General features: G+C 63.7%; 113 protein-coding genes, 1 tRNA gene, 1 other RNA gene, 1 pseudogene and 1 riboswitch (1 of these 117 cut by a window edge). Of the genes and pseudogenes, 64 read left to right on the top strand and 52 right to left on the bottom strand.

The window, feature by feature from the left end; translation table 11 throughout:
* The 4 genes from GSQ90_RS06440 to GSQ90_RS06425 all read left to right on the top strand — a co-directional run.
* A protein-coding gene (locus GSQ90_RS06440) for a B12-binding domain-containing protein (RefSeq protein WP_158813937.1) crosses the window boundary here: on the top strand, positions 1-483 show its 3' portion. It extends 225 nt beyond the left edge of the window; 483 of the gene's 708 nt are visible here — the last part of the coding sequence; its start codon lies beyond the left edge, outside the window; its stop codon occupies positions 481-483.
* Positions 484-616: 133 nt separating this feature from the next.
* Positions 617-1,225 (top strand): DUF1638 domain-containing protein, encoded by a 609-nt coding sequence (locus tag GSQ90_RS06435; RefSeq protein WP_246731466.1) that lies wholly within the window; start codon positions 617-619, stop codon positions 1,223-1,225.
* Positions 1,213-1,542: a virulence factor gene (locus GSQ90_RS06430; protein WP_158813935.1), complete on the top strand. Its 330-nt coding sequence runs from the start codon at positions 1,213-1,215 to the stop codon at positions 1,540-1,542. The genes GSQ90_RS06435 and GSQ90_RS06430 overlap by 13 nt, the downstream gene beginning before the upstream one ends.
* Entirely contained in the window at positions 1,539-3,536 is a 1,998-nt protein-coding gene (locus GSQ90_RS06425) for an ASKHA domain-containing protein (RefSeq protein WP_246731432.1), read from the top strand. Before GSQ90_RS06430 ends, GSQ90_RS06425 begins: the two co-directional genes overlap by 4 nt.
* Positions 3,537-3,607: 71 nt before the next feature.
* Here the strand turns inward: GSQ90_RS06425 and GSQ90_RS06420 are convergent, their stop codons facing one another.
* From GSQ90_RS06420 to scpA, 4 genes are all read right to left on the bottom strand, one after another.
* On the bottom strand, positions 3,608-3,994 hold the full coding sequence (locus tag GSQ90_RS06420) for a hypothetical protein (RefSeq protein WP_158813934.1): 387 nt from the start codon (positions 3,992-3,994) through the stop codon (positions 3,608-3,610).
* A gap of 290 nt (positions 3,995-4,284) precedes the next feature.
* On the bottom strand, positions 4,285-5,202 hold the full coding sequence (gene ubiA / locus GSQ90_RS06415; RefSeq protein ID WP_246731431.1) for a 4-hydroxybenzoate octaprenyltransferase: 918 nt from the start codon (positions 5,200-5,202) through the stop codon (positions 4,285-4,287).
* A gap of 53 nt (positions 5,203-5,255) precedes the next feature.
* A complete protein-coding gene (locus tag GSQ90_RS06410; RefSeq protein WP_158813933.1) occupies positions 5,256-5,711 on the bottom strand; it encodes a hypothetical protein in 456 nt (151 codons plus the stop codon).
* A gap of 177 nt (positions 5,712-5,888) precedes the next feature.
* The gene (gene scpA / locus GSQ90_RS06405; protein ID WP_158813932.1) at positions 5,889-8,045 is read right to left on the bottom strand and encodes a methylmalonyl-CoA mutase; all 2,157 of its coding nucleotides are present in this window, start codon (positions 8,043-8,045) and stop codon (positions 5,889-5,891) included.
* Positions 8,046-8,179: 134 nt separating this feature from the next.
* On the opposite strand from scpA, the gene GSQ90_RS06400 reads away from it, so the two are divergent.
* Positions 8,180-9,133, top strand: coding sequence for a DUF817 domain-containing protein (locus tag GSQ90_RS06400; protein WP_158813931.1), 954 nt, complete (start codon positions 8,180-8,182; stop codon positions 9,131-9,133).
* Here the strand turns inward: GSQ90_RS06400 and GSQ90_RS06395 are convergent.
* From GSQ90_RS06395 to GSQ90_RS06385, 3 genes are all read right to left on the bottom strand, one after another.
* Positions 9,123-10,760, bottom strand: a complete 1,638-nt coding sequence (locus tag GSQ90_RS06395) for a tannase/feruloyl esterase family alpha/beta hydrolase (protein ID WP_158813930.1) — start codon at positions 10,758-10,760, stop codon at positions 9,123-9,125. The two genes, GSQ90_RS06400 and GSQ90_RS06395, sit on opposite strands and share 11 nt — an antisense overlap.
* An 85-nt stretch (positions 10,761-10,845) precedes the next feature.
* Positions 10,846-12,690: a methylmalonyl-CoA mutase subunit beta gene (locus tag GSQ90_RS06390; RefSeq protein WP_158813929.1), complete on the bottom strand. Its 1,845-nt coding sequence runs from the start codon at positions 12,688-12,690 to the stop codon at positions 10,846-10,848.
* 17 nt (positions 12,691-12,707) lie between these two features.
* Positions 12,708-13,115: a DUF2267 domain-containing protein gene (locus tag GSQ90_RS06385; RefSeq protein ID WP_158813928.1), complete on the bottom strand. Its 408-nt coding sequence runs from the start codon at positions 13,113-13,115 to the stop codon at positions 12,708-12,710.
* 287 nt (positions 13,116-13,402) lie between these two features.
* On the opposite strand from GSQ90_RS06385, the gene GSQ90_RS06380 reads away from it, so the two are divergent.
* The 5 genes from GSQ90_RS06380 (at position 13,403) to GSQ90_RS06360 (ending at position 19,458) form a co-directional block, all read left to right on the top strand.
* Positions 13,403-14,059 carry a peroxiredoxin gene (locus GSQ90_RS06380; RefSeq protein ID WP_158813927.1) on the top strand — a complete coding sequence of 219 codons (657 nt, stop codon included), beginning with the start codon at positions 13,403-13,405 and terminating at the stop codon, positions 14,057-14,059.
* A 174-nt stretch (positions 14,060-14,233) separates the two neighbouring features.
* A complete protein-coding gene (locus GSQ90_RS06375; protein ID WP_158813926.1) occupies positions 14,234-15,850 on the top strand; it encodes an inorganic phosphate transporter in 1,617 nt (538 codons plus the stop codon).
* Between the two features lie 154 nt (positions 15,851-16,004).
* Positions 16,005-17,387, top strand: a complete 1,383-nt coding sequence (locus tag GSQ90_RS06370) for a M20/M25/M40 family metallo-hydrolase (RefSeq protein WP_158813925.1) — start codon at positions 16,005-16,007, stop codon at positions 17,385-17,387.
* Positions 17,384-17,812, top strand: a complete 429-nt coding sequence (locus GSQ90_RS06365) for an NUDIX domain-containing protein (protein ID WP_158813924.1) — start codon at positions 17,384-17,386, stop codon at positions 17,810-17,812. The genes GSQ90_RS06370 and GSQ90_RS06365 overlap by 4 nt, the downstream gene beginning before the upstream one ends.
* A 434-nt stretch (positions 17,813-18,246) precedes the next feature.
* A complete protein-coding gene (locus tag GSQ90_RS06360; protein ID WP_158813923.1) occupies positions 18,247-19,458 on the top strand; it encodes a winged helix-turn-helix domain-containing protein in 1,212 nt (403 codons plus the stop codon).
* A gap of 131 nt (positions 19,459-19,589) precedes the next feature.
* Here the strand turns inward: GSQ90_RS06360 and GSQ90_RS06355 are convergent, their stop codons facing one another.
* Positions 19,590-20,621: an L-idonate 5-dehydrogenase gene (locus tag GSQ90_RS06355; protein ID WP_158813922.1), complete on the bottom strand. Its 1,032-nt coding sequence runs from the start codon at positions 20,619-20,621 to the stop codon at positions 19,590-19,592.
* Positions 20,622-20,909: 288 nt separating this feature from the next.
* Between GSQ90_RS06355 and GSQ90_RS06350 the strand changes: the two genes are divergently transcribed.
* From GSQ90_RS06350 to GSQ90_RS06340, 3 genes are all read left to right on the top strand, one after another.
* Complete coding sequence (locus tag GSQ90_RS06350) at positions 20,910-21,686, top strand: glucose 1-dehydrogenase (protein WP_158813921.1); 777 nt, start codon at positions 20,910-20,912, stop codon at positions 21,684-21,686.
* A 125-nt stretch (positions 21,687-21,811) separates the two neighbouring features.
* Entirely contained in the window at positions 21,812-23,242 is a 1,431-nt protein-coding gene (gene gndA / locus GSQ90_RS06345) for an NADP-dependent phosphogluconate dehydrogenase (protein WP_158813920.1), read from the top strand.
* 247 nt (positions 23,243-23,489) lie between these two features.
* Positions 23,490-23,855, top strand: coding sequence for a hypothetical protein (locus GSQ90_RS06340; RefSeq protein WP_158813919.1), 366 nt, complete (start codon positions 23,490-23,492; stop codon positions 23,853-23,855).
* Positions 23,856-24,005: 150 nt separating this feature from the next.
* Here GSQ90_RS06340 and GSQ90_RS06335 read toward each other — a convergent pair whose 3' ends face one another.
* Both GSQ90_RS06335 and GSQ90_RS06330 read right to left on the bottom strand, forming a co-directional pair.
* Positions 24,006-24,179, bottom strand: coding sequence for a hypothetical protein (locus GSQ90_RS06335; protein WP_158813918.1), 174 nt, complete (start codon positions 24,177-24,179; stop codon positions 24,006-24,008).
* Positions 24,179-24,481 (bottom strand): hypothetical protein, encoded by a 303-nt coding sequence (locus GSQ90_RS06330; RefSeq protein WP_158813917.1) that lies wholly within the window; start codon positions 24,479-24,481, stop codon positions 24,179-24,181. The genes GSQ90_RS06335 and GSQ90_RS06330 overlap by 1 nt, the downstream gene beginning before the upstream one ends.
* 427 nt (positions 24,482-24,908) lie before the next feature.
* On the opposite strand from GSQ90_RS06330, the gene GSQ90_RS06325 reads away from it, so the two are divergent.
* The 6 genes from GSQ90_RS06325 to GSQ90_RS06300 all read left to right on the top strand — a co-directional run bounded on the left by GSQ90_RS06325 (position 24,909) and on the right by GSQ90_RS06300 (position 30,883).
* The gene (locus GSQ90_RS06325; protein WP_158813916.1) at positions 24,909-25,268 is read left to right on the top strand and encodes a hypothetical protein; all 360 of its coding nucleotides are present in this window, start codon (positions 24,909-24,911) and stop codon (positions 25,266-25,268) included.
* Between the two features lie 169 nt (positions 25,269-25,437).
* Positions 25,438-26,499: an ABC transporter ATP-binding protein gene (locus GSQ90_RS06320; protein ID WP_158813915.1), complete on the top strand. Its 1,062-nt coding sequence runs from the start codon at positions 25,438-25,440 to the stop codon at positions 26,497-26,499.
* 44 nt (positions 26,500-26,543) lie between these two features.
* A complete protein-coding gene (locus tag GSQ90_RS06315) occupies positions 26,544-26,759 on the top strand; it encodes a hypothetical protein (RefSeq protein WP_158813914.1) in 216 nt (71 codons plus the stop codon).
* Positions 26,760-27,014: 255 nt separating this feature from the next.
* Complete coding sequence (locus tag GSQ90_RS06310; protein WP_158813913.1) at positions 27,015-28,673, top strand: extracellular solute-binding protein; 1,659 nt, start codon at positions 27,015-27,017, stop codon at positions 28,671-28,673.
* 125 nt (positions 28,674-28,798) lie between these two features.
* Entirely contained in the window at positions 28,799-29,896 is a 1,098-nt protein-coding gene (locus GSQ90_RS06305) for a carbohydrate ABC transporter permease (RefSeq protein ID WP_158813912.1), read from the top strand.
* A 126-nt stretch (positions 29,897-30,022) separates the two neighbouring features.
* The gene (locus tag GSQ90_RS06300) at positions 30,023-30,883 is read left to right on the top strand and encodes a carbohydrate ABC transporter permease (RefSeq protein ID WP_246731463.1); all 861 of its coding nucleotides are present in this window, start codon (positions 30,023-30,025) and stop codon (positions 30,881-30,883) included.
* 56 nt (positions 30,884-30,939) lie between these two features.
* Here GSQ90_RS06300 and GSQ90_RS06295 read toward each other — a convergent pair whose 3' ends face one another.
* A complete protein-coding gene (locus GSQ90_RS06295) occupies positions 30,940-31,323 on the bottom strand; it encodes a DUF427 domain-containing protein (protein ID WP_158813911.1) in 384 nt (127 codons plus the stop codon).
* A gap of 38 nt (positions 31,324-31,361) precedes the next feature.
* Positions 31,362-33,893: a patatin-like phospholipase family protein gene (locus GSQ90_RS06290; RefSeq protein WP_158813910.1), complete on the bottom strand. Its 2,532-nt coding sequence runs from the start codon at positions 33,891-33,893 to the stop codon at positions 31,362-31,364.
* Between the two features lie 198 nt (positions 33,894-34,091).
* Here GSQ90_RS06290 and GSQ90_RS06285 point away from each other — a divergent pair, with 198 nt between their 5' ends.
* Positions 34,092-35,204, top strand: a complete 1,113-nt coding sequence (locus tag GSQ90_RS06285) for an NADH:flavin oxidoreductase/NADH oxidase (protein ID WP_158814258.1) — start codon at positions 34,092-34,094, stop codon at positions 35,202-35,204.
* A gap of 22 nt (positions 35,205-35,226) precedes the next feature.
* On the opposite strand, the gene clpS is transcribed toward GSQ90_RS06285, so the two are convergent.
* The 6 genes from clpS to GSQ90_RS31980 form a co-directional block, all read right to left on the bottom strand.
* A complete protein-coding gene (clpS, locus tag GSQ90_RS06280) occupies positions 35,227-35,583 on the bottom strand; it encodes an ATP-dependent Clp protease adapter ClpS (RefSeq protein WP_158813909.1) in 357 nt (118 codons plus the stop codon).
* A 53-nt stretch (positions 35,584-35,636) separates the two neighbouring features.
* Entirely contained in the window at positions 35,637-36,047 is a 411-nt protein-coding gene (locus GSQ90_RS06275) for a VOC family protein (protein ID WP_158813908.1), read from the bottom strand.
* Positions 36,038-36,664, bottom strand: coding sequence for a histidine phosphatase family protein (locus tag GSQ90_RS06270; RefSeq protein WP_246731430.1), 627 nt, complete (start codon positions 36,662-36,664; stop codon positions 36,038-36,040). The genes GSQ90_RS06275 and GSQ90_RS06270 overlap by 10 nt, the downstream gene beginning before the upstream one ends.
* A gap of 101 nt (positions 36,665-36,765) precedes the next feature.
* The gene (locus tag GSQ90_RS06265; RefSeq protein WP_210254826.1) at positions 36,766-37,353 is read right to left on the bottom strand and encodes a hypothetical protein; all 588 of its coding nucleotides are present in this window, start codon (positions 37,351-37,353) and stop codon (positions 36,766-36,768) included.
* Positions 37,344-38,183: a DUF692 domain-containing protein gene (locus GSQ90_RS06260; RefSeq protein ID WP_158813905.1), complete on the bottom strand. Its 840-nt coding sequence runs from the start codon at positions 38,181-38,183 to the stop codon at positions 37,344-37,346. The genes GSQ90_RS06265 and GSQ90_RS06260 overlap by 10 nt, the downstream gene beginning before the upstream one ends.
* Before the next feature lie 2 nt (positions 38,184-38,185).
* Positions 38,186-39,109: a TIGR04222 domain-containing membrane protein gene (locus GSQ90_RS31980; RefSeq protein ID WP_174247448.1), complete on the bottom strand. Its 924-nt coding sequence runs from the start codon at positions 39,107-39,109 to the stop codon at positions 38,186-38,188.
* A 159-nt stretch (positions 39,110-39,268) separates the two neighbouring features.
* On the opposite strand from GSQ90_RS31980, the gene GSQ90_RS06250 reads away from it, so the two are divergent.
* The 7 genes from GSQ90_RS06250 to GSQ90_RS06220 all read left to right on the top strand — a co-directional run bounded on the left by GSQ90_RS06250 (position 39,269) and on the right by GSQ90_RS06220 (position 44,714).
* The gene (locus GSQ90_RS06250; RefSeq protein ID WP_158813904.1) at positions 39,269-40,126 is read left to right on the top strand and encodes a branched-chain amino acid aminotransferase; all 858 of its coding nucleotides are present in this window, start codon (positions 39,269-39,271) and stop codon (positions 40,124-40,126) included.
* Between the two features lie 129 nt (positions 40,127-40,255).
* Positions 40,256-41,029: a molybdate ABC transporter substrate-binding protein gene (modA, locus tag GSQ90_RS06245; protein ID WP_158813903.1), complete on the top strand. Its 774-nt coding sequence runs from the start codon at positions 40,256-40,258 to the stop codon at positions 41,027-41,029.
* A 20-nt stretch (positions 41,030-41,049) separates the two neighbouring features.
* Positions 41,050-41,256: a molybdopterin-binding protein gene (locus GSQ90_RS06240; RefSeq protein WP_158813902.1), complete on the top strand. Its 207-nt coding sequence runs from the start codon at positions 41,050-41,052 to the stop codon at positions 41,254-41,256.
* Positions 41,257-41,268: 12 nt separating this feature from the next.
* On the top strand, positions 41,269-41,778 hold the full coding sequence (locus tag GSQ90_RS06235; protein WP_158813901.1) for a hypothetical protein: 510 nt from the start codon (positions 41,269-41,271) through the stop codon (positions 41,776-41,778).
* 57 nt (positions 41,779-41,835) lie between these two features.
* Positions 41,836-42,183: a winged helix-turn-helix domain-containing protein gene (locus tag GSQ90_RS06230; protein WP_158813900.1), complete on the top strand. Its 348-nt coding sequence runs from the start codon at positions 41,836-41,838 to the stop codon at positions 42,181-42,183.
* Between the two features lie 213 nt (positions 42,184-42,396).
* Positions 42,397-43,158, top strand: coding sequence for an SDR family NAD(P)-dependent oxidoreductase (locus tag GSQ90_RS06225; protein WP_210254825.1), 762 nt, complete (start codon positions 42,397-42,399; stop codon positions 43,156-43,158).
* A gap of 362 nt (positions 43,159-43,520) precedes the next feature.
* On the top strand, positions 43,521-44,714 hold the full coding sequence (locus GSQ90_RS06220) for a tetratricopeptide repeat protein (protein WP_158813899.1): 1,194 nt from the start codon (positions 43,521-43,523) through the stop codon (positions 44,712-44,714).
* Here GSQ90_RS06220 and GSQ90_RS06215 read toward each other — a convergent pair.
* Together GSQ90_RS06215 and GSQ90_RS06210 are read right to left on the bottom strand one after the other, a co-directional pair.
* Entirely contained in the window at positions 44,711-45,265 is a 555-nt protein-coding gene (locus GSQ90_RS06215; RefSeq protein ID WP_158813898.1) for a hypothetical protein, read from the bottom strand. The genes GSQ90_RS06220 and GSQ90_RS06215 overlap by 4 nt on opposite strands.
* A 219-nt stretch (positions 45,266-45,484) precedes the next feature.
* A complete protein-coding gene (locus GSQ90_RS06210; protein WP_158813897.1) occupies positions 45,485-46,012 on the bottom strand; it encodes a TetR/AcrR family transcriptional regulator in 528 nt (175 codons plus the stop codon).
* A gap of 255 nt (positions 46,013-46,267) precedes the next feature.
* Here GSQ90_RS06210 and GSQ90_RS06205 point away from each other — a divergent pair, with 255 nt between their 5' ends.
* Positions 46,268-47,239 (top strand): SDR family NAD(P)-dependent oxidoreductase, encoded by a 972-nt coding sequence (locus GSQ90_RS06205; protein ID WP_158813896.1) that lies wholly within the window; start codon positions 46,268-46,270, stop codon positions 47,237-47,239.
* 8 nt (positions 47,240-47,247) lie between these two features.
* Here the strand turns inward: GSQ90_RS06205 and GSQ90_RS06200 are convergent, their stop codons facing one another.
* The 5 genes from GSQ90_RS06200 to GSQ90_RS06180 form a co-directional block, all read right to left on the bottom strand.
* Positions 47,248-48,078: an FkbM family methyltransferase gene (locus GSQ90_RS06200; protein WP_158813895.1), complete on the bottom strand. Its 831-nt coding sequence runs from the start codon at positions 48,076-48,078 to the stop codon at positions 47,248-47,250.
* Between the two features lie 145 nt (positions 48,079-48,223).
* Complete coding sequence (locus GSQ90_RS06195) at positions 48,224-49,216, bottom strand: hypothetical protein (RefSeq protein WP_158813894.1); 993 nt, start codon at positions 49,214-49,216, stop codon at positions 48,224-48,226.
* A 176-nt stretch (positions 49,217-49,392) separates the two neighbouring features.
* Positions 49,393-52,851, bottom strand: coding sequence for a chromosome segregation protein SMC (gene smc / locus GSQ90_RS06190; protein ID WP_158813893.1), 3,459 nt, complete (start codon positions 52,849-52,851; stop codon positions 49,393-49,395).
* Positions 52,852-53,054: 203 nt separating this feature from the next.
* Positions 53,055-53,651 carry a DsbA family protein gene (locus GSQ90_RS06185; protein ID WP_158814256.1) on the bottom strand — a complete coding sequence of 199 codons (597 nt, stop codon included), beginning with the start codon at positions 53,649-53,651 and terminating at the stop codon, positions 53,055-53,057.
* Positions 53,652-53,936: 285 nt separating this feature from the next.
* On the bottom strand, positions 53,937-54,212 hold the full coding sequence (locus GSQ90_RS06180) for a DUF1153 domain-containing protein (protein WP_158813892.1): 276 nt from the start codon (positions 54,210-54,212) through the stop codon (positions 53,937-53,939).
* Between the two features lie 308 nt (positions 54,213-54,520).
* On the opposite strand from GSQ90_RS06180, the gene mnmA reads away from it, so the two are divergent.
* Positions 54,521-55,744 carry a tRNA 2-thiouridine(34) synthase MnmA gene (mnmA, locus tag GSQ90_RS06175; RefSeq protein WP_158813891.1) on the top strand — a complete coding sequence of 408 codons (1,224 nt, stop codon included), beginning with the start codon at positions 54,521-54,523 and terminating at the stop codon, positions 55,742-55,744.
* A gap of 44 nt (positions 55,745-55,788) precedes the next feature.
* On the opposite strand, the gene GSQ90_RS06170 is transcribed toward mnmA, so the two are convergent.
* Complete coding sequence (locus GSQ90_RS06170; protein WP_158813890.1) at positions 55,789-56,634, bottom strand: SDR family NAD(P)-dependent oxidoreductase; 846 nt, start codon at positions 56,632-56,634, stop codon at positions 55,789-55,791.
* 190 nt (positions 56,635-56,824) lie between these two features.
* Between GSQ90_RS06170 and GSQ90_RS06165 the strand changes: the two genes are divergently transcribed.
* Entirely contained in the window at positions 56,825-57,748 is a 924-nt protein-coding gene (locus GSQ90_RS06165) for a DMT family transporter (RefSeq protein WP_158813889.1), read from the top strand.
* A gap of 8 nt (positions 57,749-57,756) precedes the next feature.
* Here GSQ90_RS06165 and GSQ90_RS06160 read toward each other — a convergent pair whose 3' ends face one another.
* Complete coding sequence (locus GSQ90_RS06160) at positions 57,757-59,079, bottom strand: cytochrome P450 (protein ID WP_246731429.1); 1,323 nt, start codon at positions 59,077-59,079, stop codon at positions 57,757-57,759.
* Between the two features lie 37 nt (positions 59,080-59,116).
* Here GSQ90_RS06160 and GSQ90_RS32090 point away from each other — a divergent pair, with 37 nt between their 5' ends.
* A complete protein-coding gene (locus GSQ90_RS32090) occupies positions 59,117-59,437 on the top strand; it encodes a hypothetical protein (protein WP_210254851.1) in 321 nt (106 codons plus the stop codon).
* A 769-nt stretch (positions 59,438-60,206) separates the two neighbouring features.
* Here the strand turns inward: GSQ90_RS32090 and GSQ90_RS06155 are convergent.
* Complete coding sequence (locus GSQ90_RS06155; protein WP_158813887.1) at positions 60,207-61,199, bottom strand: zinc-binding dehydrogenase; 993 nt, start codon at positions 61,197-61,199, stop codon at positions 60,207-60,209.
* A gap of 88 nt (positions 61,200-61,287) precedes the next feature.
* Here GSQ90_RS06155 and GSQ90_RS06150 point away from each other — a divergent pair, with 88 nt between their 5' ends.
* The 4 genes from GSQ90_RS06150 to GSQ90_RS06135 all read left to right on the top strand — a co-directional run bounded on the left by GSQ90_RS06150 (position 61,288) and on the right by GSQ90_RS06135 (position 62,580).
* Complete coding sequence (locus GSQ90_RS06150) at positions 61,288-61,656, top strand: helix-turn-helix domain-containing protein (RefSeq protein WP_158813886.1); 369 nt, start codon at positions 61,288-61,290, stop codon at positions 61,654-61,656.
* Between the two features lie 97 nt (positions 61,657-61,753).
* On the top strand, positions 61,754-61,990 hold the full coding sequence (locus GSQ90_RS06145) for a hypothetical protein (RefSeq protein ID WP_158813885.1): 237 nt from the start codon (positions 61,754-61,756) through the stop codon (positions 61,988-61,990).
* 118 nt (positions 61,991-62,108) lie between these two features.
* Positions 62,109-62,291 carry a hypothetical protein gene (locus tag GSQ90_RS06140; protein ID WP_158813884.1) on the top strand — a complete coding sequence of 61 codons (183 nt, stop codon included), beginning with the start codon at positions 62,109-62,111 and terminating at the stop codon, positions 62,289-62,291.
* Positions 62,281-62,580, top strand: a complete 300-nt coding sequence (locus GSQ90_RS06135) for a type II toxin-antitoxin system RelE/ParE family toxin (RefSeq protein WP_246731428.1) — start codon at positions 62,281-62,283, stop codon at positions 62,578-62,580. The genes GSQ90_RS06140 and GSQ90_RS06135 overlap by 11 nt, the downstream gene beginning before the upstream one ends.
* Before the next feature lie 89 nt (positions 62,581-62,669).
* Here GSQ90_RS06135 and GSQ90_RS06130 read toward each other — a convergent pair whose 3' ends face one another.
* From GSQ90_RS06130 to GSQ90_RS06110, 5 genes are all read right to left on the bottom strand, one after another.
* Positions 62,670-63,131 carry an SRPBCC domain-containing protein gene (locus GSQ90_RS06130; protein WP_158813883.1) on the bottom strand — a complete coding sequence of 154 codons (462 nt, stop codon included), beginning with the start codon at positions 63,129-63,131 and terminating at the stop codon, positions 62,670-62,672.
* 77 nt (positions 63,132-63,208) lie between these two features.
* Entirely contained in the window at positions 63,209-63,784 is a 576-nt protein-coding gene (locus GSQ90_RS06125; RefSeq protein WP_158813882.1) for a dihydrofolate reductase family protein, read from the bottom strand.
* A gap of 134 nt (positions 63,785-63,918) precedes the next feature.
* Entirely contained in the window at positions 63,919-65,178 is a 1,260-nt protein-coding gene (locus tag GSQ90_RS06120; RefSeq protein WP_158813881.1) for an MFS transporter, read from the bottom strand.
* A 90-nt stretch (positions 65,179-65,268) separates the two neighbouring features.
* On the bottom strand, positions 65,269-65,802 hold the full coding sequence (locus GSQ90_RS06115) for an SRPBCC family protein (protein ID WP_158813880.1): 534 nt from the start codon (positions 65,800-65,802) through the stop codon (positions 65,269-65,271).
* Positions 65,799-66,164 (bottom strand): helix-turn-helix transcriptional regulator, encoded by a 366-nt coding sequence (locus GSQ90_RS06110; protein WP_158814254.1) that lies wholly within the window; start codon positions 66,162-66,164, stop codon positions 65,799-65,801. Before GSQ90_RS06110 ends, GSQ90_RS06115 begins: the two co-directional genes overlap by 4 nt.
* A 119-nt stretch (positions 66,165-66,283) precedes the next feature.
* Here GSQ90_RS06110 and GSQ90_RS06105 point away from each other — a divergent pair, with 119 nt between their 5' ends.
* Positions 66,284-67,375 carry an adenylate/guanylate cyclase domain-containing protein gene (locus GSQ90_RS06105; RefSeq protein ID WP_174247447.1) on the top strand — a complete coding sequence of 364 codons (1,092 nt, stop codon included), beginning with the start codon at positions 66,284-66,286 and terminating at the stop codon, positions 67,373-67,375.
* 28 nt (positions 67,376-67,403) lie between these two features.
* On the opposite strand, the gene GSQ90_RS06100 is transcribed toward GSQ90_RS06105, so the two are convergent.
* From GSQ90_RS06100 to GSQ90_RS06075, 6 genes are all read right to left on the bottom strand, one after another.
* Complete coding sequence (locus GSQ90_RS06100) at positions 67,404-68,120, bottom strand: pentapeptide repeat-containing protein (RefSeq protein WP_158813878.1); 717 nt, start codon at positions 68,118-68,120, stop codon at positions 67,404-67,406.
* A 101-nt stretch (positions 68,121-68,221) separates the two neighbouring features.
* Positions 68,222-68,827 carry a recombination mediator RecR gene (gene recR / locus GSQ90_RS06095; RefSeq protein ID WP_158813877.1) on the bottom strand — a complete coding sequence of 202 codons (606 nt, stop codon included), beginning with the start codon at positions 68,825-68,827 and terminating at the stop codon, positions 68,222-68,224.
* A 9-nt stretch (positions 68,828-68,836) separates the two neighbouring features.
* Positions 68,837-69,157 carry a YbaB/EbfC family nucleoid-associated protein gene (locus GSQ90_RS06090; RefSeq protein ID WP_158813876.1) on the bottom strand — a complete coding sequence of 107 codons (321 nt, stop codon included), beginning with the start codon at positions 69,155-69,157 and terminating at the stop codon, positions 68,837-68,839.
* Positions 69,158-69,174: 17 nt separating this feature from the next.
* Positions 69,175-70,998 carry a DNA polymerase III subunit gamma/tau gene (locus GSQ90_RS06085; RefSeq protein WP_158813875.1) on the bottom strand — a complete coding sequence of 608 codons (1,824 nt, stop codon included), beginning with the start codon at positions 70,996-70,998 and terminating at the stop codon, positions 69,175-69,177.
* A 59-nt stretch (positions 70,999-71,057) separates the two neighbouring features.
* Positions 71,058-71,156, bottom strand: an RNA gene (gene ffs, locus GSQ90_RS06080) — signal recognition particle sRNA small type.
* 441 nt (positions 71,157-71,597) lie between these two features.
* The gene (locus GSQ90_RS06075; RefSeq protein ID WP_158813874.1) at positions 71,598-75,692 is read right to left on the bottom strand and encodes a GAF domain-containing protein; all 4,095 of its coding nucleotides are present in this window, start codon (positions 75,690-75,692) and stop codon (positions 71,598-71,600) included.
* A gap of 382 nt (positions 75,693-76,074) precedes the next feature.
* On the opposite strand from GSQ90_RS06075, the gene GSQ90_RS06070 reads away from it, so the two are divergent.
* The 7 genes from GSQ90_RS06070 (at position 76,075) to GSQ90_RS06040 (ending at position 82,982) form a co-directional block, all read left to right on the top strand.
* Positions 76,075-76,272, top strand: coding sequence for a lipoprotein (locus GSQ90_RS06070; protein WP_158813873.1), 198 nt, complete (start codon positions 76,075-76,077; stop codon positions 76,270-76,272).
* A gap of 60 nt (positions 76,273-76,332) precedes the next feature.
* On the top strand, positions 76,333-77,601 hold the full coding sequence (lysA, locus tag GSQ90_RS06065) for a diaminopimelate decarboxylase (protein ID WP_158813872.1): 1,269 nt from the start codon (positions 76,333-76,335) through the stop codon (positions 77,599-77,601).
* 45 nt (positions 77,602-77,646) lie between these two features.
* Entirely contained in the window at positions 77,647-80,202 is a 2,556-nt protein-coding gene (locus GSQ90_RS06060) for a TIGR02302 family protein (protein ID WP_246731427.1), read from the top strand.
* 81 nt (positions 80,203-80,283) lie between these two features.
* Entirely contained in the window at positions 80,284-80,475 is a 192-nt protein-coding gene (locus GSQ90_RS06055) for a twin transmembrane helix small protein (protein WP_158813871.1), read from the top strand.
* 71 nt (positions 80,476-80,546) lie between these two features.
* Complete coding sequence (locus GSQ90_RS06050; protein ID WP_158813870.1) at positions 80,547-81,167, top strand: cob(I)yrinic acid a,c-diamide adenosyltransferase; 621 nt, start codon at positions 80,547-80,549, stop codon at positions 81,165-81,167.
* A gap of 7 nt (positions 81,168-81,174) precedes the next feature.
* Positions 81,175-81,873, top strand: a complete 699-nt coding sequence (locus GSQ90_RS06045; protein ID WP_158813869.1) for a fumarylacetoacetate hydrolase family protein — start codon at positions 81,175-81,177, stop codon at positions 81,871-81,873.
* The gene (locus GSQ90_RS06040; protein WP_158813868.1) at positions 81,870-82,982 is read left to right on the top strand and encodes an anhydro-N-acetylmuramic acid kinase; all 1,113 of its coding nucleotides are present in this window, start codon (positions 81,870-81,872) and stop codon (positions 82,980-82,982) included. The genes GSQ90_RS06045 and GSQ90_RS06040 overlap by 4 nt, the downstream gene beginning before the upstream one ends.
* 71 nt (positions 82,983-83,053) lie before the next feature.
* On the opposite strand, the gene GSQ90_RS06035 is transcribed toward GSQ90_RS06040, so the two are convergent.
* Entirely contained in the window at positions 83,054-83,395 is a 342-nt protein-coding gene (locus GSQ90_RS06035; protein WP_158813867.1) for a hypothetical protein, read from the bottom strand.
* Between the two features lie 425 nt (positions 83,396-83,820).
* On the opposite strand from GSQ90_RS06035, the gene GSQ90_RS06030 reads away from it, so the two are divergent.
* A complete protein-coding gene (locus GSQ90_RS06030; RefSeq protein ID WP_158813866.1) occupies positions 83,821-84,282 on the top strand; it encodes a YaiI/YqxD family protein in 462 nt (153 codons plus the stop codon).
* Between the two features lie 36 nt (positions 84,283-84,318).
* On the opposite strand, the gene GSQ90_RS06025 is transcribed toward GSQ90_RS06030, so the two are convergent.
* The 3 genes from GSQ90_RS06025 to upp all read right to left on the bottom strand — a co-directional run bounded on the left by GSQ90_RS06025 (position 84,319) and on the right by upp (position 86,225).
* Positions 84,319-84,567, bottom strand: coding sequence for a hypothetical protein (locus GSQ90_RS06025; RefSeq protein ID WP_158813865.1), 249 nt, complete (start codon positions 84,565-84,567; stop codon positions 84,319-84,321).
* Between the two features lie 183 nt (positions 84,568-84,750).
* Entirely contained in the window at positions 84,751-85,437 is a 687-nt protein-coding gene (locus GSQ90_RS06020; RefSeq protein WP_158813864.1) for a glutathione S-transferase family protein, read from the bottom strand.
* Positions 85,438-85,595: 158 nt separating this feature from the next.
* Positions 85,596-86,225: a uracil phosphoribosyltransferase gene (gene upp / locus GSQ90_RS06015; protein ID WP_158813863.1), complete on the bottom strand. Its 630-nt coding sequence runs from the start codon at positions 86,223-86,225 to the stop codon at positions 85,596-85,598.
* 154 nt (positions 86,226-86,379) lie between these two features.
* Here upp and pgsA point away from each other — a divergent pair, with 154 nt between their 5' ends.
* The 5 genes from pgsA to GSQ90_RS05990 all read left to right on the top strand — a co-directional run bounded on the left by pgsA (position 86,380) and on the right by GSQ90_RS05990 (position 89,012).
* Positions 86,380-86,973, top strand: a complete 594-nt coding sequence (gene pgsA, locus GSQ90_RS06010; protein WP_158813862.1) for a CDP-diacylglycerol--glycerol-3-phosphate 3-phosphatidyltransferase — start codon at positions 86,380-86,382, stop codon at positions 86,971-86,973.
* A 6-nt stretch (positions 86,974-86,979) separates the two neighbouring features.
* Positions 86,980-87,231 (top strand): molybdopterin converting factor subunit 1, encoded by a 252-nt coding sequence (gene moaD, locus GSQ90_RS06005; RefSeq protein ID WP_158813861.1) that lies wholly within the window; start codon positions 86,980-86,982, stop codon positions 87,229-87,231.
* Positions 87,232-87,360: 129 nt separating this feature from the next.
* Positions 87,361-87,771: a RusA family crossover junction endodeoxyribonuclease gene (locus tag GSQ90_RS06000; protein WP_158813860.1), complete on the top strand. Its 411-nt coding sequence runs from the start codon at positions 87,361-87,363 to the stop codon at positions 87,769-87,771.
* A 2-nt stretch (positions 87,772-87,773) separates the two neighbouring features.
* Positions 87,774-88,418: a hypothetical protein gene (locus GSQ90_RS05995; RefSeq protein ID WP_158813859.1), complete on the top strand. Its 645-nt coding sequence runs from the start codon at positions 87,774-87,776 to the stop codon at positions 88,416-88,418.
* Between the two features lie 132 nt (positions 88,419-88,550).
* Positions 88,551-89,012, top strand: coding sequence for a molybdenum cofactor biosynthesis protein MoaE (locus GSQ90_RS05990; protein WP_158813858.1), 462 nt, complete (start codon positions 88,551-88,553; stop codon positions 89,010-89,012).
* Between the two features lie 19 nt (positions 89,013-89,031).
* Here GSQ90_RS05990 and GSQ90_RS05985 read toward each other — a convergent pair whose 3' ends face one another.
* Positions 89,032-89,283, bottom strand: coding sequence for a GlsB/YeaQ/YmgE family stress response membrane protein (locus GSQ90_RS05985; RefSeq protein WP_158813857.1), 252 nt, complete (start codon positions 89,281-89,283; stop codon positions 89,032-89,034).
* Positions 89,284-89,484: 201 nt separating this feature from the next.
* Here GSQ90_RS05985 and GSQ90_RS05980 point away from each other — a divergent pair, with 201 nt between their 5' ends.
* Positions 89,485-89,934, top strand: coding sequence for a YidB family protein (locus tag GSQ90_RS05980; protein WP_158813856.1), 450 nt, complete (start codon positions 89,485-89,487; stop codon positions 89,932-89,934).
* A gap of 33 nt (positions 89,935-89,967) precedes the next feature.
* Here the strand turns inward: GSQ90_RS05980 and GSQ90_RS05975 are convergent, their stop codons facing one another.
* Positions 89,968-91,200, bottom strand: a complete 1,233-nt coding sequence (locus tag GSQ90_RS05975) for an O-succinylhomoserine sulfhydrylase (RefSeq protein ID WP_158813855.1) — start codon at positions 91,198-91,200, stop codon at positions 89,968-89,970.
* Positions 91,201-91,250: 50 nt separating this feature from the next.
* A riboswitch (SAM riboswitch) is annotated at positions 91,251-91,329 on the bottom strand.
* Positions 91,330-91,416: 87 nt separating this feature from the next.
* Here GSQ90_RS05975 and GSQ90_RS05970 point away from each other — a divergent pair.
* The 8 genes from GSQ90_RS05970 (at position 91,417) to GSQ90_RS05935 (ending at position 97,715) form a co-directional block, all read left to right on the top strand.
* Positions 91,417-92,610: a 2'-deoxycytidine 5'-triphosphate deaminase gene (locus GSQ90_RS05970; RefSeq protein ID WP_256366585.1), complete on the top strand. Its 1,194-nt coding sequence runs from the start codon at positions 91,417-91,419 to the stop codon at positions 92,608-92,610.
* 416 nt (positions 92,611-93,026) lie between these two features.
* Positions 93,027-93,275, top strand: coding sequence for a hypothetical protein (locus GSQ90_RS05965; protein ID WP_158813854.1), 249 nt, complete (start codon positions 93,027-93,029; stop codon positions 93,273-93,275).
* A gap of 198 nt (positions 93,276-93,473) precedes the next feature.
* On the top strand, positions 93,474-93,698 hold the full coding sequence (locus GSQ90_RS05960; protein ID WP_158813853.1) for a hypothetical protein: 225 nt from the start codon (positions 93,474-93,476) through the stop codon (positions 93,696-93,698).
* 336 nt (positions 93,699-94,034) lie between these two features.
* Positions 94,035-94,108 (top strand) — tRNA-Gly (locus tag GSQ90_RS05955).
* 40 nt (positions 94,109-94,148) lie between these two features.
* Positions 94,149-94,703, top strand: a complete 555-nt coding sequence (locus GSQ90_RS05950) for a hypothetical protein (protein WP_158813852.1) — start codon at positions 94,149-94,151, stop codon at positions 94,701-94,703.
* A gap of 358 nt (positions 94,704-95,061) precedes the next feature.
* On the top strand, positions 95,062-97,284 hold the full coding sequence (purL, locus tag GSQ90_RS05945) for a phosphoribosylformylglycinamidine synthase subunit PurL (protein WP_158813851.1): 2,223 nt from the start codon (positions 95,062-95,064) through the stop codon (positions 97,282-97,284).
* Entirely contained in the window at positions 97,281-97,475 is a 195-nt protein-coding gene (locus tag GSQ90_RS05940) for a hypothetical protein (RefSeq protein WP_158813850.1), read from the top strand. Before purL ends, GSQ90_RS05940 begins: the two co-directional genes overlap by 4 nt.
* Before the next feature lie 3 nt (positions 97,476-97,478).
* Entirely contained in the window at positions 97,479-97,715 is a 237-nt protein-coding gene (locus GSQ90_RS05935) for a BolA family protein (protein WP_158813849.1), read from the top strand.
* A gap of 9 nt (positions 97,716-97,724) precedes the next feature.
* Here GSQ90_RS05935 and GSQ90_RS05930 read toward each other — a convergent pair whose 3' ends face one another.
* On the bottom strand, positions 97,725-98,219 hold the full coding sequence (locus GSQ90_RS05930; RefSeq protein ID WP_158813848.1) for a DUF3828 domain-containing protein: 495 nt from the start codon (positions 98,217-98,219) through the stop codon (positions 97,725-97,727).
* 175 nt (positions 98,220-98,394) lie between these two features.
* On the opposite strand from GSQ90_RS05930, the gene grxD reads away from it, so the two are divergent.
* Entirely contained in the window at positions 98,395-98,736 is a 342-nt protein-coding gene (gene grxD / locus GSQ90_RS05925; protein ID WP_158813847.1) for a Grx4 family monothiol glutaredoxin, read from the top strand.
* Positions 98,737-98,927: 191 nt separating this feature from the next.
* Here grxD and GSQ90_RS05920 read toward each other — a convergent pair whose 3' ends face one another.
* Positions 98,928-99,578, bottom strand: a complete 651-nt coding sequence (locus GSQ90_RS05920) for a TlpA disulfide reductase family protein (protein ID WP_158813846.1) — start codon at positions 99,576-99,578, stop codon at positions 98,928-98,930.
* Positions 99,579-99,600: 22 nt separating this feature from the next.
* On the opposite strand from GSQ90_RS05920, the gene argH reads away from it, so the two are divergent.
* The 3 genes and pseudogenes from argH to GSQ90_RS05910 all read left to right on the top strand — a co-directional run bounded on the left by argH (position 99,601) and on the right by GSQ90_RS05910 (position 102,063).
* The gene (gene argH / locus GSQ90_RS05915; protein ID WP_158813845.1) at positions 99,601-100,992 is read left to right on the top strand and encodes an argininosuccinate lyase; all 1,392 of its coding nucleotides are present in this window, start codon (positions 99,601-99,603) and stop codon (positions 100,990-100,992) included.
* A 204-nt stretch (positions 100,993-101,196) separates the two neighbouring features.
* A pseudogene (locus GSQ90_RS32305) lies at positions 101,197-101,622 on the top strand (hypothetical protein); the annotation flags it as partial.
* A 57-nt stretch (positions 101,623-101,679) separates the two neighbouring features.
* Positions 101,680-102,063 (top strand): cupin domain-containing protein, encoded by a 384-nt coding sequence (locus tag GSQ90_RS05910; RefSeq protein ID WP_246731461.1) that lies wholly within the window; start codon positions 101,680-101,682, stop codon positions 102,061-102,063.
* 34 nt (positions 102,064-102,097) lie between these two features.
* Here GSQ90_RS05910 and GSQ90_RS05905 read toward each other — a convergent pair whose 3' ends face one another.
* Both GSQ90_RS05905 and GSQ90_RS05900 read right to left on the bottom strand, forming a co-directional pair.
* Positions 102,098-105,445 (bottom strand): autotransporter domain-containing protein, encoded by a 3,348-nt coding sequence (locus tag GSQ90_RS05905; protein WP_158813844.1) that lies wholly within the window; start codon positions 105,443-105,445, stop codon positions 102,098-102,100.
* A gap of 166 nt (positions 105,446-105,611) precedes the next feature.
* Positions 105,612-105,944, bottom strand: a complete 333-nt coding sequence (locus GSQ90_RS05900) for a hypothetical protein (RefSeq protein WP_158813843.1) — start codon at positions 105,942-105,944, stop codon at positions 105,612-105,614.
* On the opposite strand from GSQ90_RS05900, the gene GSQ90_RS05895 reads away from it, so the two are divergent.
* Positions 105,944-106,849, top strand: coding sequence for an alpha/beta fold hydrolase (locus tag GSQ90_RS05895; RefSeq protein WP_158813842.1), 906 nt, complete (start codon positions 105,944-105,946; stop codon positions 106,847-106,849). The two genes, GSQ90_RS05900 and GSQ90_RS05895, sit on opposite strands and share 1 nt — an antisense overlap.
* A 24-nt stretch (positions 106,850-106,873) precedes the next feature.
* Here the strand turns inward: GSQ90_RS05895 and GSQ90_RS05890 are convergent, their stop codons facing one another.
* Positions 106,874-107,176 (bottom strand): hypothetical protein, encoded by a 303-nt coding sequence (locus GSQ90_RS05890; protein WP_158813841.1) that lies wholly within the window; start codon positions 107,174-107,176, stop codon positions 106,874-106,876.
* A 64-nt stretch (positions 107,177-107,240) separates the two neighbouring features.
* Positions 107,241-107,507 carry a hypothetical protein gene (locus GSQ90_RS05885; protein WP_158813840.1) on the bottom strand — a complete coding sequence of 89 codons (267 nt, stop codon included), beginning with the start codon at positions 107,505-107,507 and terminating at the stop codon, positions 107,241-107,243.
* Positions 107,508-107,747: 240 nt separating this feature from the next.
* Between GSQ90_RS05885 and GSQ90_RS05880 the strand changes: the two genes are divergently transcribed.
* The gene (locus GSQ90_RS05880) at positions 107,748-108,464 is read left to right on the top strand and encodes a DUF1013 domain-containing protein (RefSeq protein ID WP_158813839.1); all 717 of its coding nucleotides are present in this window, start codon (positions 107,748-107,750) and stop codon (positions 108,462-108,464) included.
* A gap of 12 nt (positions 108,465-108,476) precedes the next feature.
* On the opposite strand, the gene GSQ90_RS05875 is transcribed toward GSQ90_RS05880, so the two are convergent.
* A partial coding sequence (locus GSQ90_RS05875; protein ID WP_158813838.1) for an AMP-binding protein occupies positions 108,477-110,193 on the bottom strand: 1,717 nt, incomplete at its 5' end.

Raw genomic sequence — 110,193 nt, 5'->3', positions numbered from 1 at the left:
CTGATGTCGGCCAATGCGATGAAAGCGGGCATGGCGATCCTGCGCCCGCTGCTGATCGCCACCGGCGCGCCCAAAATGGGCAAGATGGTAATCGGCACCGTCAAGGGCGACATCCATGACATCGGCAAGAACCTCGTCTGCATGATGATGGAGGGCGCCGGATTCGAAGTGTTCGATATCGGCATCAACAATGGCGTCGAGAAATATCTCGAAGCGATAGAGAAGCACCAACCCGAAATTCTCGGCATGTCAGCGCTGCTGACAACCACCATGCCCTATATGAAAGTGGTGATCGACGCGCTCAAGGAAAAAGGCATGCGCAACGATTATATCGTGCTGGTCGGCGGCGCGCCTTTGAATGAATCTTTTGCCCAGGCGGTCGGCGCCGACGCCTATTGCCGCGACGCCGCGGTTGCGGTGGAAACGGCCAAAGCCTTCATGGCGCGCCGGCAGGGGTCCGCGCCGGCGCATGCGTCGGCGTAGATCGTCATCGCGGGCGGAGCGAAGCCATGACGGCTTTGGAGAGACGTGATTTTTGAGTGAGGACGCAGCCAGCTTCGGAGAAGTCGATCGCGAGGCTCAGCTTCCTGGCCGCGGCGCCGGCGCGCGCCGGACTCTGGTCATTGCTTGCGGCGCGCTGGCGCGCGAAATCGTCGCGCTGCAACGCGGGCCGCTCGCCCATGTCGACGTGACCTGTCTGCCCGCCAAGTTGCATAACAGGCCCGAACGAATTCCCGGCGAGATGCGCCGCAAGATTGTAGAAAATCGCGCCCATTATGACGAAATTCTCTGCCTCTACGCCGATTGCGGCACGGGCGGCGAGCTCGATCGCGTGCTGCGCGAGGAAGGCGTGACGCGGATCGAGGGCGCGCATTGCTACGAATTTTTCGCCGGCGCGACCGATTTTGCCACCATGATGGAGGATGAGCCGGGCACGTTCTTCCTGACCGATTTCCTCACCCGTCATTTCGATCGCCTCGTCATCGAGGGGCTCGGGCTCGATCGCTTCCCGCAATTGCGCGACGACTATTTCAAGAACTACCGCCGCCTCGTCTATCTCGCCCAGTTCGAGGATCCCGAACTGACTCTCAAGGCGGAGGCGGCGGCCAGGCGGCTCGGCCTCGCCTTTGAGCGCCGCGTCACCGGAGTTGGCGGCGTTGAGAGATTCCTGACGCGCTTGGAGCGAGCCACGCCATTGCAGCCGAGTGAGCGATGGCCAATCTGACTATTCTCTATTGGCGCGATATTCCCAGCCAGATCATCGTCAAGGCGGGCCGCACCGCGGCCAAACGCGAATTGCCGGAGCGTTTCATCCGTGCGATCGACGCCGCGGCGATGCGCTCGGGCGCCAGCGGAACGGACGCCTATCTCGCCGACTGGCGGCGTGGCGATCCCAGCCCCTGCGGCGACGATCTGGAGGCGGAGGCGAGCGGGGCCGCCGCGCGCATCGAGGCTGAATATGATAACGAACGGCTTGCCCAACTGATCAGGCAAGACGGCCGCGAGGTCTGGCCCTTGCGCCAGGCGGAACGGAACCCTTGAACACGCATCTCGTCGTCTTCACGCCTTCCGGCAAAAGGGAGCGCCTGTCCGAGGGCTTGAGCGTCCTGGAGGCCGCGCGCAAGCTCGGCGTCGACCTTGACTCGGTATGCGGCGGCCGCGGCATATGCGGGCGCTGCCAGATCGACGTGGCGGAAGGTCAATTCGCCAAGCATGGCGTGGTTTCGGCGCACGATCATGTCACGCCATGGAATAGCGTCGAGCAGCGTTACGCCGACAAGCGCGGGGCTCTCGCAGCGGGCCGCCGCCTGGGCTGCCAGGCGCGCATCTGCGGCGATCTCGCCATCGACGTCCCCTCCGAGTCGCAAGTTCATCGTCAGGTCGTGCGCAAGCGCGCCGAAACCCATCCTATCGTTATCGATCCGGTCGTGCGCCTCTATTACGTTGAGGTTCGCGCACCCGACATCCACGATCCCTCCAGCGATCTGCGCCGTCTTCAGGCGGCCCTCGCCGAGCAATGGGGCGTCGGAGAGACGGCGGCCGATCTGGGCGTCCTGCGCGATCTGCAAAAGACTCTGCGCGTGGGTCAGTGGAAGGCGACCGTCGCGCTACGCAAGGATCGCGACATTGTCGCTGTCCTGCCCGGCTTTCGCGAGCAGGCGCTGGGCGTCGCCTTCGACATCGGCTCGACGACGATCGCGGCGCATCTCTGCGATCTGGCGAGCGGCGAAGTCCTCGCATCGGCGGGCGTAATGAACCCGCAGATCCGCTTTGGCGAAGATCTGATGAGCCGCGTTTCCTATGTGATGATGAACCCGGGCGGCGATGCGGAATTGACGCTGAGCGTGCGCGCCGCCGTCGATTCGCTGATCGGCGAGGTCGTCAGCCAAGCAAAGGTCGCCCGCGCGGATATTTTCGAGATCACAATGGTCGGCAATCCGATCATGCATCATCTATTCCTCGGCCTCGATCCGACCGAACTTGGCGGCGCGCCCTTTGCATTGACCCTGGACGGCGCCTTCGAGGCGCGCGCACGTGAATTCGGTCTCGACGTCGCGCCTGGCGCGTTTGTCTATTGCCTGCCGTGCATCGCCGGCCATGTCGGCGCCGACACCGCCGGCGCCGTGCTCGCCGAAGGGCCCTATTTGCGCGATGAACTCACCCTGCTCGTCGATGTCGGCACCAATGCGGAATTGGTTTTCGGCAATAAGGATCGGCTGCTCGCCTGCTCCTCGCCGACCGGCCCCGCCTTTGAAGGCGCGCAAATCTCGTGCGGCCAGCGCGCCGCGCCCGGCGCCATCGAGCGCGTGCGCATCGATCGCGTGACGCTGGAGCCGCGCTTCAAGGTGATCGGCAGCGATCTCTGGTCGAACGAGGCTGGCTTCGCCCAATCGATCGAGCAGATCGGCGTCACCGGCATATGCGGGTCCGGGATCATTGAGATCATTGCCGAAATGTTCCTGTGCGGGATATTGACGAGCGATGGCGTCATCGACGGCGCGCTTGCGGAAAAGACGCCGCGCATCGAGGCGGTCGGCCGCACCTTCGCCTATGTGCTGCATGAGGGCGAGCCGCGCCTGCAAATCTATCAGACCGACGTGCGCGCCATTCAGCTCGCCAAAGCCGCCCTCTACGCCGGCGCCAAATTGCTGCTGGAGCGTTACGGCGCGACTTTGCCAGAGCGGGTGACGCTGGCTGGCGCCTTTGGCAGCCATATCGACGTGACTTATGCAATGGCGCTCGGCCTCATCCCCGATTGCGACCTCGCCAAGGTCGCCGCGGCGGGCAATGCGGCGGGCACGGGCGCGCGCATTGCGTTGCTCAACCTCGCCGCGCGAAGCGAGATCGAGGACGTCGTGCGACGGGTCGAAAAAATCGAAACCGCGATCGAGCCGCGTTTTCAGGAATATTTTGTCGCGGCGATGGCGTTGCCCAATAAGGTCGACGCCTTCCCCAATCTGGCCAGGGCGATCACGCTGCCGCCGGCGCGCGAGAACGCAGCAGGCGAGCGTGGGCAGCGACGACGGCGGCGATAGCGACGACCAGCGTCGCACATGCGCTGTGTCTTGCTTACGCCAAGACTATCAAACGAACCGGCGCGGTCTGGCTAGAGGCCGCCTGATTCATGATTGATCGTGTCTGTCGCGACGTCCTGCATCATGGCGATCAACTCAACGGGGATCGGCATGGGGGTGCAGGCTTTGTTGCCGTCGATAAAGAAAACCATCCCGCCTTTGTTGCCGTCGACCTGGGCGAGCACGGCTTTATCCCCGTAAGGCAGACCCGCGGGCGTCTCGGGATTCATCGCGTAAATGCCGCGCATGAATTCCCATTGCTGCTGCGTCAGCTCGATCCACTTGCCGTTGCGCGCGGTAATCGCGTCCTTCGGCACGGAGACGTCGACGCATCGGCTGGAAGAATTATTGGCGGCGATCGCCACTTGCGGCAGGACCGTCAGAGCGCCGACAAATGCGAGACAGGCTTTGTTCAACATGAGGAACTCCTATGGTTAGGCGCCCTCCACCGTTGGCAATGTCCGCTTCCTCGCCGTTCACCTGATCCGATCATCCGTTCGTCGACCGGAACGCCTGACGCTGCGAGCGTGACGCAATGCGCTCATTGTGGCTAAGCAAAACCCGTGCCACGCTTCCGGTCTGGTATCGAAATCACGCGCCCGAAGGTCGCGAATTGCGACGCCACGACCAACAATTGCTCATGATCGCGCCGACGCGTTACTATTTTCTTAACCTATTTTCAGGGAATTTGGCGCGCCCGGCCCCCTCTTCAGAACAGGAACCGCGTCGTCCACCCATCGAGCGCAAAGCCCACGAACAGGATGAGGCCGGCGTTCCAGTTGGAGCGGAACAGATCGCCCGCCCCCTGAGGGGTCGCCCCCTCGACCCGGCGCAATTGCCACACCAGATGCAGGCAATAGCAGCACAGTCCGATCTGCGCGATGAAGCGCCCTCCCCCCGCCAACAGAGCCGCTTCAGCGAACAGCGCCGCGCCGAAATAGAACAGGCCGACGCCGAAGCGAACCTTTGCGCCAAACAGCCGCGCTGTCGATTTGATCCCAACGACCGCGTCGTCGCGCGCGTCCTGCAGCGCGTAAATCGTGTCATAGCCGATCGTCCAGCAGAACGCCGAGGCATAGAGAAGATAGGCCGGCGCCGAGAGATCGCCATAGAGCGCCGCCCAACCCACCAGCGCCCCCCATGAAAAAGCGAGGCCCAGAACCGCCTGTGGCCACGCGGTGACGCGCTTCATCAGGGGATAGACCGCGACAATGGCCAGCGAGCCGAGGCTGAGGACGATCGCGAAGCGATTGAAGCAAAGCAGGACGGCGAGACCGACCAGCGCCTGAAAAACGAGAAAGATCGCGGCGGCGCGGACGCTGACGCGCCCGGAAGGCAAGGGGCGTCCCCGGGTGCGTTCGACGCCGGCGTCAAGCTTGCGATCGAGAATATCATTATAAGTGGAGCCGGCGCCGCGCATCGCGATCGCGCCGATCAGAAAGAGCGCGAGATGGGCGACGTTAGGACCGCTCCGACTGGCGACACCCGCAAGCGCCACAGACTGCCAGCACGGCGCCAGCAGCAATTGCCAGCCGATCGGGCGATCGAGCCGAGCGAGTTGCACGAAAGGAAGCGCAGCGGGCGGCGTCAGCCGAAGAACAAGGCTCGTCGGCCGGGCATCCGGCAAGACAGTCGAATCAGGCGCGCCGGACAGGATATTCGCCCCCTGCCCCTTGGCGCTCAAAGCGGTCCGGCTGGAAGAGGCTGCGCTTGCGGGGCGCCATTGGAGCCGGCGGCGGCGCGAGCCGCTTCCTGCTTCTTCATCTGCGCCGCTACGCTGCAGGCCTTGTTCGAAAACGCCAGGCTCTTGAGGTGATTTTCCTTGAGACTCGTCACAACCTCATCAGGAATGCCGCACCAATCCTTGTTCTTTTCCATATAGGCGATCAGGGCGTTTTCCGCTGCATTGAGCCCCCCCGATTGGGCGCAGAATAGAGCGGGATTCATAGGTTTGCCCTTTGCGGCCTGAACCATTTGATTGATCTTATTCAGTTCGACTTCCCGCTTTTCGGACATGCGTTTGAGATCGTCGCCGCAGCTCTGCTGGGCGAAAGACGGTGTGCTGATGGTCAAAACGCCCGCGGTCAGTCCGAAAACGAACAGGGCGAGCCGGATAAGTGGCGTAAGACGCGCCATGTCAGTGAACTCCATAGCCAAATAGCCAATTGTTCCGGACAAATAGAGCATTTTGAAGGAGGAGGAAACCGCTCTGAAAATAGAGGAGAATTGCTGGCGGCGCGTAGGCGGAGGGCAGTAGCCAGTGGGCAGTGGCATGGAAACAACGCTACTGCCTACTGGCTATTGCCCTCCGCCTCAAGCCGCGCCCTTTTGCGCATAACCCAATCGCTGGTTCAACTGTTCGAGCAGGCGCGCGGCGGCTTCGGCGATCATTGTTCCCGGCGGGAAAATCGCGTCAGCGCCCTCCCGGCGCAGAACATCGAAATCCTGAGCCGGAATGACGCCCCCCACGACGATCATCACATCGGGCCGGCCCGCCTGCCGCAACGCGCTTTTCAGCGCCGGCACCAGGGTGAGATGACCGGCGGCGAGCGACGAAACGCCAACGATATGAACGTCATTTTCGACAGCCTGGCGCGCGACTTCCTCGGGAGTGGCGAACAGCGGCCCGATATCGACATCGAACCCCAGATCGGCAAAGGCCGAGGCGATGATCTTCTGGCCGCGATCATGCCCGTCCTGGCCAATCTTGGCCACCAGGATGCGGGGGCGGCGGCCTTCGTTTTCCGCAAAAGCCTCGGTCATCGCCAGCACTTGCTCGATCGCCTCGACGCCCAATCCAGCCTCCCGCCTGTAGACGCCGGCCATCGACCTGATTTCGGCGACATGGCGCCCGAACGCCTTTTCCATCGCCAATGACATTTCGCCGACGCTCGCTTTGGCGCGCGCCGCTTCGATCGACAGCGCGAGCAGATTGGCGCCGCCGCGCGCGCCCTGGGTCAAAGCCGCCAACGCCGCCTGCGTCTCGGCTTCATTGCGCTCGGCGCGCAGGCGCCGCAGCTTTTCGATCTGCTGCGCGCGCACGCTGGCGTTGTCGACCTTCAGCACATCGATGGGCCGTTCGGATTCCGGCCTGAACTTATTGACGCCGATCACCGATTGCTGGCCGGAATCGATGCGCGCTTGCGTGCGCGCCGCCGCCTCTTCGATGCGCAGCTTGGGTATGCCCGCTTCGATCGCCTTGGCCATGCCGCCCAACGCCTCGATCTCGTCGATATGCGCCTTGGCCTTCTCGGCCAATTCAGCGGTCAACCGCTCGACATAATAAGAGCCGCCCCAGGGATCGATGATGCGCGTCGTGCCGCTTTCCTGCTGCAGAAAAAGCTGGGTGTTGCGCGCAATGCGGGCGGAGAAAGCGGTCGGCAACGCGAGCGCTTCGTCCAGCGCATTGGTGTGCAGCGATTGCGTATGGCCCTGCGTCGCCGCCATCGCCTCAATCTGCGTGCGCACGATATTGTTGAACGGATCCTGCGCCGTCAGCGACCAGCCCGAAGTCTGGCTGTGCGTGCGCAACGGCAGCGACTTCTCCAATTGCGGATTGAAGCCTTTGACGAGGCTCGCCCAGAGCAGACGCGCCGCGCGGAGCTTGGCGATCTCCATGAAGAAATTCATGCCGATCGCCCAGAAGAACGAAAGGCGCGGCGCGAATTGATCAACGGTCAAGCCCGCCGCGATGCCGGCGCGCAAATATTCGACGCCATCGGCCAGGGTATAGGCGAGTTCGAGGTCCTGCGTCGCGCCCGCCTCCTGCATGTGATAGCCGGAAATCGAAATCGAATTGAACTTCGGCATATGAGCGGAGGTGAAGGCGAAGATATCGGAGATGATCCGCATCGAGGCGGCAGGCGGATAAATATAGGTGTTGCGCACCATGAATTCTTTGAGAATGTCGTTCTGGATCGTGCCCGACAACGATTCCATCGGCGCGCCCTGTTCCTGCGCGGCGACGATGAACAAAGCGAGCACGGGCAGCACCGCGCCGTTCATGGTCATCGATACGCTCATCTGACTGAGCGGAATGCCCGAAAACAAGGTGCGCATGTCATAAATGGAATCGATCGCGACGCCCGCCATGCCGACATCGCCGGCGACGCGCGGATGATCGGAATCATAACCGCGATGCGTCGCCAGATCGAAGGCGACCGACAGGCCCTTCTGCCCCGCCGCGAGATTGGCGCGATAAAAGGCGTTGGAATCCTCGGCCGTTGAAAATCCGGCGTATTGGCGCACCGTCCAAGGCTGGTTGACGTACATGGTCGGATAGGGTCCGCGCAGATAAGGCGCCGCGCCGGGCCAGCTATCGAGAAAATCGAGGCCGGCAAGGTCGCCCGGACCGTAAATCGACTTGACGGCAATGCCCTCGGGAGTGCGCCAGACGCTGGCGCCGACGTTCAAAGGCGACGCGTCAGGAGCCGCGAAAGGGATGGCGGAGAAGTTCGGAATCGGATTCATTGCGCCTTCGCGAACCGGGTATGGCGGGGACCATCGGTCATGAGTTTACGACGCGGCCCGATTTCGCGCCACAAAAGCTTGAGGTTTGTTCTCAAGCGGGCTGAGCCGGGGCGGCTCTGGCCAAAAGCGGCGTCATGAGCGACAGAGATTCCGCGCGGCCCACGACGAGCGCCGCCGCCCTATGGCGCCCGCTCGACCGTTTCATCGCCAGCGAAGCGAGGCTTGGCGCCTGGGCCACGAAGCGGCCGGCGACCGCCTTTTTCTACGAATTCCTGCGTTTCGGCGTCAAAGAGGCCTGGGCTTGCCTGTTTGGCGCGCTGATGCTCGCGCTGCTCGCGGGCACGTTCCTTTGGTATCCGCGCGACGCAATGCTGGCGCGTTATGATTTTCTTGTCCTGGCGTCGATCGCCTTGCAAATCTTGCTGATTTGCCTGCGCTTTGAGACGCTGGAGGAGGCGAAGGTCATTCTGATCTTCCATATCGTCGGCACAGCGATGGAAGTCTACAAGACCGCGACGGGCTCCTGGATCTATCCGGAGGCGAGCCTGCTGCGGATCGCCGGCGTGCCGCTGTTCACCGGCTTCATGTATGCGGCGATCGGCAGCTATATGACCCGCGCGTGGCGGCTCTTCGATTTCCGTTTCTCTCACCATCCGCCCATGTGGGCGGTAATGGCGCTGGCGGCGGCGATCTACGCGAATTTCTTCCTCGATCATTTCGGCGTCGATGGCCGGCTCGTCCTGTTCGCCGCTGCCGTCGTGATTTTTGGCCGCGGCTGGATCTATTTCAAGCCCTGGCGCATCCATCGTCGGATGCCGATCCTCGTCGCCGATGGTCTATGCGCCCTGTTCATCTGGTTCGCCGAAAATATTGGCACCTTCGTCAAGGCCTGGTCCTATCCCGCCCAGATGCATGGCTGGTCGATGGTCAGCGTCAGCAAGTTTGGCTCCTGGTTTCTCTTGCTGATCATCAGCTACGCGATCGTCGCCGCGACGCTGCGGCCGCGGCCCTACGAAAGCCGCGCTGAGGCTAAGGCGCAGTCCGACGCGCCGTCCGCACCAATCGGCGAAGAGACGATTATGGGCTGACGCAAGTGAAGCTTGCAGCGACGTCGATATCGCCGCCGACGTAGCGCGGCCAGCCTGGATAGACGCAGAGCGGACGCGTGCGCTGGCGATGACCTTCCCGGGTGTCGACGACAATCTGCGGCCCAGGCGCTTCGCCTTTCTCGACCCATTGCTCCAGGGCGCCGAACGCATCCCAGCCAACGACGAACTGGCCGGTTCCATGCCCGAATCCGGGCGCAATGTAGAAGCGCACGAAGTCGTCAAGCGGTCCTTGGCCAAACCGCGCCACGAGCCGCTGATAGTAATCTATCGTGTTCTGCGGCGGGACTGCCGAATCCACCGTGCCATGCATCAGCAGCAGTTTGCCGCCACGCGCTTTGAAAGCCGAAATATCGTCGTCGCTGGCGTCGATCAGCCGCGACGCCTCCTGCAATCGGTCTTTATATTTCATCGGATCAAATTGAAGCGGATCGACGTTCACGTTGCGGGTCGCCATGAAGCGAACCGCCGGATCCGACAAGACCGCCAGTCCGAAGTCCTTCATCGGCGTCGGCGGATTGCTGGGTTTGGGGCGTGAGCCGAACGCGAACAACCCCGTCCAATCGGCGCCCTCCAGAATGGGCCATGGCGCGAAAGACGAAACGCCCGACTGCAAAGCGAAACCGAAGGATACGCGCGAATGGATCGCCTCCACAGCGTTGATCTGAGGATCGGAGAGGCAGTTGTCGCCCGCATCCTTTCCGTCCGCGCAGCGCAGCGACGACAGTTGGAATGTCGATTGGCAAGCCGCGACATTGCTGATCACGCCGTCTTCGGCGCCATCGAGCCCGTCGCAGGTTTTCATCACCGCATCCTGCAGCATTTTCAGCTTGGCGGGATTGAGCCAGCCGCCTTCGGGATTGTATAGTTCTCGGGAGAGCGCGTTGCCGTCTATTTGGAGCGGCGTGAAATCATAGACCGGATGGATCGCCACGACCCCGTCGTAATCCTGCGGCCATCGCTGGACGACCAGGAACCCTTCGTGTCCGCCCTGTGAATTGCCGAAGAAATAAGTGCGCTGAGGCTTCGCGCCGTAGCGCTTGGCGATCAGCGCCAGCGCAACGTCATGCGTCTTCTTCAATTGCGCGCCGCCGAAATTGACGAGCGCCTCCGCGTTCATCGCAAAGGAGCCGTCGGCGACCGAAGGACTCTGATGCCCGGAATCGCTGCCAAACGTCACATAGCCGCGCTTGAGCGGCGTCGGCGCGCCGGGCTTGAAGAAACGAACATTATCGAGACCGGTGATGAGATTGCCGTTGTAGCCGCCGCCGCCAAACTGCAGCGCCTTGCCGTTCCAGTCGCTCGGCAGATTGACCTCGAAATGAATGTCCGGGGCCGTGGCGTCGACGGGATGAATCGCCCCCAACGCCTTGCAGAATTCCCCATCGGCGTTGCCCGCGGCGTCAGAGGCGACGAGCGTCGCGGAGGCTATCGTCGCGCCGCGGGTAGGCAGGCCGATCGCATCGCTCGCGATCTCAAAGGGAGCGAGAGCGCTGCAGGCCTCTGACGGCGTTGTCGCGAAAGACGCGCCCGGGGTCAGACCGCAGCCAAACGCTGCGCCAGCCAAAACTGCGAGACCAAAAACGGGCCGACGTCGAACGAGCGTCAATGGCTCCTCCCTTTTTCCTGTTTATCGCCTGCGACATTCCCGACGACGAACTTGGACGCAAACGTGCTTCCGCCCTACGCCTGGGTCAAGCCGTCGAGGCGATCGCCTGATAGGCGGCGCGCAGCGCGGCCAACGCATCGCAACCGGCGAAGACAAACCCATCGACGCCCGCCGCCCTCAGCGCGGCCTCGCGTTCGCCTGGCTTGCCAGCAAGAAAGATGTCCTGCGCACCGGCGCTTTTAAGCGCCCGGGCGGCGTCCTCCGCCATTGCGGCGTAAGCCTCATCGGACGAGCAAAGGCAGGCAAGCCTCGCGCCGCTCGCCCTGAATGCCGCGGCGGCTTCCGAGGCGCTGGCAAAGCCGTCATTGCCGAGCGCCTCGACGCCGCCGGCTTCGAACAGGCTTTTGGCGAAAGCCGCGCGCGCGCCGAAGGCCGCGGTCGAGCCAAGATTGGCGAGGAAAATCGCAGGGCGGCGACCATCGCGCGCCAAAGCCGCGTCGGACGCGTCGCGCAGGGCTTCGAACGGTTCGGCCAGCCGGTGAGGCTCCAGCGGCGCCGCGCGCTTTTCGCCTTCATAGGCAAAGCGCGGCCGCGCTGCGGCGAGCGTCTCGACCTTGACCTCTGCGAGATCGGGAAAATCGCTCACGCCCGTTAGGGGCGTCTTTCGGCGCGCGACATCGCGCGCGCGCGCCTCAGCGACTTTGGCGACCTCGTCCTGAAAGTCACCGCGCTGAAGCGCCGCGTAAACGCCGCCCTGAGCTTCGAAGGTTTGAAACAGACTCCAGGCCTTTTCGCTCAAAGCCTGCGTCAGCGCCTCGAACGCGCCGGCGCCGGCGGCGGGATCGGCGACAAAACCAAGATGCGACTCTTCCAGCAGAACCAGTTGAGAGTTGCGCGCCAGCCGCCGCGCGAAGGAATCGGGCAGGCCGATCGCTTGCGTGAATGGCGCAACGCTGACGCTATCGGCGCCGCCCAATCCGGCGCAAAAGACCGCCATGGCGCCGCGCAGCACATTCACCCAAGGATCGCGCGCGCTCATCATCCGCCAGGCGGTCTCGCCATGGATGCGGGTCGGGCGCGGCGGCAAGTCACAGGCTTCCTCGACACGCGCCCAAAGCCATCGCAAGGCGCGGAATTTGGCCAGGCTCATGAATTCATCGGCATCCGCGGCGAGGCGAAACGCAATGCCCGCTCGCGCGGCCTCCGGCTCGAAGCCATTGTCGCTGAGCGCGCGCAGATAATCGACTCCGGCGGATAGAGCGAAGGCAAGCTCCTGCGCCTGCGACCCGCCCGCGGCATGCACGCAGCGCGCATCGGCGACGACAAAAGGGCCGGCGAACCCGCGCCCCTTGAGCGCCGTCGCGAATTGACTGAGACGACGCGCCATTTCCCGCCATTCTTCCCGCGCGCGGCCGCAGCGCGCCAAAGCGCCGAGCGGATCAAGACCGAAGGAGAGATCGAGGGCCGTCCGATCGGCTCCGCTTGCCTCGACAAGGGCGGCGACGGCGAGCGCCTGATCTTCGGCGGCCGGGCCGAGATCGAGTTCGAGGGTCAGGCCGGCATCAAACCGGACGCCCTCGAACAAGGCTTCGAGCCCGGCGGCGTCGATGCGGGCCACGCCGTAACCATAGGCGCCGCCAGCGCCGGCGAAAATGATTTCGAGCCCGTCGGCGCCGTTGGTCAAATCGTCGAGCGCCTGGACATTGGCGACAGCGGCGTCGGGATGATCGACGCGCGCCAGCACGCGCCAGGAACCGCCTGTGCGAGGAACCCTCGGACCGTCGCGGCGGCTATAGATAGGCTGGATGTCAAACCCGTCGTCGCTGTGCGAGACGAGCTTTTCGAACGCGCCGCCTTTGAGGGCGCCAGCGACCAGCTTGCGCCACTGTTGTTCGTCCGTCGGCGCGAAAGTCCCCGCCAGACCTGTCATATCGGTCCCGCCGATGGCTAGATGAACTGCGACAGACCCGGAATGGCGCCCGCGATTTCACCCACGACGTCGTCGCCGGCGACTTCGCGCGCATAGGCGAATACTTCCTTGCCGATCGTCTGAATCTGATCCATGCCAAGGCCGAGCCCCATGAGCTGGCTGCCGAGCGCCATAATGCCGCCGCCGCCCATGGCGCCGGCGGCGACGCCCATCAGCCCTTTCACGAAGCCGCCCATACCTTCGCCGCTGGTCCCTTGTCCGGAGGCGACAATGGCGTTCAGGGCCGGCGCCTTGGCCAGGAGCTTATCAACGGCGTCTTGCGGCGCTTCCCGCTTGACGAAATCGACAACCAGACTGACCGCCTGGCGCGCGATGTCAGGCGTGACATCGGCGGCGGTGGCGACGCGCGCGATCAGATTGTCCATAGTCTCTCCTTAAGGGATAGGGACGGTTGGGAAATTGTCAGGTCTTCATGTCGCCGCTTCCCGCGGCAAAATCAAGCGCGCGAATGACGGCATGGCGGAACGGAGCGGCGCCATGACTCCAGGTCAATTGCCGAACAAGGAGACGCGAGCCTCTCAGCGCTCTCAGTCTATATGATTCGTCGATTGATCCTCTCGACCGGATCGAATAAGGTAATTCCAGGCAATTCTCGATGAACGTCGCATCATACGCGACGCGGACGGGCAATGAGCCCGGGAAAGAGCCCGCTATGTTGCAGCTTGGACAAACCGCCCCCGATTTCACGGCCCAGACGACTCAAGGGACTATTCGCTTCCATGAATGGCTCGGCGATTCCTGGGGCGTGCTGTTTTCCCATCCCAAGGATTTCACGCCCGTCTGCACGACGGAGCTTGGCGCCATGGCCAATCTGAAGGCGGAGTTCGACAAGCGCGGAACCAAGATCATCGGCCTTTCCGTCGACCCCATCGATTCCCACGCCAAATGGGCCAAGGATATCGAAGAAACGCAGGGGACGGCGCCGAACTATCCGATGATCGGCGACACCGACCTGTCCATCGCCAAGGCTTATGGCATGTTGCCGGCCGCAACCCCCGGCGGATCGGAAGGGCGCACCGCCGCTGACAACCAGACGGTGCGCACCGTCTTCGTCATCGCCCCCGACAAGAGCGTGAAGCTGCAGCTCGTCTATCCCATGACGACGGGGCGCAATTTCGACGAGGTGCTGCGCGTCATCGACAGCCTGCAGCTCACGGCCAAGCATAAGGTCGCGACGCCGGCCAATTGGAGGAATGGCGACGACGTGATCATCGCCGGTTCGGTTTCCAACGAAGAGGCCGAAAAGCGCTTTCCCCAGGGCTGGAAGACGCCCAAGCCCTATCTGCGCGTCGTCGCGCAGCCAAAGTAAGCCAGGGCGCGACGTCCGATGTGCGTTTGCGCCCGCGGCGCGGTCATTTATGCTGCGCGCCGCCCAAATAACTCCGGCCCCGCACATTATGACAGACTGGGCGCGCAACTGTCACACACTCGTCATACGCCACCGCTTTAGATGCGCCGCGTTTCGACGACAGGAGCCGTCCCAATGACAGCCATCACCGATGCCCAAGTGCCAGCGGGCGCCCCCGCGACCGTAAAATTCGACAAGCCGATGGACGTGCGAGGGGTGATCGCTTTTCTCGCCGTTCTGGCGGGCGGCCTGTTCTTCATGGCCTATAGCATCTATCATGACATCGCCGCTTCCGGCGCGCCCGCGCCGACGACCGTGCTGCCGTTCATTCTGCTCGGCGTGGCGATGCTGATCGCGCTCGGGTTTGAATTCGTGAATGGCTTTCACGACACCGCCAACGCGGTGGCGACAGTGATCTACACGCATTCGCTGCAACCGCAGATCGCCGTTATCTGGTCGGGCACCTGGAATTTCCTTGGCGTGCTGACCTCTTCGGGCGCCGTCGCGTTCGGCATTCTGTCGCTGCTTCCGGTCGAACTGATCCTCGGGGTCGGATCGAGCGCCGGCTTTGCGATGGTGTTCGCCCTGCTCATCGCCGCGATTATCTGGAACCTCGGAACCTGGTGGCTGGGCCTGCCAGCCTCCAGTTCGCATACGATGGTCGGATCGATCATTGGCGTGGGCATCACCAACGCCTTGCTGCGCGGCCAGGACGGCACGGCGGGCGTCCAATGGAGTCAAGTGCAGAATGTCGGCCTGGCGTTGTTGGTTTCGCCGGTCTTCGGCTTCGTCCTTTCGGCGCTGCTGCTGCTGATCATGAAATCCCTGATCCGCACGCCGACCCTTTACACCGCCCCCGCCTCCGACGCGCCGCCGCCGTGGTGGATTCGCGGGCTGCTGATCTTCACCTGCACGGGCGTTTCGTTCTTCCATGGCTCCAACGACGGACAGAAGGGCATGGGCCTCATCATGCTTATCCTCGTCGGCGTCGCGCCGACCGCCTATGCGCTCAACCGCGCCTTGCCGGAAAGCCACGTCGCCGATTTTGCGAAAGCCTCCGACGCCGCCGCGAAGATCATCGAGGCTCAGGGCGCCGGCTTCCAGGTCCTGGGCGATCCGCGCCCCGTGGTCACCGCCTATGTTCATGACCATAAGATCGCAGAAGGCACCTACCCTGCCCTGGCGGTGTTCGTGAAGGACATCGCCAACCAGGTCGATCAATATAGTTCGCTCGCCAAAGTGCCCTTCGGCCAGGTCAGCAACACGCGCAACGACATGTATCTGGCCTCCGAGGCTGTTCGCAACCTCGCCAAAGACAAAGAGAACGGCCTGAAGCCAGAGGAAGACGACGCGCTCAAAGCCTATGGCAAGCAGCTCGACATCTCGACGAAGTTCATCCCGATCTGGGTGAAGGTCGTCGTCGCTCTGGCGCTGGGCCTGGGCACGATGATCGGCTGGAAGCGCATCGTCGTCACCGTCGGCGAGAAGATCGGCAAGGAGCATCTGACCTACGGTCAGGGCGCCGCGGCCGAAATCATCGCGATGGCGACGATCGGCGCCGCCGACGGTTTGGGCCTGCCGGTGTCGACGACCCACGTTCTGTCTTCGGGCGTGGCGGGCACGATGCTGGCCAATGGGTCGGGAATCCAGCTCTCCACGATGCGCAATATCGCGCTCGCCTGGGTTCTCACGCTGCCGGCGGCGATGCTGCTTTCGGGCACGCTGTATTTCATCTTCCGTCAGATATTCTGATCCGCGACTCCTAGACCCCCACTGAAGCGGCGTCGCGCCTCCGGCCGACGCCGCCTTTTTATTAAAGCGCCGCTTGGCAGTTGGAGACGCCGCGCGCGGCTGATAGGTTCTCAATCACACGAGTCATCGCCATCGATACTCGCCGGAGCCTTTCATGCCTACGATCGACGACGTCCTCGCGAAAATCGACGCCAATCAGACAGACGCTTTGGCGCGCCTGTTCGCGCTTCTCGCCATTCCCTCGATATCAGCCGATCCCGCTCACTTCCCCGATTGCGACAGCGCCGCCGACTGGCTAGTGCGCGAATTGGGCGGCCTCGGTTTCGATGTGGCCAAGCGCCAGACCAAGGGGCGGCCGATGGTCGTCGGGCACGCCAAGGCGAAGCGGCGCGACGCGCCCCATGTTCTGTTCTACGGCCATTACGACGTGCAGCCGCCCGATCCCCTGAACCTCTGGAAGACGCCGCCATTCGAGCCGCAATTGGTCGAGGCCGATTCCGGCCAGCGCATCGTCGCGCGCGGCGCCGCCGACGACAAGGGGCAGTTGATGACCTTTGTGGAGGCCTGCCGCGCCTTTGGCGAGACCGGCGGCCTGCCCTGCAATGTCAGCGTTCTCTTCGAGGGCGAGGAGGAAACCGGCTCGCCCTCGCTTCCCGCCTTCATGGCGGAGAACGCCAGCGAGCTCAAAGCCGACATCATGCTCGTTTGCGACACCTCCATGTGGGACAAGCAAACGCCGGCGATCACCACCATGCTGCGCGGCATGGTGTTCGAAGAGGTGATCTTGCGCGCCGCCAATCGCGATCTGCATTCGGGCCTTTATGGCGGCGCGGCGATCAATCCGATCCACGTTCTCTCGGGCATCCTTGCTGAACTTCATGACGACAACGGCGCGGTTGCGCTGCCCGGATTTTACGACGGCGTCGAGGAATTGCCGGAGGAAATCGCCGCGCAATGGCGCGACCTCGATTTTGACGGAGGCGAATTCCTCGGCAAGGTCGGCCTCGCAGTTCCGGCCGGCGAGAAAGGGCGCAGCACGCTCGAAATGATCTGGTCGCGCCCGACCTGCGACGTCAACGGAATCGTCGGCGGCTATACCGGCGTCGGCGCAAAAACGGTGCTGCCGGCGATCGCCAGCGCCAAAGTCTCCTTCCGGCTGGTGGGCAAGCAAAACCCGGAGAAGATCGCGCAAAGCTTTCGCGCTTTCGTCAAGGCGCGCCTGCCCGCCGACGTGCGCGCCGAATTCATCGCCCATGGCGGGAGCCCGGCCATCGTTTTGCCGACCAAGTCGGAAGCCTTGCGCCGCGCCCGCCGCGCGCTGGAGGCCGAATGGGGCAAGCCGCCCCTCTTGATCGGCTCGGGCGGTTCGATCCCGATCGTCGGCGTGTTCAAGCGCGAATTGAACATGGATGCGCTGATGGTCGGCTTCGGCCTCGACGACGATTCCATCCATTCGCCCAACGAGAAATACGAGCGCTCCTCCTTCCACAAGGGCGCGCGCTCCTGGGCCCGCCTGCTGGCCGCGCTCGCGGCGTGAGCGCCGGAGCGATCGGCGTCGGCTGCGGCGCCGCGATTGTGCGCGAGGGCCGCCTTCTGCTCGTCAAGCGCCGCAAGGCGCCGGAAGCGGGTTGTTGGAGTCTGGTCGGCGGCAAGGTCGATTTTCTGGAGCGCGCGGAAGAGGCGGCGCGGCGCGAGACGCTCGAGGAAGTCGGCGTCGCCGTCGAACTCGGTCCCCTGCTCTGCCTCGTCCAGATGGTCGGCATCGACGACCAGCATTGGGTCTCGCCGGTCTACCGCGCTTCGATCAAGGCGGGCGACCCGGTCAATCGCGAGCCGAGCAAGATCGCGGCGCTCGGCTGGTTCGCGCTGAGCGATCCGCCCGAGCCGCTGGCTCTGGCCGCGCGCGAGGCGATCGCGGCTTTGCGGGTCGCGGAAGGGCTAGGGAATAGCCGCGGCGCGTAAAGGGAAGCAAACCGTGCGTCAAAACATCCGCTAAGTCATTGATATTCGCGTCCACGGAAACAGCCGCGCTTCCGCGAAATGAGCGATATCAATGGGTTAAACGCCACTTTCCTTCCGCGCGCTTTTTTTCGCGAACATGGCGTCGATAGAGGCGCATGCCGGAAAGCGCTGAACTCCGCATCGCTGAGAATCTCATGCCGCGCCATGCCGGTCAACAATTTGTCGGCGCGCCGACGGCTCGTCAGCCCGGGCGAGAATCCGTCCGCTCACCGCCGCGCGCGCTCGCAGCTCAAGGGATGGACGGCGAAATTGCCCAATGTTTGAACTCCGGTCGTAGCAACGGCCGATCGTTGCGAGTGCGCAAGAAAAGGGCTTGTGTAAACGACAAGAGTGGCTAACTGCCAAGCGCCATCGGTTCCGCTACACTTCCGCCCATGCTCGATTCTCCCGCCAAGCCCTTTGCACTCGCCAAAACCGACGCCAGACGCATCTGGCTCCGCGCCCAGCGCCTCGATGAGCGCGCGCCGTTCGGAGACGGACCCGAGGCGACGCGCGCCGCGGTGGAGCATTTGGGCTACCTTCAGATCGACACCATCAACGTGATCGAGCGTTGCCACCACCACATCCTCTGGACGCGCATCCCGGACTATCGGCGCGAGCATCTTCGCCAGGCCCAGACCATCGATAAAAGCGTCTTCGAATATTGGACCCACGCCCTCTCCTATGTGCCGACCAGGGACATGCCTTTCTTCCTGCCGGAGATGAAGCGTCATCGGCAGTCGCCAAAGAGCTGGTTCGCCTCGGTCAAGGCGGAGCATTTGCGAAAGGTCCTGACCCTCATCCGAAAGGATGGCCCCCTCTCGATCCGCGACATCGAAGATGACGTCTTGGTGGAAAAGGATCACGCCTGGGCCAGCAGAAAGCCGTCGAAGCGGGCGTTGCAGCTTGCGTTCTTCACCGGCGCGCTGACGATCAGCGAGCGCTCCGGCATGCTCAAGACCTACGAGCTGCCGGAGCGCCATTTTGGCTGGGACCAGCGGCCGAAGCCGGCGTCGGAAAGACAGATTCTCGACTATCTGCTCGATCGGGCGCTCCGATCGCAGGGACTGGTGAGCCTCGATTCGATCTGCCACCTCGACGCCGGGCGCAAGGGCGCCATCCGCCAATTGATCGAAGCAAGGATGCGCCGCGGACGCCTGGCCGCCGTCGCGATCGAAGGGAGCGGGAAGGTGGAGCACTGGGCGGAGCCTCAGACGCTCGACGCCCTTCCCGCCGCCGCCGACGAAACGACCCACATCCTCTCGCCGTTCGATCCCCTGATCATCCAGCGCAAGAGGCTGCACCTCTTCTTCGACTATATGCACCGCTTTGAAGCCTATGTGCCGAAGGAGAAGCGCGTGCTCGGATATTTCGCCCTGCCCGTGCTCGTCGACGGTGAAATCGTCGCCGCCATCGACCTCAAGGCGGATCGCGAGAAGCAGGCCCTACTTGTGCAACAATGGACCTGGGTCGGCGCGGGCAAGGCCACTTCCCACAAGAGGCGAATCGAAGAGGAATTGCACCGCTTCGAGCGTTTCCAGATCGTGCGGGGCGATTTTAAGCCCGATGAGAGTCGGATGGCTTTTGATCGAAACGTTCAAGGGTGAAAAAAATGCCTCCATGCGAACAATGGCTCCATAACGAAGCTGTCGCCGATAGCCGTTCGATTCAATGAATTCTCATCAGGCTCTGAGCGATCGCACGCGCGACGATTTGAAACCAGATTGCAGCGTGGCTTTCAGAAGGACAGTTGCACCTTCATCGATCGGCTCCGATCCATCGCGAGTTCGAACGCCTCGGTCGCCGCGGTGAAAGGCAATGTCGCCGAGATCAGCGGCTTCACATCGACCAGACCCTTGCCGATGAGCGCGACGGCGAGCGCAAATTCCTCGTGAAAACGGAACGTGCCGCGCAGTTCAATCTCCTTGGCGACGATTGTGTTCACCGGCAGCTTCATCTCGCCGCCCAGGCCAAGCTGAACGATGACGCCGCCAGGCCTGACGACATCGAGACCGCCGCGCAGCGCGGCCTCATTGCCGGAGGCTTCGAACATCACGTCGAATGCGCCCTTGTCGGCGGCGTAGGGCGCGAGCGCCTGAGGTTCGGCTGCGATATTGATGGTCTTGTCGGCGCCGACCTTGCGCGCAAAGCCGAGAGCCCCGTCGGCGACGTCGGTGACGATGATTTCCGCCGCGCCGGCGCGCCGGGCGGCGATCACGGCCAGCGCGCCGATCGGGCCGGAGCCGGTGATGAGAACGTTTTTACCCAGCAACGGCCCGGCGCGCCTTGCGCCATGCAGACAGACCGCCAGCGGCTCGGCCATCGCCGCCTCGCCGAGCGACACGCCGTCGGCGACGACATGCGCCTGCGCCTCGTCGCAAACGAGGACTTCGCGAAAGGCGCCCTGAACATGAGGAAAGCGCATCGCGCTGCCGTAAAAGCGCATATCGAGACATTGGTTCTGCCGCCCCTCAAGGCAGAATTTGCACTTGTTGCACGGGCGGCTGGGGCTGACGGCGACGCGGTCGCCGGCTTTGACCCGCCGCGCGCTGGCGCCCACAGACTCAACGACGCCGGCGATTTCGTGGCCGAGCACCATCGGTTCGCGCAAACGCACGACGCCAAATCCGCCGTGGTTGTAATAGTGCAGATCCGAACCGCATATGCCGCCGGCGGCGATGCGCACGCGAATGTCGTTGGCGCCGAGTTCGGGGATATCCAGATTTTCAACGCGCAGGTCTTTGGCGGCGTGAGCGACGATGGCGCGCATAAACTGGCTCTCCTGAATTCTGGCCTCGCGCCGCGGACGTGAGCGAGGGTTGGCTTTAAGAATTGCGCGATCGGATTGAGGAAATCGAGAGAGCGCCTGCCGATGTTGGGCTTGTTCCAGAATACGTCAAGCCCGGCCCCGCCGATCGCTCCCCTGGACAATGCGTCGATCGGCGAGCGTCGCAAAATAAAAAGTTTGACTGGCGCAGGATGTTATCCATGACATGCTGCGATATTTCTGTTCCTTCACGACATTGCGCCGGAACAAGATTATCGGGAGTGGCAGCTCATGGCCTCGAAAATCGAGCGTCTATTTGGTTTGAACGGGCGCATCGCGCTGGTGACGGGATCGTCGGGCGGCATCGGCCGCGCATTGGCCGAGGGCATGGCTGAGGCGGGCGCGTTCGTCGTCGTCAATGGGCGCTCGGCGGACAAAGTCGGCGCCGTCGTCGCGCAAATCGAGGCTTTGGGCGGCAAGGCGTTCGCCGCCGTCTTTGACGTAACCGATAGCGCCCAGGTTCGCGCCGGCGTCGCCCGCATCGAAGCGGAAGCCGGCCCGATCGACATTCTGGTCAATAACGCGGGCATCCAGCGGCGCACACCGCTCGAGGATTTCCCGGAGGAAACCTGGCGCGAATTGATGAAGACCAATCTCGACAGCGTTTTCTTTGTCGGACAGGCGGTGGCGCGCGCGATGATCCCGCGCAAGCGCGGCCGCATCATCAACATCTGCTCCGTGCAGAGCGAATTGGGCCGCCCCGGCATCGCGCCCTACACCGCCTCAAAAGGCGCGGTGAAAATGCTGACCAAGGGCATGGCGATCGATTGGGGCAAGCACGGCATCCGCGTCAACGGCCTCGGTCCCGGCTATTTTCGCACCGAGTTGAACAAGGCGTTGGTTGAAGACGAAAAGTTCTCCGCATGGCTCGCCGCCCGCACGCCGCTAGGACGCTGGGGCGATGTCGAGGAACTCGTCGGCGCCGCCATCTTCCTCGCCTCCGACGCCTCCAGCTTTGTCAACGGCCACATTCTCTATGTCGATGGCGGCATTACCGCATCCATCTGAACCGCGCACCGCGCTCGCCGTCATGGGCGAGATGAAATTGCGCGACGGAGCGACCATATGTATCGATAATGCCACGGGCATGCGCCATGCGCCCGGCCTATCGACAGAGGAAAAGGGAAGAAACGATGACAAACCTTGCCGACCTTGGCGTTCTCGGCCTCGCCACAATGGGCGCGAACCTCGCGCGCAACGCCGCCCGAAAAGGCTTTGGCGTGGCGGTCTACAATCGCCACGGCGGGCGGACGGACGAACTGATCGCAGATCATGGATCGGAAGGCCGCTTCACCCCCGCCAAGACCATTCCCGATTTTGTCGCGGCGCTCGCCCGCCCGCGCGCCATCATCATTCTAGTTAAGGCGGGTAAGCCCGTCGACGACGTCATCGCCGAGCTCGTCCCCCATCTCGAAGAAGGCGACATCATCATCGATGGCGGCAATTCTCTCTTCACCGATACGAGCAGGCGTTTCCACGCCCTTAAAGAAAAGCGCCTGCGTTTCCTCGGCATGGGCGTCTCGGGCGGCGAGGAAGGCGCGCTCGAAGGCCCCAGCATGATGCCGGGGGGCGACGCCGAAGCCTATGCCCGCATCGCGCCGATGGTCACCAAAATGGCGGCGCAAGTCGACGGTACGCCATGCTGCGCCTTCATCGGCCCCGAGGGCTCCGGCCACTACGTCAAGATGGTTCATAACGGCATCGAATATGCCGACATGCAGCTCATCACCGAAGCCTATGATCTCTTCAAATCCGTCTACGGCCTCGAGGCCTCGGCGATCGCCGGCATCTTCGAGGAATGGAAAACGGGCGAACTCGATTCCTATCTCATTGAGATCACCGCCGCCGTCCTGCGCAAGCGCGACGCCGCCGGCGGCGCGCTTGTCGATGCGATCGTCGACGAGGCCGAGCAGAAAGGAACGGGCCGCTGGACGGCGCAGTCCGCCCTCGATCTGGGCGTGCCGCTGACCTCGATTACCGAGGCGGTCTACGCCCGCGCGCTCTCCGGGCGGCGGACCCAGCGCATCGCGGCCGAAAAGCTCTTTCCTCACCCGACCAATGTCGCACGCAAGCCGGAGAAGGCCGACATCGATGCGATCCGCGACGCCCTCTACGCCTCGAAAATCGTCGCTTACGCCCAGGGTTTCGAGCAGATGACGGCGGCTTCCGATCAGTTCGGCTGGAATCTCAGGCTTGGCGAGGTCGCGACGCTCTGGCGCGGCGGCTGCATCATCCGCGCCCGCTTCCTCGATCGTATTCGCGAGGCCTATGACAGCGGCGAGATCGCGCCCAATCTTCTGCTGCAGAGCTATTTCCGCGACGCCGTCGTGAAGGCGGAACCCGCCTGGCGGCGCGTCGTGTCGCTCGCCGTCGAGCAAGGCGTGCCTGTGCCGGCCTTCGCCTCGTCGCTCGCCTATTATGACGGCCTGCGGCGCGCCCGCGGGCCGGCCAACCTCCTGCAAGGGCTGCGCGACTACTTCGGCGCTCACACCTACCGCCGGCTCGACAAGGAAGGCAGCTTCCACACGCGCTGGGGTCAGGACGGCGACGAGATCAGCGTCTGACAAAGAGCGCGTCGTTTTGCGCTGCGCACGTCGATGGCGCGAATTTGCGAAGGCGAGGCGCCGCCGATTCCCGGACTTGAACGGCGAAGCCGGCGCAATATGTGACAGGCGCCACATCATGAGCGGTGAGGCAGGTCTATGGTTCTGGCGGAAGACGAATCGCCGTGATCGGCAGCGTGCCCCGCAAGTGCAATTTTCGCGCGGGGGCAACGGCGTTGGGATCGGCGGCCGTTTGGAGGATTGGGACATGTCGGACGAACTGCTGGAGGCCATTCCGCTGCTCGCGGTTCTCATCGAGGCCGCGGCGCTCGTTTGGGCGTTCGCACGCAGGAACGTGAACGGCATCGTGCTGGTCAATGCGCTCGTCGCCGCCGGCGTCATTCTCTTGATCGCCCCGGAACTGACGGCTTCCGTTCAGTTCGCCGATGTCTTTCTCCTGCTTCAACTTGTCGTGCTGGCTTTTGCGCTGACGACATTGACGACGAGCTTTTCGTGGCTCGCCCATCCCGTCGGCCGGCCGTTGGCGGTGTGGGCCGAATTTTCGATCATGGTCGGCTTGAGCGCGGCCCTTCTGATCGTCGTGTTGATCCTCAGGATGGCGCAGTTGGTCTGATTGCGTTCGGGAGCCGAGGGCGTCGATGTGTCGTTGTCAGTGGCGCTTTCGGGCGCCGCTCGCATAAGGTGGTCTGAGACGCCCATCGCTGATTTCTTATGTCGCGCGGCGGCCGCAAGGTCGCCCTCTTTGTCGCGCAAGCAAGGATTGCTAACGCCGCCCGGCTCCTGGCCGGAAATTGTTCAAGCGTCTTCCGGCGCCGAGGACAATCGCGGCGACCCCGATGATAGCGGCGTCGACCGCGCCCCATAAGACGACCATGGTCGCGCCGATGCCGCCATAGACGCCGACGCCGATGAGCAGCGCTTTGAAGTGATGGACCATCACGTCGCCGGGCCCTTTGTCGGCGCCGAAGAAGCGCTAACGGCGCTGTCGTTCCGCGCAGCGATGGGCGCGCGGCTCGCGGGCTTGGATTCGTCAATCAGCGCTGCGCCCCATATCGCCGCGCAGGCGTCATAGCAATTCGAGGCATTGGCGGAATCGCGGCCAGGATAGGCAAGCGTCGTCCCCATGGACTCGGAATAGCCGTCGCCGACCGACGACGGCATGTCTTTCCATGGCGCCGCCGCCAGGCCGCTGCCGCCGGCGATGACCAGAGCCGCCAGTCCGATTGCAAAGCGTTTCATGACGATCCCCGCAAAGAGCGCTTGCCATGCGCGGCCCCGCTATAAAGCGGGACCATCCACGAGCCCGGCTGCTTGTAGGCCCACGCCGCCGCGCGCGATGTGGCGCAGCCCACATATCGTGCGGCCGCCCCTGATCCACACACGAAGGACAATGGCCGCCCGTTTGGCTTGGCCTTGCAAAAGTCCTGCTTGCGAACCTCACAGCTATATGCTACGGATCGTAGCACTACGGTGAGTAACATTACGGCGGCTGATAGTCCCCTGGACTTGGGAGATATCGAAGGCGAGATCATCCAACGCGCCGATCAGCAAAAATCACTGGGTTCAGTTCGCCGCGCGTATCGACTGATGAGGATCGTGGCCGCGCTCTGGTCGGGCTTCTCCGCTTCGAAGCCAGCAGACATCGCGCAAAAAAGGAGAATGGGTGATGAATGCGAAACTCGTTCTACGCGCCCTAGCGATCGTCACCGTTCTTGCACCGCCCTGTGCGGCGACGGCGGCGGCGTACCACACCTATGTGGAAAGAAACGCCGCGTCTGGCGTCCCCACGCATATCTGGACTTTCGCCAATTGCATCGGAAGAGTCCAATATCCCTTCTCGGGAACCGCTTTCGCCGAACATGGGACGGTCGCCTTCAAGGAAGCGGTGAAGAGCCGATGCGGAAATCCCAACGCGGTCACCCGAGAGGTTTGGTATACGTCCAACGCGGGGTTCACCGGCGTTGATAAAGTGACCTTTCCGCGCCGACGCGGACATGCCGAGATTTTCGCAATCGCCGTGCATTGACGGCAAGGGCGAGGCGGATCGCCGCCGCCCCGCCTTTTGCTTCGGTTGCGCCGTCAGGTCCACCTTGCTCGCTCATCGTCCGCATTGGCTCGACGACGCGGCCGCGATGGAATAGCTTCGCCCCAAAGATTTGCGCGCGCGGCGGCAAACTGCAAGGGGGAGCGGAGGCATGGCCTCGGTCGACGTCGACAAAGTGCGTAAATCCTACGGCCCCCTTGAGGTCATCCACTCGGTTTCGGTCAATATCGTCGACGGAGAATTCGTCATTCTCGTCGGCCCTTCCGGCTGCGGCAAGTCGACGCTTTTGCGCATGATCGCCGGGCTCGAATCGATCACGGCGGGCGACATCAGGATCGGCGAGCGCATCGTCAATCATCTCCCGCCCAAAGACCGCGATATCGCGATGGTGTTCCAGAACTACGCGCTCTATCCGCACAAGACGGTGGCTGAAAATATGGGCTTCGCCCTCAAGCTGCGCCATGCCTCCAAAGCTGAGATCGAGACGCGGGTGCGGCGCGCGGCCGAGATCCTCGACCTCATACCTTATCTTTCCCGCTATCCGCGTCAGCTTTCCGGCGGCCAGCGACAGCGCGTGGCGATGGGCCGCGCCATCGTGCGCGATCCCAAAGTGTTCCTGTTCGACGAGCCGCTTTCAAATCTCGACGCGAAATTGCGCGTGCAGATGCGCGCCGAGATCAAGGAGCTGCATCAGCGGCTGAAAACGACGACGATTTACGTGACGCATGATCAGGTCGAAGCGATGACGATGGCCGACCGGATCGTCGTCATGCGCGACGGAATCGTCGAGCAGGCTGGGTTGCCGCTCGATCTTTACGACCAGCCGGCGAACCTTTTTGTCGCCGGATTCATCGGCTCGCCGTCGATGAACTTCCTGAAAGGCGCGATCCGGGTGAACGGCAAGCCGTCCTTTGTGACGGAGGACGGGGTGACGTTGCCGCTGGCGTCCGCGCCCGCCGGGGCCGACGGCCGGCCCTGCATCTATGGCGTCCGCCCCGAACATCTGACGCTCGGCGGCGACGTCAAAGTCGAAGTGTCGGTGATCGAGCCGACAGGTTCGGAGACGCAGGTGTTCGCCAAAATCGGGCCGCAAAAGATCGTCGGCGTGTTCCGCGAACGCGTGTCGACGAAGCCCGGCGAGACGCTTCTTGTGACGCCCAATGTCGACGCGGTGCATTTGTTCGATTCCGCGACGGGAGCTCGGCTGCAATAGGATCTCGCGGCGATCCGTTCAATGGGATCAAGGCGCATCCGCTGATGACGCCGGAGACGATCGACGGCTATCCCTTTGATCATGCGGGCCTCGGCGAGACATCGCTGCGGATGGCGCTGCGCCCCGAAGGGGTCGATCTCGCGCGGCTGTCAGACGAGAAATGGCACGCGCGCAGCGCCCGCCATGCGACGGCCGATCTGGGCGGCCAGGGTCGCGATCGGATCCTCGCGCGCCTTCACGCGGCCTTGAAGAGCCCTTGAGAGTTCAAGCGCGGCGAGCGGGTCAGTCGCGTCAGGCGCCGCAAGTCCTGTGAAGGGCAAGCTGATTGACTTCCCTCAGGCCTGTTGCATACTAGCATGTGGGCGCCGTTCCCCTTGGATTCCTGCGCGCTGCCGGGCATTCGCAAAGCGAAGAGCCGGGCGAAGCGGGGCGACGTCCGTTTGCGTAGGAGTCGGTGAAGATCCGACGGACGCGAGGATCGTCGTTAAAAAACAAGACAATCGGGAGGGATCATCATGCGACTTCAGGTTTATGAACAATTGATGGCGATGCAGGCCAGTCGCCGCCAGCTCATGAAAGGCGCCGCTGGCGCGGCCGCGGCGATCGCCGCCAACGGCTCTTTGGCCCTCTCGGCCACGCCGGCTTACGCCGCCGATAGCATCGTCGCCCAGATCATGAAAATTCCAGGCGCCGGCAATGGATCGCCGACCGACGCCGACTGGCAGAAAGTCGGCGAACTCTGCCTCGAGCCGACCAAGGCCACCGTCCAGCCCGGCGAATTCAAAGGCATCGAATTCTCCTTCATGGGTCTGAACAACCAGAACCTTCACAACTTCCTGTTCCGTGGCTTCCTGACGCCCTGGGAGGCCTACACCGGCGCCAAGATCAAATGGATCGACCTCGCCCAGGCCGATTACAACGCACGCCTGCAGCAGTCGATCGCGACCGGCACCGTCGACTTCGACATCATCGAAATGGGCGCGCCGTTCGAAGGCGACATGGGCGTCAAGGACCTTCTGTCGGAAATGCCCGACTGGGTGATGAAGCAGATCGAATTCGACGACATCGTCAATTACCTCAAGCCGCCGGTCGGCGCCTGGAACGGCAAGATTCATCGCGTCACGATCGATAGCGATTGCCACACGATGAACATCCGCACGGACGTCTTCTCCGATCCCGACCTCGCCAAGGCCTGGAAAGACGGGGGCGGCAAAGGCGATTGGGGTCCGCCGAAGACCTGGCAGCAGGTATTGCCGATCAACAAGTTCCTCAAAGGCAAGAAGGTCAAGGGCAAGGACGTCTACGGCTTCCTCGACCAGCCCAAGCCCTGGGGCGGCTTTTGCTTCTACTTCCTGTGCAGCCGCGCAACCGCCTACGCCAAATATCCCGGCGAAAAGAACTGGCTGTTCGACGAGAATATGAAGCCGCAGGTCAACAACCCCGCCTTCGTCCGCGCGATCCAGGACGTGATCGACTGCTTGCCCTACGAGCCCGCGGACCAGATCAACGCCGACCCCGGCACGACGGCCTTCCAGCAATTCCTCACCGGCACCGGCTCGCTGCTGGAATGGTGGGGCGACATCGGCACGGTCGCCAAGACGAGCGACACAGCGACCATCGGCGACGCGCTCAGCTTCGACATCCTGCCGGGCTCCGACGACGTCTATAATTTCCGCAAAGGCGCCTGGGAGAAACTCGCGAGCGGTCCGAACATCGCGCCCAACATGGCCTACCTCGGGTGGGGCATTTACGTGATGAAGACGGTCGACGCCGATTCCAAACGGCACAAGGCGGCGTGGAGCGCGGCGGCGCATCTCGGCGGCAAGGATCTGTCGATGTGGACCTCGGCCTATCCCTCCGGCTTCCAGCCCTATCGCAAGAGCCACACCAATCTCGACCTGTGGGCCCTGGCGGGATACGACAAGAAATACATCGGCTCCTACATGGACTCGCAGTCGACGTCCTACAATCATCCGAACTCGGCGATCGAGCCGCGCATTCCCGGCATTTTCCAATATTACAGCATCGCCGAGGACGAGCTGCAGAAGACCTTCGCCGGCAAGGAGACCGCGCAGCAGGGCGCCGACAATATCGCGGCGGCCTGGGAGAAACTGACCGACAAGCTCGGTCGGGAAAACCAGGTCAAATATTATAGGATCGCAATGGGCCTCTGAACCCGGCGACCGATCCTCCCGTCAAACAGCCCCTCCGCGGCGCGCAAAGCTTCGCCGCGAAGGGGCGATAGAAGAATTTGGAGCGCCGCGAACCGCAGGGTCGCCAGGCCGCATGGGAAGAGTCAGTGACCGGGGGCAAATTCGAAGCGGCGCATGAGGACTTGTCGGAAAGGCGCGTTCGGCTGGGGCGTTGGCTCTTCCGACTCGCAACGCTGTTGCTCATCGCCGTCGTGGCGCTTCAGACGTTGGACGCCGCCGGCGTCCTGACGATCGGCTTCGCGAACTGGCGGCCGGTTCTCTATACGTACATTTTCTGGGGCGTAGCGCTCGGGAGCAGCCAGATTCTGACCCGCGGCGAAGCCGGCCAGCAGGCGGCGTTCGTTCTGCCCGCGCTCCTCTTCACCGCCGCGATGGTGATCTTTCCCACGATCTTTGGGCTCTATATCGCATTCACCGACTGGAACCTCAACGCCCAGTCGGGACATCACTTCAACGGCTTCGACAATCTGCGCACGCTCTGGGGCGATTCCTATTTCTGGAACGCGCTCAGCAATATGGCGATCTATGCGTTGACGGTGCTCGTCCAATACGCCATCGCCTTCGGCCTCGCTTTGCTTCTCAACGCCGACATTCGCGCGCGCAAATTCTTTCGCGTCGCCTTTCTGCTGCCCTTCATGCTGAGCCCCGTCGCGGTCAGTTGGATGATCGGCAAGTCGATCATGGAGAACCGCTTCGGCCCCGCCGCGACCTTCGCCAGAGCTATCGGTTGGGAGAACCCCGCTTTCTTCACCTCGCCCTGGATCGCTCGAACGAGCATCGTCATCATGGATAGCTGGGTGTGGATTCCCTTCATCGTCATCATGCTGCTCGCCGGACTGCAGGCGTTGCCGGTCGACGTAAAGGAAGCCGCCAAGGTCGACGGCGCCAATCGCTGGCAATCGTTCTGGGAGATCACCTTTCCCTTGATGCTGCCGGTCAGCGTGACGGCGATCGTGCTGCGGGTCATTTTCGAATTGAAGCTCGCCGACATCGTCATCAACGTCACTGCGGGCGGACCTGGCGGCGCGACCGACACCATCTCCAGCTTCATCTACCGCGAATACCGCGACCGCTCCAATGTCGGCTACGCGACAATGATCGCGGAGGTCTATCTCATCATTATCATCATCTTCGTCACGCTGCTGCTCAAAGCGCTGGGGCGATTCATGCAAAAGATGACCTGAGGACGCGAACATTGCACGTCGTGGAATTCGCGAAGAAGGAGGGACAGCGTGAGCGCTGAAGTCGCCAACGGCGTCGCGCCGCGCAACGCGCCCATATCATCAAGGGCCGCGGCGACAGGGGCCCATATCATCGAACGCGTGCTGATCTACGCCGCGCTCGCGCTATGGACCTTTATCGCGCTGTTTCCGCTCTATTGGACGTTATCGACATCCTTCAAGCTCGGCAGGGACGTCACGCAGGGACATCTCATTCCCTGGCTCGATTTCCAGCCGAGTTGGAAGGGATTTCAGTCACTCGGCCTGTCGCCCGACACCATCTTCGCCCACTCGAACGTCCGCGACGAATTCTTGAACAAGTTTTTCAACAGCGTCATCTGCTCGCTCGGCGCCTCAGCGCTCGCCGTCGTGATCGGTTCGCTCGCCGCTTATGGCCTCAGCCGGTTCGATTATAAATTCGGGGTATGGCGCAACAAGGACATTTCCTTTTTCTTCCTGTCGCAACTCATCCTGCCACCCGTCGTTTTGGCGATGCCCTTCCTCATTCTCTACAAGGAGCTCGCGCTGCTCGATACGCGCATCGGCCTTATCCTCGTTTACACGCTGATGGTGCTGCCGATCGTGATCTGGGTCATGCGCGATCAGTTCGACACGATCCCCAACGAGATCGAACAGGCGGCGCTCGTCGACGGCTGCTCGATCTGGGGGGCGTTTTTCCGCATCGTATTGCCGATCGCGATGCCTGGAATGGTCGCCGCTTTCATCCTGTCGATCGTTCTTTGCTGGAATGAGTATTTCTTCGCATCGCTGTTGACCGGTTTCGACGCGCAAACGCTCCCCGTCATGGTCGCGAGCCAGACGGGATCGCAAGGGATCAATTGGTGGACGATGGCCGCGCTGTCGACGGCGGCGATCGCGCCGCTGGTGCTGATCGGAATATTCCTCGAGCGCTATATCGTGATGGGACTGACGGCGGGCTCGGGCAAGTAAGCGCGGGAGGAGCGAAGCGAACCGCTGATCTCGTATGCGAGGCGCCGCGCCGCTCCTCAGCCCTCCCGCCGCTCCTCGATCGCATCGACCCGGTCGGGATAGAAGGCGAGATGGTCCTTGATCTCGGCGACAGGGGCGAACGGGCTCTCGTAGGTCCATACGGCGTTCGCCGACCGCTCGCCGCCAAGGGGGATGCTGTAATAGGCGCATTCGCCTTTATAGGGACAATAGGTCGCGCGATCCGTCCGCTCCAGCAGCGCCATATCGACATCTTTGCGCGGGATATATTGGACGGCGGGATAGGACGCCTCGCGTAGCGCCAGGGCCTTCGTCGTGTCGGCTACGACGCGTCCAGCGATCGTGACGACGACGCGCGCCGGGTTCGGCTGGATCACGATCGGATGATCGGGTCCGGGAATCTTGATCGGTTTGGCTGTCATGGCTTTATGTTCCTTTATCCGCCGGACGACGCGCCGGCTCAAGGCGTGACCCATTCCGGCGTTGCCGCTCCGAGCATGGCGCGAACCGCGGCGATCACGGCGAGACGATCGGCAAAGGCGCCGGGGCCGGTCGATGGAAAGCTGAAACTATCCGAGCCGCCAAAAACGCCATCGACCATGTGATAGCCGAGCGCCCGATAGACTTCAAACTGCTCCTCGGTGAAAAACTGGTCGCCCGTGTTCTCATGCGGGAATGACGGATAACGCTTCTTGTAATCGAGAATATAGTCCTTCTCATCGCCGGTCAGCGAGGATTTGAAGTAAATTATGATTCCCTCGGCGCCGGTCTCGTAGGTCACCCGGCCGATCGCGCAATGGGGCCCGTTGGAGCAAACGCGATCCGCATCCATATGCGCATCGACGGATTTGGTCATCGCCGCGATCTCTTCCCAGGGCAGCGCGATCCGCACGCCCAGATCAATGCGCGCATAGCGCTCCAGCGTCAGCAGGGACGGAAAAGACATGCTGGGATCGGCTTCCGCGTCGACGACAATAACGAGCTGACAACCGCGCTTCAACAGCTCGTAGATTCCGAGATTCTCGATATGGCCGCCGTCGGTGAGCAGGATGTTGCGGCTCGCCTCGTCGAGTTGGTTGAGCATTTCCAGAAGCAGATAGAATTTCCCCAACAGCCCGTTCAACCCTCTTTGCAAAGCGCCCCCTGATTTCGTCGCGAGATCAAGCGGATTGCGCAGCCAATAACCCAGCCGGATGTTGAGAAGCGCCAGGCTCGGCGACAGCAGCCTCACCGTGGACGAACCCATATTCGCCGAGACCGCGGCGCCCGATATCGCCATCGCGGTCGCGAGATTGAGCCGCGGGTCGATCCGCTCCATGTCGTGCGCCCGCGCATAATGCGTCAGATCGCTGCCGACAAAATCGCGCGTGAACATGAAGAAATCGGCGTTGCGCCCGCGCCGGTTGGCTTCTTTTGATCCTTCCACATTCAAGGCGGAATTGACGATGTGATAAGGGCCGACGTCTCCCTGCAGCTCCGATAGCTTCAAATCGTCGAGCGAGGTCACGGCATCGTCGCCTTGTTTGGGAGCGCGGAACAGAAAAGCCTCGCTCAGCCGGTCGCGATAGAAGCGATGCAGCGAATAGCCATTGGCTTGCAAGGCGATCATGATAAGCGCCGCGACCCCAAACGCCGCGATGGCCGCCAGGACGACCGAGCCGTTCATCATCCAGAGCGAAAGTTCGAGATAGGCGATCCAGATCGCGACCGGCAGGACCAGCGCCGCAACAAAGATCAAGCCCTGCGTCGCGATGCGCAGCGCGAAAGTGCTCCAGTCTGTGGCGCGCTCGCTCGTTGTGAGAAATCTGCCGAGAAAGCTGCTCAGCGCGGATACGGCGCCACTGAAAGCGCCCAAAGCGCCGACGATTGTTGGCAGATAGGCTGGAGAGAAAAGCTCTTTTTCCAGATAGCGGTGGACATGCACGGTGAATGCGATTGCAACCGGCTGGAGATCGAGAAACGCAACGACCGCGGTCATGATCATCAGGACGCGGGCGATGCGGAGCGCGTCGCTATCGGCGTCATCGGTATAGCGGTCAAGCCATGGACGCGAACGCAGCACGGCCCAAAGAACGAGCGCCGCCGTTATTAGGACGATCAAGCAGAGCGTCAGCCTGAACGGCTGTTCTCCCACAAGATCATTGACCGCGATGGCGTGAAATAACAATCCGTCGATCAGGCGCGGCGCAAAGCTCCCACGAACCAACGATCCGGCATCGGGATAGGCGACAAACGTGAGAAGCGCCCCGCCGAGCAGGCAGGCAAGTACGATGACGAAATTGGCGAGCAGCCCACGCAGGATGATGGCGGCGGCTTCCGCGATGTTCCTTACGCCACTGCGGCCGCGCGGCATCAGATAGTTGGAATAGTTGCGCAAATGGGCGACGGCGATGCTGTCGAAGACGTCGTCGCCGAACGGGAACGCGCCGCCGCCGCGCGTGCTCATGGCGGCGCTTAGGCACGCGCCGATATAGCCGCCGCCGGACACGGTGGAGAGATAGTCGATCGATTCGAGGAGGCGGCGCGCATGAATCGCCTGCAGTACTCCCAGACAAACCGCCGCCGAGCGGATCCCGCCGCCTGAAAAAGCGAGACCGTTCGCGTCGCATGGTACGGGTTGCGGACGAGTCTTGTCGTAATCGGGGTGGCGGAGGTCGACGCGCGGCTGCGCAAGCGCATCAATGCGAACGGCCGCGTCGACATGATCCGCGGCGCTGGCGAAGAGCTTGCGCGGATCGGGTGAAAGTTTGCGCGACCGTTTCGATTCCGGCGCGCGGGGCCTGACCAGCGATGGCTCCGGGCGGCGCGCGGGCGGCGGCGCAAACGGCGAGACCTTCGGTCGGCCATGCTCTTTGCGACGCTCGTTGATGGCGCGGAACTCGACCGCGAGAACATCTTCAAAATATTGAAGCGGCAACAGCGGGCGGCGCGCAAAAGACGTCCAAATCCAATGCGCGCCCCGCCAAAACCATTGCGAGAATTGGTTCGACATGACGGCCCGCCAGCGCCTATTTCAAACATGACTATCCGGTAAAATGGCGCCACGCGCAAGATTGCGATTATTGAACTCCTCCCGACCATCAATCTTTCGACTCGGCCTGATATCGAAGCGTCCGGCCGCCGCGCCTATTTGCTTATCGGTTCGAAGCCTTATATGGAACCGATCGTTCTCTTTTCCGAAGGCCCCTCGATGAGCGCCCTATTTTCCCCATTCACGCTGCGCAGCCTGACCCTCCCCAATCGCATCGTCGTCTCCCCGATGTGCCAATATTCGGCCGAAGAGGGCCGCGCGACGGCGTGGCATATGATTCATCTTGGCGGCCTCGCGCTTTCGGGCGCCGCCATGCTGTGCATCGAGGCGACGGCCGTCGAACCGGACGGGCGCATTACGCCCAGCGATCTTGGGCTTTGGGATGATTCCACCGAAGCGGCGCTCAAGCCGGTGCTGGCCGCGATCCGCAAGCATTCGAAGATCGCCGTGGCGATGCAGATCGCCCATGCCGGCCGCAAGGCGTCGAGCCATTTGCCCTGGGAGGGCGGCCAGTTGATCCCGCTGTCCGAAGGCGGCTGGGCGCCGCATGGTCCGTCCGCCACGCCCTACAAGGAGGGCGAGCCGGCGCCGCTGGCGCTTGACGCCGCCGGCCTCAAGCGGGTGCGAGACGCCTTCGCGGCGACGGCCAAGCGCGCGGCGCGGCTGGGGATCGACGCCATCGAGGTGCACGCGGCCCATGGCTATCTCCTGCATGAATTTCTTTCGCCGATATCCAATCAGCGCAGCGACGAATATGGCGGTTCGCTCGAAAACCGCATGCGCTTCCCGCTCGAAGTGTTCGACGCGGTGCGCGCCGCCTTCCCCGCTGACAAACCCCTCGGCATCAGGGTCTCGTCGAAAGATTGGGTGGAAGGCGGCTGGGATGTCGAGCACACCATCGCCTTCGCCAAGGCGCTTAAAAGCCGCGGCGTCGACTGGATCGACGCGTCCTCGGCCGGCGTTTCGCCGTTGCAGCGGATCGCGCTGGGGCCCGGCTATCAGACGCCCTTCGCGCAAGCGATAAAAGAAGGGGCTGGCGTCAATACGATCGCCGTCGGTCTGATCACCGAGGTTCAGCAAGCCGAGGACATTGTCGCGAGCGGCAAGGCTGATCTCGTCGCGCTGGCGCGCGGCATGCTCTACGATCCCCACTGGCCGTGGCGTGCGGCGGCCGCGCTTGGCGCGACGGTCGAGGCGCCGCCGCAATATTGGCGCGCGCCGCCGCACGAGCAGAAGGATTTGTTTCGCGGCAGCACCACCGGCGTGCGCTGAAACCGCTTCGGCGTGATGCCGGTTATTCCTCCGGCTCGGTGGTGAACAGCAGCGGATAGCCTTTGGCGCGGCCCGCGTCGATGGCGCGCGTCGCCTTGGTCTCGGCGACGTCCTTGGTGAAGACCGCGACGACGCAGGTCCCGCGCCGATGCGCGGTGATCATCACTTTATGCGCCTGATCCTCGCTCATGCTGAATTCGCCCTTGAGCACTGTGACGACGAATTCGCGCGGCGTATAATCGTCGTTGACGAGAATGACCTTGTGCAGACGCGGTCGTTCCGTCTTCGTCCGGGTTTTGGTCTTTGGCGTCGTGGCGATGTCGCTCACCGGAGGCGCTTCTCCTGATGAAGCGCCGCCGCGGCGGCGCGCGTCCTGCATATTCCCACGTCCCGCGCCGTTCGTCCATCGCGCGCCGGCGGCGGCGTCCGCGCTTAGGCGGGCTCGTCGCAGTTAATCATCCAGGGAATGCCGAATTTATCGACAAGCATGCCAAAACGAGCGGCCCAGAAGGTCTTCTGGATCGGCATGCGCACCGATCCGCCCTCCGCCAAAGCGTGAAATATACGATCTGCGGCGCCCGTATCCTTGAGCACAAGTGAGACGGAAAAACCCTGAGGCTTTTCATAACGGTCCGGCGGCGCGTCGGAACCCATCAGAACGGTGTCGCCGATTGTCATGCTCACGTGAAGGATTTTGTGATGCCATTCGGGCGGCGTGTGCGCCGCCATCGGCGTGCCGACATGGGTCAACATCGCGGTAATTTTGCCGCCGACGATTGGCTCATAAAACCTGAACGCCGTTTCGCAATCGCCGTTGAACAGGAGATAGGGGTTCACTTGCATCGCGCGCTCCCTGGTTCGTTCGACGGATCAAAGTTCCATAATACTACCGTCGATGTCTCGGGATGGCTAGGCTCAAAGCCAAGTACGCTGAGCGACGCCACGCCAAGCGTGAAACGCTCCCCCATGATCACAGGCGCGCCAATCCATCGCGCCGCGAGGACGCGGCCGAAATGGCCGTGCGTGAACAGCGCGATCTCGCCGCCCTCCGCGCGCAGCCGCGCGAGCAGCCGGTCGGCGCGGTCGGCGACCTCTGCGGGTGTTTCGCCATGGGGACATCCGTCGCGAAAGATGTTCCAGCCGGGCCGCTCCTTATGGATGTCGGCGGAGCGCAGCCCTTCGTAATCGCCATAATCCCATTCCGCCAGATCCGGTTCGATCTCGGCCGCCGCCCCTAGCCCGGCCAACACGGCTGTTCGTTGCGCGCGGGCGCGCGGACTGGTCAGCACGCGCGCGAAGGCGATCCCCCGCAAGCAGGGTTCGAGCGCGCGGGCGCCATCCTCGCCGCGCGCGGTCAGCGCAATGTCCGTGCGGCCGGTGTGTTGGCCGGAAAGCGACCATTCGGTTTCGCCATGGCGGATCAGGGTGAGCCGAAGCGACGCCTTTCGCGCAGGGTTCAAAGTTTTGCTCTCCATCTCGCAAGTCTCGGCGGCGCGACTTTATCCGACACAGGCGTCCTCGACTATCCGCCTTCCGGCGACGGCGGCGCGGCCCGGCAATTTCAACGCGTCAAGGACCATAAGCGATGGAAGAGCCGTCCTCCCGGCCGCCGCGCCCATAGGCCGAGCGTCGTTGCCGGAGCGATAGCGCTGACGGGGGCGCCGGCGTGAAGCGATGCGGCGATGGCGCCGACGGGATAGCCAAACCACAGCAACCGCAACCCGAATCGCCTGTGCGCGGCCTCGACGAAAGCCGCCTCGTAGCGAGCGAGATCGCCGGCCCATTTGGGCTCAAACTTGCGCTCATGAGCGAGCGCGGCGAGCCGCATCGCGAGCGCCCGCGCTTCTCTCACGCGGCTGGCGCCGGCCGGCGCCGATTGCGCGGCGGCGCGGAAATGACGGCCGAAAGCCTCGCCAAGCGCTTTGGCGGTGAGCGGCATCGCTTTGCGCGCGTCGAGCGCGCGTTTGGCTTTCAGGCCGCCGGCGAACTGACGCAAGGCTTTCGGCGCGATCGCCGCGAGCATGTTGGCCTCGCCTTCATCGAGCCCAAGCGAGCGCCCCGCGCCCTGCGGATCGCGCAGAAAGGCCGCGCGCGCCGCCTCGTCGGTGAACAGGCGCGCCAGCGCCGCCTGAACCGCGCTTAAGGCCATCGCCCGAGCCATCGGCCGATCGCGCGCGCCTTGTCGAGTTCATCCAGCAATTGGCCGAACGGCGGCAGGCGTTCGTCGCGCTCCAGGATGATGCCTTTCACCTTGGAGCGGGCGACCGCCGCCTCTAGCAGGCGCCAGACCTCCGGTGAGGTCGGCCCGTCGTGACTGTCGATCAGCACGCCCTCGCTGATGCGGCCGCCGGCAAAATGCATCTGCACGACGCGCTCCCATGGCCAGCGATCGAGTTCGGCCGAGACATCGCGCCCCTCGTTGACCGCATTGGTGAAGAGGTTGGTCACGTCGCACAGCCAGCCGCAATCGGCCTCGCTGAGCACCGCGTCGACAAATGCCGGCTCGTCCATTTCCGCGCCCGGAATCAACACCGTCGCGGTGATGTTCTCGAGGATCAGCGGAACCTTGATCCGCCGGCGGACGATCTCGACGTTCCGGACAACCGCGTCCACCGCTTCCCGCGTATAGGGCAGGCAGGCGAGATGGCCGATCGAAACGCCGCCGGCGCGCGTGAACGAAAGATGCTCGCTCCAATAGGGCGGATCGAGCCGGTCGATCAGCGCGGCGAAGCGATCGAGATAAGCGCTATCGATCCCCTCGGCGCTGCCGATCGACAGATCGAGCCCATGCGGGATCAGCGTGAAATGATTGGCGAGCAGATCAAGCTCATCAAGCTTTTCCTGGGCCGCGTCGAAATAATGATCGGCGATCACCTCCAGAAAATCGACCCTTTCGCGACTGGCGAACAGATCGGCGCGAAACGGCGCACGATAGCCAAGGCCGACCCCAAGAGGCGTGAGATCGGCGAGTGCGGCCATCGCTAGTCTCCTCCCCCGCCGCCGCAGCCGCCACACCCCCCTCCGCCACCGCCCCCACATCCGCCGCCGCCATCGCCGCCCGATCCAGACGATTGCGCGAACGCCTGGGCGAGCGCCGCGTCGGGCGTGCCCTTCAAGATGGCGAAGCCGAACAGGCCCACCATGAGCAGCGCGGCGCCGCCCGCCGCTGCGCTCCCCCCGATCCCCTCAGTCGCGGCGCCGAAAACGGCGCCGACATGGCCGGAATAGGCCAGTTGAATCTGCGCCAGAAAAGCCTTGCCGCGTTTGCTGGCGACGCTGGCGGTCTTCTTCCGGAATATCAAGAAAAGCGCGCCGCACGACCACGCCGTCTCGATGAACAAAAAGCCGAGATTCGACCGGCCGTGCATGATGGCCGCCCAGGCCTTGTAGGCGGCGAACGCGACGAGCAGGCCGCCAGCGATCGCCAACGCGAAATAGCCGGCGCGGCGAATCTCCGGCGGCGCGAGCAATTGCTGGGCCGACAAGCGTTGTTTGGCGGCGCCGCACAAGCGCTCCAGAGCGTTTCGCAGATCCCTGTCCGCGAACAGCGCGGCGATTTTCGGCGCGGGCGACACCGCATCGAAAACAAGGCGTTCGATAGGCGCGAGTTCCTGCGCGCTGACGCCGCTGGCCTGGATGCGCCCCTTCTCGAAGGCGATCAGCCCCTTCTGGCGGAGCGCATAGATCACCGTGCGAATGATTTCATTGATCCCGCCGCGCAAGTAGGAGAGTTCATAGGGATCGATATCGCGCGGCGTCGGGGGCGGCGTCATTCCGCCTGTCGTGTCCCGCGTCTCGAGGTAGAAATAAGCGCCGATCAGAACGACGCAGGCGAATATTCCGTAAAACATCAGGAAATCGGGGCCCCGCATGTCCGCGAGGGAATTATCGAGCAGCCAGCCCATGATTCGACCCCCTGGAGTCATCTGGCCGCGGCGAGGCGGCGAGATCATTTAACTTAAGCCCAAAATAGTCGTCGCAAACGCGTGATTTTGCGTTTCAGCCGCCTTAACTTACGGTCCGAACCTCATTTTCATCGAACTCTGGACGAACGAGAACCAAAAATGGCGGATTGGTCGCAGACTTTCACCTTTTTCGACGGCGAATGGATCGAGGGCAACAAGCCGATCCTTGGGCCGCGCAGCCATGCTTTCTGGCTCGGCTCCAGCGTGTTCGACGGCGCCCGCGCTTTCGAAGGCGTAACGCCCGATCTCGATCGTCATTGCGCGCGGGTCAATCGTTCGGCCAAAACTATGTGGCTGAAGCCGACGATGAGCGAAGAGGCGATCGCCGAGCTGGCGCGCGAAGGCGTGAAGAAATTCGCGCCGGGAACGGCCCTCTATATCCGCCCGATGTATTGGGCCGAACGCAACGGCGTTGGCTCTGTGCCGCCCGACCCCGATTCGACGCGCTTCCTGCTGTCGATCTATGAAGCGCCGCTGCCCGAGCCGACCGGCATAGCGATCACGCGCTCGGCCTATCGCAAGCCGACCGCCGACACCATGCCGATCGACGCCAAGGCCGGCTGCCTCTATCCCAATAATGCGCGCGCCCTGATGGAGGCGCGCACGCGCGGCTTCGACAACTGCATCCTGTGCGACGTGCTCGGCAATGTCGCGGAACTCGCCACCGCCAACATATTCATGGCCAAGGACGGCGTGATCAAGACGCCGATGGCCAATGGCAGCTTCCTCAATGGCGTGACGCGCCAGCGCGTGCTGAAGCTGCTCGGCGAGGACGGCAAGGATGCGCGGGAAGCAACCTTGAGCTTTGCCGATTTCGACGAGGCGGACGAGATCTTCGTGGTCGGCAATTTCGGCAAGGTGACGCCGGTGCGCCGCATCGATCAACGCGACCTGCAGCCCGGGCCGGCCTTCCGACGCGCGCGGGAGCTTTACTGGGCGTTTGCGCATTCGGGGTGAGGCGCTAGCGATCCTTCCCCCGAGGGGGAAGGGGAGCCATTACCGCCTAGTCTCTGCGTGCCAAGCGCTATATCCTAATGCAAATAGCGCGCAGCCACGGACCTGCCGCCAACAAATCCGGAAATATTTATGCGCCCACTGCTTCGCCTCGCGTCCATCGCCCTTTGCGTGGCGCTGCCGTGTGTCGCATGGCCCGCCCGCGCCGATGAACCCATCGTCGTCTTCGCCGCCGCGAGCCTGAAGAGCGCGCTCGATGCGGCCTCCGTCGCCTTTCATGCGGAGGGCGGCGCGGAGATCAAGATCAGCTACGGCGGCTCGCTCGCTCTGGCGCGCCAGATCGTCGCCGGGGCGCCGGCTGACATGTTCGCTTCGGCAGACGAGGAATCGATGGACGAAGCCGTCAAAGGCGCCGCAGTGAAGGCCGACAGCCGGTCCGATCTGCTCGGCAACCAGCTTGTCGTCGTCGCCCCCAAGCAATCGGCGACCGACACGCTCGCGCTCACCCCTGACGCTTTCGACAAGGCGATCGGCGCCGGGCATTTGGCAACCGGCGAGGTCAACACCGTGCCGGTCGGCCGCTATGCGAAGGAAGCTTTACGCAATCTCGGGCTGTGGAGCGTCGTCGAACCGCATCTGGCGATGACCGACAACGTGCGCGCCGCGCTCGCCTTTGTCGCGCGCGGCGAAGCGCCGCTGGGCATTGTCTATGCCACCGACGCCGTCGCCGATCCCACCGTCAAGGTCGTCGCCACATTCCCGGAGGCGTCGCATGCGCCGATCCTTTATCCCTTCGCGCTGACCGCCTCATCGCATCATGAAGCCGCGGCGAAGTTCCTGACCTATTTGAAGTCGCCCGCGGGGCGTGCGATCTTCGAGCGTCAGGGCTTCAAGGTCCTGAACTGAACCGGCAGGAGCGCCTTTCCATGAAAATCAGCGCGCGCAACATCCTCAAAGGCAAGATCGTCGAAATCACCAAGGGCGCGACGACTTCGCATGTGCGCCTCGATGTCAACGGCGCCATCGTCACGGCGTCCATCACCAATGAATCCGTCGACGAACTCGGCCTCGTCAAAGGCAAGGCGGCCTATGCGGTCGTCAAATCCTCGGATGTGATGATCGGAATCGATTAGGAGACGAAGCGGATGACGGGTCGCGCGATATCGGCATTCGGCCTCACGCTTGCGCTGGCGTTCGTTTGCAGCGGCGCGTGGGCGCAGGACAAGACAGGTTGCGATCAATTCAAATGGAGCGTGGCGCGCGAGCGCGCCTGGTTCGGCGCCGAACGCAAGCCTGTCGCTTCCGGCGCGACGATCGCGGCGGAGCAAGGCTATGCCGTCACCTTGGCCCCCAATGAATCCGTCGCGTTTCGCACGCCGCCGGAGAAGGCGCTGAAACCTGGCGGCTTCGGCGCGACGCTGGCCGTTGCGAATATCGACAAAGCCGGCTCCTATGAGATCACGCTGTCGGACGAGGGGCGGATCGACGCGGTCCAGGACAATTCTCTCGTAAAATCCACCGATTTCTCCGGGCAGAAAGGTTGTCCCGGCGTGCGCAAAAGCGTGCGCTTCGACCTGAAGGCCGGGCCCCTGACGGTCCAGATCAGCAACGCGCCGGCCGCCGCCATCGATCTGGCGATTGCGCCCGCGCAATAGGCCGCTTGCCGCGCCTCGCGATCCGACGCAACATCACGGCAAACGTCAGGGACGGCCATGCCGACGCGCCTCACGATTCGCCTTGATTTTGACGACAGCCGGCGGCTTGGCCCCGGCAAAATCGCTTTGCTCGAATCGATTGGCGAGACCGGATCGATTTCGGCGGCGGGGCGCGCCCATTCCATGTCCTACCGCAAGGCGTGGCTGCTAGTCGAAGAGATGAACCGCATGTTCGTCAAGCCGCTGGTCGCCGCCCGGCCCGGCGGAATCAACGGCGGCGGCGCCGAACTGACCGCCGCGGGCGCCCAGGTCATCGCGCTCTATCGCGCAGCGGAGCGCAAGATGCGGGTCGGCGCCAAGGCCGAGATCGCGCAGATGGAGAAAGCGCTGGCGGCGATCGGGTGAGATCGCGACTGTCATTGCGAGCGGAGCGAAGCAACCCAGGGGTCGAGGGCTTTGCTGAATTGTTCACAGTGTGCAATCAGAAAAACCGTGATCGCGCCGCTTTAGCTTGAATCGGTGAAGTCACGACTCGTGGGTTGCTTCGCTCCGCTCGCAATGACGATAGCGGCGGCCCTCGAATATCGGCGCACTTTCTTTCCACCCAAGGAGCAAGCTTTGTCATTCGCGCAATATCCCAGTCTCAACGGCGCTGTCGTGTTCGTCACCGGCGGCGCATCGGGCATCGGACGGGACATGGTCCGGGCTTTTGCCGCCCAAAAGGCGCATGTCGGTTTCGTCGACATCGATGTGGAGGGCGGACGCAAGCTGGCGGAGGAATTAACGAGCGCGGGCGCGACGGCGCGGTTCGAGCCCTGCGATCTGCGCGACATCGCGGCGCTTAAAAGCGCTTTCGCCAGGTTGAAGAGCGCTGTCGGGCCGGCCGGCGTCCTCGTCAACAATGCGGCGCGCGACGACAGGCATGGCTGGGAGGACGTGACCCCCGATTATTACGACGAGCGCATCGCCGCCAATCTTCGCCATATGTTCTTTGCGATCCAGACGGTCGCGCCCGACATGATCGCGGCCGGCAAAGGATCGATCATCAACTTCGGCTCGAATTCATGGTTCGAAGCGGCGGGCGGCATGCCCGTCTACACCACGTCCAAAGCAGCGGTGCATGGCATGACCCGCGCTTTCGCGCGCGATCTTGGCAAGCACCGCATCCGCGTCAACACGATCGTGCCCGGCTGGGTGATGACAGAGCGGCAGAAGGCCCTATGGGCCAAGCCTGAGGCGATCGCGCGCCACCTCGCCCGCCAATGCCTGCCCGACCTGATCGAACCGGTCTATCTCGCGCGCATGGCGCTGTTCCTCGCTTCCGACGATTCGGCGATGTGCACGGCGAATAATTATATGGTCGAGGCCGGATCGATATAGAAACGCTGCTAGGATCGCGGCGTGCCGGTCGCTTCGCCTTGCAATGCCGGCCGCAGCCTACCGCTATCAGAGACTCGACAAACCTAAAGCCTGCCGCCGCTGATGGCGTCTGATACCAAGCCTCTGAACAAGCCTCTGAAAGAGAGACTTTTTGATTATACTGGTTTGCTTGCCTGATCGTCATGGCCGCGCTTGTCACGGCCATCCACGCCGCGCCGCCGTCGCAAGACTTGAGAGCGTATCGCGTCAGCGCCGCGTGGATGGCCGGAACAAGTCCGGCCATGACGGCGAAGAGGCGGCGAGCGGCAAGTCAAGCTCGTCGAGTTCTAACCGCAACCGGATCGACGCGATGGCGGCAGTGTATGAAATCGGCGCATAAGCTCAAAATTCCAGTAATCGTATGGGTCGCCGCCTCATGCGGCGCCGGATTGCATATCGCCATAGCCCAGACGGCGAACTCGCCGGAGCCGCAAGCTGCCGTCACCGATTGCGATCGCGACGCCGCGAGCGACTTCGATAAAATGAGCCCCGTCGCCGGAATCCCTTTCAGCAAAATCGATCCGAAGACTGCCATTCCCGCCTGTCTCGACGCTGTGGCCAAAAACCCTGACTCGGCCAGACTGAATTTCCAACTGGGCCGCGCGTACGATGCGAACAAGGACTTTCCCAACGCGCTGAAATTTTTCCTGAAAGCGGCGAGGTCGAATTTCGCGCTCGCCGAAGTCAATCTCGGCTCCCTCTATTTCAACGGCCAGGGCGTCGAGAAAGATTACGGCGAAGCGGCCAAATGGGACCGGCTCGCCGCCGATCAGGGGCTCGCGCCGGCGCAAGCCGCTCTCGGATCGCTGTATGTCCTGGGCCAAGGCGTGGCGCGGGATTACGCGGAGGCGGAGAGGCTGCTGCGTCTGGCCGCTTCGCAAGGCTTCGCCCCGGCCGAAAACGCTCTGGGAGATTTATACGCTAGAGGTCAAGGCGTGGAGCGCGACGCCAGCCAGGCGATGAAATGGTACGCATTGGCCGCCGACCACGGCTATGGGCCGGCGCGAACGAGCCTCGATGCGCTCAACGCGATGGCCGCTCGCGACACGCAAACTCCAGCCGGCGGCGCTATCGCGACGCGCCCTCCAACGACATCGGACCCAAACGCTCCACGCTATGTCGAAGCTCCCGCCGGGGAAGGTTACTCGCCCGTCAAAATAACCGTGAAGCAGCCGGACAGTCGAATTTCGAACCGCGTCGCGGCGACAGCGATAGAAATAGCGCCCTCGTCTCCCGACTTCTCCATGACCGGCTTTGCGGTGAACAAGGGCAATTGTCGCGTCTATATCCAGGACCCGACCGCCCTGCTGATCGGCGGCGGCGCGCAAGCGGGTGAGAATAGTAGCGGGCGGCAAGCGGAAGTGGAAAAAATCTCCCTCATCCCGCCGCCCTTCAATCCGCCGGTAGCGGCGAAGCTTGGCCAATATATGACTTTTTATGTCGATCCATCCGTCTGCGACATTAGGGAAGTGGAGGTTCTCGTTAACGGATTCGAGTGGAAATGGACGCCGGGTTAAACGGGCGGAGGCTCTCCGCCGGGCGGCGACTTCGTCGCGGTCCATAGGGTCATGTCCCAGGCGTTGCGAATGCCGGCGAACAGTAAGGTCAGCAGCGCGGCGGCGATCATCTCGACGCTCGCCGGCCGTTGCATGAGCAGCAGCGCCGCCGCGATCAGCATCATGAGATATCCCAGCGCCGGGATCGCCGCGTAAAATATCCGGTCGCTGAGATCGACCTTGAACCTTCGCTGGATCATCAGGCGAAACACGATGCTTGCGCAATAGATCAGTCCGAGCAGCCATCCGGCGCCGAGCAGGCCGCCAAAACTCCACCAGCTCTGCGAGGGTACGCAGCCCCATATGCAAGTGAACAAAACCGCGGCGAAATGCACGACGGTCGGCGTGAGGAAAGAGTTCAGCGGCGTGCGGTGCTCTTCCCTGAACGCGCTGGCGCCGATCGACGCCGCGACGAACAAGAGGCCGACCAGCGTCGCCGAGGCCGCGCCGACGAGCGCGTAGAAATCGCGCCAGGCGTGAAGCAGATCGGCGAGCGAGGGGGACGTGTCCATGGATGGCGCCGATGTAAAGGGGCGGCAAAGTCATGCCATGCGGTCCGAGCGCTGTCACCCCGAGGAGATTGTCGCGAAGCGCAGCATGGCCAAACCTGTGGCGAATGCATTGCGTCCGCCTCGACAATCAACACGCGGCTTCTGCAAGCCGGCTGTTATTGCGAACGGACCGCGCTGATGTGAGAATTGCGTCGCGATGGCCGCGACCCGCGATAAAATCTACGGAGCGCGGATCGGACGCGGCGGCCGCAAGCCGTCCATCAGGATGTCGATCAGGCGTAGCGCGCTGGCCTGCCAGTCCGGGCTGGCGACGCCATAGGTGAAGCCGACCAGCGCCCGCAAAAGATCGTTCGAATCGACGTCCGGACGGATGGCGCCGATGGCGCCCGCGCGGTCCACGAGCAAACGCATCGCGTCGGTGATCTGTGCGCCCGAGGATGCATAGAGCTGCGATGCGCCGCCGCCGATAGACCCCAGAGCAGGCGCGATGACCTTCTTCGTGGCGACGTAGTCGACGAACAGCCGCATCCATTCGTGCAGAGCCTCGCCGGGCGCCAACGACGCGAGAAGGCGCGTCGCCGAACCGGCCAATTGCTGGACCTCGCGGCGGTAAACCGCCTCAACGATCGCGCCGCGAGTCGGAAAATGCCGATACAACGTGCCGATCCCGACGCCTGCGCGGCGGGCGATTTCGTCGAGGCTCACTTCCGCGCCGAGATCGGCGAACGCCGCCTTCGCCGATTCCATCAGCCGTTCGCGGTTCCGTTGCCCGTCCGCGCGCGGCTTCCGCAGGGGCGCCGCAGCCTCCGCATGCTTCTCTCGCGGTCTGCGAAGGGCTGGCCTCTCGGCCTTGGCGTTCACAATTTACAGTCCCTTGATAAACGGAGGGCCTCTCCGTATATGACGGAGACATCCTCCGCTTACAGGCCTCGCCAGCTTTTGGCAATCATCGCGGCCCGGCTTGGCGCGGATGGAGATTGACGCCAAACAGCGGAGAAAATCATGACCGGACCATTTGGAGCGACTTCGACAACGGACGAAGTCCTTGCAGGCGTGGACCTCAGAGGCAAGCGCATTCTCGTCACGGGCGCCTCCGCCGGGCTTGGCGTCGAAACCGCCCGCGCCCTGTCCGCCCATGGCGCCTTGGTGGTCGGCGCCGCGCGCGACCTGAACAAGGCCAAGGCCGCGACCGAAGAGGTTCGCGCCCAGGCCGCGAACGGCGGCGGGCTGGAGCTGATCGAACTCGATCTCGCCTCGCTCGCCAGCGTGCGCGCCTGCGCCGACGCCCTGGTTTCCGCCGGCAAACCGTTCGACCTCGTTATAGCCAACGCCGGAATCATGGCCTGTCCGAAGAGCCAGACGTCCGACGGCTTCGAAACCCAGTTCGGCACCAACCACCTCGGCCATTTCGTCTTCGTCAACCGCATCGCCTCGCTGCTGAAGCCCGGCTCGCGCCTCGTCAACCTGTCCTCGGCGGGCCACCGCTTCTCCGACGTCGACCTCGACGACCCGAACTTCGAACGCACCCCCTATACCGAGTTCGGGGCCTATGGCCGTTCGAAGACCGCCAACATATTGTTCGCCGTCGAGTTCGACCGGCGCCACAAGGCGAATGGGGTGCGGGCGACGGCCCTGCATCCGGGCGGCATCCAGACTGAGCTTAGCCGCTACTTGACGCCCGAGGTCAGGCAGCAATTGACAGGCCGCATTGAGCGGATCAATGCGGCCAATGCCGCGGCGGGCTTGCCGCCCTTTACCTACAAGACCATCCCGCAGGGCGCGGCGACGTCGGTCTGGGCCGGAATCGTCGCCTCCGCAGACGAAGTCGGCGGTCGCTATTGCGAGGACTGCCATGTGGCGCAACGCGTCGAAGGCGCGGAGGTCATGGCCGGCGTGCGCGACTATGCGCTCGACCCGGAGCACGCCAAGGCGCTGTGGGCCAAGAGCGAGGAAATGGTGGGCGAGCGGTTCTGACCGCTCGGCTAACCGCGCAGCGCTCCGGCGGCGACCGCTTGTTCCGCGCGCCCGAGTCTCGCGTTATCCACAGGTATGGCCAGCACGTCGTAGAAGCCGCCACCCGCGGCGAGGTTCGCGAGTTCGACCAAAGTGAAGGCGTCGTTATCAGAATTGCGCTCGCCGACATTGCGGAAGAAGCGATAGCCATAAGGGCGTAGAAATGTTTCGACATCGATATGGCCGACGCCGTAACGCGCCATTTGTTCGCCCACGATCTCGACATAAAGGAGCGGTCTGTCGCGAGCGATGACGCCCTCGGCCGAGCGCAGAACCGCGAGTTCCATTCCCTCCACGTCGATCTTGATCACCGCCGCGCGCCGCACACCGCCGAAGCAGGCGTGCAAGTCGTCGAGCTTGAACGTGACCGCGGCCTCGCCTGCGGAATCGGAAATGAAATAGGTGGCGCTGGTGTGTCCGCCAGTGCGGCGCGGCGTGTGTCGCCCCTCTTGGCCACCCGCTATGCCGTGCACCGGAACGACCCTCCCGACCAATCCCCGATTGCGGAGATTCTGCCAAAGCAACGGAAAACTCTGCGCGTCGGCTTCGACCGCGATCACTTTTCCGGTTTCTCCCGCCGCCGCCGCAAGCGGTATGGCGAAGCCGCCGATATGCGCCCCGATGTCGTAGACGAGATCGCCCTCATCGACGAAGCTGCGCAACAGCGCGATCTCATTCCGAGTATGCGCACCATAGGTTGCGATCTGTCGTGTAGCGAAATCATTCTCGAAGGCGACGAGGGGCCCGAAAATACTCTCCACGACAATTGTTGGCGATTGGACGCCGATCGGATTGCTCATCGCACGCGCACCATGCCGAGGAGGCCGGACATTAACCTCCGAAAAGGCGTTTTCGCAACGCGTGCATCGTTGCCGGCGCGCTGCTCGCCGCCCGCGACCTGATCGGTTTTTAGCGACCCAATGTGTTTGAACGATGTGAGAAAACTCATTGGCGCTCGCTGAAAGGCGCGCGCGGCCGCAGCCACGCGCGAACTTCCGCCGACAGGCGAAGCCGCGCGTCAAACAGGGCGCTTGCATCGCCCGCTCCATTCGAAGCGAGCCAATGATAGTGGATGTGGGCCAGCGGCGCGGGAACGGGCGTTGTCATCTCGTCAAGCAGATGAAGCGGAAAATTGTAAGCATCCGAGAGAATCTCTACGCGGCGGCCGCTCCGGACGGAGGCCAGAGAAAACGCCGCCTGGCTTGTCCCCCAATAAGCGCTGCCGGCCTTGCTGACTATTTCCGCGCCGCTTCTTATCGCAATGTCTCTGCCCTCCCAAGGCCTGAGGTCGGCCGCGACCAATCGCAGGAAATATTCCTCGGCGCGTTCAAAAATCCCACTGGCCCGGCGCGCCGCGAGAAGTCCGCCATTGTAGCTCGCGCGCACTCTCACGCGATCGACGGTCGTCCGGATGACGGGTATTTGCTCGTAGTCCACGCCAGCGACGGCGCAGAGCGCCCGCCAATATTCGTCGAACTCATCCCCCGGACCAGTCGTGCACATGCCTTTAACGTCAACCGGCCGGCCTGCAGCCCAATCGATCTTTGACAAGGCGTTCGGTTCCGCCACGAACAAGGAATCGCTGTCGACCTGCACCATGATCGGAGGCCCGGACCGGCGCGCCACATGAGCGAGCGCATGCACTTTGAATGAGGGCCCGTAGTCCGGACAGGCGCTGTCGATTTCGAGGGCGAGATATTCCGCTTGCAGACGATCGAGCATCTTGAGCGTCGCATGCGACGGGCGGCGGGATTTTCTGGGCGATACGACCGTGATCGCAGACGACGAAAGGGCTCCCCCGAAGCGCCGAATGCTCTCGCACAGCAAAAGCGCCTGTCTCTCAAGAATGCCGGCCTCGGCAATGAGGACAAACTCCACCTGCTGCGGCGCGGCGTCTCTCCGGCTGTCAACAGACTCTTCGTCATACATATCCGGCAATGGCGCCCCCCTAAAAGCACCATAGGCGAACGTCGCGTAGATTTTACCTTTATATCAAATCTACGGACCTCTTGGAGGCTGTCGCTAACCACGTTCGGCACGCAAGCGCTTTATTTTCAGTCGCTTGCAACGTGAAAAGAAGCGCGATCGGCGATCGCGCCTACAGGTCGCCCCCATCAGCTCGCTTCTAAGAACCGCTCCGCCGCCGCCAGATCGACCGACACGATCTGGCTGACCCCGCGCTCGGCCATCGTCACGCCGAACAGGCGGTCCATGCGCGCCATCGTGATCGGATTATGGGTGATGGTGACGAAACGTGTGTCGGAGCGCTTGCGCATTTCCTCCAAGAGGTCGCAGAAGCGCTCGACGTTGGAATCGTCGAGCGGCGCGTCGACTTCGTCGAGCACGCAGATCGGCGAGGGGTTGGTGAGGAACACCGCGAAGATCAGCGACATCGCGGTCAACGCCTGCTCGCCGCCCGACAGAAGCGTCAGCACCTGCGGCCGCTTGCCGGGCGGGCGGGCGAGAAGCTCAAGGCCGGCCTCGAGCGGATCGTCGGATTCGATCAGTTGCAATTCGGCCGAGCCGCCCTCGAACAAGGTTCCGAACAATTCGCCAAAATGCTTGTTGACGACATCGAAGGCCGCAAGCAGCCGCTCGCGCCCTTCCTTGTTGAGGTTCTGGATCGCCTGGCGCAACCGCTTGATCGCCTCGGTCAGATCGTCGCGTTCAGATGTCAGCCGGTCGCGGCTCGCCTCGACTTCCACAAGTTCGTCATCGGCGCGCAGATTGACGGCGCCGAGCCGCTCGCGCTCCTGTTTCAGGCTCTCGAGCTTGCGCTCGACCGCAGGATGATCAGGCGGCGTCTCGCCGGTCTTGAGTCCGGCAAGCGCAGCCAGACCCAAAGGCTCAGCCTCCAGCTCCACCTGAATCGTATGCAGCAGCGCCTCGCGGCGCTGGCGCGCGCCTTCGACGCGCTCTTCGGAGGCCGCGCGCGCCTCGCGCGCCACGCTCATCGCCTCAAGCGCCGCCCTGGCGGCGCGATCGGCCTCCGCCAGACCCGTCTCGGTGGCGGCGCGCTGATCGCTCGCTTCTTTACGCGCCGCTTCCGCGGCGTCGATCTCGCCGATCAGCGCGCGGCGCTGTTGCAGGAAGGCGGTGGGCGCTTCGGCGAGCGTCTCCAGTTCGGCGCGCGCTTTTGTCTGGCGATCCTCGATTTCGACGATCTGAACCTGCGCCTTTTCGCGCCGCGCGCGCCATGAGGCCAGATCGGCCGCGATCGCCTGGCGGCGGCGCTCACGCGCTTCGCTTTCCCGTGCGATCGATTGAACCGCCGCGCGCGCCTCGACGCATTCGGCGCGCTCTTGCGCCGCCTGCGCGCGCGCCCGCTCCAGTTGCAGCGTCAATTCGTCGGTCGCGATCAACCCCGCCAGGGCCGCCTCGGCCTGCCGGCGGCGCTCGGCGGCCTCGTCGCGCGAGGCTTGCGCGCGGGCGGCCGCTTCATCGAGCGCCGAAAGCCGCGCCAGCACTTGTGCGCGCCGACGCTCGCTCGCGGCCATTTTTTCGCGCGCCGCGTCAGCCAGACCGCGCGCCTCGCGCGCGCGCTGCCTTGCGCCGGCCTCGGCGCTCGCTGCGTCGCGCAAAGCCGCCTGAACCCGTGCGGCTTCGGCTTTGGCGATTTCCGCCGCCTGACGCGCCTGCTCCGCCTCGATGGAGAGATCGCCAAGGCGATTCTTCTCGACAAGGCGGCGGGCCGCCGGAGTCGGCGCTTCGGCCGCCGAAACGAACCCGTCCCAACGCCAGAGATCGCCTTCGCGCGAGACGAGACGCTGGCCGACTTGCAGCAGCGGGCGCAAGGCGCGGCCCTGTTCGCGCGTGACGATTCCAATCTGCGCGAGGCGACGGCGCAAGGCGGCCGGCGCCTGAACGAGGCCGGCCAGCGGCTCGACGCCGCCAGGCAGCGCCGGGTCGGCGTCCTCGCCCGCCGCGTCCGCCCAATGCGCGGGCGCGGATGTGTTGGTCGACGCATCGAGGTCGTCGCCCAAAGCCGCGCCCAAAGCCGCCTCATAGCCCTTGGCGACGCTGGTTTGTTCAAGGACGGTCGGCCACAGGCCGCCCGACGCCGAGCCGAGCAGCTTGGTCAGCGTGCCGACCTCGGTCTCAAGCCGCTGCGCCTTGCGCTCGGCTTCGCTCAAGGGCGCGCGGGCGCGCGTCTCGGCCTCGCGGGCGCGCCCATGCGCCGCCTCGGCCTCTAGCGCATCGGTCTCAGCCTGCCCCAATGCGCTATTCAACGCCTCAAGCGATCGCGCCTGATCCTCAAGGTCCGCCTGGTCGGCGCCTGCGCCTTGCAGTCCGGCGCGCTCGCGCTCGATCGTTGCGCATTCCTCGGTGAAGCGGGCCAGACGGCGCGTCTCCTCGGCGAGAGCGGCGCCGAGCGCGTTGCGCCGCGCATTGAGATCGGACAAGGCCGCCTGCGCTTCGGCGAGCCGCGCCTCGCTGACCTGAAGGGCGCGTTCGCCATCGGAGAGGCGCGCCTGCGCCGCGCCGGTCAATTCCGCGCTCGCGCCGGACTGGCCGGCAAGCGCCGCCTCTTCCTCTGCAAGCCGTCCGGAAACGCCGGCCGCATCGTCGATCAACGCCGCTTCGCGCGCCAGATCGTTGGCCAATTGGCCGATGCGGCGCTCCAGTTCCGCCGTGCGCTCCTTGGCGCGCCGCTCTTCGCCCTCCAGCGCCTCGCGCGCCAGAACAAGGCGATGCAAGGCGGCGCCGGCGCGCGCTTCCTCTTCGCGCAGCGGCGCCAGGGCCGCCGCGGCGACAGCCTGGGCGCGGGCGGCCTCGGCCTGAACGCGCGTGCGTTCGGCGACTTCGCGCACGTCGGCCTCAAGCCGGCGCTGCGCTTCGGTGAATTTCGTCTCGCATTCGCGCCAGGCGATATGCAGAGCCAGCGCTTCGTTGCGGCGGATGTCGGCGGCGAGGCCCTTGTAACGCTGCGCCTGCCGCGCCTGACGCTTCAGGCCGTCGATCTGCGCATCGATCTGTTTGAGCACGTCCTCCAGCCGCAGCAGATTGTCTTCGGCGCCTTTCAGCCGCAGCTCGGCTTCGTGACGGCGCGAATGCAGACCTGACACGCCTGCCGCCTCTTCGAGGATGAGACGGCGCGCCTGCGGCTTGGCGGCGATGATTTCGCCGATCTGGCCCTGACGCACCAAAGCGGGCGAGCGGGCGCCGGTCGAGGCGTCGGCGAACAGCAATTGCACGTCTTTTGCGCGCACCTCGCGTCCGTTGACGCGATAGGTCGAGCCGGACTCGCGCTCGATCCGCCGCGTCACCTCGATCACCTCGGAATCGTTGAAGGCGGCGGGCGCCTTGCGGTCGGAATTATCGAGGACGAGGCCGACCTCGGCGATATTGCGCGCCGGCCGATTGCCCGACCCCGAGAAGATGACGTCGTCCATCCCCGAGGCGCGCATGCTCTTGTAGGAGCTTTCGCCCATCACCCAACGCAGGGCTTCGACAAGATTGGACTTGCCGCAGCCATTGGGGCCGACAATGCCGGTCAACCCGGCTTCGATCTTGAAATCGGTCTGGTCGCAAAAGGATTTGAAGCCGGCCAGACGAAGCCTGTCGAATATCATTGCCCGGGCCACCCTGTCCTAAATGGGCGCAAATCCGCCCCGCGGCGAATCGTCGGGGCTGGGTTAACCATCCAATACGGGATTTTGCACGGCTCGATCAATATCGCCTCTTTGCGGTCGCACGCGGCGCCAAACGCCCGCTACGCGCACACAAAGCGCCGCCGGGATCAAGGGCGGCCTGCCAGAATCCTGTGCGAAACGGCCTATTTCAGCAAGGGCTCCAGCACTTTATCGAAATCCTCGATCGGCAGCTCGCCGTTCATCGTGCGGCCGTTGACAAAGAAAGTCGGCGTCGAATTGACCTTGAACTTCTTGGCAGCGTCCTCGCGGGTCTGGTTGACCTGGTCGTAAAGGCCCTGATTTTTCAGGCAAGCCTCGAAATCGGCCTGCGAAATGCCGGCCTGCTTGACAGTGGCGGCCAGGGCGTCGATCGGTTTATCGACGAAAGCCCAACTTTTCTGCTGGGTGTAGAGCAGGTCGACGACGGCGTTGCGCTTGTCCGGCCCGGCGCAACGCGCGAGCATGAAGCCGGCGGTGGCGAGCGGATCGAGCGGGAATTCGCGCAGGATGAACCTGACCTTGCCGGTATCGACATATCTCGCCTTGAGCGCCGGCCAGGTCTCTTCGTGAAAGGCGGCGCAATGGACGCAAGTCATTGAAGCATATTCGATAATGGTGACCGGGGCGCCCGCCGGCCCCAATGCGATATCGGGCAACGGACCCGGCGCCATCAACTGGTCGACCGGAACCATGGCCTGCGCCGACGCGGGCGCCGGACCGAACGCAAGGCCAAGCGCCATCAGGCAGGGCGCGGCAAAGGCGAGAAACCGGCGGCGGGCGTTCGAATCTTGGCGGGACAGGCTGGCGGGGGTCACGGTCGCTCCCAAATGAATGCGCGGCGGCCGGAAGGAATCGCCGCCGCCTGGCTCAAAATACCTTCGAACAACAAAGTGGCAAGAAACGGACGCGTGATGAAAGCGATTCTGCCGGTCCGGGCTCGGGGAATTGCGCGCTATCGCGCCGGCTTGCCACAAAAAAACGCCGGCTCAAAGGCCGGCGCTTCCGTTTCGACGGAGCGATCGCTTTTACTGGCGATATTGCTGGATACGTGTCGTGCGCAGACCGGCGAGCCCGAATTGGTCGATCGACATCTGCCAACTCAGGAATTCATCGACCGTCAGCGTATAGCGCGAGCAGGCTTCGTCGAGAGAAAGAAGACCGCCGCGCACTGCCGCGACGACTTCCGCTTTTCGCCGGATAACCCAACGTTTGGTGGATGGGTGCGGCAGATCGGCAATCGTCAACGGGCTGCCATCCGGACCAATCACGTATTTCACCCTGGGGCGAAGCGTTTCACTCATGTTACTCTCGCATACTCGGACGCAAAGTTCATGATCGAGACATTAGACCCGCGGATTTAAGATTTACCTAAACCAGACCCGTCGATTTCCCCTAAAAAATGTCTCAAAACGCTCTGAATTGTTTCGATTTTATTATCAGAAGCCCCTCCGAGGCGGCTTTCGCCAGGCAGATGGCTCCGACAACGCTTATGGGGCGCCGCAGCGGCGCTGAGTCCGCGGCGCGGTCGTTTACGCCATTTCGCTTGCATCCGGCGCAATAATAACCATTTTGGCGGCCAAGCGCCCGGGTTGGCCGGGCTGGACCTTACATGCTCGCGCCAAGCCCCGCCCAGGATATCGCCCGCGATGTTCCCTTGAATTCGCTTGGCCTCGCCAAGGCGCCGTGGCAAACGCGCGTCGTCGTCGCCATGTCGGGCGGCGTCGATTCCTCCGTCGTCGCCGCTCTGATGGCCGCCGAGGGCTATGACGTCGTCGGCGTGACCTTGCAGCTTTACGACCACGGCGCGGCGACCCATCGCAAGGGCGCCTGCTGCGCCGGGCAGGACATTCATGACGCGCGCGACGTCGCCGCCAAACTGGGCATTCCCCATTACGTACTCGATTATGAAGCGCGGTTTCGCGAAAAAGTGATCGAGCCTTTCGCGCGGAGCTATGTCGCCGGTGAAACGCCGATCCCCTGCGTCGCGTGCAACCAGCACATCAAATTCGCCGATCTCTTCGACACCGCCAAAGATCTGGGCGCCGACGTGCTGGCGACCGGCCATTACGTCGTGTCCAGCGACGATGGGCGGGGCGGGCGGGCGCTCCACCGCGCCGCCGATCCCGAGCGCGACCAGAGCTACTTCCTGTTTGCGACCACGCGCGAACAGCTTGACCTGTTGCGCTTTCCGCTCGGCGGCCTGCCCAAGGCGCAGGTGCGCGAACTCGCCCGCCAGCAGGGCCTCGCCATCGCGCAAAAGGCCGATAGCCAGGACATCTGCTTCGTGCCGACCGGACGCTACAGCCAGATGATCGAACGCTTGATGCCTGGCGCGGCGAACCCCGGCGACATCGTGCATATCGACGGCCGGGTGCTCGGCCGTCACGCCGGCATTATCCATTACACGATCGGCCAGCGTCGCGGACTGGGCGTCGCCGCCGCCGAGCCTCTCTATGTCACGGCGCTCGACGCGAAGGGCGCCAAAGTCATTGTCGGCCCGCGCGAAGCGCTGGCGACGCGCCGCATTCGCTTACGCGACGTCAACTGGCTCGGCGACGGGCGCCTGGAAGACCTCGACGTACAGGGTCTCGATATCGCGGTGCGCGTGCGCTCGACCCGAGAACCGACGCCCGCGCGTCTCATGCCGGATGGAATTGTTGAACTGCTTGAGGCGGAGACCGGCGTATCGCCCGGTCAGGCCTGCGTCTTCTATGCCTCGACCGCGCCGGACGCGCGCGTGCTCGGCGGCGGCTTCATCCGCGCGAGCGAACCCTTCTCCCGAGAATCGGGAGAAGGCAGCCTTCGCGTAAGCGAAGGTCGGATGAGGGCCTAGAAGCTGGGCGTGTCGGAAAAAGGGACCTGCCCACCGAAACGCCCTCATCGCCCGAACCGCTCCGCCTTGTCATAGGCCGCGTTGATGCGCGCGAGGCGTTTCTGCAGCATCGGGCGCATGTCGGGATGCGTGAAAATATAGAGATCGCCGTCGACGATCCCCTGCAAGGCGCGCGCAGCGACTTCGGCAGGTTCGATGCCCGTGGCGACGAATTCGCGCACGCGCGCCGCATGCGCGGCGGCGGCTTCCGACAGCGGCGCATCCGCGTCGCTCGCAAGATCGGCCGGCGCATTGCGCTCGCTCTGCGCAATGCCGGTGCGCGCAAAGCCAGGGCACAGAACGCTGACGCCAATATTCGAACCGCGCAATTCGTAAGACAATGTTTCTGAAATGCCGACCACGGCCGCCTTGCTCGCGCTATAGGGCCCGTCATTGGGCTGGCCGAGCATGCCCGCCATCGACGCCGTATTGAGGAAATGGCCGCCCTCGCCATGGGCGCGCATGTGCGGCAGGAACACCGCGACGCCGTGCACGACGCCCATCAGATTGACCGACAGCACCCAATCCCATTGGCGATCGGGCAATTCGTCGATGCCGCCGGGCCGGCCGCCGACCCCGGCATTGTTGCACACGAGATGCACGCGCCCGAAAGCGGCGATCGCGTCATCGGCTGCCTTTTGCAGGGAGGCGCGATCGGCGACATCGCAGACGAAACCGCGCGCCCGATTGTTGTCGACCTTCAGGCCTTCCAGCGCCTTGGCCAGCGCCGCTTCCTCGATATCGGCGAGCGCGACATTCATGCCCTCGTTTAGAAACAGCTTGGCGAATTCCAGCCCGAAGCCGCTCGCCCCCCCGGTGATGAACGCCGTCTTGCCCTTCAGATCGCGCAATCTCGTCTCCTCCCTATCCTGCTTGCCGCGCAGGCTGCGCCATTTTTATATCGCCAACAAGGGCGCCAAGAGGATGCGGATCGCCCGATCCTACAAAATCGTGATGCGTGTTTCCATCGTGAACGCGCGCCGACGCCTTGCTTCTGTCCGGCGCGAGGTTCAGAAAATGGCGCGATGACGAAATCGATTCATGGCGGCTGACACTCTCGATTCGCGCGCCGATCGCCTGCACGCGACCTCTTCCGCCGCCTCGCGCCAGCGCATGCGCGCCATCGCCCTGATGTGCGCGTCGACAATCTTTTTCGCCGGGCTCGACACGTCGGTCAAATCGCTGAGCAGCGTTCTGCCGGCCATCGAGATCATATGGGCGCGCTATGTGGCGGCCGCCATCGTCGGGCTTGTCGCAGTGCGGCCCTTCACGCATCCCGCCGTTTTCCGCTCCAGCCGTCCCGTCCTGCAGATCATCCGCTCGCTGCTGCTGCTGGCGTCGACCACGACGAATTTTCTGGCGCTACGTCAGCTCCAATTGGCCGAAACCTCGACCATCAATTTCCTGACGCCCTTGTTCGTCGTGCTGCTGGCCGGCCCGCTGCTCGGCGAATGGGCGGGCGGCGGACGGCTCGTCGCGGTCGCGATCGGCTTCATCGGCGTCGTCGTCGCGACAGGCCCCGGAACCAGCGCCTTTCATCCCGTGGTCCTCGTCGCGGTCGCCGGCGTCGCATGCAACGCCGGCTACGCGCTGGCGACGCGCATGCTGGCGCGCTCCGATTCATCGCGGACGACGCTGACCTGGACGCCGATCGCCGGCGTCGTGCTGCTGACGCCGCTATTGCCCTTCATCTGGATCAATCCGCCGACCCTCTCCGCGCTGGCGATCATGGTGGGCATGGGCTTTTTCGGCGCGGGCGGCCATTGGCTGCTGATCCTCGCCCATGAGCGCGCGCCCGCCTCGGTGCTGACGCCCTTCAGCTATACGCAATTGCTATGGATGATCATCTCCGGCCTCGTCGTATTCGGCGACCGGCCGACCGGCGCGGTTCTGATCGGCGCTGGCATTGTCGTTGGCTGCGGGTTCTATCTCATCTGGCGCGAGCGGGCGGCGCGACAGAAATAGGACGCCCTTCACATTGCCGCGCCCTGCCGCCGCCGCAGGATCATCTTCATCCCATGCGCCGGCCTCAGCGTCACGCGCGCGACCGGCGACACGGGATGACCGGGCGCCAGATCGAACCGGAACGCGCGGAGCAAATGGCCGAGCACCGCCATCATCTCCAGCATCGCAAAGCCCATGCCGATGCAAACGCGCGGGCCGGCGCCAAACGGAATGTAAGCGTAGCGGTCGATGGAATCGCGATTGGCCCCCAGAAAGCGCTCGGGATCGAAAGCGTCCGGATCCTTCCACAACAGGCGATGGCGATGCAGTAGGAAGGGCGATACCGTGACCACGGTTCCCGCGCGAATGCGGCGGCCCGCCAGCACATCGGGACCGATCGCCTCGCGGCTCAGCATCGCGGCGGGCGGATAGAGCCGCAGCGCTTCCTCCAGCACCGCCTTCGTCACAGGCAGCGCTTCGGCGAAGCCTTCGACATTGGCCGGATCGAAATGCGCGTCGATCTCCGCCTCGACCCGCGCCCGCCAATCGGGGGCCTGCGAAAGCAGATAGAGCGTCCAGGTCAAGGCGTTGGCCGTCGTCTCATGGCCGGCGCCAATGAAGGTGACGATATTGGCGCGCACATCGTCTTCGCTAATGCCCTTGCCTGTTTCGGGGTCCTGCGCGGCGAGCAGAAGAGTCAGGATATCGTTGGGCGCGCCGGCGCCGGAGGCCAGCAGGCTCTTGCGGGCGCCGATGATATTGTCGACCGCGCGGGCGAAGAATTCGAGGGCGCCCCGTCCGCGCAGGCGTCCGAATCGCGGCAGAAACTGGGGCGCGCCGAGCAGATCGAGGGGATCGATGCGGCCGATCGTATCGAAATAGCGGGTCATCGCGACCTGGAATTCACTGGCGTCGCGGCCGAGCCCCTGCGAAAATAAAGTCTGCTCGAGCATTTCCAACGTCACCCGCGCCATTTCTACCGACACGTCGACAACGCGCCCCTCGCGCTTGGGCGCGAGGCGTGCGACAGCCGCGACGGCGACGCGATGCATGGCGGGCGCGAAGGCGGGAATCTGGCGCGCCGAAAACAGCGGCGCCAGCGCCCGCCTTTGCGCGCGCCAATCCTCGCCGTCGACGGTCAGCAGGCCGTTGCCGAGGCCCAGGCCCAGCACCCGCAATTGCAGCGCGTCCTTGCGGTAATTGGCTGAATTGTCGAGGAAGATGCGGCGCACCGCGGCGGGCTCGTTGACCACCGCCCGTTCGCCCAGAATGGTGTTGCCCATCAGGATCGGCTGCTCGTAATGGGCCTTCGACCAGATTTCGAGCGGATTGCGCCGCAGCGCCAGGATCATCCGCAACACTCCGATCGGCCCGTCATGCGGAACGGGCTTGGGCGGCCGGAAGGCAGTCGAGGGGATCGATGCAAGGCTCATCGGGGCGCTCGATGTTCGAGGACGCAAGGCTACTCCGCATGTAGGCGTCGCCGGGGCGATTGACGAGACGCGGGTTAGCCCCGGCGATCTGGAATTTCCTTGCTCGACGCCGAAAAAGCGCGGCGCCGGCGAAGGATACGTTTTTCGCGCCCTTGAAAACCCTCGGCAATTTTCGAGGTCCGCCAAATCTATTGCAAGCTTTTTTCGGGCGACATTGTTTGATATCAAGGGGTTGCAAGGGTTTACAGGCAAAAAAAAATTGGGTGCGCGTTTTTGAATTCTCCTTTCGGTGCGTGCGATCTCGCTTCGCGCGGGCGCTCAGGCCGCGGCGCGCGCGAGCGCCCTCGATCTGAGCGCCCATTCAAACCAGGCGCGAGAGGAGGATGGGGCAGAAAGTCACGATTGTCCAGAAAATATTTCTGTTAAACAGAAATTAGCGCGTTTCCCGACAGCGGCAGGAAGATGGCGATGGAGCAATATCTGGACTCTGAAGGAGATCCTCTGAGCCCATTGATTTTGCGAACCCGAACCTTCATGGCCGGACTTGTTCCGGCCATCCACGCGGCGCCGACGCGATACGCTTTCAAGTCTCGCGAGCGGGACGGCGTGGATGGCCGGGAGGAGCCCGGCCATGACGGCGGAGAGGCGTGCGAGATCACGCTCACGGCGCGGGCGTCATGACATTTTGGTGAGCGAGGCGGCCCAAAAGGCCGCTCTCGGGCGCCAAAATGTCATGGTCAGCAATATGCCGCGCCGACGAGACGCAGTCATCCCGAAGGGACCGAAACGAAGTGTAGGACCGGCGCAGCCTGCGGACGAATGCTTTGCATTCGCCTTGAGTTGACGGCGACTCGGCGGCGTGGCCCTTCCCCGGCACGCAGAGTCCGTCGCCACGAAACGGACATGAAGAAACGCGTGTGAACCGGTTCTGCGCACGATAGTGCACATCGCGTAGCCGAAAAAGGACGCTATTGCACGCGTTCCGACACCTCCGGACGGATAGCCATTATATATCCGCCGAGTCGCAGCCCCTCGCCGCGCCCCCCTCACGCCACCAACACCGCCTTCGCCCCCGGCGTCGCTTCAAATCTCATCGCTTCGTCGATCTCATCCAGACGAAACTCCTTGCCTATCCGCGTCCTGAAAAGCGGATCGTCGATCAAGCCCCGCAAATCGCTCAACGCGGCGCCGAGCTTCTCGCGATTCCGAACCGTCGCGCTTTCGAAATTGCTGAACCTCTTCATCGTCAGATTCCTCATCATGAAAACGACCGACGCGACCGAGATCGGCGCGGCGCCGCCGAGGAAGCCGTAGAAATAGAAGGTCGAATTCGTCGGCGCATGCGGCGCGAGGCGGTTGATCAACTCGCCGCCGACGCCGTCGAAGACCGCCGTCGCGCCAAGCTTCTCCGCCAGCGTCGCAAACCGGCCCTCGAAACTTTCCTCCGACGTCACGAGCACATGCTCCGCGCCCAGCCGACGCAGTTCCTCCTGCGCCGCGGCCGAGCGGACGAGGAACAGCACTGGCGTCTCGCGCCGCCGCGCCAGCGCCAACAGCGCCCGCCCGGTCGCCGAATGGCTCGCCGTGACGACGACGCTCTTGTGGCCTTCCTCGCGGATCTGTTCGAGGAACGCGTAAGCCGTAATCACATTGACGAGCGAGCCGCTATGGTCCCGCGCGCGGACGGAATCGGGGAGGATCAGGCAGCTCAGATAAGGAACCTGCGCGCGTTCGCACCAGAGCCCGATCGTCTCAGAACTCCGGTTCAGCGATCGATAGACCGCGACCTGCTTGCCCGCGAAGTTCTCCGGAACGCCCGCGCCGATCGCGGCAACGCGGCCGGCTCCCGAAGCCCCCCACACATCGTGGAGGCTCGTCGCCAGCGACAGGGCCGTGGGGCGCGCCAGAAACGTCTTGTCGCCGTGGTTGATGGCGCTGGAATCCATGTCGATCAAGACATGGCCGGCGGCCGGCTCGGTCGGCGTCGGGATCTCTCGAACTTCCAGCTCACGATTGGGCTTCACGCAAACAGCTTTCACGACATTCTCCTGTGCTCGTCGGCTGCAAGAGAAAATGCGGAGGCGCTAATTATTTGCAAGAACGGATATTTTTGTTAGTGCTCAGCGCATGAAGTTCGCCAACCCCTGCCCGGTCGCCTTCACCACCCGAATCATGGGCGGCAAATGGAAGGCGCGCATCGTCTGGGCGTTGATACGCAACGATAAGCTTCGCTTTTCCGACCTTCGCCGGGCCTGCCCGCCGATCAGCGACCGTATTCTGTCGAAAGAACTGAAGGAGCTTCAGGATTGGGCGCTCGTGTCCCGCAAGGAATATCCGGTCATTCCGCCCAAAACGGAATATAGCCTGACGCCATTAGGCTGGACGCTCGAGCCGCTGATGGCCGCCATGGCCGAATGGGGCGGCAAGCACCGCGAGACGATCGCCGACCCGGCCGACGCCACCGCGCGGCCGCCGCGCCGTCCGCTTCATGCGTGAATACGCTGCGCCTCACGCTTGTTTGAAGCGGCCGGCGCTTCTCGTCGGCGGCCTTCGCTCCCATCTACAAAGAGCCAAGGAGGCAAAGGAGGCAAAAATGACTCATACCGTGTTGAAAGCCGCCGCCGTTTTCGCGTTGCTCCTCGTCCCGACCGTCAGCGCCTATGCGGACGACCCCGTCGGCGTCATGCTGCAGGACCGCGGCGAGGCGCCCCGATATCCCGGGCCCGGACCAGTGCCCGAATTTACCGAGGGAGGGGTGTGCTTTCAGGGCATGCACACCGAGCCATTCCCGAATATGGACGGCTATCGCTGCGTCCGTAACCGATCTTAGCCACCAGGACTGCACCCTCGGCTGAGACACGCTAATTTGTGACAAAGCGTTTCGCATCGGGGCCGAAGGCGTTATAGTCGCCGCCATGATGACGACGCGCGCACTGCGAACAGACGTTATGCCATCGGCCACGCCGACCGAGGCGGAGCTTGCCGCCTGGGCTGCTTTGTCGCGCGAGGCGCAAGTGAGTCGCTACAGGGAAGCCCTGACGCATCCCGATTGCTGCGCCGTGAGCGGTGAGAGCATGGGCGACATTCTGGCGGCGGCGCGAGAACGGGTCGCCGCCCGCGATGATGGCTAGATTCCGCGTTTCTGTCCGCGCCCGCGCCCAACTGATCGACATTTACGACTTTTCGGAAGCCACATTCGGAGCGTATCAGGCTGAAGCTTATCATGCGGGCTTGGAGCGCACGTTTGGCCTTCTCGCGGATTTTCCGCGCATCGGCCAACCCGTAGACGAATTGGCGACAGGCTACCGCCGTTTTCGCTTCCAGTCGCACTACGTTTTCTACACGGAAGAAGCCGCGCATATCCTGATCCGCGCCATCCTTCACTGCGCCCAGGAGATACGCCCGCAGCTTTTTGATTAAGGCTTCGCGGCGTCTGGTCTTCGGCCTGGAATTTCCTGTTGCGCGGCCAAGCCTCGACAAACCACCTCTTTCTCCGCGCTGAGATGCCGTCAAGTCCCGCGCCGCTCGACGCCCCGATCGACGCCGGGATTTCGGCCCGCGGCCGCCATCGCGAGCCGGCTGAGATAATGCGCCCAACCCCTGTCGTGGCTGGCGCATTGCGCCGCATTCGGAAGACCGCTGTGGGTCATGTGCAGCAAGGTGCCGCCGTCCCGGTCGACAAGATCGATCTCGATCAGGCTCGATCCCGGCGGCACTTCCCCGCTTCCCTCCCAGCCGATGCTATAGGCGAGGCGATGGACCGGCACGACCTCGCGGAACGCGCCGCGCGCCGTGCGGGCGTGGTCGCCGCCGACGCCCTTGAGGAGATAGAGCCCGCCCGGATGCGCTTCGCTCGTCGCCTCGGCGCCCATCCAGCCTACGATCTTTTCCGGATCGGTCAGGAAGGCGAAAACCGTCGCAGGCGGCGCTGCGATCTGGATCTCGCGACGGACCACGAACGGTTCGCTCATCGACGTCTCCTCATGATGAAATTCGCCCGCTTGGCGCCCGGCCGCCGTGAGGCGCCGGCGCAACCCCGCCTTGCATCTTAGCCGATTGCGTAGATCAGGCTGACGCGCCCATCGGCAAGCTGTTGAACCTTCCGCAGTTCGAGCCCACGACGGCGTTCCGCCGCCGCAAACAGCGCCTTTCCTTCGCCGGCGATCAGCGGATAAACAAGCAGCCGCAGTTCATCCACCAGCCCGGCGTCGATCAGGCTCGCCGTCGTCCGGGCGCCGCCGATGAGATAAATGTCCTTGCCAGACTGGTGCTTGAGAGCGGCGATATCCTCAAGCCCCCGCACGAACCGCGTCTTTGGCCAGAGCGTCGAAGTCAGTGTGTTCGACAGCACATAATGCGGAATCTGCGCGGCGAAGCGGGCCCAGGCGATCTCGGCCGGCGTCGGCGCGCCGCCGGTAATCCAGGCGGGCTTGTCCGGCTCATTCTGTATCCCGGTCCAATAATTCTCGTAGCCGGGATACATGCCGGCCCCCAGCAGACAAGCGTCGATTTGCGGCGTCAGGTCGTAATCCTCCGACCACGCCTCGACCCAATCGGCGGTGCCTTCAGGTCCCTCCATCTTGCCATCGAGAGAAATCTTCATTCCAGCGATCAACTTCCGCATGACAACCTCCGTGCAGCGTCGTTCAGCCGGCATTTGCGCTGTCTGTTTTGGGGCGTGGGATTTGCGTTGGCGCTCCGTGCGAAGGAGCCGTTCGAGCGCATCCAGACGATCGGTCCAGAAGCGCTCGTCAAGGTTCAACGGCTGGCGGCCGCCGGCGTGGCCAAGCCTCGGTCCGGTCCGCCGCCCGCATTGTCCGCGCGCAGGGCTTTCGGGAAGGGCTTGAAGGTCAGTGCGATCAGGAACGCGCCGATGCCGATGCCCCAGGCGCCGATATAGAGCCAGCCGTAACCGCCGGAAGCGTCGCGGATCAGGCCTCCAGCCAGCGGGCCCGTCGCCATGCCCAAACTGCCGGCCATCGCCGTGCCGCCGATGATGGTCCCCATCATCCGCAGCGGGAAATTCTCCCGTGCGAGCACGGCGTAGAGAGGCATGACGCCGGCATAGATAAACCCAAACAGCACCGCGGCGGCGTAAAACGCGCTGAGATCGCGTGCGAAGAAATAGCCCAATGCGCCAAACGCCTGCGCGAGCAGCCCGCAGACCAGAACGCGCTTGGCGCCAAACCAATCTCCGAGAAAGCCGAAGACGATGCGCCCGCCCATGCCGGCCAGGCCTTCCACGCTGTATATCGAAACCGCAGCGATCAGCGGGATGCCGCAGCTTACGGCGTAGCTCACGGTGTGAAAGATCGGACCGGAATGCGTCGCGCAACAAAAGAAATTCGTCAGCAGCAGCGTGATGAATTGAGGCGATCTCACCGCCTGCCGCAGGGACATTTCAGATTGCGGCTCTTCGCCCGGAGAGGCGACAATATTTCCGACTTCCATTGCCGGCGCACGACGCACCAGCAACGCAACCGGGATCATCACGATTGCGACAAGGGCGGCGATGATCAGGAGGGACGTTCTCCAATCATAGATGGAGACGAGCCACGCCGCGAATGGCGCCATGGTCATCGGCGCCATCCCCATGCCGGCGGAGACGAGGGAAACAGCCAGGCTGCGATGGGTATCGAACCAGCCTGTCACGCAGGCCATCATCGGCGCGAAAATCGCCGCGGTCGCGCCGCCGACAACAAGTCCGAAGACGAGTTGAAACTCAATGAGCGACGTCGCCCGGCTCGCCAGCGCCAGGGCCGCCGCCAAAACGACCGACCCGGTCAACACGACAGGGCGAGGCCCCCAACGGTCCGACAGACTGCCCCAGGCGAGACTCGCCAGCGCCAGGGCGACAAAACCAATGGTCATAGCGCTGGAGACGCCGGTGACGGACCATCCGGTGTCGCGCGAGATGGGCAGAAGAAAAACCGGCAAGGAAAACATTGAGCCGATCGCGATGCAGCCAAGCAGGCCGCCGGCGGCGACAATCACCCAGCGATAACTAGAATTGGCCATAGGACATCTCCATTGCGACTACCGTTCTCCCCATCCGGAGCGACGGCGATGATGCCGACGCGCCCATAACGCGGACGACAGGGCTGCGGTTCAGGCCGGCAATCGCCGGTCGTATTCCTGCCGCAGGCGGCTCCAGCCATCCCAATACGGCTCCGGCTCCTTACCAGTCGCGCGGGCGACCAGTACGTCGAGATGCATGTGCCAGCCGGCGCCGATCATCAGCATGGTTGCGCGGTCGGTTATGCGGCGATGGATCACGGTGAGCAGCACTTCGTCGCCCGCCATTTTCAGTTCGAAAGAGACGCCGCCGGTCTTGCCCCAGGCGAAGGCGAGTTTGTGAGGCGGATCGAGCTCGGTGATCTGGCTCTCCATCCGGTGCTCGTCGGAGAAGCCGGCCGGCCGCTGGCCAGGCGGGTTGGTCAGCTCGTTGTTGCGCCAGACCAATTCGAAGGGCGCGCCGACCTTCATCTCCATCGGCCCCGACGCCAGCCATTGGCGGCGCAATTCGCTCTGCGTCAGATAGGCCCAGACGCGTTCGATCGGGCCGGGCAGCAGGCGCTCGATCTTCAATGTGGCGGGCTCGATCAGCGCGCCATAGGCTTCAAAGGTTGCGAGTTTGGTCATTCGTCGTCTCCTTTGGGGGGGCGGGATTGGTGGGCGTCCTCCGCGCGGAGGAGCTGTTCCAACGCATCCAGACGGTCGGTCCAGAAGCGCTCGTAGAAGCTCAGCCATTCATGGGCGTTGGCGAGCGGTCCAGGATCGAGGCTGCACAGATGCGTGCGGCCACGCACCTCGCGGCGGACCAGCCCGGCGTTTTCCAGCGCCTTGATGTGCTTGGAGGCGGCCGCGAGCGACATCGAGAAGGGTTGCGCAAGCTGGCTGACCGTCCGCTCGCCGCTGGCAAGTTCGCGCAACATCCGCCGGCGCGTGGCGTCGCCGAGGGCGTGAAAGATGGAATCGAGCGGCGCCGTCTGTAATTCAACCATGTAGTTGAATATAAGTGCGCGTTTTCGGAATGTCAACCTTCTGGTTGAATGATCGACTGAGGCCTGTTTCATGGGGATAGCGCGTGACAAGGTCGCCGCCTCGACCTCATAATCGCGCCATGCAGCTTCCCGCGACGCTCGCCTGGCTCGTCGACGCCGCCAGCGACACGCCGGGCGCCGACCGGCTGCTGGCGGAGCTCGGCGCGCGCCTGATCGAGGATGGCCTGCCGCTCGCGGCCGGCGCCCTGACGCTCGCCGTTCCGCATCCGCTGATCGCCCGGCGCACCTGGCTGTGGCGCGCCGAGAGCGGGGAAGTCATCGAGGCCTTAGGATTCGCGCCGGGAGGACTGGCGGCCATGCCGGAGGCGAGCCCATTCGACGATTCCGGTCGGCGCTGGCTCGCCGGAATCGCGGCGGGTCCCGTCCATGAGGATATTGTCGGGCCCGGGCCGGATGGGCCTTCGCTCAACTGGATCGGGCGGCGTCCGTTCACGCCGGGCGAGGCCAACGCGCTTCGCCAGGCCGCGCGCTTCGCCGCGGCGCCGCTTGCGGCGCTTGCCGCGCGCGCCACATTGACCGCGACTCTGGAAGCCTATCTCGGCCGGCGCAGCGCAGCGCGGGTGCTCGCGGCGCCTTTGCGGCGCGATGTCGGCGAGACCATCCAGGCGGCGCTGCTCTACGCCGATCTGCGCGGGTTCACGGCGCTGTCGGAAAGCAACCCTCCCTCGATGGTCATCTCGGCGCTCGACGCCTGGTTCGACCGCATCGCCGGCGCGGTTCACGCTTTCGGCGGCGAAGTGCTGAAATTTATCGGCGACGGCGTGCTGGCGATCTTCCCGGTCGCTGGAGCGCCGCGCGGCGCTTGCGATGCTGCGCTGCGCGCGGTCTCCGCCGCGCGCGTCGGCATGACGCATCTGGATGCGGCGCGGCAGCGGCAGGGGCAGCCGCCCCTGCCCTTCGGCGCCGCACTGCATCTTGGCGAAATGCTATGGGGCAATATCGGCGCCGCCGATCGCCTGGATTTCACGGCGATCGGCCCCGCCGTCAATCTGGTCAGCCGGCTGGAGGGGCTATGCCGGCCGCTTGGCGAGACCGTGCTTGTGTCAGGCGCGCTCGCCGCCCAGACCGAAACGCCGCTGATCGCGCTCGGAACGCATACGCTGCGCGGAATCGCGTCTCCTTGCGCTATCTTCGCCCTGCCTGAAGATTGACCTCACGCAAAACCAGCGAATGGCGCGGTCACCGCGAATGCGGACCGGCCAGCGTCGCTTGCGACCAATCGACTTCATAAGGAAATTGGGCGCCCCGCGACAGCACCGGGCCGCGAAAGATGGTCTTGTAGAGGAAGAACATCTCGCTGAAAGACGCCGCCTCGAAACTCACCGCCTGCGCGAATTCCGCATCCGAAAAAACCGCGGCCCGGCAGCGCATCCCGGCAAAGCTCGCCGGTCTTGCGAATTTTGCTTCTGAGCAATCGATCCGGCCGTCCGAACTCGGCTCGAACTCGGCCCGCACGAAGCGGCAATTGTCGAACCGAACCGCTCCGAGGAAGTCCGTGCGACTGAATGATCCCGCGGAACAGAATTCGGAATCGTCGAAGGCGACGGCGGCGCCGAAGCGGGCGAAGTTGAAACATGCGCCATCGCGGAACCGCGCCGCGCGAAAGCGCGCGCCCTGAGGAAACTTGGCCGCGATGAAGAGACCGGCGCCGGGAAATACGAAGCCGCTGAAATCGGGCGCGTCACAGAATTCGTGATAGCTGAACTGCGCGGCGGCGGCGCGCATCCAATGTCCCGTCGCCTCGTTCGTCGGATATTCGTCCGCCCGGCTGTCGCGCGCCCAGGCCCATTGCCCCGCCGCGACAAGCGCGCGCCGGCGGTCGATCATCGATCCCGCCCAGGCGTTCCACGCTTCCTTGCCTCGCGCGTGAAGGGCCAGCGACGCATCGACATCCATCGTGACCTCCCGGCGCTCATCGCGATGATCTTACGGGCTGGGAAGAGCGTGGGCGGGTTTGGCCGTCGCACAAGCATGGCGGCGCCTTGTAGCGCCCGCCCTCAAAACGTCGTGCGTTGCCGGATCGCCGCCGCCAGCGTGCCTTCGTCGAGATAATCGAGTTCGCCGCCGACCGGCACGCCATGGGCGAGGCGGGTGACTTTGACGGGATAGGCGCTGAGAAGATCGGTGATGTAATGGGCGGTGGTCTGGCCGTCGACCGTGGCGTTGACCGCCAGAATGACTTCCCTGATCGCGCCCTCGCCGACGCGCGCGAGCAGGCCGGGAAAATTAAGATCATCGGGGCCGATGCCGTCGAGCGGCGACAATGTGCCGCCGAGCACATGATAGGGCGCGCGCAGCACCCCTGCCCGCTCCAGCGCCCAGAGATCGGAAACGGATTCGACGACGACGAGCAAGGTCGGATCGCGCCGCACGTCTTGGCAGACCGTGCAGGGATCGCGCGTATCGACATTGCCACAGATATGGCAGGTGACGACCCGCTCGCGCGCGACCTGCATCGCCTCGGCGAGCGGCGCCAGCAATTGTTCGCGTTTGCGGATGAGATGGAGCGCGGCGCGGCGCGCCGAGCGCGGCCCGAGGCCGGGCAGGCGCGCCAGCAACTGGATCAGCCGCTCGATTTCCGGTCCTGCGACGCTCTCGGCCATATCAGGCGATCAGAACGGCAATTTCATGCCCGGCGGCAGCGGCAAGCCGGCGGTGACGGCCTGCATCTTCTCTTCCGTCAGGCGATCGGCCTTGGCCCTGGCGTCGGCATGGGCGGCGAGGATGAGGTCTTCGACCATTTCCCGATCCTCGGGCTTCAGCAGCGAGGGATCGAGCGCGATCGCCTTCATCTGGCCCTTGGCGTTGAGCGTGATCTTGACCATGCCGCCGCCCGATTGCCCCTCGACCTCCAGACGCTCCAGCTCTTCCTGCACGTCCTTCATTTTGGCCTGAACGGCCTGGGCCTTTTTCATCAATCCCATAATGTCCATCGCCGGCTCCTGAAGGTTTAAACGTCGTCCTCGACGATGACAGCGTCGGCATAGGCGACTTCGTCATCGCCTGTCGCGGCCGGCTCGGGCGCCGGCGCCGCATCGGGGCTGCGCACTTCGACGATCTGGGCGCCGGGAAAGCGCGTCATGATCTTGCGCACCACAGGATTGGCGGCGACGCCGCTGAGACGCTCGGCCTCTTTGGCGGAAGCGTTTTCGCGCAAGGTCGGCGCCGTCGAGCCCGCGACCAGCGTCACCATCCAGCGCTCGCCGGTCCATTCCTGCAGCCGGCGCGATAGGGTCTGCGCGATCTGCGGCGAAGCGCCGGCGATCAACGAGAATTCGATCCTTCCCGCTTCGAAACGCACCGGGCGCACGTCGTTCTCAAGCGCCGCCTGCAATTGAATGTCGCGCTTGCTGCGGGCGAGCGCGACGACATCCTCAAAGCGCGCCAGCCTGACGCTTGGCGCGGCGGCGGCCGGCGCAGCGATCGGCGGCGCGATCGGCGCCGGAGCGGTCTGGGCGATCGCGCGCAACGCCGAGACGCCAGAGGCCCGCGTGGACGGCGGCCCTTGCGGCGCCGGTCTTGGCCCTGCCTCCGGCGTCTCCGCCAGTTTGCGTAAGGCGTCTTCGGGCGAGGGCAGATCGGCCGCATAGCCCAGACGAATGAGCGCCATTTCGGCCGAAGCCAGCGGGCGCGGCGAATCCTTCACGTCCTGCACGCCCTTCAGCAGGATCTGCCAGGCGCGGGTCAACGGCCCGAGGCCCAGTTTTTGCGCGAATTCGGCGCCGCGCCGGCGCTCGTCCTCGCCGATGGTCGGATCGTCGATCCCGTTGGGCGCGAGTTTCAGCCGCGTCACGAAATGGCTGAATTCGGCCAGCTCGATCAGCACCTGCGCCGGATCGGCGCCGGCCTGGTAGAGACGCTCCATCAGCGCGAGGCTGGCGGCAGGATCGCCCTTCATCGCGAGTTCGAACAGATCGATGATATGGCCGCGATCCGACAGGCCGAGCATGGCGCGGATGCCGGCGACCTGCACGCCGCCTTCCGCGCCATGCGCGATCGCCTGATCGAGCAGCGACAGCGCGTCGCGCACCGAACCCTCAGCGACGCGCGCGATCAGCGGCAGCGCATCGGCCTCGAAGGCGACGCCCTCGGCCTGACAAATGCCGGTGAGATGGCGCGTCATCAAGCCCGCCTCGATGCGCTTCAGGTCGAAGCGCAAACAGCGCGAGCGAACGGTGATCGGCACTTTCTCGATCTCGGTCGTCGCGAACAGGAATTTGACATGTTCGGGCGGTTCTTCGAGCGTCTTCAACAGGCCGTTGAACGCCTGCTTGGAAAGCATATGCACTTCGTCGATGATATAAACCTTGGTGCGTGCGGAAACCGGTCGATAGCGCGCGTTTTCGATGATCTCCCGGACATCGTCGATGCCGGTATGCGACGCCGCGTCCATTTCGATGACGTCGACGTGACGCGATTCGATAATCGCCTGGCAATGCACGCCAAGCTCGGGCATTTCGACGCTCGGCTTGTCGATCTTGCCGGGCAGGCTGTAGTTGAAGGCGCGCGCGAGAATGCGCGCCGTCGTCGTCTTGCCGATGCCGCGCACGCCCGTCAGGATATAGGCCTGATGGATGCGTCCGCTGGCGAAAGAATTGGCGAGCGTGCGGACCATCGGCTCCTGGCCGATCAGATCCTCAAAGCGGGTGGGGCGATATTTGCGCGCAAGCACGCGATAAGGCGCGGTCTTCGGCGGGCTTTCCGGAAAGGCGAACCCCAACGAGGGCTCCGGCGCAGGCGAGTCCTTCCTTTCCGGCGCGGGAATGTCGTTCATTGGGCGATGGCTCGGGACTTCAGGGCCTTGCAGCGCATGCAAGACGGGAGGTTGGACCAAAGTAGGAGGCTGGACAAAGACCCGCCCTGGCTCGTTAGGGCTGCTTCCTTCCGGACCTGACCCGGTTGGCGAGCGGTACGTCCCTCGCCAACCTCCCGGCCCCTATTTGGACCATGAGCGGCCGTCGCGCAAGCGGTGGGCGACAAGCCGTTGGGAAATGCAGCGATTCTCAATTTGGCAGCCCTTACGTCATAATCGGGCTTGTGCCGCGGCTCTGAGGTTTTGGGCGCATCAGGGGGGCCACGCCGCCGAACCGCCGTCAAGCGGCTGCGCCGCTCCTTCACTTCGTTACGGTCCCTTCGGGATGACTGCGGCTCGTCGGCGCGGCAAATTGCTGACCATGTCGTTTTGGTGCGCAGGAGCGGCCTACCGGCCGCTTCGCTCACCAAAACGACATGGTGGCCAAACGCCATCGGCGCGCGCAGCGGTCAAGTCGCGCGAAGCGCCCGCGTAGCGGTTGACTTGACCGCAAGCACGACGATGGCATCGGCGCCGCCCGAGCCCCTTCGACGCCATCCGCGTTCCCTCAGCCGCGCCCCCTAAAGCCGCTTCCTTTGCGGCGCCAGCGCCAGGTTGCCGCCTTCCCGGCGCCGACGCGCCGGGCCGCCGATCGCCGCGCGCGGTTGCAGAGGCGGGGCCAGCAGCCGATTGGCGTCGAGCAGCTCGGCGATGCCCTCGGCGGGAACCGGCCGGCTGAACAGATAGCCTTGCATTTCGTCGCAACCGTGCTCGCGCAGGAACGCCGCCTGCTCGACGGTCTCCACCCCTTCGGCGATGACGGTCATGCCAAGCGCCTTGCCCATGCTGATGATCGCCTGCGCGATCGCCCGGTCCTCGGAATCCTGCGGCAGGTCCTGGACGAAAGAGCGGTCGATCTTGAGCGTGTCGACCGGAAATTTCTTCATCAGCGCCATCGAGGAATAACCGGTGCCAAAATCGTCGATGGCGAGGCGGACGCCGCGCGCGCGAATAATGTCGAGCAGTTCGATCGCGCGTCCGACATTATGCATGACCATGCTCTCGGTGATTTCGAGCTGGAGAAATTGCGGCGGCATTCCGCTCGCCGCGAGCGCATCGTCAATATCCTGCAACAGATTCTCGTCCGAGAATTGGCGCGGCGAAAGATTGACCGCCATCGACAAAGGCGCCAGCCCCTGCCGCCGCCAGGCCATGTTTTGCGCACAGGCCTTGTTCAACACCCAGCGCCCGATCGGCACGATCAATCCAGTTTCTTCGGCGAGCGGAATGAATTGCATCGGCGGCAATGTGCCAAGATCCGGCAGGGTCCAGCGCAGCAGCGCCTCCACGCCGGTGATCTGATCGGTCGCGACATCCACTTTGGGTTGGTAATGCAGCGAGAATTCGTCGCGATCGAGCGCCTGACGCAATCGCGCCTCGAACACCAGGCGCTCGACCGACGGCATCGTGTCCTGGCTGGTGAAGAAGCGAAAGCCGTTCTTGCCCTCCTCCTTGGCGCGATACATCGCCAGATCGGCGTTTTTCGTCAGCGTCAGCTCGTCCTCGCCGTCATGCGGGAACATGGCGATGCCGATGCTGGCGGTTGCGCGGCATTCGAGTCCGCAAAGCTGGAGCGGCTGAGCGACGACGGACAGGAGTTTGCGCGCGGCCGCCTCAACCTGCTGAGCCTGCGAGGCCTGCTCCAGAATGATGACAAATTCGTCGCCGCCCAGACGCGCGACGACATCGCCGGCGCGCAAGGATTGACGCAGCCTGGCGCCGATCTCGATCAGCAGCGTGTCGCCCGCGTCATGCCCCAGGGAATCATTGATGACCTTGAATCGGTCGATGTCGATGAACAGCACGGCGAACTTTCTGGCGTAGCGCCGCGCCGCCTCGATCGAGAAATGCAGGAGCTGGTTGAACATCGCGCGATTGGGAAGATCGGTCAGGCCGTCATGCGTCGCCAGATATTTGATCCGCTCGTCGGCTTGCGCCTTTTCGTCGGCGCGATTGAAATTGTCGAGCGCGAACGAAACATTGTTGGCCAGCCGCAACAACAGTTCGACCAGTTCGGGCGTAAACGCGTTGCGTTCGCTCGACATGAAGACGAGAACGCCGACGGCGCGGCCGCCGCTGAGCAACGGCAGAGCCGCGCCCGACTTGTTGCCTTCGCGGCGCGCCCGCTCGTGAAAGGCGCTGCCCCGCTGGTCGGCCAGATAATCGTTGATGATGCAAGGCTGCAAGGTCCGAAACGCAGTGCCGCTCACCCCGCATCCCTCAGGATGCGCCTCCGTGATCGCAATTCTCACGGTCTTTTGCATATCGCCCTTTGGACCCGCCGATGCGACGACGCGCAAGAAGTCGTTTGCCGGCTCCGTCAGCGCGATGATGGTCGAGGCGAATCGGCCGCCATGCACCGCCGCCTCGCAGACGAGCTGGAACAGTTCGGCGCGCGTCCCGGCGCGCATGATGGCTTCGTTCGTCGCGCTCAGGGCCGCGAACATCCGGGTGAGGCGCTCTCTTTGATCGTCCGCCAGGCGACGGTCGTCGGCGCGATCGAAATTCTCAAGGGCGAACGAGACGTTCTCCGCCAGCTTCTGCAGGAGCTCAACCAGTTCGGGCGTAAACGCGCCTTGCTCGCTGGAGAAGAAGAGCAGAATGCCGACCGCGGCGCCGCGGGCGAGCAGCGGCAACGCCGCGCAGGATTTGGCGCCGCCGGTGCGCGCCCTGTCGCGACGCGCGGCGCTTCGTTTGTCCGCGGCGTAATCATTGCTGATGCAGGGCTGGCGCGTGCGAAACGCGGTTCCGCTCAGGCCCCGTCCCTCGGGATAGGCTTCCGTGACGGCCAATTTCAAGGTTCGCGACAAGGCCGCGGTCGGCCCCGCCGCCGCGACGATGCGCAGGAAATCGACGCCGGGATCGGCGAGGGCGATCACGGTGGAGGTGAACTTGCCGCCCTGCGCCGCGGCCTTGGAGACGCGCTGGAACAATTCATCGCGCGTGCGTGCGCGCATGATCGCTTCGTTCGTCGCACTGAGAGCGGCGAACATCCGGGCGAACCGTTCTTTTTGCTCTTCCGCCAGGCTCCGGCTGTCCGCGCGATCGAAATTCTCAAGGGCGAACGAAATATTCTGCGCCAGCCTCTTCAGCAATGCGACGAGCTCGGGGGTAAAGGCGTCGCGTTCGCTGGACATGAAAAGCAGGACGCCTACGGCGTTGCCCTGGTTAAGCAGCGGCAGCGCGGCGCCTGATTTTGTGCCCTCGTTGCGCACCGTCTCCTTCAGAACGCTTTCCTCGATTTCGGCGAGGTAATCATTGCTGATGCAGGGGCGGCCGGCGCGAAACGCCTGCCCCGTCAAGCCGCGCCCTTCGGGATGCGCCGCGGTGATCGCCAGTCTCGCGCTTTTCGATGTCGCGGCGGTCGGCCCCGCCGAGGCGGCGATGCGAAGAAAATCGCTGCCGGGTTCAGCCAGACCGATGAGGGTCGCCGTGAACTTGCCGCCCTTGGCCGCGGCTTCGCACACCAGTTCGAACAGTTCGGCGCGCGTCTGGGCGCGCATGATCGCCTCATTGGTCGCGCTGAGCGCCGCGAACATGCGCGTGACATTGTCTTTCTGGTCCTGACGCTCGAACATCTCCAGGCCGAACGAAATATTTTCGGAGATCTGCGTCGTCAGTTGTATCCGCTCGTCGTCCCACGGACCGGAATCCTCCCCGAAGTAGAACGAACAAACGCCGACGATTCGCCCGCCCTTCATCAGCGGCAACACCGCGCCGGTCGTCACCTTTTCGGCGAGCAGAAGAGAGCGCCAGCGCGCCGTCCGGGGATCGTTTGGAACGTCGTCGATGAAACAAGGCTCGCCTGTCCGAAAGACGCCTCCCGCAACGCCCTGCCCTTCAGGAAGACCGGGATCGGCCGATATCGTCACCTTTTCGTAGATATGGCTGACCGCGCCCGAATAGGCGACCCGCGTGAACCACGGCGAATTGGGATTGTAGAGCGTGATCGACGCGCCCAGCAGCTTCCCCGGGCCTGTCGCGGCGTCGCAAACGATCTGAAACATCTCGTCGGCGCTGCGCGCCCGAAGAATGGCCTTGTTCGTCGCGTTCAATAAGCGAAATCGCCGGTCCAGATGATGGTTGGCTTCCGCAACGCGGCCGCGTTCCCTCTCGCGGTCGAAATTGTCGAGTGCGGAAGAGACCGCCTCCGCGATATGCCCCATGAGATCGGCCGTCTGCTCGCTCGGGGCGTTCAACAGGTTGGCGCGGAAGGCGAAAACGCCGATCGGCGAACCGCGCCGCAGGATCGGGACCAACGCGCTGACGCCATCGCGCCTGCCCTCTTCCAGCCAGGCTTGCACCCTTTTATCGGCCGAATAGGCCTCACCGACGTTCGGGAGGCCGGCGCGCGGCGCCTCGCCAACCGGATTCACGCCATCGGCCGACAGGTTCAGGGCGCGCAATGCGTCCACCCCGTCGCCCGCGCCGGCGACGAATCGCAGTTTTGCGCCGGGATCGGCGAGCAAAACGCTCACGCATGCGATATCGCCGCCAAGGACCGCGGCGTCGCAAACGCTTTGAAACAGTTCTTCTCGCGATGTTGCGCGCAAGACAGCTTCGCTGGCGGCCTTCAGAATCGCAAACATCCGCCCCGCGCCACCATGCTCTGTCATTGCTTCGCCCTAGTCCCTTCTTGGGGAAGAATGCCCAGCAGACCTGAAGGGGAAGTTACGAATCGCGATAAATGCGAACTGGATCGCCGCCCTGAAACACGCGTGACGCCCTGTGCCGCGATGATGTTGATCTCGTTTGCGGGAAGAAATCGGCTCTTTCTCGGGACGGCGCCGCCATCCGCCGCTTATATTCACTCGCGCCGCATGTATGATTGGTTGAATTGACGGTTAAGACTCTAACGATGGCCGCCGCGCGCTCCCTTGACCCCTCGCCTCGGGGGCGCGTTTGGGTATATTGACGTCACGCCACCGGAGCCGCTTCGTGACATCTCGCGCAAAATCCTGCACAGGCAATATTTCCTTGAGGAACGTTCCCTCGAGAATGAGCTTGGGCGCCCTCGCGCTCATTGCGCTTATCGCTTTTGGCGCGAGCGGCTGCGGACGGCGCGGCGCGCTGGAGCCGCCGCCCGACCCGAACGCCGTGGCCAAACCCGACGACCCCAACCATCCGCAAGTTCACCATAAACCGCCGAAGATCGAGCCGCCCAAAGTTCCCTTTGTGCTTGACCCTCTGCTGTGAGTTGACCGATGCATTCCTCGCGACGGGCGCGGCGGATCATGGATCGGGATCGAAGGCAATATGCATCATTTTACCTATCGTGACGGCGCGATGCGCGCCGAAGATGTCGCGCTGAGCGCGATCGCGAGCGCGGTCGGCACGCCGTTCTATTGCTATTCCAGCGCGACGATCGAGCGTCATTACCGGGTATTTTCCGAGGCGTTCGCCGATGTCCCCGCGCTCGTTTGTTATGCGATGAAGGCCAATTCCAATCAGGGCGTGCTCGCGACTTTGGCGCGGGCCGGCGCCGGAATGGACGTCGTCTCGGAGGGCGAATTGCGGCGCGCGCGCGCGGTGGGGGTGCCGGCGAAAAAGATCATATTCTCCGGGGTGGGCAAGACGCGGGCGGAGATGGCGCTCGGCCTCGACGAGGACATTCTGTGCTTCAACGTCGAATCGGAGCCCGAACTCGAAGTCCTCTCGCAGGTCGCCGTCGCGCGTGGGCGGACCGCGCGCATCGCCATCCGCGTCAATCCGGACGTCGATGCGCGCACCCACGCCAAGATTTCCACCGGAAAATCGGAGAATAAATTCGGCATTGCGATCTCGCGCGCCCGAGAAGTCTACGCCCGCGCCAAAAGCCTGCCCGGCGTCATCGTCACCGGCGTCGACATGCATATTGGTTCGCAGATCGTCGATCTCGCGCCTTTCGACGACGCTTTCGCGCTGCTGGCCGATTTCGTCGGCGTCCTGCGCGGCGACGGCCATGCCATCGACCATGTCGATCTCGGCGGCGGCCTTGGCATTCCCTATCGCTGCGACAACGACCCGCCACCCCATCCCGAGGCTTACGCCGAGATCGTCAAGCGTCGGACGAAAGCGCTCGGCTGCACATTGTTCCTGGAGCCTGGGCGGCTGATCGTCGGCAATGCCGGCGTTCTCGTAACCTCCGTGCTCTACATCAAGGAAGCGCCCGACAAGACATTCGTCATTGTCGACGCGGCGATGAACGATCTGATCCGCCCGACGCTCTACGACGCGCATCACGAAATTCTCCCTATTGTCGAGGCGCCGCCCTCGGCGCGGCGCCGGAAGGTCGATGTGGTCGGACCGGTCTGCGAAAGCGGCGATTATCTCGCGCAAAACCGCGACATTGCCGAGACCGCCGCCGGCGATCTCCTCGCCGTTATGTCGGCCGGCGCCTATGGCGCGGTGCAGGCGGGCAGCTACAATTCGCGCCTGCTGATCCCAGAGGTTTTGGTCAAAGGCGCCGATTATGCGATCGTGCGGCCACGCCCCTCTTACGAGGACTTGATCGGCCTGGACAAAATTCCGCCTTGGTTGGCGTGAGGCTGGGGCTTTGGGCGGTCGCGTCGCGCCGCCATGGAGAAAGTATTGAACGAAGGCGCTGAAACGCCGACCCCACAGCCTCACCCGGACGCGGACGAACGCGCGCGGGCCCGCATCGCCCTCGATCGCATGGCCCGGCGCGCCAGCCTCGCGCTGCTGTGGGAGCGGATCTGGCCGCCGCTCGCCTGGGCGTTGACGACCGGCGCGCTTTTTCTCGCGGCGTCCTGGTTTGGTCTTTGGCTCGATCTGCCGGCCGGCGCCCGCATCGTCGGCCTCATTCTGTTCGCGGCGGCTCTTCTGGCCGCCCTCTATCCGCTGGCGCTTCTGCGCTCGCCGCGCCGCGCCCAGACGCTGGCGCGCATCGATCGCGACAGCGCCGCGCCGCATCAGCCGGCATCGTCGAGCCTCGATCGGCTCGCCGATCGCGGCGCCGGCGAAGCGACGCGCGCTTTGTGGGAATTGCATCAGCGCCGTCTCGCCTCAAAGATCGCCGCGATCGAAGTCGCGCCGCCGGCGCCGCGCATGGTGGAGCGGGACTTCGCCGCTTTGCGCTTTGGCGCCGCGCTGCTGGCGGTCTGCGCGGCCTTCGTCGCGGGCTCCGAGCGCTATGCGCGCGTCGCCGCCGCTTTTGACTGGCGGAGCGAGGCGGCGGTCGCGCAGGGGTTCCGCCTCGACGCCTGGATCGATCCGCCCGCCTATACAGGCAAGCCGCCGATCCTGCTCGATGCGCTCGGCAAGGACGCGCCGACCCAGAAAATAACGACGCCGGCCGGCTCGATCCTCGTGCTGCGCGCGGGCGAGTCGATCGCCGCGCGGGTCGAGGGGGCTTTGACGCCGGCGACGCCAGCCAAGCCGGCCGGCGATGCGGCCGCCGCGCAGAAGGCGCCGCTCGATCCGGCCGCCGGCGAGCGCCGCTGGACGATCAAGGGCGATGGCAAGCTGCTGATCAATCGCGACGGCGCGCCGCTTTCGACGTTCGAAATTACCGCAATCGCCAATGAGAAGCCGACGATCGCCTTGACGGCGCGGCCCCAAACCAATGTGCGGGGGTCGCTGACCCTCGCCTACAAGCTTGCCGACCAATATGGCGTGGCGAACGCTGAGGCCAATTTCGTCAGGCCGCTGATTGACGGCAAAGCCCCGCAGGGCCGCTCGCTCGTCGACCCGCCGAAAATGGCGCTGCAATTGCCCGGCGGCGCCAATGGAATCGGCGAGGCGCAGACGACCAGCGACCTTTCCGAACATCCCTGGGCCGGCGCGCATGTGACGATGACGCTGAGCGCCCATAATATCGCCGGCGAAGACGGCGCCAGCGAGCCGATCGCGCTGACCTTGCCGCAGCGGCGCTTCGACAATCCGCTGGCGCGCGCGCTGGTCGAGCAAAGGCGCGACCTTGTGCTGGACCCCGACGTCAATCGCCCGCGCGTGGCGACCGCGCTCGACGCGCTGCTGATCGCCCCTGAAATCTTCGAAACGCCGCCGAGCGTCTATCTCGGCCTGAAGGGCGCGCAGAGCCGTCTCGCCGAGGCCAGATCCGATCAGGATCTCATCGGCGTCGCCGATTTCCTGTGGGCGATGGCGCTGCAGATCGAGGACGGCGACGCCTCGCAGGCGGAGCGCGATTTACGCGCCGCCGAACAGAAGCTGCGCGAGGCGCTCGATCGCGGCGCGAGCGACGAGGAAATTCGCGAACTGATGAAGGAATTGCGCGCGGCCGCCGAAAAATTCACGCGCGAACTCGCGCAGCGCCCGAACGACCAGCGCGATCTCGAAAACATGACCACGCAGGACCTCAACAGCCTGCTCGATCGCATGGAGGACACCGCGCGCACCGGCGACAAGGCGCAGGCGCAGGCGATGCTCGATCAATTGCAAAATCTTTTTGAAAACATGAAGAGCGCCAGAAGCGGCGCGAGCCCGGCGGAAAAGGAGATGCGCCGGGAAATGGGCGAACTCGACAAATTGATGCGCGATCAGCAAGCCCTGCGCGACGAGACGTTTCGCCGCGACCAGCGCGAGCGCAAGCGCCGCGCCGCGCCGGGCGACCAGCCGCAAGGCGAGGACGGCCAGCCGCCGGACAATCCCGACGCCGCGCAAGGCGATCAGGATAGCGATGCGACGCCGCTCGACGAGCGCCAGAAAGCCTTGCGCGATCGCCTTGGCCAACTCCAGGAGGGTATGAAGGGCCTGGGACTGAAGGGCGAGAAGGGCTTCGATGACGCCCAGGGCGCGATGGGCGAGGCCGAGGGCGATCTCAAGCCCGGCGGCAAGGGCAAGAGCGACGCGGTCGGCGAACAGGGGCGCGCGCTCGAAGCCTTGCGCCAAGGCGCGCAAGGCCTGCAAAAGCAGATGCAAGGCCAGGGCGGCGAAGGGGAAGGCGTCGAAGCCGTCGACAAGCCGGGCGGCCAGAACGGGCGCGATCCTCTCGGCCGCGATCGCAACGGCCTCAAAGGCGGCGCGACCGACGGGCGCCTCACCGGCGCGGTGGGCGCCGCCGAGCGCGCCTATCGCGTGCTGGAAGAATTGCGCCGCCGTCTCGCCGACCCCAACCGCCCGGGCGAAGAGCGCGACTATCTCGAACGATTGCTGAAGCGCGATTGAACGAGGGGTTTCCCGGTCTTACGGATTCGCGCGCGGCGAGCTATAGAGACAGTAAATTCCTCGCGATGAGAGTCAGGCTCCATGTCAGCCCTGTCCAATTTCGGCGTCGCCATAGCGGTCGGCGCCGTGGCGCTTGTTCTGGTGCTCGGGCTTGTCAATATGCTGCGCCAGGGATCGGCCAACAAATCGCAAATATTGATGCGCTGGCGCGTCGGCCTGCAATTTCTCGCGATTGTCATCATCGTGATCGTTCTGTGGGCGCGCGGACATTAGGCGGACATTAGAGTGACATTTTCGGCGCCGCCCAAAGCGGCGACGCCGATCGCGGATCGCCGAGGGGAAACTTGGTCAAGCTCAACAAAATATACACGCGCACCGGCGACGACGGGACGACGGGCTTGGGCAACGGCGAGCGTCGTCCGAAGTTCGATCGGCGCGTCGCGGCCTATGGCGACGTCGATGAGACCAATAGCGCGATCGGCCTGGCCCGCCTCGCCACCGCCGCCTCGACCCATGCCGATCTCGCGCTGATCGACGTCATGCTGAAGCGCATCCAGAACGACCTGTTCGATCTTGGCGCCGATCTCTGCGTGCCCGAGCCTAAGAAAATCCAGAGCAAGAAGAACGCCCGGCCGCCGCCGCGAATCGTCGCGAGCCAGGTCAAGCAACTGGAGGCCGCGATCGACCAGCTCAACGCCGATCTTTCGCCGCTGCGCTCGTTCGTGCTGCCCGGCGGAACGCCCGCGGCTGCCGCCCTGCATCAGGCGCGCACGATCTGCCGCCGGGCGGAGCGGCAGATCGTCGAGCTCGCCGCCATCGAGGGCGAGACGGTCGGCGCTCCGGCGATCGCCTATGTCAATCGCTTGTCGGATTTCCTGTTCGTCGCGGCGCGCTTTGCCAACGATCGCGGAAAAGGCGACATATTATGGGTTCCCGGCGCGAATCAGAACGAAAAACAGGAGTAACCGAACGATGACCAAATTTCTGTTTGACCCCGCGCCGCAGGCCGCCGTCGCCATCGCCGGACTCGATGTCCTCTTTCCCGTCGCGCGCATTTTCTGCGTCGGCCGCAATTACGAGGACCACGCGAAGGAAATGGGCCTGGCGGTCGATCGCGAAAAGCCGTTCTACTTCTCTAAGAGCACGACCACGCTGAGGCCGTCCGGCGCGAACATCCCCTATCCGCCCGGCACGAATAATTATCATTTCGAAATGGAGCTTGTCCTCGCAATCGGCGCGCCCGCCTTCAAGATCGCCGCCGCCGACGCTTTAAGCGCGGTCTTCGGCTATGCCTGCGGGCTCGACATGACGCGGCGCGATTTGCAATTGTCGGAGCGAGCCAAGCAGCGGCCATGGACGCTGGGCAAGGATGTCGAGGCCAGCGCCCCCGTCTCCGCGATCGCGCGCGCCTCCGTCATCGGGCATCCCGCCAAAGGCGCCATCGTGTTGCGCCAGAACCAGCAGACGCGCCAATCCTCCGATATCGACCAGATGGTCTGGTCGGTCCCCGAAATCATCGCGCATCTCTCGGGCTTCTATCATCTGGGACCCGGCGATCTCATCTTTACCGGCACGCCGGCGGGCGTCGGTCCGGTCGCCCCCGGCGATCTGCTCGAGGGCTCGATCGCAGGGGTGGGAGAATTGTCGGTCACGATCGGAGAAGCCCAATGAAAGCGGCGCCATCGCCAGTCCTGACCGCCATCGGCGTCATCAGCGGCACATCGATGGACGGCATCGACGTCGCCCTCATCCGCAGCGACGGCGAGACGCGCGTCGAGCCTGGCCCCGGCGCGACCTTTCCCTATCCCGACGCGGTAAAGCGCGTGCTGCATGACGTCATTGGCAACCCCGGCGCGGCGCAAGGCCCGCTCGACGATCTCCAGGGCGCGGTGACGGATTCCCATGTCGCGGCGGTGTTCGCCTTCATGAAGAAATTCAACATCGCCCGCGAAAGCGTCGCGCTGGTCGGCCTGCATGGGCAGACGATCTTGCATCGCCCGCGCCAAGGCTTCACGCGCCAGCTTTGCGACGGCGCGCGCGCCAGCCGCGCGCTCGGACTCGATGTCGTCAATGATTTTCGCGCCGCCGATGTCGCGGCCGGCGGCGAAGGCGCGCCGTTCGTTCCTCTGTATCACGCGGCGATCTGCGCCGGACTCGAGCGCCCTCTGATGGTTCTCAATTGGGGCGGCGTCGGCAATGTCACCTGGCTCGGCGCGGATGGCGAGATCGTCGCTTTCGACACCGGCCCCGCCAACGCCCTGATCGACGATTTCGTTGCGCGGCGGCGCGGCCTCTCCCACGACGAAGGCGGCGCGCTCGCCGCGGCGGGACGCGTCGACGCCGGCGTGCTCGCCAGACTGATGAGCGATCCTTATTTCGATCTCGCGCCGCCCAAATCGCTCGACCGCAATCATTTTCACGCGCTGGCGCGCGAAGTGGAAAAGCTCGGCGATGAAGACGGCGCCGCGACCCTGGCCGCTTTCACGATCGAGGCGACGGCGGCGGCCCTGAATCATGTCAACGGCCTGCCCTCGCGCTGGCTCGTCTGCGGCGGCGGCCGCCGCAACCTGACCATGATGCGCGCGCTCGGCGACCGCCTCGGCGCGCGGGTCGAGCCGATCGAAGCGATTGGCTATGACGGCGACGTGATCGAGGCGCAATGCTTCGCCTATCTTGCGCTGCGCTCGCGCCGAGGCCTGCCGCTTTCCTTGCCGACGACGACCGGCGCGCCTCGGCCGATGCAGGGCGGTGTATTCTGGCCCGCGCCCAAGGCCGCGTGACCAGGCGCCAAAGAAAAGGCCCCGCCGAAGCGGGGCCTTTCCTCGTCGAACTGAGAGCGCGCCGCGCTTAATCAGCACACATTCACGAGGCGGCGACCCATGTAATTGCCATAGGCGTCATAGACCGGGCGATAAGCCTGGCAATCGCCGTAGCCGTTGTCGTAGCCGTAAGCTCCCTGGGTGGCGATGGCCGCGCCGGCCAGACCCAGCACGCCAAGGCCGACCGCCGCCGGACCCCAACCGCCGCCATGCCAATGGCCGCCGCCGCCGCGCCACGCGCCGCCATGCGCGCCGCCGCCGTGAGAGAAATGGTGAACCTGCGCGGAGGCGGGCGTCGTCACGCCAATCGCCGAAACGCCGATCGCAAGCGCCGTCAGCGAACCGACGACCGTTCTTTTCAATGAAGTGCGCATTTTGCATCTCCAGTTTTCAAGCGGCAAGCCGGAATGGCGTCGCTTATTTTCCGAAACGTCAAGCTTATTGCCTGATGTCATGTCGATGAATATCGAAGTGGAACAAGGATTCTTCAAGCCGGAATCATGGCAGCGTGGCGATTTTCGATAAAACTCCTGCGATCCCAGCGTAAATGAGCGACCATTCTGAATATTCGTTCATTTTCGGTCGCCAAAATAGAGGCCGGAACCTCATGCCGTCGTGATTTCCATGCAAGGGACTTTGCCGGGGCAGGATTACTATTTAACGAATTCCCCAGAGCCTTTTTCTAGATTATCGCCAGCCGCATCTCGCTCAGCGTCAGAGTAGAAATAAAAGGCCTCCATCTGTTAAATTGTCGCTTTGTGTGCTGCGCGTCAAGTGGCGACGATGGATTCGGGAAAACATGCCAATCGAGATCTTTATCGACGCCGACGCCTGCCCCGTGAAGGACGAAATCTACCGCGTCGCCGATCGCTATCGATTGAAGGTCTTTGTCGTCGCCAATGGTTCCATCAGGGTTCCTCGCACGCCGTCGATCGAGCAGATCGTCGTTGGCGCCGGTTCCGACGCCGCCGATGACTGGATCGCCGAACGGGCGCGCGAGGGCAGCATTGTTGTGACTTCCGATATTCCCTTGGCGAGTCGTTGCATCAAGACCGGCGCTGAGGTGCTGACGTCGACGGGCCGGCGTTTCACGGAAGCCTCGATCGGCATGGCGCTCGCGACCAGAAATCTGATGGACCATCTGCGCTCGACCGGCGATGTGACCAGCGGTCCCAAGGCTTTCACGCCGCGCGACCGGTCCAATTTCCTCGGCGCGCTCGACAATGCCGTGGTTCGGCTCCAGCGGGCGGGATTTGGCTGATCGGTGTGGCCCCGGCAGGAGGCCGATGACGCCAGTCTATCCGATCAACGCGTCCAGGCTCGGCGTCTCGCCAAAAATCCTCAGGATCTTTGCATCCTCGAACTCCCCGACGCCGGGATCGCCGCTGCGCGAAAACGCCACAGCGCCCGCCGAAGTCGCCGCCATCCGCGCCGCTTCCCGCAGCGCGGCGGCCGACGTCTGACACTCCCGGGCCTCTCCAGCCGCCAGATCGCCGTCTTCGCCGCGGTTGAAGGGCAAGGCCACATAATAGGTCGCCGACATCACATCGCCTCCATGTTCCCGTTATGTTCTAGACCGTCTCGCACGCGGCGTCGAGAGGTCTAAAGCGCGGGGCGAAAAAGTGGGGGCCGGTTTTTCGCAAATCGCGCGCGTTTTCAAGGAATCTACGATCGCGAGGGGATCGGACAGACCCCCTCGCCTTCGACAGGCAGGCCTAACTGGCCGCCCTTAACTGGCCAGACTGGCGTTCTGCGGAAACATATGCTTGCGGGCGTCGTCGTCCATTTCGGCCTTGAAGCTGTGCTTGTCCTTCAAAGCTTCGGCGCGCTGGGCCGCAGGGCGGGCGTTGATTTCGTCAAGCAGCCTTTTCAGGTTTGGAAACTTAGCCCAGGCTTCGCCGCCAAGGACGAACGGCACGGCGCGCGACCAACCCCAAACGGCCATATCGACGACCGTATAGGCATCGCCAAGCATGTAACGATGTTTGGCAAGCTGGGCGTCGAGAATGCCATAGTGGCGATTGGCCTCGAAAGTATAGCGATTGACCGCATAATCGAGCCCCTTGGGCGCGTGATGCTTGAAATGCACCGCCTGACCGGAATAGGGGCCGACGCCGCTCGCCACGAACATCATCCAGGACAGAAACTGGCCGCGCGCGGCCGGCGTCTGGGCCGGCAGAAATTTGCCGGTCTTCTCCGCGAGATAGATGAGGATGGCGTTACTGTCGAAGACGGTGGCGTCGCCATCGACGATCGCCGGCGTCTTGCCGTTCGGATTGATCGCCAGAAAAGCGGGCTGGTGCTGCTCGCCCTTGCGCGTGTCAACCGGCACGACTTCATAGGGCAGGCCCGATTCCTCGAGAAACAGGGCCACTTTGGCGGGATTGGGCGAGGGATGAAAATAGAATTTGATCATCGAAGGACTCCCTTTGCGGGCGCGCCGCTGAGCGCGATCGGCGCCTGCAGTTCCTTAGCGCAAATCGTGCGACATTCGCATCACAATCGCGCGGCCCGGGCTTTGCCCGGCGCCTGGCGCCTATCCCGAAGCACAGGGGCTTTCTGAAGCGCAAACGCCTATTTCGTGCCGAACATCCGGTCGCCCGCATCGCCAAGGCCAGGCACGATATAGCCGTGATCGTTGAGGCGTTCGTCGATCGACGCCGTCCATATGCCGACGTCGGGATGCGCCTTGTTGAGGCGCTCGACGCCCTCGGGCGCGGCGAGCAGGCAGACAAAGCGAATATCCCTGACGCCGCGGCCCTTGAGCCGGTCGATCGCCGCGATCGCCGAATTGGCGGTCGCCAGCATCGGATCCATGACGATCACCAGCCGCTCGGCGACATCGGCGGGCGCCTTGAAATAATATTCGACCGCCTCCAGCGTTTCGGGATTGCGGTAAAGGCCGATATGCGCGACGCGGGCCGAGGGCACTAGTTCAAGCATGCCGTCGAGAAAACCGACGCCGGCGCGCAGGATCGGCGCGAACACCAGCTTCTTGCCGGCGATCATCGGCGCCTTGGTCGTCTCCAGCGGCGTCTCGACATCGACCATCTCCAGGGGCAGATCGCGCGTTACTTCATAGCAAAGCAACATGCCGATTTCGTTTAATAGCTGCCGGAAACCCTTGGTCGAGCGGCGCTTGTCGCGCATCAGCGTGAGTTTGTGCTGGACCAGGGGATGGTCGACGACATGGGCGCTGGACATCGCGGGCCTCGACAAAGGGGGAAAACGTCAGCGACCTTAGACGAAGTCCAGCCCAAGCCGTTGCGCAACATCCAATTCATCCCCAGCTTTCCAACGGACCCGTGATGGCGCTGCCTATTGACTGGGCGTGATTGACACTATCTTTTGGAGGCTCATGGCGAATGCTTCGACACAGATTTCTCGTCGGCACTTGAACCTTCCGAACATGCTGACCTATGGTCGGCTCGCGGCGGTGCCGCTTGTCGTCGCGTTTCTCTTTTGGCCGGCCGAATTCTGGGCGCGCTGGACCGCGCTGGCGATCTATTCGGCGGCGGCGATCACCGACTTTTTCGACGGCTATCTCGCGCGCGCCTGGTCGCAGCAATCCTCGCTCGGCCGCATGCTCGATCCCATCGCCGACAAGCTGCTTGTGGCCGCCACGTTGCTCGTCCTCGCCGCCGACAAGACGATCGTCGGCTGGTCGCTGTGGGCGGCGATCGTCATTCTTTGCCGCGAAATCCTGGTGTCGGGCCTACGTGAATATCTGGCCGAGCTTCGCGTGTCGGTGCCCGTCAGCACCGTCGCCAAATGGAAGACGACCGCGCAACTCGTTGCGCTCGGCTTTCTGATCGCCGGGCCGGCGGGCGAGGCTGTGTTGCCGGGGTCGGTCACGATCGGCATCATCTTGTTATGGATCGCCGCGAGCCTGACGCTCTACACCGGCTGGGACTATATGAAGGCGAGCTACGACCACGTCGGGGACGCATGAGCGCCGATGAAAGCCGTCTATTTCGCATGGGTGCGTGAGCGCATCGGCAAAGCCGAGGAGGAGATCGCGCCCCCCGCCGATGTCAGGACTATTGGCGAACTGATCGCCTGGCTGTCCCGCCGCGGTGAAGAATATGCCCATGCTTTCGAGAAAGCCTCGATCATCCGCGCGGCGATCGACCGCGCCCATGTCAAACATGACGCGGCGATCGCAGGTGCGCGCGAGATCGCGTTTTTCCCGCCGATGACGGGCGGGTAGTGGATAAAATTAGACAGAGAGGGTTGAGAATTGACTGGAAACTGTGCATGGCGACGGTAAGACTATCGGGCAGCCGACGACCGAAGCACACTGAGGAATAGACCGCACTCAGTTTTCTGAGCATTCGTTTTGGAAATCGAGTTTCCTCTCGAGTTTATCGTTTTAGGGACGCCGGTATCGCATCAGCGAGGCAACCGGCGGGCGAAGGCCGAATGGAAGCAGCTCGTGAAAGACGCGAGTCAGTCGGTTCTCCCCGACGCGCATTTCGCCACAGATCGTCCGCTGGCTGTGACGCTATTTTACTTCCCGAACGACAAAATGGACGGAGACGTCGACAATATTATCAAACTAACGCTGGACGCCTTGAGCCAGCATATTTATCTCGATGATGACCAAATTGAACGCATTGCCGTCCAAAAATTCGAACCGGATCGAGTTTTCACGTTTTCGGCGCCGAGCGAGACTCTAGTTACCTGTATGCTCGGGCAGAAGCCAGCTTTGTACATTCGAATTTCGGACGACTTGCACGAGGATCTATAGAAATGACGATGCAACGCGAAGCCGAAGCGGATCTTCTGAGGTTTGCCGCCGAGGAACTCCGAGAGAGTGGATACACAGTCGTGCTCGAACCGTCGCCTTCGAGTCTTCCTGCCATGCTCAAAGACCTTCGCCCGGACGGCATCGCAATTGGCAAGAAGCCATTTCTGTTCATTGAAGTGACCCGAGAGGGTGACCGGGACGCCGAACGCATCCACAAGCTTCAGCAGGCCATTCGCGGCGCCGAGGACTGGCGGTTGCACCTTATTCTCAACCGGGAAGTCCGTTACGCGGCGTTGGAGACTCCTCGACTGGAAGATATCAGGGCGACCCTCGGGCGCATCAGGCGAGTAGCAGACGAAGACATAGGAGCCAGCTTATTGATGTGTTGGGCGTGCCTGGAGGCGCTTTCAAGAGCGATCGAACCACGAAGCTTTGCTCGGCCCCAGGCGCCAGGACGTTTGGTCGAGAGGCTTGCATCGGCGGGCCATATCGTCGCGAGCGAGGCGCAATTCCTGAGAAGCATGATACAGAAACGGAACGAGTTAGTGCATGGACAACTTGCGACAATCGTCAATCCCGAACAAGTAGAGCAATTCATCGACTTGCTTGAGCACCTTCTCGCAGCACAGCGCCAAGGCGTCCATTAGCGGTCACTTTTCACGCTGTGCCGTCTCATAATATTTCTCAGGCAAGCCTAGCTGGATGGAGCAGGAATGGTTTGCCAGTGTCCACAGGAACGGACGAAATTGAACTCCGATTTTGTCCCATGATAGGCGCATATGGCGACGATACGGGTGCAGGCTGAGGATTTTGACGCCGCCGCCGAGGCCGAAGCGCTGACGCGCGGGCGCGCCGACATTGGCGCGATCGTCAGCTTCGTCGGACTCTGCCGCGACGAAGGCGGCAAGCTGTCCCGACTTGAGATCGAACATTATTCGGGAATGGCGGAGGAAGAACTTGCGCGCGTCGCGGCGGAAGCCGAGGCGCGCTGGCCGCTGCTCGGCGCGACCATCATTCACCGGTTCGGGAATATCGCTCCAGGGGAGCGCATCGTGCTCGTCGTCACGGCTTCGGCGCATCGCGGCGCGGCCTTCGAGGCGGCCGACTTCCTGATGGATTATCTCAAAACGCGCGCGCCATTCTGGAAGCGAGCCCACCGGTCCGATGGCTCGGTCGAAGATTGGGTCGAAGCGAAATCGACAGACCGCGCGGCGGCGGCGCGGTGGCGCGCCGCCGATTGATAGAAATATCGTCAGCCCATCAGGTGCGGGAAACGATCATCCGGTAGATCAACAGGACAATGATCGCGCCGACGACGGCGACGAGCAAACTCCACAGATTAAAGCCTGTTACGCCGCCAATGCCGGCAAGATTAAATAGCTCCCCGCCGACGACGGCGCCGACCACGCCAAGCACGATGTCGAGAAGCATGCCCGAGCCGGACTTATTGACGATTTTGCTGCCGATGAAGCCGGCGATCAGGCCGAGAATGATCCAGCTTATGATTCCCATGGTCGTTTCCCCAGAATCTCACGAACAATGACAATGCGCCCCGTCGCGCGCTCGCCCATCGATTGTTGGGAGATGGACGGACAAAAAGCAAGTCGATTATAGTGCCCGGCGGCCGCGGCGACGTTCGCGCGGCTGTTGCAACCGCGCGTTACGCTTGGAACGGACGACGCAAAATCCTTCCTGAATCCGATGGAGGCTCAAATGGGATTATTCGACGATGCGCTGAAAGGCGCGATTCCCGGCGGCGATCTCGCGGCTCCGATCGCCGTGGCGGCGGGCGCTCTGTTGCTCGGCAAACTCTTCAGCGGAAGCAGCGCCGCGCCGGCCGCGCCTGTGCCGCAACCCGGGGCTGCGCCGGCGGGCGGCGGCCTGTTTGGCGGTTTGAGCGACCTCGTGCAGAAATTCCAGACGGCCGGCCACGGCGACGCCGTCAATTCCTGGGTTGGCCCTGGCGCGAATGCGCCGATCCAGCCCGCGCAGGTCGGCTCCGCCCTTGGTCAGCAGACCATCAGCGATCTCGCCCGCCAGTCCGGACTGACCGAGCAGCAGCTTCTTGCTCAGCTCGCACAGGCTCTGCCCGGGCTGATCGACAAGCTGTCGCCGAACGGCCGCCTGCCGACGCAAACCGAACTCGCCGCGCAAGGACACTGAAAGCGCGCCCGGCGCGGGCTCGCCCCGCCGGGCTCATTCGGCCGCGCGTCGCGCCCCCGCGCCAAGCACGCTGAGCGCGTGCCCGAGGTCTTCGATCAGATCGTCGACATCTTCGAGGCCGACGGAGAGCCGCACCATGCCTTCGCCAATGCCAAGATTGGCGCGCACTTCTGGCTTCAAGCGCTGATGCGTCGTCGTGGCGGGGTGGGTGAGCAGACTCTTGGCGTCGCCCAGATTGTTGGAAATGCCGACAATCGAAAGGGCGTTGGCCATTTTGAAAGCGGCCGCCTTACCGCCCTTCACGTCGAAGGTGACGAGCGTGCCGCCGCCCGACATCTGCCGTTTGACGAGCGCGGCTTGCGGGTGGTCTGGCCGGCCGGGATAAAGCACGCGCGAGACGCCGGGATGGTCGGCGAGATAATCGGCGATTTTCTCGGCCGAGCGCACTTGCGCGGCGACGCGCACCGGCAGCGTCTCCAACGATTTCAGCATCACCCAGGCGTTGAAGGGCGACAGGCAGGGGCCGGTCTGACGCAGGAAATTATGGATGTGTTCGTTGATGAACGCCTCGGAAGCGAGGATGACGCCGCCGAGGGTCCGACCCTGCCCGTCGATATGCTTGGTCGCGGAATAGACAACGCAATCGGCGCCAAGCTGCAACGGATGCTGCAGCAAGGGCGTGGCGAAGACATTGTCGACGACCAGCGTCGCGCCATGCCGATGCGCGATCGCGGCGACGCCGGCGATGTCGATGACCTCCAGCGTCGGATTAGTCGGGCTCTCCAGAAAGGTCGTCTTCGTATTCGGGCGCATCGCGGCGCGCCATTGCGCGAGATCGGCGCCGTCGACGAGCGTCGAGGCCACGCCAAAGCGCGGCAGCAATTCCTCGACCACATAAAGACACGAGCCGAACAAGGCCCTGGCCGCGACGATGTGATCGCCCGCCTTGAGCTGGCCCATCAAAGCGGCGGTCACCGCCGCCATGCCGCTCGCGGTGGCGCGCGCCGCCTCGGCGCCTTCCAGCAGCGCCATGCGGCGCTCGAACATCGCCACCGTCGGATTGGCGAAACGCGAATAGATGAACCCTGCCGAATCCTCGCCCTTGAAGCGCGCCTCGGCCTGCTCCATCGTGTCGTAGAGATAGCCTTGCGTCAGGAACAGAGCCTCGGACGTCTCCTCAAAACTCGAGCGCATCGACCCGCCATGCACGAGTTGCGTCGCGGGGCGCAGGGTTTTGGGGTCGCGTGTTTTCCGGGGCGTCGTCATAAAGCTCTCCTTGCGCAAATGCGCGCATCGGGGCGTTAGACAGGGCGATTTGGTGAAAAGCCCCGATCTTTTAGCCCCTTGTTTAGCGTGGCGGCAAGCCGACCGGCTCAAATGACCACGTATAGCCCCCATTTAGACCCGCGAGCGCCTTGGCGTCAATGCGACGAAGCGGTAACAAAGATGCGAACACAGACAGGACCCGCCTTGAGCGCCGAAATGACGATTGGACGCGATCCGCCTCCCCAGCTTTTTGACGACGCCGAAGTCGGCGCCGACGACAGCTATTTTACCGCGCCTTATGGAATGTTCGCCCGCCAGAAGATCAAGGCGATGGTGCGGCGCAAGCTGATTTTGGCCAAGCGCGCAATCGAAGAAGATCAGTTTCAGCCCGCCAGCCTCGATTTGCGCCTCGGCAAGGAAGCCTTTCGCGTTCGCGCCAGTTTCCTGCCCGGGCGGGGCCGCACCGTCATGGAGCAGCTCGACAGCCTCAATCCGGAGCGGGTGTCGCTAGCCGGCGATGGCGCGGTTCTCGAAAAAGGCATTGTCTATATCGCGCCGCTCGCCGAGCGCCTCGAACTGCCGCCAAGCCTTTCGGGCGCGGCGAACCCGAAGAGTTCGACCGGCAGGCTCGACATATTCACGCGGCTGATCGTCGATCGCAGCGAGGCTTTCGATGACGTTCCGCTTGGCTATGACGGGCCGCTATACGCCGAGATTTCGCCGCGCAGTTTCAGCGTTCGCGTGCGGGAGGGCTCGAAACTCAACCAGATCCGCTTCCGCAATCGCAATTCCAAACACAAGGGCCTTGTCGATTTCGCATTGACCGACGAGGACATCAAGGCGCGACACGCGCAGATCGCGCTCGTCGATGGCGCGCTCGATCTGCGCGACGGCCTGATCCTGCGCGTCGGCCTGGGCGGGTCGCCGGGCCAGATCGTCGGCTACCGCGCGCAGAAGAATGGCGATGTCATCGACGTCGACCGTCCGGGCGCCTATGCCGCCGAAGAATTCTGGGAGCCGATTCGCGCGCGCGCCGACGGGCGGCTGGTTCTCGATCCAGAGCAATTTTACATCCTCGCCTCGCGCGAGAAGATGCAAATCCCGGCAGATCTCGCCGCCGAAATGGCGCCGATCGATCCTGCGATCGGCGAGTTTCGCGTTCACTACGCCGGCTTTTTCGACCCAGGCTTTGGCCACGGACCCGACGGGCGCCCAAGCGCCCGCGCCGTGCTGGAGGTGCGCAGCCGCGACGTGCCCTTCCTGCTCGAAGACGGCCAGCCAGTCGGCCGCCTCGTCTACGAAAAACTCGCCGACAAAGCCGACGAACTCTATGGCGCAACCGCCGTGTCGAACTATCAGGGCCAGGGCCTGAAGCTTTCCAAGCACTTCCGGGCCTTCGGCGCGGCGTGAAGGCCGCCTTGCGCGCATAAGCGGCGCCAGTGAAGAGGTTTTTCGAACCCGCCGCTTTGCCGCCCGCGCATCTCACAATCAACTCATTGCTGGGATAGCAGGAGCCTTTCGTTCAGAGCGAAAGGCTGAGCCCCGCATGAGAAAGAATCTCATCGAAGGCGCGCTCGCCACGCTCGCCGTTGCGGGCATCGTGTTCATCATCCTCATGTTCGCCTGAACCGCCGGGCGCGCACGGCCGCCGTCACGAAGCGCATTGGGAAATGAACGAGAAATCAAGGATGTGCTGATCGTCGAAGCCTGTAGGACGAAGAATCATAGGACCGAATTCACGCCGATTTGAACGGCTGCAGTGCAACCGGGGAACCTGGGATCATTTTAAGCGTTTTTGACTCGGGCTAGGTCAAAAGGAGAGTGAAATGACAAACTTTCCCGACAGAGATATGCGGCAGCCCGACTATGATTATTCGGGCTCTTTTCCCGGCAATTCGCCCATGATGATTATCGGCGTCGTTGTCGTCGTGCTCATTTTGGGAGGGCTCTGGTATAATTTCAGCAGCTCGTCCGGCGTTCGTCCTCAGCCGAATCAAGGCGCCATCCAGCAGATGACTCAACCGGCCGCGCCGACGACATCGCCGGCAATCCCCGCGCCAACGCCGAAGCCATAAGAAGCTCGGAGCCCGCTTGGATCGAAAGCGGACTCTTTCGCGAGGCCATGAATTCGATTGGGGACAGAGGGCGACGCGCCGAGGCTCGCGGCGCGCCGCTTTCCTGTTCAATCTGCCGGGCGATTCGATTGCGAAACGCGCATAGGCGCAACCGAACGCTGCGCCGCCGCGTTCTAGGCGGAGTCAGAGGAGAAATCCATGAACGCCAATGACCACTTCACCGTCAGCATCAGCAGCCTCAACAGCGGCTTGAATGACGACCGTCAATCCTTGTCGGGGCATACCCTGACCGTCACCCCTGACGGAAGGCTATCGATCGACGGCGAGAAAGGGCGGCGCACGCTCGCCCCAGGAGAATGGGACGACTTTGAGTTGAAGATGCTGCCCACATTGGACAAGTCATCCCTCGCCGATATCGGATGAACGGGCCTAACGGCGGCGTCAGTCGAAAGATTGAAGCCGCTCGATTCCGTCAAGATCGCCTCTGCAGAGCGATGCGCAAGCGCGCCCTCACGCGCTGCGCGGAAATTCAGAGCGGTCTGTTGATCGAACGCCAATGCATATCAACCTCGCACGAACGTACGCGGTTCGCGGCAGGCGCCAAGCGCGTCAACGGCTCAGAGGCTCCCCTCCGATGGCGAAGAGGGCTTGAACCCCGCGCTGCCCTCTCCTATGGTCGATCATGTCGCGAGCGTTGACGCGGCGTGAAGACCGAAAAGAGACTTCTGAGAGCCGAGACCACCATAAGTCTTTGATATCGCGGGCGTAGTTCAATGGTAGAACGGAAGCTTCCCAAGCTTCATACGAGGGTTCGATTCCCTTCGCCCGCTCCAAACCTCCCGATCAAGGCGTGACGCCAGCGAGACCGCCAGAATGAGCTTTCTTTTGCGGTCCTGCTTGGTTCTCTGGGCTGTGGGCATCGCCGCGCCCGCTATGGCCGCCGGCAAAGCCGTAACCTTGTGCAAGCCCGACGAACTCGTTGTGTTTTCCTGCAGCGCTGGCGTGCGCTACGCCTCCGTCTGCGCTTCCAAGGGCGTTTCGAAGAGCCAGGGGACGATGCAATATCGCTTCGGCTCGCCCGCCAAGCTGGAGCTCGTCTATCCCGCGGCGCCGGGCAAGCCCGCCGAGGATTTCAAGGGCGGATCGCTGATGTTCTCGGGCGGCGGCGGCGCTTTCCTGCGCTTCTCGAACGGACCGTATGAATATACGGTCTTCAGCGCCACCGGAAAATGGGGGCCAAACGAAAGCCCGCTCGATGAAGAAGGCGTCGCCATTCGAAAGGATGCGAAAGAATTCTCCAATTTCGTGTGCCGCAATTTCGATCCCGCCGTCGGCGAACTCGGGCCGGACTTTCTCGACAAAATGGGCATGTCGCCGGCGGACCCCGACTCCGACTTCTCGATTCCGGACGCGTACTTCAAGAAGTAGAAGCGCCCGCTAGAAATGCGTCATAAGCTGGACGCAGCCCGACTGATCGATTCCTGAAAGGCATTGGATGATGATTGCACGCCCCCTCCCTTCCCGCCCGGCCCGGCGCGAGAGAAGGCTGGTTCTTTTGCCTATCGCCATCGCTTTGGCGCTCTTCACGTCCGGCTGCGACAAATGCGGCGATTATTTCTGGCAGAACGGCTCAAAATCCTGCCATGACGAGTCGCAGATCAAATGACGCCGCGGCTCACGCATTCGCCCGGATGAGCGCCGCTCCAGTCCGCCGCGTCGCCGCCCATTGCGTTAAATCGATCGCGCGGCTATCGGGGGCGTGGAAAGCGACGAAGGATTGCACAGCTTGAGCGCGGCCGAACCTGAAATCACCGACGCGCTTGTCGCGAGCCATGGACTCAAGCCCGACGAATATGCGCGCTTTGTCGCGCTGCTTGGACGCACGCCGAGCTTCACCGAACTTGGCATCGTATCGGCGATGTGGAACGAGCATTGCTCCTATAAATCCTCGCGCATCCACTTGCGCAAGCTGCCGACTTCCGCGCCCTGGGTGATCCAGGGGCCCGGCGAAAACGCCGGCGTCATCGATATCGGCGATGGCCTCGCCTGCGTCTTCAAGATGGAAAGCCATAACCATCCCTCGTTCATCGAGCCCTATCAGGGCGCGGGCACCGGGGTTGGCGGCATTTTGCGCGACGTGTTCACGATGGGCGCGCGCCCCGTCGCCTGTCTCAATTTCCTGCGCTTTGGCGCGCCCGATCATCCCAAGACTCGTCACCTCGTCGCCGGCGTCGTCGCCGGCATCGGCGGCTATGGCAATTCATTCGGCGTGCCGACGGTGGGCGGCTCGGTCGGCTTCCACAAGCGTTATGACGGCAATATTCTCGTCAATGCGATGGCGGTCGGCATCGCGCGCGCCGACGAGATTTTCTACGCCAAGGCGACCGGGGTCGGAAACCCGATCGTCTATCTCGGCTCCAAGACGGGGCGCGACGGCATCCATGGCGCCACCATGGCGTCGGCCGCCTTCGAGGCGGACGCCGAGGAGAAACGCCCGACCGTGCAGGTCGGCGATCCCTTCGCCGAAAAACTGCTGCTGGAAGCCTGCCTCGAGTTGATGGCGTCGGGCGCCGTCATCGCCATTCAGGACATGGGCGCGGCGGGGCTGACCTCCTCGGCGGTCGAAATGGGCGCCAAGGGCGATCTCGGAATCGAACTCGACCTTGACGCCGTTCCCTGCCGCGAGACCGGCATGACCGCGTACGAAATGATGCTGTCGGAAAGCCAGGAACGGATGCTGATGGTTCTGCATCCGGAAAAGGCCGCCATCGCCGAAGCGATCTTCCGCAAATGGGGGCTCGATTTCGCGGCGATCGGCAAGACGACGGATGATTTGCGTTTTGTCGTGAAGCGTCACGGCAAGGTCATGGCCGATCTGCCAATCAAGGAGCTCGGCGACCAGGCGCCCGCCTATGACCGCCCGTGGATCGCGACGCCCAAGCAACCGATCCTTTCGGCTCCCGACATCGCTCCGCCCATGTCCAATCACGACGCGCTGCTGAAGCTTGTCGCCTCGCCCGACCTTTGCTCCAAGCGCTGGGTCTATGAGCAATATGATTCGCTCATTCTCGGCAATACGATCGAGGGCCCCGGCGGCGACGCGGCTGTCGTGCGGCTCGGCGATGGCCCCAAGGGGCTTGCGCTCACCACGGATGCGACGCCGCGCTATTGCGAAGCCGATCCCGTCGAAGGCGGCAAGCAGGCCGTCGCGGAGGCCTGGCGCAATCTGATCGCGGTCGGCGCGCGGCCGCTCGCATTGACCGACAATCTGAATTTCGGCAACCCGGAAAAGCCGGAGGCGATGGGCCAGTTCGTCGGCTGCCTCGCTGGCATCGGCGAAGCGGCGCGGGCGCTCGATTTCCCCATCGTCTCAGGCAATGTGTCGCTCTACAACGAGACGATGGGCGCCGGCATATTGCCGACGCCCGCGATCGGCGGCGTCGGCCTCGTCGACGATGTGGCGAAAGCGGCGACGATCGCTTTCAAGAGCGCGGGCGAAGCCGTCCTGCTGGTCGGCGGCGCCGGAACCTGGCTCGGACGATCCGCCTATCTCGAGACGATCTGCGGGCGCGAAGAAGGGGCTCCGCCGCCGGTCGATCTCGTCGCCGAGCGCCGCAACGGCCAGTTCGTTTTCGCCCTCATTCGCGCCGGCAGGCTTACCGCGGTTCACGATATTTCCGACGGCGGCCTTGCGGTCGCTTTGGCCGAAATGGCTGTGGCGGGACGCCTCGGCGCCCATATAGACGCCGGCGCCCCCGACGGCGCCGGGCATGACTTCCTGTTCGGCGAGGATCAAGGCCGCTATGTCGTCGCCGCGCAGGCCGCACAAGCGGCCGCCATCGTCGACGAGGCCAAGGCGGCGGGCGTCGCCGTCCAGCGCCTGGGAACGACGGGGGGCGACGCGTTGACCCTGCCGGGCGAGGCGCCCATACTCCTGGCGGATTTGGCGACGGCGTTTGAATCCTGGCTCCCGGCCTTCATGGCGGGGCCGCAACGGGAGATCGCATGATACAACTCGTCGCGTTGAAGGCGCTCGCCGGCCTCAATTACGTGCGCGTCGACCAGGTGATTGCGATCAGCGCCACCGATCCAACCAAATGCATCGTCATCATGACGGGCGGGATTAGTGTCCCGTGTTCGGAACCAGCCAAGGACGTCATCGCCAAGCTTGAGGCGGCGTCCTCGGGGAAACAGGAATAGACCATGGCGATGCCTGCGGCCGAAATCGAACGCCTGATCCTTGCGGCCTTTCCCGACGCGCGCGTCGAGATCAAAGATCTGGCGGGCGACGGCGATCATTATTCGGCGACCGTGGTTTCTTCCGCCTTTCGCGGCAAGAGCCGGGTGCAGCAGCACCAGATGGTCTATGGCGCGCTGAAAGGTCAGATGGGCGGCGCGCTGCATGCATTGGCGCTGCAGACGGCCGCCGCGCCGGAATAGGTCGCGCGCCTATTTTGCCGCGGCCTCGTGATTCATGATCTCACGCAAATCCCATTTGTCTTCGCCGTTGTCCCCCCGAATGTCGTCAAGCTTCCAGGCGGCGCCCTCGCGCATGAAGACATAGCGAACCACATTGCGCGCTTTTGCGCCTTCGCTATCGAAGCTCGCCGCGACGATCGTCCTGGCCGCGTCGGCGCTCTCGACATCGACCGAAAGGTTGCGAACGCTGGGGTCTTGCGAATTGGTGACGGGATCGAAATCGAGGATCGGTTCATTCAGCTTCTTCGAGCGCAGATCCATCGCCTTTTGCGCGGCGAGCAGCGATTTGGTGAAATGCTTGCGCACCTGCTTGTCGTCGAAGGCCGTAGGCGTCTGGTAGTCGCCCTTCGGGCCGGCCGCGATATGGTAAATCTCAACAACCACATCCCTCGGGCTCGGCTCCTCAGCCAGCGCCGGCGACGCAAGCGCCGCCAGGGCGGCCACAACCAGAATCAGACGTTTCATGGGTTTCTCGCCTTGCGTGCGGGATCGCGTCACCATTGACCATAGAAGCTTACGGTCTTCCCGGGCAGGCGTCCTGGCGGATTTTGGCGGGCCAAGACTGGCACAGACAGCGCCGGCGTTCTATATGGGGTTTTGGAGCGGGGCCTTGACCCCCGCGTCAAGAGGTTGAGCGCCCATGGCCAATGTTCACGATCAGATCACGCAGGAAATCACGCAGAACCCGGTTGTCCTGTTCATGAAGGGCACGCCGGAATTCCCGCAATGCGGTTTCTCGGGCCAGGTGGTGCAGATTCTCGACTATCTCGGCGCCCCCTTCAAGGGCGTCAATGTGCTCGCCGACGCGGAACTGCGCCAGGGCATCAAGGAATTCGCCAATTGGCCGACGATCCCGCAGCTCTATGTGAAGGGCGAATTTGTCGGCGGCTGCGACATCGTGCGCGAAATGTTCCAGTCCGGCGAACTCGCCGCGCATCTGTCCGACGCGGGCGTCGAACTCAAGCAGACGGCGAAAGCCTAAACCCCTTCTCCCGAGAATCGGGAGAAGGTGGCCCGACGTAGTCGGGTCGGATGAGGGCGGCGAAGCTGGGTGCGGCGGATCAACGCGGCCTTGCGCGCCGAGAGGCCCTCATCCCAAGGCGAACTTCGTTCGTCCGCAGGCGCTGCGCGCCACCTTCTCCCGCCGAAGGCGGGAGAAGGAACCTGCGATCCCTATTTCCCCACCATCGCCGTCACGACCTTCGTCGCGTCGTCGGAATCCCATGGCGCGGGGCCGGCCATCACGGCGAGTTCGCAGCCGTCGGGGCCGATCAGCAGCGACGTCGGCAGGCCGAGCGCCTTGCCCGCGACTTTCAGCGCCTCGAACGAATCGGCGCTGGAATCGGCATAGCGGTTCAGGCTTTTGACGCCGGCCTCGGTCAGGAACGCCTTCGGCCGATCAAGGCGGCTCGTGTCGATATTGACCGCGACGACCTCGAAATCGGCGCCGCCGAGCTTGGCCTGCAGCCGGTCGAGCGCGGGCATTTCGGCGCGGCAGGGCACGCACCAGGTCGCCCAAAGATTAAGCAGGACGTTGCGGCCCTTAAAGTCGGCGAGCGTCAGCTTCTTTCCGTCCGCGTCCTTGAAGGAAATATCGACGGCCGGCCCAGGATTCTTGTTGACGTTCAAAGCGGCGACCTGGCCCTGGGCGAGCGGCGCTAGGCGCGCCGCCACGGCTTTGGCCGCCGGACAGGCGGCGGCCTCGTCCTTGCCGGCGCCCGCTCCCTTCCCGTATAGGACGGCGGCTCCCAGCGCGACGGCAAGCGCGGCGACAATGATCACGCTCGGCAGGCGTTTGCGCGGGGCGGGTTTTTGATCGGTCATTCAGGCATCCAAGAGGCGGTTCATGAGCAATAAAATGTGGGGCGGGCGCTTCGCCGCCGGACCGTCCGACATTATGGAGGAGATCAACGCCTCGATCGGCTTCGACCGCAAACTCGCCTCGCAGGACATCGCGGGCTCGAAAGCCCATGTCGCCATGCTCGCCCATGCCGGCATTGTCTCCAGCGCCGACGCCGACGCCATAACCAAGGGTTTAGACGAGGTCGGCGCCGAAATCGAGGCCGGCTCTTTCACGTTCTCGCGGGCGCTGGAGGACATTCATATGAATGTCGAGCAGCGGCTCGCCGATCTGATCGGCCCGGCCGCCGGGCGCCTGCACACCGCGCGCTCGCGCAACGATCAGGTGGCGCTCGATTTCAAACTCTGGGTGCGCGATACGATCGATGCGCTCGACGCGCAGCTCGCCGACCTGCAACAGGCTTTGGCGGAGAAGGCGCTCGCCCATGCCAGCGCGGTCATGCCCGGTTTCACCCATCTGCAATCGGCCCAGCCGGTGACCTTCGGCCATCACCTGCTCGCTTATGTCGAGATGATCTCGAGGGATCGTGGGCGGCTGAGAGACGCGCGCAAACGCCTCAACGAGAGCCCGCTCGGCGCCGCCGCGCTCGCCGGCACCAGCTTTCCGATCGACCGGGACATGACGGCTAAGGCGCTCGGCTTCGACCGGCCGACCGCCAATTCGCTCGACAGCGTCGCCGACCGCGATTTCGTGCTGGAGACCCTCGGCGCGGCGGCAATCTGCGCGACGCATCTGTCGCGCTTCGCCGAAGAGATCGTGCTGTGGACGACGCCGCAATTTGGCTTCATCAAGCTTTCGGACGCCTTTTCGACGGGCTCCTCGATCATGCCGCAAAAACGCAATCCGGACGCGGCCGAACTGGTGCGCGGCAAAACGGGCCGGGTGGTCGGCGCGCTGGTCGCCTTGTTCAGCGTGATGAAAGGCCTGCCGCTCGCCTATTCCAAGGACATGCAGGAAGACAAGGAAGGCGCCTTCGACGCGCTGCAGACTTTGTCGCTGACGATCGCCGCGACGGCGGGCATGGTTCGCGACATGGCTCCCGATCTCAAGCGCATGAAGGCCTCCGCCGGCGCCGGCTATTCCACCGCGACCGATCTTGCCGACTGGCTGGTGCGGAGCCTCAAAATGCCATTCCGCGACGCCCATCATGTGACGGGCCGCATCGTCGCCGCCGCATCGGCGCGCGCCATCGCGCTGGAAAAACTGTCGCTCGCCGAAATGCAGGCGATCGAGCCGCGCATCGGCGCCGAAGTGTTCGGCGTGCTCGGCGTCGTGCGCTCGGTCAACAGCCGCACGAGCTACGGCGGCACGGCGCCGGCCAATGTGCGCCGGCAGGCGCGCCGGTGGATCGCCAAGCTAAAAGCGCCGGCGAAATAGGCGCTGGCGGCCGGCCGCCTCCAATCTGATTCAGCAATTTTCATTCTGACGTCCCTTACCTGATGGCTGGGCTTGTCCCAGCCATGATGGAGGAAGGTCGTTGCGTCGCCAAAATGAGAATCGCTGTTCTCCCATGAGACGACTTTTCGACTCCCCGCCTTTCAGGTTATTTCTAAGGAATCGATCCGTCGGGGGAGATGACGAATGACCGCCACATCGTGCAAATCAGTCTCCGTCAGCTATCACGATCTGCTTTTCGCCTTCGAATCCGCGAACTCCAGCGCCCCGGGTGAAAACCAGTCTTACATCTGCAAGAATACGGGTAAGTTTTATTTCGTCTCCGTCCATCTCGACGATGACGACGATGTTCCCGAGGACATCGAAACTTCCGACCAATATCTCTCCCTGCCAAGCAAGAGGGAGCTGGATCTCGGGCGGGAATTGGTATTTTCTTTCGTCCTCGAATATCTGCCCGACGAGTGGGAAAACATCCGGGATATTTTTCACAGAAAGGGCGCTTATAGCCGGTTCAGGGATATGCTGAGCCGTCGCGGCATGCTCGATAAGTGGCACGCCTTCGAAGCAAGCGCCGTCGAAAAGGCCTTGCGCGAATGGGCCGAGGACAACGGAATTCAATTTGGCGACGCGGCGAAAAGCCCGCCGCTCGACCGGCCTGCGGTTTGCACCGTGTTGCGCGCGGGCGCTCCGTTCGTCGGCAAGCAGGGCTTTTCCTATGCGCCCGCGGTTTCCGCTGAGACGGTGGGCGCCGCCGCCATTCACATGCAATTGCTCACCATCCCGCCGGGCGGCCGCGCCAAGGCGCATAAGCACGAAGCGCATGAGACGGCGATCTATGTGCTCAGCGGCGAAGGCGGGATGTATTATGGCGAGCGGCTCGAGCATCATCTCGTTTCGGGCCCCGGCGACTTTGTCTACATCCCCGCCAATGTGCCGCACCTGCCCTACAATAGGAGCCAGACCGAGCCCTGCCTCGCGGTGATTTCGCGCACCGATCCGAATGAGCAGGAAAGCGTCGTGCTGCTACCGGAGCTTGACGCGATTCACGCGTGAGAGAGCATCGAGCGATCAACCGGTCGGGCTGAATTCACCAGATGGCGCCCAGCGCGCCTCGCCCGCCATAGCTCCTGGTGTTGTTGGAGAAATCGCCCTCGAAATTGGCGCGGACAAATAACCCGTTCGCCCATTTCATCTCCATCCCGGCGCTCACCAGCACTGAATTGGGCGAGGGCGTCGCGCCATTGACCACGAAGCTCGCGCCCGGCAGCGACTGCAATGTCGCAGTGGCTGATACATTCGGGTTGAAATCATGCGCCCAGGCTAGTCGTGCGCCAAGCGTCAGCACTGATTCGGACAAGTCGAAAGACTTGTCGAACCGTGCGCCGAGTTCAGTGCGGGCGTCCGTCACCGTTTGACTGGCGTAATTGAGCGCGAAACCATTGTCGCCCGACAGCGCGCTTTCGCTATAGGCGGGCAGCAACAGGCTCGTCGCCTGCAAGGCGCCATAGGGCGCGAAGCCGAGCACAGGCGCCGGGATGCGATCGCCGATTTCGGCCCGCGCCTCGAATGTGTTGACGTTGAACTTCGCCTGCAATGCGCCGCCCGTTCCGACCGTCACCGTCCGGTTGGTGGTGACGTCCTGCCAGCCGTAGGCCGCCGCCGCGCCGATATAGGCGGAGCCAAAATTGTGGATGCCGTAAAGACCAGCCTGCAGGAGGTCGGAATTGCCTCCGCCGAGGCCGTTCGAGATTCCGAAACCGGTGCCGCCGCCGCCGAACCCGAAGCCCACCACGGTGTCCGGCGCAAGCTGGTAATCCGCGCCCACCACGATTCCATAGGCGTGGCTGGCGGTCGTGCTGGAGCCGGCGCCGCTATTGCCGCTCGTCGTGCTCGATCCGCCATAGGCCTGCGACCAGACACTCCAGGCAGGCGTCGCGACCGCCGCCGCCCGCTGGTCGACCGACGTCAGCGCCGCCAGGGCGCCCGGCGCCGATTGACCCGGCGTCGGCGCATCATAAAACAGCGCCCCGCCCTGAGTGGCGCGCGCGCCGACCAGTCCATAATCGCCAACGCCGCCGCCGTTGAAGAACATGTCGATGAAACTATTCATCGCGCTGAAGGTCGCGCCCTGGACTCCCGTCGCCGCTTGGCCGGAAATTTGCGTCAACCCGCCGGGCGAGAGCGTGCCGAACGCCGTCGGGATGGCGCCGGTCGCATTGAAATAGCCGCTCAAGGCGTGGGCGACATTCTGCTGGTTGGCGTTGAGCGGACCGGATTGGCCGTAATTCAGTCCGATAATATCGAGGTAGGCATGGGTTGCGTCATAGCTCAGCGCCGCGGTCAGGTCCGGCAGGCCGGCGACCTGCGGATTGAAAGTTCCAAACACGCCGCCCGCGGCGCTCAGGATCGTATATTGCTGTTTGGCGATGGAGCCGCCGGAATAGAGCGCAGCGACCGTAGCCCCATGCGGCGCCGCGCTGCCGGACACATTGGCGAAAGATGCTATGGACGGGTTGAGGTTGACGACATAGATCGATCCTGGACTGAGACCGAGCGCGCCGCCCACATTGATCGAGGAGCCGGGCGCGCCGGAGCCCGGCTGGAAAACGCCGCCCTCCAGCACCTCAATTTTGCTAAGCGCGCCGACGCCCGACAATGCGCCACCGCCATCGACCCACGTCAAGAACGATTGCGTGAGCGAACCGTTCACCACAAGCATTCCGCCCTCGATCGTGGTCGAGCCAGTATAAGTGTTGACGCCGCCCAGAGTCTCGGTTCCGGCCGTCAGTGTGAGACCGCCGCTGCCGCCGATGATTCCGTTGAACGCGGTTGATGCGTTCGACAGCGTCAGAGTCCGGCTCCCAAGCGTGACCGCACCGGTGGAATCGCCCCCCAGCGTTGTGATCCATGCGCCGTAATTCGTACCGGAAATGTCGAACGTCCCGGCTAAGGATACGTTCACGCCGCTCGACGCCGCGATGCTGCCGGGACCCACGAGCGCCAGCTTGCCGCCGTTGATCGTGGTCGCGCCGGTATAAGTGTTAGCGCCGCTCAAGGTCGCCGAGCCGCCGCTAGCGATCGAGACGCCGCCGACGCCCGATATGATCCCGGCCAAGCCTAGGGGCACGGAGTTGGAGCCGATAACCAGAGGCGCGGCGTTCGTCGTCGGAATGTTGACGTCCGTCACGAAATTGGGGGTGTAGCCGACGGTCTGCCCCGCCAGATTTTCCAGCACCGAATTCTGCAGGAAAAAGCCGATCCCGACGATGTTGTCGGTGCTGTTGTTGTTCAGCGTCAGGCTATAGGGCGAGACGTACGGATACGAGCCAGTTGGAAACACCGTGACCGTAGACGGCGAAGCGCCGGCGTCGGCCCCCGCGATCGTCAGGGTCGTCTGCCCACTCCCCGAACCGCCTCCATGCGATCCCGGAGTGGCGCCTTCATCGCCCAGACTATAGGACGGCGTTCCCGTGTCCAGAAGACTGGGTCGGTTTCGCCACGATAGGGCGTTGGCTCCGCTCGTCGAATAATTGAGATTGACGCCATATTCCCAAGAGCTCGGAGCGCCGGAATTTGGAAATTGAGTCGGGGCGTTCTGATTCGGCGGCGCGGTCCAAGCGAGCGTGTTCACCGATTTGAACTGCGCCAATAGAGCAGGCGTCAAGCCAAGCATCACGCAGGGGCTGCAAGCGGTGACATTCTGGCCGACCTGCGGTCCATTCACCGATGCGCCGGGATTGGCGGTCGTCCCGGTCTGCAGCTCTGTCAACGGTTGACCATTCGCCGCGACGACATATCCCGCGCTTGCTCCGGGCACCACCGCTTGACCGAGCACGCTGCCAAATGCGGCCGTGCTGGTATTGGCGGTGACGCCGGCGACGCCAGGGGCGGTTCCCGTCTTGTATTGTGCGAAATCGCCGGCCCCGAATATCCCGTAGATTCCCCCAAACACCCCGGGTATCGTCTGGAGCGGCGTCACGCTGCCGATGGGGAGGCCATTACGACTGTACACGGCATTGATGATGAAGGCTGATTGCGCGCCGGCCGGCGTGATCGCATTCAACGTGACGGCGGGGAAACCCGTGGGCGTCGAGGAAGTCGAATAGAACGTGAGCGACGGCGCCCCCACGAGATTGCCGGTAAAAGTGTTCCCGCTGGTGTAGGAATAGGATACGCCCGTCGGCAGCCCGTTCGGAAATAAATTCGTGGGCAACGACATATTCGACGGGACAGAGCCAAACGCGCTGGCGGAATAAGCGGCGTTGAAAAGCGACGATCCCGTATCGAACAAGTAGGATCTTGGCCCCGCGCCGCCAATGCCGACATTGACGATCAGACGAACACCATCGGCGCTTTGCGCCAATTGCAAGGGAATATCGACCGATTGCGCCATCGCGCCGGGCGCGACTGCGACGCCGAGCGCAAACCCCAGCATTGCGGACCGCACAAACGCGCGCCAGGCAATGCCCCCCAACTCGACTCGCATCGACGCTTTAACCCCAGCTTGCAGGCCGCTCGTCGCAGATCCCGTCAGCAAATTGTGGCACGAAAAATTGGCGGGCGCGATAGCTCGTGCGGGCGAGCGCGCCTTTGAAGCTCCCCTACCCCGCCCGATGCGTCCAAGCGACCTCGGCCTCGTCGACATCATCGCCGGCGCCCGCGGCGCGCAGCGCATTCAAAGCCATGCGGCGATAGCGGCCGCGCTCCTCGGTGCGCTTCTGGCGCGCGGTCAGAAGCGCCGGCTCTTTCACCAAAAAGATCAGCGGCGGCCCGACGGCGGCCATGACGATCGTCGCGCCATCATACGAGACATCGACCCAGCCGCCGACCGCCTTTATCCGCGTCTCGATCATCATCGCCTCTTTGGGTTGGCTCGATTTGGGGGATAAAGTGGCGCCGATAACCGGCGAAAACAAATGGGATATGGAACCCAATGCCCGACGCCATCTTCACCATCCGTCACATCCACGCCGGCGCCCTCGACATCGCCTATGAGGAGCACGGATCTGCGCAGGGCGACCCGGTCGTTCTGCTGCACGGCTTCCCCTATGATCCCCGCTGTTTCGACGAGATGGCGCCGATGCTCGCGGCGCGCGGCTGTCGCGTGATCGTCCCCTATCTGCGCGGCTATGGGCCGACGCGATTCCTGTCGGCGGAGGCCGTGCGCTCGGGACAGCAAGCGGCGCTCGCGCACGACTTGCGCGCGCTTATGGATGCGCTGTCGATTCCGTGCGCAGGGCTGATGGGCTATGACTGGGGCGGGCGCGCCGCCTGCATCGTCGCGGCGCTTTGGCCGGAGCGAGTGCGCGCGCTCGTGACAGGCGCGGGCTATAACATCCAGGATATTGCCGCATCCGTTAAGCCGCTCGCGCCCGAAACCGAGCACCGGTTCTGGTATCAATATTATTTCCACAGCGCGCGCGGCCGAGCGGGATTGGAGGCCAACCGGGGCGAACTCGGCAAGCTGTTGTGGCGGTTGTGGTCGCCTTCATGGCGCTTCGACGAGGCGACCTATGCGCGCAGCGCCGCCTCCTTCGACAATCCCGATTTCGTGGAGATCGTCATCCACTCCTATCGCCACCGCTTCGGCTATGCGCCGGGCGATCCGGCGCTGGAGGAGATCGAGCGCGCGCTCGCGCGCCAGTCGGCGATCGCGGCGCCGACAATCGCCTTATGGGGCGCAGACGACGGGGTCGATCCGCCGCCAGCCGTGGACCAGGATGCGCGCCATTTCTCTGGTCGCTACGAACGCCGCATTCTCGCGGGGATCGGTCATAATATCCCGCAGGAAGCTCCGCATGCGACAGTCGCCGCCTTGCTCGAGCTGATGGACGCGTGACGGCGCGCCCGCGGCTCCCTCGACCTAAAACGCGCAGCCGATATCGGTCATTTGCGGTTTCACGCTGGCCAGGATCTGGGTGCAAATGGCTTCCGCCTGGGGCCTGGTGGCGGGGTCTTTGCCCATCTGGGTGACGGTCTGGCGCGTCGAATCCATCGGCGACAGCGCGGCGGCCTGCTTGTCCGCTGGAACCTTATCCTTAATGCAGGCCTCATATTTGGCGAAAAAATCATCGCAAGCGGGAACACCCGTCGAATCGCCGGCGCGCGCCACGCCGCCAAGCGCGACGACGAGCGCCGCCGTCGCGGCGAAAACCTGGATTTTCATGACGCCTCCCTCCCCCAACCCGACAGGGCGTTTCGAAACAATTGCGCGCCGTGCGATCCGCGCCTTATTGCGGCGCCGGCGAACCGGGTTGCGGCGGCGCTGCCGGCTCGACCGGATGCGCCAATTGCTCGCGCCGCTTCCTCTCCTGTTCCTTCCTGAGGTGATGGCCGGCGATGCATCCGCCGACCGCCCCGATAATCGCGTGGTGCCCGGCATAATGGCCCGCGACGCCTCCGGCGACCGCCCCGGTAAAGCAGCCGATCGCATTAGCCGGAGACGTCGACAGCACGCCAACGGCGGCGACGGCGAAGAGCGCAGCTTTAATTTTCATGGCCTATCCCTCTCGACAAAGAATGTGCGGTTCGAAACTAGCATGGCCGGGCGACAGCAATATCGCAAGCCCGAACCCGCTTTCGATGAACGCCGGCGCCCCCAGCCATATCCGAATTGCTTTCTCCGGTCCGCTCTTCTATATATCTGACCAATCCCGCATTTTTAGAGAGATTTGAGGCTTGACCTCGACCGGGCGCCGGCCGGGAAAGCGCGTCTCAAGCGACAGGAGCTCAAAAATATGTCCGAAGCGCCGCTCATGCCAAAAGCGACAGCCGTCTGGCTGCTCGACAATACGTCGCTGACCTTCGAGCAGATCGCCGATTTCTGCAAACTGCATCCCCTTGAAGTCAAAGGCATCGCGGATGGCGAAGTGGCGACCGGCATCAAGGGACACGATCCCATCGCCTCGAGCCAGCTCACGCGCGAGGAAATCGCCGCCGGCGAGAAGAACCGCGACCACCGTCTGGCGCTCGCCGTCGCCAAGGTGCGGCTGCCCGAGTTCAAGAAGCAGCGCGGCGCCCGCTATACCCCCTTGTCGCGCCGGCAGGATCGACCCAACGCCATTCTGTGGCTGTTGCGCAATCACGGCGAATTGAAGGATGCGCAGATCATGCGCCTCGTTGGCACAACCAAGTCGACGCTCGACGCGATTCGCGACCGGCACCATTGGAATTCAGCCAATCTGCAGCCGATGGACCCGGTGACCCTGGGCCTTTGCTCGCAGATCGACCTTGATTTTGAAGTCAACCGCGCGGCCAAGGAACGGCCGAAGGTCGAGGAAGATCGCGGCCAGACCCTGGTGCCCGCCGAGGTGACGACCGCCAAGCCGCTGTCCTCGCCAACCAGCCAGGCCGAAGTCTTCGGCTCCACGGCCGCCAAGCCGAAGACGCAGGAAGAAAAGATCGACGTCGATTCGGTCTTCGGCAAGCTCAAGGAGCTCAAGAACGCGGGCTGACGCCTCACGCTGTCACATTCCCCTCGCCTTCAGCGCGGCGGCGATTTCGTCGAGCGCGCTCGCGTCATCGATCGTCGCCGGGATGGTCCAAGCGTCGCCATCGGCGATTTTCTTGATCGTCCCGCGCAGGATTTTGCCTGAGCGCGTCTTGGGCAGGCGATTGACCGCAATCGCGATCTTGAACGCCGCGACGGGACCGATTTTCTCGCGCACGAGGGCGACGATCTCCTGTTCGATGACGCCGGACGCGCGCGCCGCGCCCGCCTTGAGAACGATGAAGCCGCACGGCTGCTCGCCCTTGATCGCGTCCCGGATGCCCAGAACCGCGCATTCCGCGACATCCGGGTGGGACGCCAGCACCTCTTCCATGCCGCCGGTCGACAGCCGGTGGCCCGCGACATTGATAATGTCGTCGGTACGCCCCAGAATCGTCAGATAGCCGTCCGCGTCCTTGAAGCCCGCATCCGAAGTTTTGTAATAGCCGGGAAATTCGGCGAGATAGGATTCGACCATCCGCGCGTCCTGCCCGTAGAGCGTCGGCAAAGCGCCGGGCGGCAGCGGCAGTTTGATGACGATCGAGCCCATCGTCCCGGCGGCCACAGGTTTAGCCGCATCGTCGACGATTTCGATGGCGTAGCCGGGCATCGGCACAGTCGGCGAGCCGCGCTTGATCGGCAGCAGGCCAAGCCCGACCGGATTGGCGACGATCGGCCAGCCCGTCTCCGTCTGCCACCAATGATCGACGACGGGCACGCCGAGCATGCGCTCGGCCCACGCGACCGTGTCGGGATCGGCGCGCTCGCCCGCCAGGAACAGCGCGCGCAGCGATTTTGTCGAATACTTCTTGAAGAAGGCGCCGTCCGGGTCTTCGCGCCGCACCGCGCGAAAGGCCGTCGGGGCCGTGAAGAACGCCGCGACTTGATAGTCCTCGATGACCCGCCAGAAAGCGCCCGCGTCCGGCGTGCCTATCGGCTTGCCTTCATAGAGCACGCTTGTGCAGCCATGCAGCAGCGGCGCGTAGACGATGTAGGAATGGCCGACCACCCAGCCGATGTCGGAGGCTGTCCAGAACGTCTCGCCAGGCTTCACGCCATAGAGATTGTCCATCGACCATTTGAGCGCGACCATATGGCCGCCATTGTCGCGCACCACCCCTTTGGGCACGCCGGTCGTGCCGGAGGTGTAGAGGATGTAGAGCGGATCGGTCGCGGCGAGTTCGACGCAAGGCGCGCGTTTTCCTGTGGCCTTCGCGTCGCCTAGCGTTCGCGCCCAGTCATGATCGCGGCCCGCTTTCAGGGTCGCGGCGCTCTGCGGGCGCTGGAAGACGATGCAGGCCTCCGGCTTGTGCTGGGCGAGATCGATCGCCCCGTCGAGCAACGGCTTGTAGGGCACGATGCGCCCCGGCTCGATCCCGCAGGACGCGGTCAGGATCAGCTTGGGACGCGCATCGTCGATACGAGTCGCCAGCTCCTTGGCGGCAAAACCGCCGAACACCACGGAATGCACGGCGCCGATGCGCGCGCAGGCGAGCATCGCCACAACGGCCTCCGGGATCATCGGCATGTAGACGATGACCCGGTCCCCCTTCGCCACGCCGAAATCGCCCAGCACGGCGGCAAGCGTCGCGACTTCGTCAAGCAAATGGGAATAGCTGATGCGCTTTTTGGCGCCGGCGACGGGGCTGTCGTAGAGGATCGCGATCTGGTCGCCGCGCCCGGCCGCCACGTGG

Origin of the sequence: Methylocapsa sp. S129, assembly GCF_009765995.1 — a bacterium.
GTDB lineage: Bacteria > Pseudomonadota > Alphaproteobacteria > Rhizobiales > Beijerinckiaceae > Roseiarcus.
The sequence above is the reverse complement of the archived record's forward strand: the minus strand, read 5'-3'. Positions and strand labels throughout refer to the sequence as shown.

What these genes read in the sequence shown, in the direction of transcription:
- GSQ90_RS06085 (WP_158813875.1), bottom strand. Translation starts at nt 70,998, where the DNA reads ATGAACGACATTCCCGCGCCGGAAAGGAAGGACTCGCCTGCGCCGGAG.
- GSQ90_RS06075 (WP_158813874.1), bottom strand. Translation starts at nt 75,692, where the DNA reads ATGACAGAGCATGGTGGCGCGGGGCGGATGTTTGCGATTCTGAAGGCC.
- GSQ90_RS06185 (WP_158814256.1), bottom strand. Translation starts at nt 53,651, where the DNA reads ATGGCGCTTGGCCTTGCGTTCGGTCCGGCGCCCGCGTCGGCGCAGGCC.
- GSQ90_RS05965 (WP_158813854.1), top strand. Translation starts at nt 93,027, where the DNA reads ATGACAAACTTTCCCGACAGAGATATGCGGCAGCCCGACTATGATTAT.
- GSQ90_RS05940 (WP_158813850.1), top strand. Translation starts at nt 97,281, where the DNA reads ATGATACAACTCGTCGCGTTGAAGGCGCTCGCCGGCCTCAATTACGTG.
- GSQ90_RS06250 (WP_158813904.1), top strand. Translation starts at nt 39,269, where the DNA reads ATGGCGGATTGGTCGCAGACTTTCACCTTTTTCGACGGCGAATGGATC.
- GSQ90_RS05880 (WP_158813839.1), top strand. Translation starts at nt 107,748, where the DNA reads ATGTCCGAAGCGCCGCTCATGCCAAAAGCGACAGCCGTCTGGCTGCTC.
- GSQ90_RS06090 (WP_158813876.1), bottom strand. Translation starts at nt 69,157, where the DNA reads ATGGACATTATGGGATTGATGAAAAAGGCCCAGGCCGTTCAGGCCAAA.
- GSQ90_RS06325 (WP_158813916.1), top strand. Translation starts at nt 24,909, where the DNA reads ATGAATGCGAAACTCGTTCTACGCGCCCTAGCGATCGTCACCGTTCTT.
- GSQ90_RS05920 (WP_158813846.1), bottom strand. Translation starts at nt 99,578, where the DNA reads ATGACCGATCAAAAACCCGCCCCGCGCAAACGCCTGCCGAGCGTGATC.
- GSQ90_RS06205 (WP_158813896.1), top strand. Translation starts at nt 46,268, where the DNA reads ATGACCGGACCATTTGGAGCGACTTCGACAACGGACGAAGTCCTTGCA.
- GSQ90_RS06105 (WP_174247447.1), top strand. Translation starts at nt 66,284, where the DNA reads ATGCAGCTTCCCGCGACGCTCGCCTGGCTCGTCGACGCCGCCAGCGAC.
- GSQ90_RS06020 (WP_158813864.1), bottom strand. Translation starts at nt 85,437, where the DNA reads ATGATCAAATTCTATTTTCATCCCTCGCCCAATCCCGCCAAAGTGGCC.
- pgsA (WP_158813862.1), top strand. Translation starts at nt 86,380, where the DNA reads ATGGCGAATGCTTCGACACAGATTTCTCGTCGGCACTTGAACCTTCCG.
- GSQ90_RS05895 (WP_158813842.1), top strand. Translation starts at nt 105,944, where the DNA reads ATGCCCGACGCCATCTTCACCATCCGTCACATCCACGCCGGCGCCCTC.
- GSQ90_RS06360 (WP_158813923.1), top strand. Translation starts at nt 18,247, where the DNA reads ATGCTCGATTCTCCCGCCAAGCCCTTTGCACTCGCCAAAACCGACGCC.
- clpS (WP_158813909.1), bottom strand. Translation starts at nt 35,583, where the DNA reads ATGCAGGACGCGCGCCGCCGCGGCGGCGCTTCATCAGGAGAAGCGCCT.
- GSQ90_RS06135 (WP_246731428.1), top strand. Translation starts at nt 62,281, where the DNA reads ATGATGGCTAGATTCCGCGTTTCTGTCCGCGCCCGCGCCCAACTGATC.
- GSQ90_RS06140 (WP_158813884.1), top strand. Translation starts at nt 62,109, where the DNA reads ATGCCATCGGCCACGCCGACCGAGGCGGAGCTTGCCGCCTGGGCTGCT.
- GSQ90_RS05960 (WP_158813853.1), top strand. Translation starts at nt 93,474, where the DNA reads ATGAACGCCAATGACCACTTCACCGTCAGCATCAGCAGCCTCAACAGC.
- GSQ90_RS06295 (WP_158813911.1), bottom strand. Translation starts at nt 31,323, where the DNA reads ATGACAGCCAAACCGATCAAGATTCCCGGACCCGATCATCCGATCGTG.
- GSQ90_RS06200 (WP_158813895.1), bottom strand. Translation starts at nt 48,078, where the DNA reads ATGAGCAATCCGATCGGCGTCCAATCGCCAACAATTGTCGTGGAGAGT.
- GSQ90_RS06370 (WP_158813925.1), top strand. Translation starts at nt 16,005, where the DNA reads ATGCCTACGATCGACGACGTCCTCGCGAAAATCGACGCCAATCAGACA.
- GSQ90_RS06210 (WP_158813897.1), bottom strand. Translation starts at nt 46,012, where the DNA reads ATGGAATCGGCGAAGGCGGCGTTCGCCGATCTCGGCGCGGAAGTGAGC.
- modA (WP_158813903.1), top strand. Translation starts at nt 40,256, where the DNA reads ATGCGCCCACTGCTTCGCCTCGCGTCCATCGCCCTTTGCGTGGCGCTG.
- GSQ90_RS05980 (WP_158813856.1), top strand. Translation starts at nt 89,485, where the DNA reads ATGGGATTATTCGACGATGCGCTGAAAGGCGCGATTCCCGGCGGCGAT.
- GSQ90_RS06030 (WP_158813866.1), top strand. Translation starts at nt 83,821, where the DNA reads ATGCCAATCGAGATCTTTATCGACGCCGACGCCTGCCCCGTGAAGGAC.
- GSQ90_RS06265 (WP_210254826.1), bottom strand. Translation starts at nt 37,353, where the DNA reads ATGGCCTTAAGCGCGGTTCAGGCGGCGCTGGCGCGCCTGTTCACCGAC.
- GSQ90_RS06330 (WP_158813917.1), bottom strand. Translation starts at nt 24,481, where the DNA reads ATGAAACGCTTTGCAATCGGACTGGCGGCTCTGGTCATCGCCGGCGGC.
- recR (WP_158813877.1), bottom strand. Translation starts at nt 68,827, where the DNA reads ATGGCCGAGAGCGTCGCAGGACCGGAAATCGAGCGGCTGATCCAGTTG.
- GSQ90_RS06215 (WP_158813898.1), bottom strand. Translation starts at nt 45,265, where the DNA reads ATGGACACGTCCCCCTCGCTCGCCGATCTGCTTCACGCCTGGCGCGAT.
- GSQ90_RS05890 (WP_158813841.1), bottom strand. Translation starts at nt 107,176, where the DNA reads ATGAAAATCCAGGTTTTCGCCGCGACGGCGGCGCTCGTCGTCGCGCTT.
- GSQ90_RS06160 (WP_246731429.1), bottom strand. Translation starts at nt 59,079, where the DNA reads ATGATCCTGGCGCTGCGGCGCAATCCGCTCGAAATCTGGTCGAAGGCC.
- grxD (WP_158813847.1), top strand. Translation starts at nt 98,395, where the DNA reads ATGGCCAATGTTCACGATCAGATCACGCAGGAAATCACGCAGAACCCG.
- GSQ90_RS06410 (WP_158813933.1), bottom strand. Translation starts at nt 5,711, where the DNA reads ATGGCGCGTCTTACGCCACTTATCCGGCTCGCCCTGTTCGTTTTCGGA.
- GSQ90_RS05930 (WP_158813848.1), bottom strand. Translation starts at nt 98,219, where the DNA reads ATGAAACGTCTGATTCTGGTTGTGGCCGCCCTGGCGGCGCTTGCGTCG.
- GSQ90_RS06340 (WP_158813919.1), top strand. Translation starts at nt 23,490, where the DNA reads ATGTCGGACGAACTGCTGGAGGCCATTCCGCTGCTCGCGGTTCTCATC.
- GSQ90_RS06130 (WP_158813883.1), bottom strand. Translation starts at nt 63,131, where the DNA reads ATGAGCGAACCGTTCGTGGTCCGTCGCGAGATCCAGATCGCAGCGCCG.
- GSQ90_RS06285 (WP_158814258.1), top strand. Translation starts at nt 34,092, where the DNA reads ATGAGCGCCCTATTTTCCCCATTCACGCTGCGCAGCCTGACCCTCCCC.
- GSQ90_RS06260 (WP_158813905.1), bottom strand. Translation starts at nt 38,183, where the DNA reads ATGGCCGCACTCGCCGATCTCACGCCTCTTGGGGTCGGCCTTGGCTAT.
- upp (WP_158813863.1), bottom strand. Translation starts at nt 86,225, where the DNA reads ATGTCCAGCGCCCATGTCGTCGACCATCCCCTGGTCCAGCACAAACTC.
- GSQ90_RS06335 (WP_158813918.1), bottom strand. Translation starts at nt 24,179, where the DNA reads ATGGTCCATCACTTCAAAGCGCTGCTCATCGGCGTCGGCGTCTATGGC.
- GSQ90_RS05885 (WP_158813840.1), bottom strand. Translation starts at nt 107,507, where the DNA reads ATGAAAATTAAAGCTGCGCTCTTCGCCGTCGCCGCCGTTGGCGTGCTG.
- lysA (WP_158813872.1), top strand. Translation starts at nt 76,333, where the DNA reads ATGCATCATTTTACCTATCGTGACGGCGCGATGCGCGCCGAAGATGTC.
- GSQ90_RS06100 (WP_158813878.1), bottom strand. Translation starts at nt 68,120, where the DNA reads ATGGATGTCGATGCGTCGCTGGCCCTTCACGCGCGAGGCAAGGAAGCG.
- smc (WP_158813893.1), bottom strand. Translation starts at nt 52,851, where the DNA reads ATGATATTCGACAGGCTTCGTCTGGCCGGCTTCAAATCCTTTTGCGAC.
- GSQ90_RS06115 (WP_158813880.1), bottom strand. Translation starts at nt 65,802, where the DNA reads ATGACCAAACTCGCAACCTTTGAAGCCTATGGCGCGCTGATCGAGCCC.
- GSQ90_RS06315 (WP_158813914.1), top strand. Translation starts at nt 26,544, where the DNA reads ATGACGCCGGAGACGATCGACGGCTATCCCTTTGATCATGCGGGCCTC.
- GSQ90_RS06400 (WP_158813931.1), top strand. Translation starts at nt 8,180, where the DNA reads ATGAGCGACAGAGATTCCGCGCGGCCCACGACGAGCGCCGCCGCCCTA.
- GSQ90_RS06220 (WP_158813899.1), top strand. Translation starts at nt 43,521, where the DNA reads ATGAAATCGGCGCATAAGCTCAAAATTCCAGTAATCGTATGGGTCGCC.
- GSQ90_RS06430 (WP_158813935.1), top strand. Translation starts at nt 1,213, where the DNA reads ATGGCCAATCTGACTATTCTCTATTGGCGCGATATTCCCAGCCAGATC.
- argH (WP_158813845.1), top strand. Translation starts at nt 99,601, where the DNA reads ATGAGCAATAAAATGTGGGGCGGGCGCTTCGCCGCCGGACCGTCCGAC.
- GSQ90_RS05990 (WP_158813858.1), top strand. Translation starts at nt 88,551, where the DNA reads ATGGCGACGATACGGGTGCAGGCTGAGGATTTTGACGCCGCCGCCGAG.
- GSQ90_RS06165 (WP_158813889.1), top strand. Translation starts at nt 56,825, where the DNA reads ATGGCGGCTGACACTCTCGATTCGCGCGCCGATCGCCTGCACGCGACC.
- GSQ90_RS06180 (WP_158813892.1), bottom strand. Translation starts at nt 54,212, where the DNA reads ATGAGTGAAACGCTTCGCCCCAGGGTGAAATACGTGATTGGTCCGGAT.
- GSQ90_RS06110 (WP_158814254.1), bottom strand. Translation starts at nt 66,164, where the DNA reads ATGGTTGAATTACAGACGGCGCCGCTCGATTCCATCTTTCACGCCCTC.
- GSQ90_RS05985 (WP_158813857.1), bottom strand. Translation starts at nt 89,283, where the DNA reads ATGGGAATCATAAGCTGGATCATTCTCGGCCTGATCGCCGGCTTCATC.
- scpA (WP_158813932.1), bottom strand. Translation starts at nt 8,045, where the DNA reads ATGAATCCGATTCCGAACTTCTCCGCCATCCCTTTCGCGGCTCCTGAC.
- GSQ90_RS05950 (WP_158813852.1), top strand. Translation starts at nt 94,149, where the DNA reads ATGAGCTTTCTTTTGCGGTCCTGCTTGGTTCTCTGGGCTGTGGGCATC.
- GSQ90_RS06040 (WP_158813868.1), top strand. Translation starts at nt 81,870, where the DNA reads ATGAAAGCGGCGCCATCGCCAGTCCTGACCGCCATCGGCGTCATCAGC.
- GSQ90_RS06055 (WP_158813871.1), top strand. Translation starts at nt 80,284, where the DNA reads ATGTCAGCCCTGTCCAATTTCGGCGTCGCCATAGCGGTCGGCGCCGTG.
- GSQ90_RS06150 (WP_158813886.1), top strand. Translation starts at nt 61,288, where the DNA reads ATGAAGTTCGCCAACCCCTGCCCGGTCGCCTTCACCACCCGAATCATG.
- GSQ90_RS06310 (WP_158813913.1), top strand. Translation starts at nt 27,015, where the DNA reads ATGCGACTTCAGGTTTATGAACAATTGATGGCGATGCAGGCCAGTCGC.
- GSQ90_RS05935 (WP_158813849.1), top strand. Translation starts at nt 97,479, where the DNA reads ATGGCGATGCCTGCGGCCGAAATCGAACGCCTGATCCTTGCGGCCTTT.
- GSQ90_RS06120 (WP_158813881.1), bottom strand. Translation starts at nt 65,178, where the DNA reads ATGGCCAATTCTAGTTATCGCTGGGTGATTGTCGCCGCCGGCGGCCTG.
- GSQ90_RS06235 (WP_158813901.1), top strand. Translation starts at nt 41,269, where the DNA reads ATGACGGGTCGCGCGATATCGGCATTCGGCCTCACGCTTGCGCTGGCG.
- GSQ90_RS06380 (WP_158813927.1), top strand. Translation starts at nt 13,403, where the DNA reads ATGTTGCAGCTTGGACAAACCGCCCCCGATTTCACGGCCCAGACGACT.
- GSQ90_RS06145 (WP_158813885.1), top strand. Translation starts at nt 61,754, where the DNA reads ATGACTCATACCGTGTTGAAAGCCGCCGCCGTTTTCGCGTTGCTCCTC.
- GSQ90_RS06320 (WP_158813915.1), top strand. Translation starts at nt 25,438, where the DNA reads ATGGCCTCGGTCGACGTCGACAAAGTGCGTAAATCCTACGGCCCCCTT.
- moaD (WP_158813861.1), top strand. Translation starts at nt 86,980, where the DNA reads ATGAAAGCCGTCTATTTCGCATGGGTGCGTGAGCGCATCGGCAAAGCC.
- mnmA (WP_158813891.1), top strand. Translation starts at nt 54,521, where the DNA reads ATGCTCGCGCCAAGCCCCGCCCAGGATATCGCCCGCGATGTTCCCTTG.
- GSQ90_RS06070 (WP_158813873.1), top strand. Translation starts at nt 76,075, where the DNA reads ATGAGCTTGGGCGCCCTCGCGCTCATTGCGCTTATCGCTTTTGGCGCG.
- GSQ90_RS06290 (WP_158813910.1), bottom strand. Translation starts at nt 33,893, where the DNA reads ATGTCGAACCAATTCTCGCAATGGTTTTGGCGGGGCGCGCATTGGATT.
- GSQ90_RS06355 (WP_158813922.1), bottom strand. Translation starts at nt 20,621, where the DNA reads ATGCGCGCCATCGTCGCTCACGCCGCCAAAGACCTGCGCGTTGAAAAT.
- GSQ90_RS06275 (WP_158813908.1), bottom strand. Translation starts at nt 36,047, where the DNA reads ATGCAAGTGAACCCCTATCTCCTGTTCAACGGCGATTGCGAAACGGCG.
- GSQ90_RS06125 (WP_158813882.1), bottom strand. Translation starts at nt 63,784, where the DNA reads ATGCGGAAGTTGATCGCTGGAATGAAGATTTCTCTCGATGGCAAGATG.
- GSQ90_RS06385 (WP_158813928.1), bottom strand. Translation starts at nt 13,115, where the DNA reads ATGGACAATCTGATCGCGCGCGTCGCCACCGCCGCCGATGTCACGCCT.
- GSQ90_RS06240 (WP_158813902.1), top strand. Translation starts at nt 41,050, where the DNA reads ATGAAAATCAGCGCGCGCAACATCCTCAAAGGCAAGATCGTCGAAATC.
- GSQ90_RS06390 (WP_158813929.1), bottom strand. Translation starts at nt 12,690, where the DNA reads ATGACAGGTCTGGCGGGGACTTTCGCGCCGACGGACGAACAACAGTGG.
- GSQ90_RS06045 (WP_158813869.1), top strand. Translation starts at nt 81,175, where the DNA reads ATGACCAAATTTCTGTTTGACCCCGCGCCGCAGGCCGCCGTCGCCATC.
- GSQ90_RS05975 (WP_158813855.1), bottom strand. Translation starts at nt 91,200, where the DNA reads ATGACGACGCCCCGGAAAACACGCGACCCCAAAACCCTGCGCCCCGCG.
- GSQ90_RS05970 (WP_256366585.1), top strand. Translation starts at nt 91,417, where the DNA reads ATGACGATTGGACGCGATCCGCCTCCCCAGCTTTTTGACGACGCCGAA.
- GSQ90_RS31980 (WP_174247448.1), bottom strand. Translation starts at nt 39,109, where the DNA reads ATGGGCTGGCTGCTCGATAATTCCCTCGCGGACATGCGGGGCCCCGAT.
- GSQ90_RS06350 (WP_158813921.1), top strand. Translation starts at nt 20,910, where the DNA reads ATGGCCTCGAAAATCGAGCGTCTATTTGGTTTGAACGGGCGCATCGCG.
- gndA (WP_158813920.1), top strand. Translation starts at nt 21,812, where the DNA reads ATGACAAACCTTGCCGACCTTGGCGTTCTCGGCCTCGCCACAATGGGC.
- GSQ90_RS06230 (WP_158813900.1), top strand. Translation starts at nt 41,836, where the DNA reads ATGCCGACGCGCCTCACGATTCGCCTTGATTTTGACGACAGCCGGCGG.
- GSQ90_RS05905 (WP_158813844.1), bottom strand. Translation starts at nt 105,445, where the DNA reads ATGCTGGGGTTTGCGCTCGGCGTCGCAGTCGCGCCCGGCGCGATGGCG.
- GSQ90_RS06375 (WP_158813926.1), top strand. Translation starts at nt 14,234, where the DNA reads ATGACAGCCATCACCGATGCCCAAGTGCCAGCGGGCGCCCCCGCGACC.
- GSQ90_RS05995 (WP_158813859.1), top strand. Translation starts at nt 87,774, where the DNA reads ATGACGATGCAACGCGAAGCCGAAGCGGATCTTCTGAGGTTTGCCGCC.
- GSQ90_RS06420 (WP_158813934.1), bottom strand. Translation starts at nt 3,994, where the DNA reads ATGTTGAACAAAGCCTGTCTCGCATTTGTCGGCGCTCTGACGGTCCTG.
- GSQ90_RS06035 (WP_158813867.1), bottom strand. Translation starts at nt 83,395, where the DNA reads ATGCGCACTTCATTGAAAAGAACGGTCGTCGGTTCGCTGACGGCGCTT.